The sequence below is a fragment of the Coprococcus sp. HPP0074 genome, assembly GCF_964238105.1.
Lineage (GTDB): Bacteria > Bacillota > Clostridia > Lachnospirales > Lachnospiraceae > Faecalimonas > Faecalimonas umbilicata.
The window spans coordinates 288,358-403,700 of record NZ_CAXSKS010000001.1; the positions used below are offsets into that span (position 1 = coordinate 288,358).

The 115,343-nt window shown below is 43.4% G+C and carries 107 protein-coding genes and 1 pseudogene (2 of these 108 only partly in view); 3 read left to right on the forward strand and 105 right to left on the reverse strand.

Going from position 1 to position 115,343, the window contains the following annotated elements; genetic code table 11:
* Positions 1–676 carry the 3' portion of a hypothetical protein gene (locus ACESPO_RS01375; protein ID WP_317344349.1) on the forward strand. 641 nt of this gene lie to the left of the window's left edge, so the window shows 676 of its 1,317 coding nt (coding positions 642–1,317); the start codon falls outside the window, past its left edge; it ends in the stop codon at positions 674–676.
* Here the strand turns inward: ACESPO_RS01375 and ACESPO_RS01380 are convergent.
* The 19 genes from ACESPO_RS01380 to ACESPO_RS01470 form a co-directional block, all read right to left on the reverse strand.
* A complete protein-coding gene (locus tag ACESPO_RS01380) occupies positions 673–1,221 on the reverse strand; it encodes a GNAT family N-acetyltransferase (protein WP_009261793.1) in 549 nt (182 codons plus the stop codon). The two genes, ACESPO_RS01375 and ACESPO_RS01380, sit on opposite strands and share 4 nt — an antisense overlap.
* A 53-nt stretch (positions 1,222–1,274) precedes the next feature.
* Positions 1,275–1,457, reverse strand: coding sequence for a DUF4250 domain-containing protein (locus ACESPO_RS01385; RefSeq protein ID WP_009261792.1), 183 nt, complete (start codon positions 1,455–1,457; stop codon positions 1,275–1,277).
* Between the two features lie 15 nt (positions 1,458–1,472).
* A complete protein-coding gene (locus ACESPO_RS01390; protein ID WP_270196570.1) occupies positions 1,473–2,048 on the reverse strand; it encodes a 5-formyltetrahydrofolate cyclo-ligase in 576 nt (191 codons plus the stop codon).
* Positions 2,014–2,247 carry a DUF896 domain-containing protein gene (locus ACESPO_RS01395; protein ID WP_008975758.1) on the reverse strand — a complete coding sequence of 78 codons (234 nt, stop codon included), beginning with the start codon at positions 2,245–2,247 and terminating at the stop codon, positions 2,014–2,016. Before ACESPO_RS01395 ends, ACESPO_RS01390 begins: the two co-directional genes overlap by 35 nt.
* Before the next feature lie 168 nt (positions 2,248–2,415).
* Positions 2,416–2,790 carry a hypothetical protein gene (locus ACESPO_RS01400; protein WP_016438966.1) on the reverse strand — a complete coding sequence of 125 codons (375 nt, stop codon included), beginning with the start codon at positions 2,788–2,790 and terminating at the stop codon, positions 2,416–2,418.
* Positions 2,791–2,836: 46 nt separating this feature from the next.
* A complete protein-coding gene (locus ACESPO_RS01405; RefSeq protein ID WP_336304957.1) occupies positions 2,837–3,658 on the reverse strand; it encodes a pyridoxamine kinase in 822 nt (273 codons plus the stop codon).
* 6 nt (positions 3,659–3,664) lie between these two features.
* On the reverse strand, positions 3,665–5,323 hold the full coding sequence (locus ACESPO_RS01410) for a putative polysaccharide biosynthesis protein (protein WP_336304956.1): 1,659 nt from the start codon (positions 5,321–5,323) through the stop codon (positions 3,665–3,667).
* 15 nt (positions 5,324–5,338) lie between these two features.
* On the reverse strand, positions 5,339–5,833 hold the full coding sequence (ybeY, locus tag ACESPO_RS01415; RefSeq protein WP_008975762.1) for an rRNA maturation RNase YbeY: 495 nt from the start codon (positions 5,831–5,833) through the stop codon (positions 5,339–5,341).
* Positions 5,834–6,832 (reverse strand): PhoH family protein, encoded by a 999-nt coding sequence (locus ACESPO_RS01420; protein WP_008975763.1) that lies wholly within the window; start codon positions 6,830–6,832, stop codon positions 5,834–5,836.
* On the reverse strand, positions 6,833–8,065 hold the full coding sequence (locus ACESPO_RS01425; RefSeq protein WP_499788357.1) for a sporulation protein YqfD: 1,233 nt from the start codon (positions 8,063–8,065) through the stop codon (positions 6,833–6,835).
* 57 nt (positions 8,066–8,122) lie between these two features.
* On the reverse strand, positions 8,123–8,416 hold the full coding sequence (locus ACESPO_RS01430; protein ID WP_008975765.1) for a YabP/YqfC family sporulation protein: 294 nt from the start codon (positions 8,414–8,416) through the stop codon (positions 8,123–8,125).
* A gap of 48 nt (positions 8,417–8,464) precedes the next feature.
* On the reverse strand, positions 8,465–9,706 hold the full coding sequence (glyA, locus tag ACESPO_RS01435; protein ID WP_336304953.1) for a serine hydroxymethyltransferase: 1,242 nt from the start codon (positions 9,704–9,706) through the stop codon (positions 8,465–8,467).
* Positions 9,707–9,864: 158 nt separating this feature from the next.
* Positions 9,865–10,581 (reverse strand): exonuclease domain-containing protein, encoded by a 717-nt coding sequence (locus ACESPO_RS01440; protein WP_336304952.1) that lies wholly within the window; start codon positions 10,579–10,581, stop codon positions 9,865–9,867.
* The gene (locus ACESPO_RS01445; protein ID WP_336304951.1) at positions 10,574–11,080 is read right to left on the reverse strand and encodes a GNAT family N-acetyltransferase; all 507 of its coding nucleotides are present in this window, start codon (positions 11,078–11,080) and stop codon (positions 10,574–10,576) included. Before ACESPO_RS01445 ends, ACESPO_RS01440 begins: the two co-directional genes overlap by 8 nt.
* Positions 11,081–11,136: 56 nt before the next feature.
* Positions 11,137–11,799: a YkgJ family cysteine cluster protein gene (locus ACESPO_RS01450; protein WP_117576506.1), complete on the reverse strand. Its 663-nt coding sequence runs from the start codon at positions 11,797–11,799 to the stop codon at positions 11,137–11,139.
* Between the two features lie 61 nt (positions 11,800–11,860).
* Complete coding sequence (locus ACESPO_RS01455; protein ID WP_336304950.1) at positions 11,861–13,969, reverse strand: HelD family protein; 2,109 nt, start codon at positions 13,967–13,969, stop codon at positions 11,861–11,863.
* Positions 13,970–14,767 carry a class I SAM-dependent methyltransferase gene (locus ACESPO_RS01460; protein WP_336304949.1) on the reverse strand — a complete coding sequence of 266 codons (798 nt, stop codon included), beginning with the start codon at positions 14,765–14,767 and terminating at the stop codon, positions 13,970–13,972. It abuts the gene before it with no gap.
* Between the two features lie 301 nt (positions 14,768–15,068).
* A complete protein-coding gene (locus tag ACESPO_RS01465; RefSeq protein WP_336304948.1) occupies positions 15,069–17,774 on the reverse strand; it encodes a coiled-coil domain-containing protein in 2,706 nt (901 codons plus the stop codon).
* Between the two features lie 2 nt (positions 17,775–17,776).
* Positions 17,777–19,864: an efflux RND transporter permease subunit gene (locus ACESPO_RS01470; RefSeq protein ID WP_117576502.1), complete on the reverse strand. Its 2,088-nt coding sequence runs from the start codon at positions 19,862–19,864 to the stop codon at positions 17,777–17,779.
* 160 nt (positions 19,865–20,024) lie between these two features.
* Between ACESPO_RS01470 and ACESPO_RS01475 the strand changes: the two genes are divergently transcribed.
* On the forward strand, positions 20,025–20,660 hold the full coding sequence (locus tag ACESPO_RS01475; protein ID WP_016438973.1) for a TetR/AcrR family transcriptional regulator: 636 nt from the start codon (positions 20,025–20,027) through the stop codon (positions 20,658–20,660).
* A 69-nt stretch (positions 20,661–20,729) separates the two neighbouring features.
* Here ACESPO_RS01475 and rsfS read toward each other — a convergent pair whose 3' ends face one another.
* The 54 genes from rsfS to gpr all read right to left on the reverse strand — a co-directional run bounded on the left by rsfS (position 20,730) and on the right by gpr (position 73,933).
* The gene (rsfS, locus tag ACESPO_RS01480) at positions 20,730–21,080 is read right to left on the reverse strand and encodes a ribosome silencing factor (RefSeq protein ID WP_008975776.1); all 351 of its coding nucleotides are present in this window, start codon (positions 21,078–21,080) and stop codon (positions 20,730–20,732) included.
* 2 nt (positions 21,081–21,082) lie between these two features.
* The gene (yqeK, locus tag ACESPO_RS01485; RefSeq protein ID WP_008975777.1) at positions 21,083–21,682 is read right to left on the reverse strand and encodes a bis(5'-nucleosyl)-tetraphosphatase (symmetrical) YqeK; all 600 of its coding nucleotides are present in this window, start codon (positions 21,680–21,682) and stop codon (positions 21,083–21,085) included.
* Positions 21,679–22,290: a nicotinate (nicotinamide) nucleotide adenylyltransferase gene (nadD, locus tag ACESPO_RS01490; protein ID WP_117576501.1), complete on the reverse strand. Its 612-nt coding sequence runs from the start codon at positions 22,288–22,290 to the stop codon at positions 21,679–21,681. The genes yqeK and nadD overlap by 4 nt, the downstream gene beginning before the upstream one ends.
* Before the next feature lie 15 nt (positions 22,291–22,305).
* The gene (yhbY, locus tag ACESPO_RS01495) at positions 22,306–22,596 is read right to left on the reverse strand and encodes a ribosome assembly RNA-binding protein YhbY (RefSeq protein WP_008975779.1); all 291 of its coding nucleotides are present in this window, start codon (positions 22,594–22,596) and stop codon (positions 22,306–22,308) included.
* A 38-nt stretch (positions 22,597–22,634) separates the two neighbouring features.
* Positions 22,635–23,921: a GTPase ObgE gene (gene obgE / locus ACESPO_RS01500; protein WP_336304947.1), complete on the reverse strand. Its 1,287-nt coding sequence runs from the start codon at positions 23,919–23,921 to the stop codon at positions 22,635–22,637.
* 140 nt (positions 23,922–24,061) lie between these two features.
* On the reverse strand, positions 24,062–24,346 hold the full coding sequence (gene rpmA, locus ACESPO_RS01505; protein ID WP_008975781.1) for a 50S ribosomal protein L27: 285 nt from the start codon (positions 24,344–24,346) through the stop codon (positions 24,062–24,064).
* A gap of 4 nt (positions 24,347–24,350) precedes the next feature.
* A complete protein-coding gene (locus tag ACESPO_RS01510) occupies positions 24,351–24,683 on the reverse strand; it encodes a ribosomal-processing cysteine protease Prp (RefSeq protein WP_009261774.1) in 333 nt (110 codons plus the stop codon).
* Positions 24,684–24,691: 8 nt separating this feature from the next.
* Positions 24,692–25,000: a 50S ribosomal protein L21 gene (rplU, locus tag ACESPO_RS01515; protein WP_008975783.1), complete on the reverse strand. Its 309-nt coding sequence runs from the start codon at positions 24,998–25,000 to the stop codon at positions 24,692–24,694.
* An 88-nt stretch (positions 25,001–25,088) separates the two neighbouring features.
* Positions 25,089–25,547: a CBS domain-containing protein gene (locus ACESPO_RS01520; RefSeq protein ID WP_009261773.1), complete on the reverse strand. Its 459-nt coding sequence runs from the start codon at positions 25,545–25,547 to the stop codon at positions 25,089–25,091.
* Between the two features lie 22 nt (positions 25,548–25,569).
* The gene (locus ACESPO_RS01525) at positions 25,570–26,889 is read right to left on the reverse strand and encodes an aspartate kinase (RefSeq protein WP_009261772.1); all 1,320 of its coding nucleotides are present in this window, start codon (positions 26,887–26,889) and stop codon (positions 25,570–25,572) included.
* A gap of 18 nt (positions 26,890–26,907) precedes the next feature.
* The gene (locus tag ACESPO_RS01530; protein WP_008975786.1) at positions 26,908–27,492 is read right to left on the reverse strand and encodes an HAD family hydrolase; all 585 of its coding nucleotides are present in this window, start codon (positions 27,490–27,492) and stop codon (positions 26,908–26,910) included.
* A gap of 121 nt (positions 27,493–27,613) precedes the next feature.
* A complete protein-coding gene (gene rpsU, locus ACESPO_RS01535; RefSeq protein WP_008975787.1) occupies positions 27,614–27,790 on the reverse strand; it encodes a 30S ribosomal protein S21 in 177 nt (58 codons plus the stop codon).
* A 196-nt stretch (positions 27,791–27,986) separates the two neighbouring features.
* Entirely contained in the window at positions 27,987–30,626 is a 2,640-nt protein-coding gene (alaS, locus tag ACESPO_RS01540) for an alanine--tRNA ligase (protein WP_336304945.1), read from the reverse strand.
* A 509-nt stretch (positions 30,627–31,135) separates the two neighbouring features.
* Positions 31,136–32,650, reverse strand: coding sequence for a 4Fe-4S dicluster domain-containing protein (locus ACESPO_RS01545; protein WP_009261768.1), 1,515 nt, complete (start codon positions 32,648–32,650; stop codon positions 31,136–31,138).
* 226 nt (positions 32,651–32,876) lie between these two features.
* Positions 32,877–35,297 carry a homocysteine S-methyltransferase family protein gene (locus tag ACESPO_RS01550; RefSeq protein ID WP_336304944.1) on the reverse strand — a complete coding sequence of 807 codons (2,421 nt, stop codon included), beginning with the start codon at positions 35,295–35,297 and terminating at the stop codon, positions 32,877–32,879.
* Positions 35,298–35,300: 3 nt separating this feature from the next.
* Positions 35,301–35,948 (reverse strand): vitamin B12 dependent-methionine synthase activation domain-containing protein, encoded by a 648-nt coding sequence (locus ACESPO_RS01555; protein ID WP_008975792.1) that lies wholly within the window; start codon positions 35,946–35,948, stop codon positions 35,301–35,303.
* 5 nt (positions 35,949–35,953) lie between these two features.
* Positions 35,954–36,820 (reverse strand): methylenetetrahydrofolate reductase [NAD(P)H], encoded by an 867-nt coding sequence (gene metF, locus ACESPO_RS01560; RefSeq protein ID WP_009261766.1) that lies wholly within the window; start codon positions 36,818–36,820, stop codon positions 35,954–35,956.
* A gap of 54 nt (positions 36,821–36,874) precedes the next feature.
* The gene (glgA, locus tag ACESPO_RS01565) at positions 36,875–38,314 is read right to left on the reverse strand and encodes a glycogen synthase GlgA (protein ID WP_008975794.1); all 1,440 of its coding nucleotides are present in this window, start codon (positions 38,312–38,314) and stop codon (positions 36,875–36,877) included.
* An 85-nt stretch (positions 38,315–38,399) separates the two neighbouring features.
* The gene (spo0A, locus tag ACESPO_RS01570; RefSeq protein WP_008975795.1) at positions 38,400–39,200 is read right to left on the reverse strand and encodes a sporulation transcription factor Spo0A; all 801 of its coding nucleotides are present in this window, start codon (positions 39,198–39,200) and stop codon (positions 38,400–38,402) included.
* A gap of 105 nt (positions 39,201–39,305) precedes the next feature.
* Positions 39,306–40,343: a SpoIVB peptidase gene (gene spoIVB / locus ACESPO_RS01575; protein ID WP_016438978.1), complete on the reverse strand. Its 1,038-nt coding sequence runs from the start codon at positions 40,341–40,343 to the stop codon at positions 39,306–39,308.
* 177 nt (positions 40,344–40,520) lie between these two features.
* Positions 40,521–42,209, reverse strand: a complete 1,689-nt coding sequence (recN, locus tag ACESPO_RS01580; protein ID WP_016438979.1) for a DNA repair protein RecN — start codon at positions 42,207–42,209, stop codon at positions 40,521–40,523.
* 15 nt (positions 42,210–42,224) lie between these two features.
* Positions 42,225–42,674: an arginine repressor gene (gene argR / locus ACESPO_RS01585; protein WP_008975799.1), complete on the reverse strand. Its 450-nt coding sequence runs from the start codon at positions 42,672–42,674 to the stop codon at positions 42,225–42,227.
* A gap of 5 nt (positions 42,675–42,679) precedes the next feature.
* Positions 42,680–43,513, reverse strand: coding sequence for an NAD(+)/NADH kinase (locus tag ACESPO_RS01590; protein ID WP_009261763.1), 834 nt, complete (start codon positions 43,511–43,513; stop codon positions 42,680–42,682).
* Between the two features lie 18 nt (positions 43,514–43,531).
* Complete coding sequence (locus ACESPO_RS01595; RefSeq protein ID WP_499788358.1) at positions 43,532–44,341, reverse strand: TlyA family RNA methyltransferase; 810 nt, start codon at positions 44,339–44,341, stop codon at positions 43,532–43,534.
* Positions 44,342–44,347: 6 nt separating this feature from the next.
* Entirely contained in the window at positions 44,348–46,222 is a 1,875-nt protein-coding gene (gene dxs, locus ACESPO_RS01600) for a 1-deoxy-D-xylulose-5-phosphate synthase (protein WP_499788359.1), read from the reverse strand.
* 11 nt (positions 46,223–46,233) lie between these two features.
* Positions 46,234–47,124, reverse strand: a complete 891-nt coding sequence (locus ACESPO_RS01605; RefSeq protein WP_120091612.1) for a polyprenyl synthetase family protein — start codon at positions 47,122–47,124, stop codon at positions 46,234–46,236.
* Positions 47,114–47,335, reverse strand: a complete 222-nt coding sequence (gene xseB / locus ACESPO_RS01610) for an exodeoxyribonuclease VII small subunit (protein ID WP_120091610.1) — start codon at positions 47,333–47,335, stop codon at positions 47,114–47,116. Before xseB ends, ACESPO_RS01605 begins: the two co-directional genes overlap by 11 nt.
* Entirely contained in the window at positions 47,310–48,539 is a 1,230-nt protein-coding gene (gene xseA, locus ACESPO_RS01615) for an exodeoxyribonuclease VII large subunit (RefSeq protein WP_499788360.1), read from the reverse strand. Before xseA ends, xseB begins: the two co-directional genes overlap by 26 nt.
* A 4-nt stretch (positions 48,540–48,543) precedes the next feature.
* Positions 48,544–48,948: a transcription antitermination factor NusB gene (nusB, locus tag ACESPO_RS01620; protein WP_009261757.1), complete on the reverse strand. Its 405-nt coding sequence runs from the start codon at positions 48,946–48,948 to the stop codon at positions 48,544–48,546.
* 153 nt (positions 48,949–49,101) lie between these two features.
* Complete coding sequence (locus ACESPO_RS01625) at positions 49,102–49,482, reverse strand: Asp23/Gls24 family envelope stress response protein (protein WP_008975807.1); 381 nt, start codon at positions 49,480–49,482, stop codon at positions 49,102–49,104.
* Positions 49,483–49,559: 77 nt separating this feature from the next.
* Complete coding sequence (locus ACESPO_RS01630) at positions 49,560–51,152, reverse strand: peptide chain release factor 3 (protein WP_008975808.1); 1,593 nt, start codon at positions 51,150–51,152, stop codon at positions 49,560–49,562.
* A 70-nt stretch (positions 51,153–51,222) separates the two neighbouring features.
* Positions 51,223–51,876, reverse strand: coding sequence for a SpoIIIAH-like family protein (locus ACESPO_RS01635; protein WP_499788361.1), 654 nt, complete (start codon positions 51,874–51,876; stop codon positions 51,223–51,225).
* The gene (locus tag ACESPO_RS01640) at positions 51,873–52,424 is read right to left on the reverse strand and encodes a SpoIIIAG-related protein (protein ID WP_499788362.1); all 552 of its coding nucleotides are present in this window, start codon (positions 52,422–52,424) and stop codon (positions 51,873–51,875) included. The genes ACESPO_RS01635 and ACESPO_RS01640 overlap by 4 nt, the downstream gene beginning before the upstream one ends.
* Complete coding sequence (locus tag ACESPO_RS01645; protein ID WP_499788363.1) at positions 52,417–52,797, reverse strand: stage III sporulation protein AF; 381 nt, start codon at positions 52,795–52,797, stop codon at positions 52,417–52,419. The genes ACESPO_RS01640 and ACESPO_RS01645 overlap by 8 nt, the downstream gene beginning before the upstream one ends.
* A gap of 20 nt (positions 52,798–52,817) precedes the next feature.
* Entirely contained in the window at positions 52,818–54,011 is a 1,194-nt protein-coding gene (locus tag ACESPO_RS01650) for a stage III sporulation protein AE (protein ID WP_390110293.1), read from the reverse strand.
* Between the two features lie 26 nt (positions 54,012–54,037).
* Entirely contained in the window at positions 54,038–54,424 is a 387-nt protein-coding gene (locus tag ACESPO_RS01655; RefSeq protein ID WP_008975813.1) for a SpoIIIAC/SpoIIIAD family protein, read from the reverse strand.
* A 23-nt stretch (positions 54,425–54,447) separates the two neighbouring features.
* Positions 54,448–54,642 carry a stage III sporulation protein AC gene (gene spoIIIAC, locus ACESPO_RS01660; RefSeq protein ID WP_008975814.1) on the reverse strand — a complete coding sequence of 65 codons (195 nt, stop codon included), beginning with the start codon at positions 54,640–54,642 and terminating at the stop codon, positions 54,448–54,450.
* A 12-nt stretch (positions 54,643–54,654) separates the two neighbouring features.
* Complete coding sequence (locus ACESPO_RS01665) at positions 54,655–55,176, reverse strand: stage III sporulation protein AB (RefSeq protein ID WP_016440460.1); 522 nt, start codon at positions 55,174–55,176, stop codon at positions 54,655–54,657.
* Entirely contained in the window at positions 55,167–56,132 is a 966-nt protein-coding gene (gene spoIIIAA, locus ACESPO_RS01670) for a stage III sporulation protein AA (protein WP_117500706.1), read from the reverse strand. The genes ACESPO_RS01665 and spoIIIAA overlap by 10 nt, the downstream gene beginning before the upstream one ends.
* A 167-nt stretch (positions 56,133–56,299) precedes the next feature.
* Entirely contained in the window at positions 56,300–58,387 is a 2,088-nt protein-coding gene (locus ACESPO_RS01675) for a polyribonucleotide nucleotidyltransferase (protein ID WP_016438987.1), read from the reverse strand.
* Positions 58,388–58,622: 235 nt separating this feature from the next.
* On the reverse strand, positions 58,623–58,889 hold the full coding sequence (gene rpsO / locus ACESPO_RS01680) for a 30S ribosomal protein S15 (protein ID WP_008975818.1): 267 nt from the start codon (positions 58,887–58,889) through the stop codon (positions 58,623–58,625).
* Positions 58,890–59,077: 188 nt separating this feature from the next.
* Entirely contained in the window at positions 59,078–59,992 is a 915-nt protein-coding gene (locus ACESPO_RS01685; RefSeq protein WP_016438988.1) for a bifunctional riboflavin kinase/FAD synthetase, read from the reverse strand.
* Positions 59,993–60,030: 38 nt separating this feature from the next.
* On the reverse strand, positions 60,031–60,936 hold the full coding sequence (gene truB / locus ACESPO_RS01690; protein ID WP_009261749.1) for a tRNA pseudouridine(55) synthase TruB: 906 nt from the start codon (positions 60,934–60,936) through the stop codon (positions 60,031–60,033).
* Positions 60,937–60,978: 42 nt separating this feature from the next.
* Positions 60,979–61,923, reverse strand: a complete 945-nt coding sequence (locus ACESPO_RS01695) for a DHH family phosphoesterase (RefSeq protein WP_016438989.1) — start codon at positions 61,921–61,923, stop codon at positions 60,979–60,981.
* Positions 61,924–61,936: 13 nt separating this feature from the next.
* Entirely contained in the window at positions 61,937–62,296 is a 360-nt protein-coding gene (gene rbfA, locus ACESPO_RS01700) for a 30S ribosome-binding factor RbfA (RefSeq protein ID WP_016438990.1), read from the reverse strand.
* Positions 62,297–62,422: 126 nt separating this feature from the next.
* Entirely contained in the window at positions 62,423–64,990 is a 2,568-nt protein-coding gene (gene infB / locus ACESPO_RS01705; protein WP_009261746.1) for a translation initiation factor IF-2, read from the reverse strand.
* A gap of 14 nt (positions 64,991–65,004) precedes the next feature.
* Positions 65,005–65,334, reverse strand: a complete 330-nt coding sequence (locus ACESPO_RS01710) for a L7Ae/L30e/S12e/Gadd45 family ribosomal protein (protein ID WP_009261745.1) — start codon at positions 65,332–65,334, stop codon at positions 65,005–65,007.
* Entirely contained in the window at positions 65,315–65,593 is a 279-nt protein-coding gene (rnpM, locus tag ACESPO_RS01715) for an RNase P modulator RnpM (RefSeq protein WP_009261744.1), read from the reverse strand. Before rnpM ends, ACESPO_RS01710 begins: the two co-directional genes overlap by 20 nt.
* A 15-nt stretch (positions 65,594–65,608) precedes the next feature.
* Complete coding sequence (gene nusA / locus ACESPO_RS01720; RefSeq protein WP_008975826.1) at positions 65,609–66,742, reverse strand: transcription termination factor NusA; 1,134 nt, start codon at positions 66,740–66,742, stop codon at positions 65,609–65,611.
* A gap of 20 nt (positions 66,743–66,762) precedes the next feature.
* Positions 66,763–67,230 (reverse strand): ribosome maturation factor RimP, encoded by a 468-nt coding sequence (gene rimP, locus ACESPO_RS01725; RefSeq protein WP_009261743.1) that lies wholly within the window; start codon positions 67,228–67,230, stop codon positions 66,763–66,765.
* Positions 67,231–67,392: 162 nt separating this feature from the next.
* A complete protein-coding gene (locus ACESPO_RS01730; protein ID WP_009261742.1) occupies positions 67,393–69,633 on the reverse strand; it encodes a DNA gyrase/topoisomerase IV subunit A in 2,241 nt (746 codons plus the stop codon).
* 16 nt (positions 69,634–69,649) lie between these two features.
* Entirely contained in the window at positions 69,650–71,572 is a 1,923-nt protein-coding gene (locus tag ACESPO_RS01735; protein ID WP_008975829.1) for a DNA gyrase/topoisomerase IV subunit B, read from the reverse strand.
* A gap of 114 nt (positions 71,573–71,686) precedes the next feature.
* Positions 71,687–72,841, reverse strand: a complete 1,155-nt coding sequence (locus ACESPO_RS01740) for a stage II sporulation protein P (protein WP_499788432.1) — start codon at positions 72,839–72,841, stop codon at positions 71,687–71,689.
* A gap of 123 nt (positions 72,842–72,964) precedes the next feature.
* Positions 72,965–73,933, reverse strand: coding sequence for a GPR endopeptidase (gpr, locus tag ACESPO_RS01745; RefSeq protein ID WP_009261740.1), 969 nt, complete (start codon positions 73,931–73,933; stop codon positions 72,965–72,967).
* 189 nt (positions 73,934–74,122) lie between these two features.
* Here gpr and rpsT point away from each other — a divergent pair, with 189 nt between their 5' ends.
* Positions 74,123–74,386, forward strand: coding sequence for a 30S ribosomal protein S20 (gene rpsT / locus ACESPO_RS01750; RefSeq protein ID WP_009261739.1), 264 nt, complete (start codon positions 74,123–74,125; stop codon positions 74,384–74,386).
* A gap of 163 nt (positions 74,387–74,549) precedes the next feature.
* Here rpsT and rseP read toward each other — a convergent pair whose 3' ends face one another.
* The 32 genes and pseudogenes from rseP to ACESPO_RS01910 form a co-directional block, all read right to left on the reverse strand.
* Positions 74,550–75,584 (reverse strand): RIP metalloprotease RseP, encoded by a 1,035-nt coding sequence (rseP, locus tag ACESPO_RS01755; protein ID WP_016438994.1) that lies wholly within the window; start codon positions 75,582–75,584, stop codon positions 74,550–74,552.
* 3 nt (positions 75,585–75,587) lie between these two features.
* The gene (locus ACESPO_RS01760; RefSeq protein ID WP_499788364.1) at positions 75,588–76,730 is read right to left on the reverse strand and encodes a 1-deoxy-D-xylulose-5-phosphate reductoisomerase; all 1,143 of its coding nucleotides are present in this window, start codon (positions 76,728–76,730) and stop codon (positions 75,588–75,590) included.
* A gap of 9 nt (positions 76,731–76,739) precedes the next feature.
* The gene (locus tag ACESPO_RS01765) at positions 76,740–77,579 is read right to left on the reverse strand and encodes a phosphatidate cytidylyltransferase (RefSeq protein ID WP_499788365.1); all 840 of its coding nucleotides are present in this window, start codon (positions 77,577–77,579) and stop codon (positions 76,740–76,742) included.
* A complete protein-coding gene (uppS, locus tag ACESPO_RS01770; RefSeq protein ID WP_008975836.1) occupies positions 77,572–78,291 on the reverse strand; it encodes an undecaprenyl pyrophosphate synthase in 720 nt (239 codons plus the stop codon). The genes ACESPO_RS01765 and uppS overlap by 8 nt, the downstream gene beginning before the upstream one ends.
* A gap of 133 nt (positions 78,292–78,424) precedes the next feature.
* Complete coding sequence (gene frr, locus ACESPO_RS01775; RefSeq protein ID WP_009261735.1) at positions 78,425–78,976, reverse strand: ribosome recycling factor; 552 nt, start codon at positions 78,974–78,976, stop codon at positions 78,425–78,427.
* Between the two features lie 22 nt (positions 78,977–78,998).
* Positions 78,999–79,697, reverse strand: coding sequence for a UMP kinase (gene pyrH, locus ACESPO_RS01780; RefSeq protein ID WP_499788366.1), 699 nt, complete (start codon positions 79,695–79,697; stop codon positions 78,999–79,001).
* Between the two features lie 117 nt (positions 79,698–79,814).
* Positions 79,815–80,807, reverse strand: a complete 993-nt coding sequence (locus tag ACESPO_RS01785) for a hypothetical protein (protein WP_499788367.1) — start codon at positions 80,805–80,807, stop codon at positions 79,815–79,817.
* 206 nt (positions 80,808–81,013) lie between these two features.
* Positions 81,014–81,151 carry a hypothetical protein gene (locus tag ACESPO_RS01790; protein ID WP_499788368.1) on the reverse strand — a complete coding sequence of 46 codons (138 nt, stop codon included), beginning with the start codon at positions 81,149–81,151 and terminating at the stop codon, positions 81,014–81,016.
* 34 nt (positions 81,152–81,185) lie between these two features.
* Entirely contained in the window at positions 81,186–92,102 is a 10,917-nt protein-coding gene (locus ACESPO_RS01795) for a ZmpA/ZmpB/ZmpC family metallo-endopeptidase (RefSeq protein ID WP_499788369.1), read from the reverse strand.
* Between the two features lie 14 nt (positions 92,103–92,116).
* The gene (locus ACESPO_RS01800; protein ID WP_120091592.1) at positions 92,117–92,731 is read right to left on the reverse strand and encodes a hypothetical protein; all 615 of its coding nucleotides are present in this window, start codon (positions 92,729–92,731) and stop codon (positions 92,117–92,119) included.
* Between the two features lie 48 nt (positions 92,732–92,779).
* Positions 92,780–94,438 (reverse strand): ABC transporter ATP-binding protein, encoded by a 1,659-nt coding sequence (locus ACESPO_RS01805; protein WP_120091705.1) that lies wholly within the window; start codon positions 94,436–94,438, stop codon positions 92,780–92,782.
* On the reverse strand, positions 94,420–94,878 hold the full coding sequence (locus ACESPO_RS01810; RefSeq protein WP_499788370.1) for a S24/S26 family peptidase: 459 nt from the start codon (positions 94,876–94,878) through the stop codon (positions 94,420–94,422). Before ACESPO_RS01810 ends, ACESPO_RS01805 begins: the two co-directional genes overlap by 19 nt.
* A 12-nt stretch (positions 94,879–94,890) precedes the next feature.
* Complete coding sequence (locus ACESPO_RS01815; protein WP_008975847.1) at positions 94,891–95,157, reverse strand: PqqD family protein; 267 nt, start codon at positions 95,155–95,157, stop codon at positions 94,891–94,893.
* Entirely contained in the window at positions 95,154–95,864 is a 711-nt protein-coding gene (locus ACESPO_RS01820) for a hypothetical protein (RefSeq protein ID WP_120091587.1), read from the reverse strand. Before ACESPO_RS01820 ends, ACESPO_RS01815 begins: the two co-directional genes overlap by 4 nt.
* Positions 95,865–95,921: 57 nt before the next feature.
* A complete protein-coding gene (locus ACESPO_RS01825) occupies positions 95,922–98,606 on the reverse strand; it encodes a hypothetical protein (RefSeq protein ID WP_499788371.1) in 2,685 nt (894 codons plus the stop codon).
* 20 nt (positions 98,607–98,626) lie between these two features.
* Positions 98,627–98,965 (reverse strand): hypothetical protein, encoded by a 339-nt coding sequence (locus ACESPO_RS01830; protein ID WP_499788372.1) that lies wholly within the window; start codon positions 98,963–98,965, stop codon positions 98,627–98,629.
* A 22-nt stretch (positions 98,966–98,987) separates the two neighbouring features.
* On the reverse strand, positions 98,988–99,116 hold the full coding sequence (locus tag ACESPO_RS01835) for a hypothetical protein (RefSeq protein ID WP_278320673.1): 129 nt from the start codon (positions 99,114–99,116) through the stop codon (positions 98,988–98,990).
* 140 nt (positions 99,117–99,256) lie between these two features.
* The gene (locus ACESPO_RS01840) at positions 99,257–100,438 is read right to left on the reverse strand and encodes a nucleotidyltransferase domain-containing protein (RefSeq protein ID WP_117500694.1); all 1,182 of its coding nucleotides are present in this window, start codon (positions 100,436–100,438) and stop codon (positions 99,257–99,259) included.
* 23 nt (positions 100,439–100,461) lie between these two features.
* Entirely contained in the window at positions 100,462–101,304 is an 843-nt protein-coding gene (locus ACESPO_RS01845; RefSeq protein ID WP_499788373.1) for a metallophosphoesterase, read from the reverse strand.
* Between the two features lie 72 nt (positions 101,305–101,376).
* Entirely contained in the window at positions 101,377–103,029 is a 1,653-nt protein-coding gene (locus ACESPO_RS01850) for a phosphotransferase (RefSeq protein ID WP_499788374.1), read from the reverse strand.
* A gap of 276 nt (positions 103,030–103,305) precedes the next feature.
* Positions 103,306–103,749, reverse strand: a complete 444-nt coding sequence (locus ACESPO_RS01855) for a hypothetical protein (protein WP_499788375.1) — start codon at positions 103,747–103,749, stop codon at positions 103,306–103,308.
* Positions 103,750–103,997: 248 nt separating this feature from the next.
* Positions 103,998–104,966 carry a hypothetical protein gene (locus ACESPO_RS01860; protein ID WP_120091578.1) on the reverse strand — a complete coding sequence of 323 codons (969 nt, stop codon included), beginning with the start codon at positions 104,964–104,966 and terminating at the stop codon, positions 103,998–104,000.
* Positions 104,944–107,004 (reverse strand): AAA family ATPase, encoded by a 2,061-nt coding sequence (locus ACESPO_RS01865; RefSeq protein ID WP_499788376.1) that lies wholly within the window; start codon positions 107,002–107,004, stop codon positions 104,944–104,946. The genes ACESPO_RS01860 and ACESPO_RS01865 overlap by 23 nt, the downstream gene beginning before the upstream one ends.
* A 208-nt stretch (positions 107,005–107,212) precedes the next feature.
* Positions 107,213–108,094 (reverse strand): Rpn family recombination-promoting nuclease/putative transposase, encoded by an 882-nt coding sequence (locus ACESPO_RS01870; RefSeq protein WP_120092186.1) that lies wholly within the window; start codon positions 108,092–108,094, stop codon positions 107,213–107,215.
* A gap of 477 nt (positions 108,095–108,571) precedes the next feature.
* Complete coding sequence (locus ACESPO_RS01875) at positions 108,572–108,850, reverse strand: hypothetical protein (RefSeq protein ID WP_120092189.1); 279 nt, start codon at positions 108,848–108,850, stop codon at positions 108,572–108,574.
* A 119-nt stretch (positions 108,851–108,969) separates the two neighbouring features.
* Positions 108,970–109,176 (reverse strand): annotated as a pseudogene (locus tag ACESPO_RS01880) (transposase domain-containing protein); the annotation flags it as partial.
* A 42-nt stretch (positions 109,177–109,218) separates the two neighbouring features.
* Positions 109,219–110,754, reverse strand: coding sequence for a polysaccharide biosynthesis protein (locus tag ACESPO_RS01885; RefSeq protein WP_120092191.1), 1,536 nt, complete (start codon positions 110,752–110,754; stop codon positions 109,219–109,221).
* A gap of 206 nt (positions 110,755–110,960) precedes the next feature.
* Positions 110,961–111,938, reverse strand: coding sequence for a glycosyltransferase family 2 protein (locus tag ACESPO_RS01890; RefSeq protein WP_278887540.1), 978 nt, complete (start codon positions 111,936–111,938; stop codon positions 110,961–110,963).
* Positions 111,939–111,960: 22 nt separating this feature from the next.
* The gene (locus ACESPO_RS01895) at positions 111,961–113,070 is read right to left on the reverse strand and encodes a polysaccharide pyruvyl transferase family protein (RefSeq protein ID WP_120092196.1); all 1,110 of its coding nucleotides are present in this window, start codon (positions 113,068–113,070) and stop codon (positions 111,961–111,963) included.
* Between the two features lie 54 nt (positions 113,071–113,124).
* The gene (locus ACESPO_RS01900; RefSeq protein ID WP_120092199.1) at positions 113,125–114,126 is read right to left on the reverse strand and encodes a glycosyltransferase; all 1,002 of its coding nucleotides are present in this window, start codon (positions 114,124–114,126) and stop codon (positions 113,125–113,127) included.
* Between the two features lie 7 nt (positions 114,127–114,133).
* The gene (locus ACESPO_RS01905) at positions 114,134–114,682 is read right to left on the reverse strand and encodes an acyltransferase (RefSeq protein WP_120092201.1); all 549 of its coding nucleotides are present in this window, start codon (positions 114,680–114,682) and stop codon (positions 114,134–114,136) included.
* A gap of 13 nt (positions 114,683–114,695) precedes the next feature.
* Positions 114,696–115,343, reverse strand: partial view of a glycosyltransferase family 2 protein gene (locus ACESPO_RS01910; RefSeq protein WP_120092204.1) — the 3' portion only. The gene runs 360 nt beyond the window's last position; the window shows 648 of its 1,008 coding nt (coding positions 361–1,008); its start codon lies off the right edge, out of view — the gene reads right to left on this strand; its stop codon occupies positions 114,696–114,698.

Below are 115,343 nucleotides of genomic sequence, written 5' to 3' on the forward strand. Positions count from 1 at the left end.
TGGATGGCTTCTCATTCCCGCCGGGATTTTCAGCTCATTTTTAGAGGGAAAATTATATTTTCTCGCGCCAGTTTTGATCCTTGTCACTTTATGGTTTGTGTATATTCATTTTTATCCGTATATTTATCTGCTTCAGGGACACTTGTTGCCTTACGAAAAACCAGACAGTGAATTAGATTACTACATCCTCCCTCTCCCTGTCATGGGCGGATTTTTCACACTGTTTTTCTCTATCAACTATATATATTACCTTTTTATGTGCAGCGACTGGCAACTGTATCTGTATGCATGTTTCTTTGCAGTCCTCCTCTTGCTTCCATTTGCTGTTCATCAGCATAAGAAACAATTGAAGCAGCACTGGATGCGTACAGTTTCTGTCGTGCTCTCTGCGCTCATTCTTGGGATCGTACTTGTGCTTCCGGTCAACCGAATCCTGACATTTACACCTGCGAGCACGGAACATTTGATTGTTTTGAAAAAAGAATCCGGGAAATCTGGTTATAGAGTTGTATATGATTATTATTATGTCTATGCCGAACGGCAAGGGAAAACAGAGCGGCTTCAAGTAAGCAAATCTGCCTATCAGAACATAAAAATCGGCGGAACTGTTGAAGTCCGCCGATGGGAAAGTATCCTTGGATTTGACTACTGGGCAGCAGTAGCAGAAGATTCTTAAAGAATTTTACTCATTAGAATTTCATCTCGGTATGTACCATCTTTTAATTTGAACGCATTCTTCCAGATTCCGCACTGCTCAAATCCATACTTCTGGTACAGATGGATTGCCCGTTCATTATCTGCATAAACACCAAGTTCCATTTGCTCAAGCCCATTCTCTTTTGCCTGATGCAGCGCAAGTTTCATCAGGCTGCTTCCAATTCCCATTCCCCAGTGATCTCTGTCAATAGAAATTCCTATATTCGCCCGATGCTTATATTTCAAATGGTTCTTGACTACACGCACTTCTGCCTGACCAACAATCTTCCCATCGTTAATTGCAACAATCTGAAAATGGACTGGATGGTTCTGAATTTCCTTGATTCTTTCCACTTTCCCTTCGATATTGTAGAGAAGCTCCTCAGGATAGAGGGATGTAAAATAAGTTTCCTGCGCAATCGTACACTGATGCTGATAAAGTGCTTCTGCATCTTCTTTTTTCACTCCTCGATATATTACCTGATCTCCGGATTTACAAGAAATCACACACTCGCATACATTCATATTTCTACCTCCTAAGGTTCTTTTCTCGTAAAATTGCCAACATCGTTTTGTTTCTATATAAACTGATTCTGTCCGGCATCGTATAGATAATCGATTGCCTTTAAGGTTTCTGTCAATTTTTCCTTCTCCACAGAAAGATCTTCACAGAGTGCATCTAGATTCTTGTATTCATCTCGTAATTTTGTATTGACCACACTCAATAATAATATCGGGTCTTTGGGAAGTCCTGTAAGCATACCTCCACCTCTTTTCTATCTTTGATAAATCTCTCTTTCTGTGACCAGTACCTCTGGACACAGATCATGACTTTCAAATGGTAACTCTCCTAAGATACACTGACATTCATATGCAACTGCCATTGTATGAAATGGTGCGTCACCGGCAAGATACCGGTCATAAAACCCACCGCCATATCCAATCCGGTGCAGCCTGCGGTCAAATACTATTCCCGGAATGATCATCAAGGCCTTTTCGCTGTGCTCCTTTCGCACGGGATTTTCAGGCAATGGCTCCTCAATCCCATAGGCACCTTCCTCCAGGCGCTCCGGCTCTCTTACTTCATAAAATGTCATCTCTCTTCCTTCCACACGCGGAAGCGCAAGCCGTTTTCCATCTGCAAGAATCTGATCCATCAGTTCTCTTGTCCGGACTTCTCCGTCATGACTTGCATAGCAGAAAACAGTATCTGCCTCTATGTACCATGGATGTGCAGTTACTTTCTGAAAGATTTCTCTGCTCTTTTCTTTTGCCTCCTCCACAGGGAGTGTCCGCCTCACTGCAAGGATCTGTCTTCTAATGTCCTTTTTTGTTCGCGGCTTTTTTTCCATATTTCTCTCCAAGATTCGTAATGCTTCCATCTGGTTCTTTGATGGAAATGTTATCAAGCTGTCCCCGTAAGTTTCGCTTGAAAGCCTCAATATATTCTGCGCGAAGAATCTTCTGCTCTTTTAGTTCAGCTTCTGTCAATCCTTCTGCCTTAGATTTTCGATATAATTCATTGATTCTCTGAATCTTCTCTTCTAACATCTCTTTACCTCACTGTTCTTTCTCATTTGCCTGAAACGGCATGCCACAAAACTGAGAAGTTCGCCAAGATTTTGCCGCATGCCATTCTATATCATACACCATATCTGATACAAAGTCCAGCCGGAAGGGGCTGTTTTTGCTGTTTTCCTACTGTTTTTCTACTGTAATCTAACTGGAATAATTTTCCAAAAAACCATAAAGTTCTTTTGTAGTTTCGATATATTTCCCCTGTCGGATCTCCTCTAGGAGTTTTTCGGGAAGACTCTCTGTTCGGATCCCAGTACTCTCATAGAATGTCTCTCCGTCCGCGAGATAAACTACAAGGTATCCATTCTTTTCTCTCAGGAAATATCCATTCTCTTTTTTTGCCGTTCCATCTGCACTGATGCTTTTTTCTTTCTGTCTCTGCGCTTCTGCCAACTGTGCCTCCAGCCGTTCCACTTCCTCATAAGCCTTTCGGTAACGAATTTGATAGACGGCAGTCAGCAAAAGGAGCGCACAACAGGCAAAACAAAAAAAGCCGATACTGTATCTCTTCTTCATTTCCATGCCACTCCTTTTTTATACAGTATCCGCTCTTTCTTCTATTTTATACAAGCATGTACAGATTCTTCTCGATCATCAGCCCTTCTCTTTCTTCATATTCCATTTTCAGGCTCTCCTCCATGCAGGCATAGACGAAGCGGTGTGCTTCGATCATACTCTCTTTGAGAGAATAGCCTTTTAAAATACTGGCGATCAGAACTCCATCAAATGCATCCCCGGTTCCGTGAAATTCTGCCGAAAGCTGTGTGGTCTCCAACATTGTTATCATTCCTTGCTCAAAAAGGAGGATGGACTTCTCACTTCTGCCATCCGGGACACTGGTGATGATTAGTTGTTTCGCCCCCAGATTGTGCAGTGTTTCACAGATTTTTTTCAAATCCTTTCGGGACAGTTCTTTCGCATATGGATATCCCGCAAGCAGACAACTCTCTGTCAGATTAGGAAGCAACAGGTCTGCACAGGGGATTAACTTCTTTAATGCTTCCCCATAGCTGGTATCAAAATTGCTGTAATATTTTCCATGATCTCCCATGATCGGATCAAAAACGACCATCGCCTCCGGAAAACAAGAAACGAAATATAATACCGACTCTGCCAGTTCCTCATTTCCGAGATAACCGATGAAGATCATATCGAACTTCACATTCTGTTCGCAGTAATGATCAGCGCAACCTTTGATATATTCCGGAGAGATGCGGGCAACCGCAGGTTTTCCATATCCTCCTGTGTGGGTGGATAATAACATCGTCGGAATCGGACATGCCTCAATTCCCATCACACTTAATACTGGAAGCATATTTGTCATCGCAGCTTTTCCTACTCCGCACAGATCATGGAGCAGTGCAACTTTTTTTACTGGTTTCACTCTTCTCTACCCTTTCATCAAATGTAATTTTCGAAAAATCTTGACAAGCATATCTCCTTTTGGCATCGCATACAATTCTTCTTCTGTAAGTCCTCCGATCAGAATGAGTGCCACTGCGTAAATCCCGACTGCCGCCACAAGCGCAAACAGGATTGGGAAAACTCTTCCACCGATCAAAACATCAAACAATTTGAATACCAGATAAGATACCACTCCCATCAAAAATGCTGCCATTGTAGGAAGCAGAAATGTTCGCTTCACTTCTTGATGGTATCCGACTGCCGTCTGGATCGAATGTGCATTCAAAATACACATGCAGAGTGAAAAAACAATATTTCCGACAACAATCGAATAGATATTCCATTTCAACATCACAAGCATCACAAAGACTGACACTAGATGGATTCCAAGAGAAATCAGAGCGTTTCGAATCGGCACTGTCATCTTATCAAGGCCCTGCAAGATGGAATTCTGTACCGTGGACAGACAGTAAAGCACAACGGTAATTGATCCGAGGCTTAACATCGCCGCAGGAGTTTTTCTCTGATCTCCATAGAGCAGATTCATAAGCGGCGATGACAACATCAGAAATCCGACAAAGCTTGGAATTGCGATCAACATCGTGAAGCGGATGGAATGATGGATCTTCCCATAAATCTGTTTTCGATCGCCGACTGCGATCGCGCCAGCGAGACTTGGGATTGCAGACACACCGAGTGCACTTGCCATAGCAAGCGGAACATTGATCAGCGTATTATATTTTCCGGTATAAATTCCGAGAAGTGCCATGTAATCTTTCACGGCATGTCCCTGCGCCGCCATAATCTTACTAAACATTACCTGATCTAAAATCTGGTTGATGTTATAAACCGATGTACTGATAATAACCGGAGCAATCGTAAATAATAGTACCTTATAGATATTTCCATAGCTTTCCACAGAGGTACCGTGATCTCTTTTTAACTGCCGTTTCATCACTCCCTTGTAAGCATACAACACAAACAGAACAAACAGGAGGCTTACAAATGCCCCGGCGACTGCACCGAGCGTTCCTCCTGCCGCACCATAGGAAGGTTCTAACAGTGGACTGTTCTTGCTTTTTGCTGCTTCTGCCCCTACCTTCAGCAGATAGCTTGCTCCTAAAATACTCACGATCGCATTGACGATCTGCTCGATCACCTGAGAAATCGCTGTCGGAATCATAGAACCGAGTCCCTGGAAATATCCTCGTACGACTCCCATAACTGCCACGATAAAAAGTCCTGGCGCCAATACTCTAAGTGCATAGGCACTTGGCGCTGATGCCATTACCTTATCTGCAAAGAAATCTGCTCCAAAAAAAACGACCAGTGCAGCAAGGAGCCCTACACCGATTGCAAATAGAATAGATCCTTTAAAAATCGCCATCGCATTTTTATATTCCTTTTTTGCCACACGTGCAGACACAAGCTTTGAGACTGCAAGCGGCAGACTGAAGGAGGAAAGGATCAGCGCAATTGCATAGACCTCAAACGCATAGCCATAAAACCCCATTCCTTCATCCCCAAGAATATTTGTCAGAGGAATCTTGTAGGCTGCTCCAATGATCTTTGCAATGACGGCTGCTGCTGCAAGGATCGCACCCTGCAGTAGAAAACCGCTGTTTTTATTAATTTGTTTCGTCATATTATCCCTCTTTTGTTATCTTAATATATTGAGCCGCTCAAGGATCTCCCTCTGCTTTTGCTCCATCACAGCACGTTCATCCTCTTCCATGTGGTCATAACCAAACAGATGCAGCATACTGTGTGCCACAAGAAAGGCAAATTCCCTCTCTTCCGTATGTCCATACTCTTCAGCCTGTGCAGTTACCTTCTCCTTGGAAATCACAATGTCCCCAAGCATCAGTTCTCCTGATTCTGGATGAAAATAAGAGTCATCTTCCTCAAGGAACTCAAAATCTCCTGGAGTTCCATAGTCAACCATCGGGAAGGATAACACATCCGTCGCACGGTCGATTTCCCGAAATTGCCGATTCATTTCACGAATTTCTTCATTCATTGTCAGAAGCAAGTTCACTTCTGTTTCATAGGGACACTGCTCGTAGTCCACTGCCTCGGCGATAACTTTTTCAGCCAGCTTTCTGCAGTCAAACGGGAGCTGATACGCTCCCTCTTCCTCAAAATAAACGGTCATTTATTTCTTTCTCCTTCGTTCTTTTCCTATATTTTTCGCGCTGCTTTTCTTCTCATATTCTTCGTATGCCTTGACGATTTTTTGAACAAGCGGGTGTCTGACAACATCTTTGCTCGTCAATCTGCAGATACTGATATCCTCCAGATTTTTTACAACATTGACTGCCACGTCAAGCCCGGAGGTTGTTCCCGCCGGGAGATCCTTCTGTGTAGAATCTCCGGTGATCACTACTTTTGATCCAAACCCAATCCTTGTCAGAAACATCTTCATCTGCGCTGGCGTTGTATTCTGCGCCTCATCAAGAATAATAAATGCATTATCTAATGTACGTCCTCGCATGTAGGCGAGCGGAGCCACTTCAATCAACCCTTTTTCCGAATTTTTCAAAAAGCTCTCCGCCCCCATGATCTGATACAGTGCATCGTAGAGCGGTCTTAAATAGGGATCGATCTTGCTCTGCAGATCTCCCGGCAAAAATCCAAGTTTTTCTCCTGCCTCTATGGCAGGTCTCGTCAAGATGATCCTGCCCACCTCATTGTTCTTAAATGCAGTGATCGCCATTGCCATCGCAAGGTATGTCTTTCCAGTTCCTGCAGGTCCAAGTCCGAATACGATCATCTGATCACGAATTGCATCTACATATTTTTTCTGTCCGAGTGTCTTCGGTTTGATTGGTTTTCCCTGAAGTGTATGACAGATGATATCCTTATCAATCTCCACAATCCCCGCTTCCTGATCCTCCAATACGAGCGACAGCGCATAATCTACATTCTGCTCTGTGATTGTATTCCCTCTCTCTGAGAGAGCTGTCAGCTGCGTCAATGTCCTCTTTGCCTGACTTACACGCGCTGCATCTCCAAGAATCTTTACCTTTCCATCTCTTGCGATCAATGTCACATGAAGTGTCCGCTCGATCTTCTTTGCAAATGCATCAAACTGTCCGAAGACATTCTGCTCATGTTCCACTGGTATTTCTATGATTTCTTCCAGAATACTCATTTACTGTTCCCCTTCTGTTTTTTGTTCTACTTCTATAATTTCGGTTTCTCTCTGTTCCCCCGCCGGTTCGATCAGGGTCAATGTTCCCTTTGCGGTGGCGAGATTTTGACCTATGTGTATTTTAACATTATTTTCAAGAATTTGAACCCCCTTTTTCTCTAATTCCCCACAGAATCTGTGAAAAATTTCACTGAGCATCGTCTGGACCTCTTCTTTTCCATATAGTTTCTTCTGCAGACGATACTCTCGTTCCCACTCCATTCCATGAGAAACCGGAAGTACAAAATGTTCTCCTAATGTCCACCGATACTCCTCTGTCAGCCGCTCTGCGTGTTGATACTGATTTTTTGTCGTCCCTACAGAAACCTTTATATCGTTCCATTTGAGATAGTATTTCCGACGTTCCTTCTCTGTATAGATCTTTTTCTCGTAAGCGCGCTCCATCTTCTCTTCATATGGACAGACCGTCTGTACAAAAATATCTGCATCCGCAGTCTGATATTGATAACCAATCACTTCTTTACTGTCATTTAATACTTCCACTCTCCCCGAAACAAGGAGATCTCCCTTTTTCACCTCATCCCCGGCATGGACAAGCGGTACCCCTTTGCGCGTGATAATCTCAGTTACAACCCCGTCTTTGTCCGCAACAATATCAGAAGGCTTCTCCATCTCTGTGGCAGGCATTGTAATCGTATCACTGTTTTCCTTCACCTGAATCATCAGTCTTGTTCCTTTCACGTACGCAGATACCCAGATAATGTCGTCAAACTGCTGCCGGATATCCTTTACGATCTGCTCACAGTCCACATCTTTTCGAAGCATCCCGTGTACCGTATTTTTTTCTTCCAGAAAAGCAAGAATCGTCTCATCTGTTCTCGTCTGATTGCCATCTATATGGATATTCCAGATAAAAAGAGAAAGAAGATAAACAATCATCACACACCCGGCCGCCCCGCAGAAAAACATTTTTCGTTTTCGGTATTTATGGAAAAAGAACGGCAGTCCAAACCGTTCCTCAATGGTAACTTTTGTCTTTGTCTTTTTTAAAACTGGCTTTAACTTCCGAAATCCACGAATGCTGATATACATTTCATAATCTCTCCCGTGCGGGGACAGCCCCCACAGAAGAATCCCCCGGTTTCGGCATAAGTTTAAAAACCGTTCAGGGGAAGTGCTGGTTACACAAATCCGAAGGTAACCTTTCAAATAACGCATGAGTAAAACAAACATAGGATCCTCCTGGAACTATTTTCCGATTGCTTCAGAAACCAATGTGAAACATCCCGATCACACGTATTCCATAGCCGTAATTCTCCCGGTGATCTTCATCTCATCGTTCATATAATATTCAATTTGCAGATGTTTCCCGGTAAAGCGGATCTGCCCACACTTTGTCTGCACGCGCACAAGCGAATCGGTATATTCTAAAATCCCTCTGTAATTTTCCACGCATGCTTCGGATCTCCCAGTTACATGCACAACCGGAAGTCCCAGTGCCAGATCTTTCGGAAGATTTGCCGCTTCCGCCATTTTATGTTTAAATGTCCCTTTTTCATACTCTCGACTCATAGGAAATGCCATACACATACTTTTTATCTTAAGTATATGTATGGCACAGCAAATTATTCGTTATTCATAGATTGGATAACGGCTGCAGATCTCATTGACAGCCGCACGGATCTCATCCGCCTTCGTATCAAACTCTGTCACTGCCAGTTTGATCAGATGGCTAATGGTCTTCATATCCTCTTCCTTAAGTCCCCTTGTGGTAACTGCAGGTGTACCAATTCGGATACCGCTTGTCACAAATGGACTGGCCGGATCATTTGGAACTGCATTTTTATTGACAGTAATATATACATTGTCCAGTCGATTCTGAAGTTCTTTTCCTGTAATGTGCATATTTTGCAGATCTACAAGCACCAGATGATTGTCTGTACCGTTGCTCACAAGATGAAATCCCTCTTCCATCAATGCAGTGGACAATGCTTTTGCATTTTTTACCACCTGTTCCTGATATGTCCGAAACTCCGGCTTTAATGCCTCCCCGAAGCAGACAGCCTTCGCTGCGATCACATGCATCAGAGGACCTCCCTGTGTTCCCGGGAAAATTGCTTTATCAATCTGTTTTGCATACTCCTTTTTACAGAGGATCATACCGCCACGCGGTCCTCGCAATGTTTTATGCGTCGTCGTCGATACCACATCTGCGTAGAGTACCGGATTCTGATGAAGTCCTGCCGCAACAAGCCCTGCGATATGTGCCATATCCACGAAAAGATAAGCTCCGACTTCCTTTGCAATCTCTGCAAACAGATCAAACCGGATTTCCCTCGGATATGCTGAAGCGCCTGCGACGATCATCTTCGGTTGATGTTCCAGGGCAAGGCGCCTGATTTCTTCGTAATCCAGCACTCCATCGGCATTGACATTATACGGAATAAAATGATACAGACGTCCCGAAATGTTGACCGGAGATCCATGAGTCAGGTGCCCACCGTGTGCAAGGTTCATTCCCATTACCGTATCTCCCGGCTCCAAAAACGCCTGATACACAGCAAGATTTGCGCTTGCACCGGAATGCGGCTGCACACATGCATGTTCTGCACCAAACAGCTTCTTTGCCCGCTCAATTGCCAGATCTTCCAATGCGTCAACTTCCTCGCAGCCACCATAATATCGTTTCTCCGGATACCCTTCTGCATACTTGTTTGTCGGAACCGTTCCCATTGCCAGCATCACTGCCGGGGATACAATATTTTCAGACGCGATCAGTTCCAGATTCCGCTGCTGTCTGTGATACTCTGCATACAAAGCTTTTCCCACTGCTTCATCACAAGATGAAATGTAATCCATGATTTCACGAACCATATGTTTTCCTCCTTTTCTACACGTACTTCCCATCTAAAGGGAATATTGTAGATTTTTGTCAGAAAAATAACAGTTTTTTTGATTATTTTTCTGCAATGATCATCTGCCTTCATTGTATAAAATCATGTCCGAAAAATCAATATCCAATACAGGTTTTCTTATTCGCGATCCATCCGCCCGCTTTTTGCGATCACTCGGTCAATAAATCTGGATGCCTCACTTCTTGTCATAGCTTCCAGATCCTCCGGGACCGTAATCCGATGCCAGCCGCACAACTTTTCCAAATACCGTTTTTGCTTCTCTGTCGCCGGCTGTTCTTTTCTCGGTTGATAGAAAAGTGGTTCCGGCACAAATAAATTTGGTTCCTTTTCCTCAAAATAATGCCCCAGGCAGTGATATAGTTTTGCTGTTGCAAGGGCGTCGTGATATGCCCGGTGTGCCGCGTCATTTTTGATCTGATAGTGTGCACACAATGCCTCGAGACTCCTTGATTCCAGATCCTTATGCACTTTTCTGGCAATCTTTAACGTATCTATCCCTCTTCGCTCAAAAGAATGCTGATACTTACAAGCATATCGTTTCATAAACTTATAATCAAACAGAATATTGTGTCCGAGCAGCACTTCTTCCCCACAAAAACCCATAAAATCATCAATGACCTCTTTTGTATTTCTCGCATGTGCCACCATTTCATTGGTGATCCCGGTAATTTGTGTGATCATCGGAGAAATCTCTTCTGCCGGCTTCAAAAACTCCATGAAACGATCCGTCACTTTTCCATCTGTCACTTTCACAGCGCCAATCTCGATAATACTGTCTCTCTCTTCGCTGAGTCCGGTCGTCTCAAGGTCAAACGCTACATAGGTTTTAATCAATCGCTTCACCTCTTTCTAGGAGCATATCATACCAGATAGCTCCCCCGTGGACAGACTGTGACTTTCCAAGATTTCGGTATCCAAACCGTTCGTAATACGGAATCAGCCGTTCCTTGCAAGTAAGGATCATTCCTTTCTTTTCCCGCTTCCATGCATCTGCAATCAGATGTTCCATAAGATCTGCTGCAATCCCTCTTCGCTGGTACTGTGGGAGTACATCCAGTCCAAACACAGACTGATACGCCCCTTCTGGACTGTGATATGTCACATCTGCAAACATTTCATCACAGATGGTAGTCCGGTCTGTCACACAACCATTGATGAAACCAATCACCTCCCCATGCGGCATCTCTGCCACAAAGAAACAGTCTCCAAACGTCTCCAGGCGCTTCTGGATCGCCTCTTTGGAAGCTGCCTCACTCACCGGAAAACAGCATGCCTCCACGTCGGCAAGTGCAGCAAGATCTGACTGCTTTGCCTTTCTAATCTGATATTCCATTTCCTTCGTATCTCCTTCCTATCATCGTTCCGTAAAGTTCTCTGTCAAAAAAACTGCTATCGGAAAACCTTCTTTGCTCTCGCAAGCCTTTCTGCAAACTGCTCATAAAATGTACGCTCTTTCTCATACGGTGTCAGAAAAAATTCCTGCAAAAGGTAGAGATTGCTCTCACGGCTTGTCTTTTCATCTCCCAGTTTTAAAAGTCTGTCCTGCATTTCCAATATAAAATCATGCCATGCGTTGATAAACTGTTCATTCTTTTTCAATTCCGGGGTATCGATCCACTTCTTTACTTTCACTTTCGTCTTTGGTTCCTTCGGACATTCGTGTATTTGCAGAAAATACTGAAAACGATGATTCTCATAATATCTTCCAAGCGGGAACAGACGACAAATGCCCGGACGATGCGGATGAATGGAACATCTCCCCTCTGCATTGAGAAAAGCACATGCTTCCTCCGCTCCGGTCATTTTTAAGTTTGGCAAGATTACACCATCTACTACATTGAGCTCTGCATACTTTTGCAGTAATTGCTCAAAAGTCATCTCTAGCTGCGTTGTCAGCCGAAAAATATCAAGCGGATCCAGCACAATCGATGTTCCCATCCCCCGGCAGCAGGCAGAACAGCCCTGGCAATCCCCGCATCCTGCTTTCACCAAGTCATTTTCTGTATAAAGCCTGCCGTCCGATATTTCTTTCAGATCTATTTCTCTTCTCATGTTTCTCTCCCGTTCTTCTTACAGATTGTTCGCTATAGGAAGCCCCTTCCCGACATCTGTCTTATTTTTCTTCCAAGTAATACAGATAAAGTTCATGCAGCGCCCTTGTCGCACAGATATAGTCTGCCTGCCGTTCAAAAGCACTTTCTGTCTGTTCACGCAATACAAATACTTGATCGAACTCCAATCCCTTTGCAAGATAGAAAGTTGTGACCGTCACTCCCTTTTCAAAATGGCTGCTGTCCCGATCAATATAATGAATATCTTCCCGCTGCTCTTTCAGATATTCGTAGACCATCCTCGCCTCCGCTTCCGTCCGCAGAAGAATCGCCGCCGTCTCGAAAGCATCCTCTGTGTGCTCCGTTCTGTCCGCTGCTGTTTCAGAAAAAGCTTCTTTGATCTGCACTCCATCCTTTCTTAAGTGCAGATGTCCCTCGATGTCCCGGAGCGCTCCAACGATGCCCGAAACCGTTTTTTCCTCCACCGCCTTCCCGTGGCGCTCAAGAAATTCCAATCCGGTCACATTTGTAATCTGTTCTGCATAACGTGCAATTTCAATCGTATTTCGGTAGCTCTTATTCATAATGATCGTACGGATTTCTTTTCCAAAAATCTTCGGAAGAAATGTAAGAACATCCTGGATCTTGCCGTCCATCGTCTGAGCCCGGTCTCCCAAAATCGTCATCCTGCAGGAGAACAATGTCTCTAAAATAGCATACTGGAGATAAGAGTAATCCTGCATTTCATCGATGACCAGATGCTTGATCTGCTTATGCTTTGCCTTGCCACTTAACCGGTATTTCAAATACAGCATCGGAAATACATCTTCATAGGAGAGCATACGGCTCTCATAAGGTACATCCGGCAACTGCTCCCATCCGTTTTCTTCTAAGAACCAGTTATAGATCCGGTACACATCCCTCGTCACATACATCTGGTCAAATTTCTCTCGCACGGCTGCCAGCTCTTCTTCACTTAAATCTCGGTCATACAGTGTTTCAAACTCATCTACCACATAATCCATAACTGCATACATCCGCTCCAAAAGCGGAATTTCCTGAAATTTAAAGTAGAATAGCTCGATCAGTTCTTCCTCTGTTTTTTTCATCTGGCGCCACTCGAACTCTTTTAGTTCTACAAGATCTTCCTCCAGTCCTGCAAGGAATCCTTCCACTGCTCCGATATATGCCTGAGACTGCTTCAGCTCATAGCGCGCCTGTGCCTCTTTGCTCATCCCTTCCATCTGCCGTTCTATCTGATGATAGCGATCCTCACAATCTGGAACGATTCCTTTTAATTCCTGATAAGCAAACAGATCAAAACTCATCTCACGGATATTTTCTTCCCCAAGTTCCGGCAAAATATGAGAAATATAGTCTGAAAACACACCGCTTGGCGACAGTACAAGAATATTGGATGATTTTAAGTGTTCTCTGTCATGATACAGCAGATAGGCAATCCGATGCAATGCCACCGAAGTTTTTCCGCTTCCTGCTGCTCCCTGAATAACTAAAATCTTATCTTTTGTATTGCGGATAATATCATTTTGCTCCTTCTGGATCGTACGGACAATGTTTTTCAACTGTACGTCCCCATTCTGCCCAAGTTCCTTCTTTAAAATGTCATCATCGATTTTTACATCGCTCTCAAATCCATAGATCATCTTTCCACCCTGGATCTTGTACTGCCATTTTGCCTCAATAGTTCCTTCCATCGTCCCGCCTGGCGCTTCATAAGAAGCAGGACCTTTATCATAGTCATAGAACAGTCCGCTCACCGGGGCTCTCCAGTCATAGATCAGCGGAATCGCTCCTGTGCGCTCCGCAAAATTTCCAATGCCGATATAAAAAATCTCCGCTTCCTCATCCCCGTCATACAGAAAATCCACTCTGCCAAAAAATGGGGCATCTGCCATCTTCTGAAAGCGCTGATATAAAAGCTGTGATTCGTTGTTTGCATTGATCTGATGCAGCAGTGCCTGTTGATTGTCAAAATCTTCATACCCATACTGGTCCATCTCTGTGTAATTCTCCCAGTAATATGCATGCATGTTTTCAATTTCCTGCTGTCCCGCAAGAAGTGTCTCTGCAAGCTTTGTAAGTCTGTCACGCAGCTTGTCTGACACTTCCGCTAAAAATAATTTTCCGTCTTTCTTTACATCTGCCTTCATCTATTTTATTAAATTCCCTTCTTCCCCCATCTGCAAAATATCAAGTGTATGTGCGCTCGCACCAAGCAATTCCGGGCGCTCACACGTCTTTAAATGATATTCAATAAACGTCTGGTAAGTCTCGTCGTCCATCGCATTTAAAATCTGCCGCATATAATTTGCCGGACCATCTGCCGCAATAATCTCAATCCGTTTCATGCCTGCCCCTGCATTGATTGCAGCAATGTCCTCCAGACGTACATAATCATATAGATCCTCCGGCTCTGCCTGTACATGAAACTCTTCGCTGACCTTCCCGGAGGCAATGCTTTCCCGGATATGTCCTTCTTTAAACCCATAGGTCAGAATGCTGTATTCATTCATACAATAAGAGACAAGTACCACCCCGTCCGGTTTCACTACGCGCTTTGCCTCCGCAAGCGCTTTGATCTTATCCTCCATCGTATACAGATGATACATTGGCCCAAATACAAGGACCATATCAAAAGAATTGGAAGCAAACCGTGACAGATTCAATGCAGTCCCCTGATAAGCCTTTACACTGCTTCCCTTTGATTTTAAAATTCCAAGATTGTATTTGACAAGCTCTACTGCCGTCACATCATACCCTTCCTCTGCAAGCTGCACCGAATACCTTCCGGTCCCGGCACCCACATCCAGAATCCTTGCTCCTTCTTTTCCTTCCAGATATTTATGGATATATTTCATCGAGGTAATATATTCTACCTTTCCGTGTCTTCTCGTCAGGCGTTTTTCTTCACAAAATTTATTATAATACTTTTCTAATTCCGTTGACATTTCATTTTCCCTTCTGTTTCCAGACAGCCCCGTCCGAACTGTCTTTCTTTATTATGTCCTGTGAACAGTATCTCTATTGTAACAACGTAAAAAGCAAATTTCAACATTCCATTTATTTTATATTATTTTTTTCATATCCAATATTTAAGAGAAAAATATACAATACTGTCCGTTTCACAAGAGAACTTCTTAGAAACTGCGGAATGCCTCGATAGAATCCCAGCACGCAAAAAGAAAAGGAACTCCACTTTATTTTATAAAGTTTTGTCCCTTTTCTTTGCCCTAACAGAACCTGCTTGCTTTATTCAATTGCATCTGTCTCAATAATAAATTTCACATTTCCATCCATATTATCTGCTTTTCCACTATAAGTGTCATAAGAGCAGTCTTCGGATGTCAGTACATCCACTTTATCGAGGATCTTCTCCAATGCATCTTCCACTGTTTTCTGCAGTTTCTTAATTCCTTCTTCATTGAATTTTTCTGCACCATCTTTTAACTGAGAAGCTCCATCAGAAAGTTGTGCAATTCCGTTCTTGACTTCTCCGCTTGCAGAAGCAAGTGTGTTACCACCATCGGAAAGCTGACCAGCTCCTTGTACAAGTGTGCTTACTCCATCTCTCAGTGCCTGACTATTTCCTGCCAGAAGTGCACCTCCGGAAGAAAGCTGTGTTCCAAGCTGATGCAAACCGCCGCTCAACTCTGTTGTGCCACCCGCCAATGTCTGTACTCCTTCTACGAGTACCGGTGTATTTTGCTGAAGTTTCGCTGCACCTTGAAGTAGTGCATCATTGGCTGCGCCAAGTTGTGCAAATCCTGCATTGAGCTGATCGATGCCCTGAGAAGCTTCAGGCACAGTCACTTCCATTCCATCATTTAATTTCTTCATATTCGCAGCATACCCTCCGATTGCTGCGTTGAGTCCATGCATTCCTGTATTCAGTTCAGACACACTGGCTTTTAACGGATCTGCCATTCCTGACGGAATCTGTTTTTTCAAATTTGTGATGTCTTCCATCTTTTTCTGCATTTCTGCCAACTGTGGAGTCAGTCCGTTTACCGTTCCCTCTATTTCACCGAAAGAATTCTGCATACTTTCTAACAATGCTTTGATCTGTGTCGTGTCAACAGATCCAACTTTTACCGACACATCCGGCACTGTAACCGGAGCAATTTCGGAAACTCCCGCATCTACAGAAATTCCAGAAACTGCCACAAGTGCACTCTGCAGAGAAGCTGCCAGTTCTGCATTTCCATTTGCTTCAGCTTCTGCGATCTGAGCGCTAATCTGAGCTTTTGCCGCTTCCACCTGCTCATTGGCTGCCGCCGCTGCCTGATTTGTCGCCTGGATCTGGCCATTTCGCTCTGCAATCTGTGCATTTACTTCACTGACAGCAGCTTCTTTTGCCTGTGAAACGGCAGCCTCACTATCTGCGCTGATCGTCTCCAATTGAGTGGTAACAGCACTTAAAATCTTCATCAATTCCTGGCCGTTTTTCATCATTTCCTGCACTGGAACTGCAATCTGCTTCTGCATCACCTCAGAAAGTCCTTCTGTCTGTGTGATCAATTCTTTTCCTGTGGCTGTCATCGTATCTACATTGGAAAGCAGGTTATTCATACCGCTTACTGCATCATTTAATTTTTTTGTTCCTTCTGCAAGTTTTTGAGAAGCCACCTGGATATCCTTGTCTCCGGTTCCATCAATCGCCGCATAAAGCTGTCCGACTGCATCTTTTGTCTGTGACAGACCATCTTTTAATGCAGTCAGCTGATCTGCTCCTGCTGCAAGTTGCTTCTCACCACCAATGTAGGAAGTGATTCCGGCAGAGAGCTGAGAAGCGCCCGTTGTATAATCTTCTACCCCTTTTACAACCTTATTCACGCCATTTACATATTCTGTAACTTTTATATTCAGCTCCCCATTTTCTCCGAGGTATTGCTGGATTCCCGCATTTAACTGATCTGCTCCCGCTGTGTAACTGTCTACACCACTCTTTAATTCTCCAGCGCCGCTTTGAAGTGTATGGATTCCATCTTTCAGTGTCTGCACACCTTGGTCAAACTCTGCATAGCTGGATCCAAGTGTCTGTGTACCTTCCGATAACTGGGCAGAACCGTCCACCAGCTGAAGTGCCGCATCTTCCAAGTCATTTAAAGAATTTTTCAGCGTATCGAAATCTGTCACGTTTTTCCAGTCAACATCGTCAAGAAGATCTGACAATGCAATTGTAAACGTCGATCCCATTGTAAAGTTTGTTACATCAGCCGTGATTTCTACACTTTCCGGCAATTGGATATCCTCAGATACTTCCTTAAAATCTTCACTGTTTAAACCAAGGCTCTCTTTTAATCCAGGCATTGCAATTCCCATAACCATGCTTTTCTGTCCATCAGAGATTACTTTTCCGTTATCGATCATAACATTGGAAAACGTCTCATCCGGCAGAATCAGCCCTGTCACCATCACAAACGGACTGTACACTTCCTGCTTCTTTCCATCAATGTTCACGGTCTTTTTTGCATTATTTGTATAGTCAATTTTTATCTTTAAATGCCCGCTCTGTCCCTTCAACTCTTCCGGTGTTATTTCTTTGCCGTCAAGATAGTAAGTCATTTTCATGGATACCGGCAACTGTTTATCTGTAGTTCCCTGATAATAAATATCTACTCCGTTTGTCTGCCATGTAATTGCATCTCCATTTTCTTCAAATGTCTCTTCTCCCTTGACATTTTTGACATTTTCAAGTTCTGTCTCATCTTTTAAGTTTTTTTCTGCTCCGGCATTTTTTAACCAGTTGGAAACTGTGATTTCCTGTTCTGTTCCCTGTGCATCTGCATTCACATACACGGTCTCATCTTTTGAGACTTTCTTATCTGCTGGCTCCGCTGCAAAAACTGGAGTTGTTCCCATCAATCCTGCCATGCCGACCGCAAGTCCTGCTGTCATTTTCTTTTTCAGATCCATTTTCCGGTTTGTATTACTTCTTACTTTATTTCTATTCATATCTAATTACTCCTTTCGGCAGTTTTTTTGCCAAGAAATCCTGCGGATGTTTTACAAATTACTTTATCAAAGATCATAAACATCGCCGGCAAGATCAAAATAACTACAAACATGCTGATCAATGCACCTCTCGCAAGCAGTGTACAGATGGAGCCGATCATATCTACCTTTGAATAAAGCGCCACACCGAAGGTCGCGGCAAAGAAGCTGAATCCACTGCTAATAATAGAAAGCATGCTTGCTCTGTGTGCGATTGAAATCGCTGTCTTCTTATCTTTTCCTTTTCCACGTTCTTTCTGATAACGGCTCGTCATCAAGATCGCATAGTCCACAGTTGCTCCAAGCTGAATAGTACCGATGACAATACTTGCCACAAACGGAAGGCTCGTTCCCTGGTAATATGGAATTGCCATATTGACAAAGATTGCGAACTCAATAACCGCCACAAGGATGACCGGAAGGGAGATCGACTTAAACACGATCATAATAATGATAAAGATTGCAAGGATTGAAATGGCATTGACTGTTTTCAGATCGACATCGGTCGTATCCTGAAGGTCCTTCATCAGAGGAGCCTCTCCGATGACCATTGCATGTTTGGAATAAGATTTTACAATTTTGTCAATTGCTGAAATCTGTTTGTTGACCTCATCTGTTGCAGATTCATATTCCGAACAAATAAATGCCAATTCATAATTGTCACTCTGAAGCATCTTCTTCATATCATCCGGGATCATGGATTCCGGAATGGTCGGTCCGAACAATGTGTTCATTCCAAGGCTCCATTTGACTCCATCGACTTCGTCAATCTCTTCCAACATCTTTCTTTTATCCTTTGCATCCATATCCTTCTGCATCAGGATCATGTGCATATTGCTCATCTTGAAGTCGTCTACCAGTTTCTTGTTTGCCACGTTTGCCGGAAGTGTATCCGGGAGTGACTGTGCAATATTGTAGTAAATTTTCGTATGATTATTTCCGTAAATTGCCGGGAACAGCAACACTGCAAACAGAATGAGCCACAGACGGTAGTGTTTTGTAATAAACGCAGATGGCTTATCAATACTTTTAATCAATGGTCTATGTTTTGTCTTTTCAATCGCTCTATCGAAGATCAATATCAAAGATGGTAATAACGTTACACAGCATAAAACACCGATCACTACACCTTTTGCCATAACAATACCTAAGTCTTTGCCAAGTGCAAATGTCATAAAGCAAAGTGCCATAAATCCTGCAACTGTTGTGACGGAACTTCCCACAACGGACTTAAATGTATTTGCGATCGCATGCCCCATCGCACGTTCTTTTTCTCCTGGAAATCTTAATTTATTTTCCTCATAGCTGTTCAGCAGGAAAATCGAATAATCCATCGTCACTCCAAGCTGTAGTACTGCTGTTAATGCTTCTGTAATATAAGAAATCTCTCCGAGAAAAATATTACTTCCCAAGTTATATAAAACTGCTGCACCAATACTGATCAAGAAAAATATTGGTACGAGAAATGATGTTCCCGTCAATTCCAACACAAAGAAGGAAAGCAGCGTTGCAATCACAACATAGATCGGAAGTTCTTGTAATGAGATATTTTTAATATCTGTGACAATCCCTGTCATACCACTGATAAAGCATTGCTTATCTGCAATTTTTCTCATGTTTGTAACAGCTTCCATAGCTTCATCTGAAGAAGTTGTATTATCAAACAATGCAAGCATCATTGTCGCATCTCCGTTAAAAAATGCTTTCCGTAAATCTTTCGGAATCATTTCTACCGGAAGGCTGATATCTGCCACATCGTCATACCACATCACATCTTTCACATGATCAACTTCGCTGAATTTTTCTTCCAGTTTTTGTACATCTTTTAATTCCATCCCTTCGACGACAACCATGGAAAATGCACCCATACCATATTCGTCTACAAGGATGTCCTGCCCTTTTACTGTTTCCAGATCACCCGGAAGGTAACTGAGCAGGTCATAATTAATCTTTGTCTCTGCTTTCCCGATTGCCGCAGGAATAAGCAGTAAGATACTTACTAATAAAATAAATATCCTGTGTTTGGCGATCCACTTACCAACTTTGACCACTCTAATCATCTCCTGACTTTTTCTTTTTTCTTTACAGCTTTATTATATTCAAAAATGACTAATAGTCAATACTAAAAATGAAATTTGGTCATTTTTATAGCTTGACTTTCTTTTTGGAATCGTAAATAATACATATGAGCAAAAAATTGGAGGGATTCGAGTGGGAAAATTAGAAACAAATAAAAAGGTGAAAAAAAATGCACTCCTTCAGAATGCATTTGAATTATTTACAGACAAAGGCTTCGCAAAGACAACGATCTCTGACATCGTCAGTCGGGCAGGTCTTGCGAAAGGTACTTTCTATTTATATTTTAAAGACAAATATGACTTGCGTGATAAACTGATTGTCTATAAGGCAGGACAACTTTTCTGCGATGCTTACAAAGCTCTTGTCAGTCAACCGATAAATGGATTCGAGCAGGAACTCCTCTTTGTGGCAGACTATATCATCGAGCGTCTGAAGAAGGATCATTCGCTTCTTCAGTTTCTCGCAAAAAATCTATCCTGGGGAATTTTTCGCACTGCTTTTTCAAGCAATGTCCCAAAAGAGTCTGAAGAATTTTACGATTACTATCTGAGAATGCTGAAGAAAAATCATATTGGCTGCAAAGATCCTGAGTTGATGCTGTTTACCATCATTGAACTGATCAATGCAACCTGCTACAACTGTATCCTATTTGAGGAACCGGTGACCATCGATGAATATCTGCCATATCTGCACCTGTCGATCATCCAGATTTTCCGTGCATTTACAAGCGAAGAGCCTATCACCGCTTCCAAGAACTTACAACAATAACAAAACAAAAAACAGATGTCCCAAAAGCTTTATCTCTGCTTTTCAGACATCTGTTTTTCCATCCGCTTCTTATAAAGAATCGATTTCCACGGTTCTTCCATCGCTCCAGATTCTCTCTAAATCATAGAACAGACGGTTTTCTCTGTCAAATACATGCACGATCAAGTCGCCGAAATCTAACAGTACCCAATTTCCGAGTCCCTGTCCTTCTCTTTGTTTTACTTCGTATCCACCTTTGTGCAGATATTCTTCCACGTTGTCGACCAGCGCTTTTACTTGATTTTCACTGGAACCATTTGCAATGATGAAATAATCTGCAAGTACAGATACTTGTGAGATATCGATGATACGGATATCTTCTCCCTTTTTATCGCTCAGCGCCTCGTAAGCAAGACGCACCATTTCTTTTGAGTGATCCATTTTTATGCCTCCTCTGTCCGTTTTTCAAATAAGTCTTTGTAATATAGATAAGTCTTCTCTGTGATCGGATCGATCACCTTATCCCGTGTCCGCAAATAGGCGAGAGAATTTTCCAAGATTGTAAACAATGCCTGATCAATATTTTGAAAAGACATCCTTCGGATCTCGTCCAGTTTTGGAATCTCTTTCCTTCCCGGTTCTATAAAATCTGCAATATAAATAATTTTCTCAAGAAGTGTCATTCCCGGCCGCCCGGTCGTATGAGATGTGATTGCCTGCGCAATCGTCTCATCACCGACATGATATTTGTGTACTGCCATATAAGCGCCAAGCTTTGCATGCAGCAATTCTGGATTTTTCTTTTCAGACTCTGTGACCTCGATCTGGTATTTTTCGCACAGCTTTATTTTCTTACTGTTTGGAATCCCTTTGGCACAGTCATGAAGCACCCCTGCGGTCATCGCCTTCTCAATATCTTCCCCGTAGCACATCGCCAGTGAAGCGGCTGTGTACATCACTCCAAGCGTATGCTCATATCTGTCACTGTCGAGATGTAGTTTTACTTCTTTTTTAATTGCATGAATGTTTGCATTTTCTTTCACTTTCCCTTTTCCTCCGTAAGATACAGTCTGTGCTCATGAATATACTCTTTGACTCCAGGCGGAACAAGACTGCTGATATCCATTCCATACTGGACCATCTGACGGATATCACTTGAGGAAACATCCATCATCGGTGTGAGAAGCAGTTCTATCCCTGCCTGATACTTTTTCTTCAGATAATCAATCTGCTCCTGTACCTGTGACTGATCTTTCTCATCACGGCATGCCGCCAGAATCGTACAGTCAGACAGAAGGCTTTGCGGACATTTCCATGACTCAATGGAAAAAAGCGAATCCGCACCTATGATAAAATAAAATTCGTGTTCCGGGTAAAGTTCATTTAAGTTCCGTATCGTATCATAAGAATACGATACGGTTCCCTTCTCTGCCTCGTACAGATTCAATTCAAAACGGTCATGCCCTTCCAGAGCCAGTTTCACCATCTCAATCCGATGCCGGATTGAGATCTCCCCGGATTTGTGTGGTGGATTTCCATTTGGCAGGAACCACACTTTCTGAAGGCGGAACTGTCTGGCTGCGTACTCTCCGAGCATTAGATGACCATTGTGGATCGGATCAAATGTCCCACCCATGATTCCGATTTTCATTGTTCTCATTCTCCTTTACGGCAGAATAATTTTCTTTTTATTGTCTTTTCCTTCTCTGTAAAGTACGATTTTCTTTCCGATCACCTGCACAACCTGTGCCCGTGTTCGTTCTGCGATCAACTGTGCAAGTTCTTTTGGATCATCTGCACAGTTCTTTAAAACACTGATTTTAATCAGTTCTCTTGCCTCCAGCGCCTCGCTGATCGCCTCGGTAAGCGCAGGTGTCATGCTGGATTTACCAATCTGGAAAATTGGATCCATCGTCATAGCAAGACTCTTTAAATATGCTCTCTGTTTTGTTGTCATCTTTTATCCACCTCTGTTTCTCTGTCAAAAACTCTTTTCTATTTGTAATAGTCAAACTGCAGACCATACATCCGCACAGTGTCTCCTTCTTGGATGCCTGCATCTTCAAGCTGCTGAAGAATACCGGTATCTTTTAAGAATTTCTGGAAGAACGCAAATCCCTTTTCGGAATCCAGATTGGTGTAACCAAGCATCTTCTCGATCTTTGGCCCTTCCACAACATATACATCGTCTTCTTTCTCTACCGTATAAGGAAGATCGATCGTAATTAATTCCTCCTCCGGGAAATACTCCTGCTCAAAAATAACCGGAGGTATATCCAATGTCTTTAGCTGTTCACGTACATAGTAGAGAAGTTCCTGCACACCCTCACCGGAAACACCGGAAATCGGAAATACTTTGATTCCTTTTGGCTCAAACTCCGCCCGAATCTTCTCTACCGGATCTTCATCCTCCGCATAAATCAAATCTGTCTTATTTGCCGCGATCACCTGCGGACGCTTTGCGATCTCGCTGTTGTAATTTTCCAGTTCTGCATTGATCTTATAAATATCCTCAATCGGATCTCTTCCTTCCGAAGAAGCTGCATCGACGACATGGATCATCATCTTTGTACGCTCAATGTGACGTAAAAATTCATATCCCAATCCAACTCCCTGTGATGCTCCTTCGATCAGACCCGGAATGTCAGCGATTACAAAGCCATCTCCGCCATCTTTAAAATCTACAACACCTAAATTCGGATTCAATGTTGTAAAATGATAATTTGCAATCTTCGGATTTGCGTTTGTCACACGAGAGAGGAACGTCGATTTTCCTACATTTGGAAATCCGATCAGCCCAACATCCGCAATCACTTTCAGTTCCAGATTCACCCAGAGTTCCTGTGCAGGCTGTCCTGGCTGTGCATACTTCGGCACCTGCATCGTCGCAGTTGCAAAATGCTGATTGCCAAGTCCTCCTTTTCCTCCCCTGAGAATTACCTGTCTTCTATTTTCTCCGGACATATCTGCGATCACCTTGTCAGACTCTGCCTCTTTGATGATCGTTCCTTCTGGAACTTTCAGGATGATATCCGGCGCATTCTTCCCATGACATCTGCGCTTTCCACCCTGTTCTCCATCTTTTGCGACATACTTTCTTCTATGACGGTAATCCGCAAGTGTGTTGAGTCCGTCATCTACTTCAAAGATCACATCTCCGCCTTTTCCGCCGTCTCCTCCGTCCGGTCCGCCGTTTGGCACATACAATTCTCTCCGGAAACTTGCATGTCCATCCCCGCCTTTTCCGGAACGGATATAAATTTTTGCTCTGTCTGCAAACATATTTTTGTTTCCTTTCTATGTCAATCTCTCTGTTCTATTGTTCCATGAATGCTATTATTATATCAGAATCTTGTAATGATAGATAGTAGAATTTAAAAAAGACTCCAAACCTGATGATTTGAAGCCTATTTTCATACTTATTATTCTGCTACTGGATAGATAGAAACTTGTTTCTTATCTCTTCCTTTTCTTTCGAATCTTACAACTCCGTCAACTAAAGCGAATAAAGTATCATCTCCACCGCGTCCTACGTTAACTCCTGGGTGAATCTTTGTTCCACGTTGTCTGTAAAGGATATTTCCAGCTTTTACAAATTGTCCGTCAGCTCTTTTCGCACCTAATCTCTTAGATTCAGAGTCTCTACCGTTCTTTGTAGAACCAACTCCCTTTTTGTGAGCGAAAAATTGAAGGTTTAATTTCATCATGGTCTTACACCTCCTCAAATGTTATATCAATATATTGCTCGTAGTTTTCGTCATCTGCTATGCTCTCAAGACCGAGAATCATCGCATCCAACAACAGTGCAGCCCTCTCCGAAGGACTATTTGGCAGTTCAAATTCAATTACACCTTCCTCATCATCCGATACCAAACTTGTCTCATCTGATGTGTAACGGTCAATTGCATTCACTGTATTAATGATCAGTACCGAAGCTGCTGCGCAAACAATATCCTGCCCCGCCTCGCTCATTCCGGCATGTCCTTTCGTACGAAAACCAACACATGCATGCTTTTCATTTTTTAAAATCGTTACCTGAATCATGGTCTTGATTAAGCGTTGATCTTTTCGATCTTAACAGCTGTGTACTGCTGTCTGTGACCATTTTTCTTATGGTATCCAGTTTTTCTCTTATACTTGTAAACGATAACTTTTTTAGCTTTTCCATCTCCGATTACAGAAGCTGTAACTGTTGCACCTTCTACTGTCGGATTTCCAACTTTTAATTCAGCATCGCTAACTGCAAGCACCTGGTCAAATGTGAAAGTTTCTCCAGCTTCTACACCAAGTTTCTCTACTCTAATGATATCGCCTTCGGCTACTTTGTACTGTTTACCACCTGTTGCTATAATTGCGTACATATGGCACCTCCTATTATCATTACTCGCCAGCTTTGGTGACCTTAAATAAGATTCTTATACCTCGCTGTGCGGCATCTCCTATATATTATCATCTGTTTTTCATTGTGTCAATAGGTTTACTGATTTTTTTTATACTTTTTATTCCTCTTTCCATATGCTTATAGCAGTAGCTGATGATCTCGCGTCTTGTGATGATTCCGATAAAATTCTGCTGATCATCTACGACCGGGACGAAATTCTGCTCCATCGCGCGGTCGATCAAATCCTCCATCTTTGCGCCTGCATTCACGGCCTGATAATCATAACGTCTTGTAACCTCTGTCATCAGAATATTTTCCGCCTTTTTCAGGTCAAGATTAGCATGATCCTTGATCCACCAGAGAAGATCGCCCTCTGTGATGCTTCCCACATATTTTCCCTCCCGGTTCAATACCGGAACAGAAGAATATTTATGATACTCCATTGTTTCTAACACCTGTCGCAATGTGTGATTATCATAGACATATGCAAGATCACTCTTCGGTCTTAGAAAAAATAAAATGTTCATACATCTGTCCTCTCTTTAGCTGTTAAATCTGCGTTTTTACAAAGATATCATAAATTGCCTGGATGGCAGTTTCAAACTCCTCATTTTTCACTCCGATAATAATATTTAACTCACTGGAGCCAAGATCGATCATTTTGACATTGACATTTGCATGTGCTAAAGCAGAGAAAATGCGCCCGGCTGTTCCTCTCGCACGCGCCATCCCTCGTCCAACAACGGCAAGCAAGGCGAAGTCTGATTCCAGCTGAATATGATCCGGTTGTACTGCCCGCTGAATTCCGGAAATTACAGCCTGCTCTTTCTCCTCAAACACAGACTGATCCACAAGCACTGTCATCGTATCAATACTTGACGGCATATGTTCAAACGGAATCTCATTGTCTTCAAAAATCTGAAGAACTTTTCGTCCAAAACCGATCTCTGCATTCATCATTTCTTTTTCAATATGAACCGAAGCAAATCCTTTTTTTCCTGCAATCCCGGTGATCGTATACTTCGACTGACGGCAGGTACTTTCCACGATCATCGTACCAGGATCTTGCGGTGCATTGGTATTGCGGATATTGATCGGAATTCCGTCTTTTCTCACCGGAAAGATAGCATCCTCGTGCAGGACTGTGGCCCCCATATAAGAAAGCTCTCTCAACTCTCTGTATGTGATTGTCTCGATCGGCTGAGGATTGTGGATAATCCTTGGATCTGCAATCAGAAATCCCGAGACGTCCGTCCAGTTCTCATACATATCCGCCTTCGCAGCCTTTGCCACGATCGATCCCGTAATATCTGATCCTCCTCTTGAAAATGTGTGGATCTTTCCATCCGCTCCCATTCCGTAAAATCCCGGAATCACCGCACGATTTGCATTTTCAAGACGTTTCGCGAGTACATCTTCGGTCCGTGTCAGATCAAGATTTCCTTGCTTATCAAAAAAGATCACTTCTGCCGCATCAATAAACGTGATGCCCAGATAACTGCTCATAACAATCCCATTCAGATATTCTCCTCTGGATGCCGCATAATCTCTTCCTGCCTTTTTTAAAAACTGTTCCGCGATCACCTCAAATTCTTTGTCAAGAGACAACTCCAGCTGAAGTCCGTCAATGATTTCTTCATAGCGTGCTTTGATCTCGTTTAACAGTGGAAGAAATTTCTTTCCTTTCTCTGCCAGCTCATAGCAGTGGTAGAGCATGTCTGTGACTTTCGTGTCATTAATATGCCGTTTTCCCGGTGCAGATGGAACTACATAGCGTCTTGTCTGATCCGCCCGGATAATCTCTCCTACTTTTTTAAACTGAGCCGCATTTGCAAGCGAACTCCCGCCAAATTTTACTACTTTTCTCATTCGGTACCTTCCTCTCATTTATCCAAGATATTCTTCTGCAACTTCTGGTGTAAAAACAACACCCTGGATGCCGAGCATCTTTGCCGCCTCTACATTCTCCGGTCTGTCATCAAAGAATATCGCATTCTCCGGTTTTATATTATACCTCGTCAGAAGGGTTTTGTATATCTTTTCTTCCGGTTTTATACATTTTTCTTTGTAAGAAAAAACACCTCCGTCAAAGCTATTGATAAATCCCAGTTCCTCTTTTGTCATTTCATATAATCCTTCCGAATAATTGGAAAGATAATAGATCCGGCACCCTTTTTCACGAAAATGAGCGATGAGACGATCTGTGTAAGGGAATTTATGTATGCAGCCCGCAAGTCCTTCAAATACTTGCCGCACTTCCTTCTCATTATGCGGTGCATTTTGAAGAAAGCACTGCAGCCATTCTTCTGGTGTAACAGCACCCTGGTCCCCAAGGATCCAGGCCTCACTTAAGAAAATCGCATCTGCCAACACTTGAAAAGTCTTCTCGTCAAAACAAAACTGCTTTAGATAAGATTCCCAGTCATACTCAACAAGCACTTTCCCAAGATCAAAAATCACAGTATCTATCATCTTTTTTCTCCTCTTTTTGTATTCTTCTCATCATTTATATGAAACCATTTAAGCTCTTTCTATCTTTACACATTGAAAAAGGAGTGTTTGTAAAAACACTCCTCACTTCTGCACATATTCATTAATTATATTTACGTTTTCTAGCAGCTTCAGATTTCTTTTTACGTCTTACGCTTGGTTTTTCGTAATGTTCTCTTTTACGAATCTCCTGCTGAATACCAGCTTTTGCACAGTTTCTTTTGAATCTGCGTAAAGCGCTATCTAACGTCTCATTATCTTTTACGATTACATTTGACATAGTCTCACACCTAACCTCCCCTCCAGCCCTATATTGTGCATCATACGACTGTTCGGGTATTTTTATTGCACTACATATGATTATAGCATATTTTTTGATTTCGTCAATAGTTTCCTGTAAATTTCCGGAATGATTTTTATTACTTTTTTCTTCTTTTTTCAGACTTTTTCAAAAAAATCAACCAGTTTGCACGCATCTACTGAATCTGTTCTGCTAACACTTCTTTCGCTTTCGACAATGCTGCGTCAATTCCTTCTGGATTCTTTCCGCCGGCCTGCGCCATATTCGGACGACCTCCGCCGCCTCCACCTACAAGACCAGCAATTGCTTTGATCAGATTTCCTGCATGGGCACCTTTCTTTAACGCACCTTCTGTAGCTGTCGCCATCAGGCTAACCTTACCACCTGCTGCTGAAGCGATCACTACAACTCCTTCTCCGAGTTTTTCTTTTAACTGATCGCCAAGCTCACGAAGTCCTCCCATGTCTACATCTTCCACACGGACTGCAAGCACTTTCACTCCGCAGATCTCCTCTACCTGATTCATCACATCGCCGACAGCTTCCTGAGCCGCTTTGCTCTTTAAGCTTTCGATCTCACTGTGAAGTGACTTTGTCTCTGCGAGCAGATGACTGATTTTCTCCGCCAGATTCTCTGGTGTTGCTTTTAATAATTTTGCCGCTTCTGCAAGCTTCTGTTCCTGTGCTTTATAATAAGCAAATACACCGTCTCCAGTCAGTGCTTCAATACGGCGCACACCTGCTGCCACACCGGATTCGGACACGATCTTAAATGTTGTGATCAGACCAGTATTACTTACATGTGTTCCACCGCAAAGTTCTTTAGAGAAGTCTCCCATTGTGACAACGCGCACATCTTCTTCGTACTTTTCTCCGAAAAGTGCCATCGCACCTGTCTTTTTCGCCTCTTCCACGTTCATTACTTCTGTTACGACCGGATTGTTCTTTGCGATTTCTTCATTTACAAGCGCTTCTACTGCCTCAATCTCTTCTCTTGTCATCGCAGAAAAATGTGCGAAGTCAAAACGAAGTCTGTCTGGTGTCACAAGAGAACCTTTCTGCTCTACATGAGATCCGAGTACTGTTTTTAATGCCTTCTGGAGCAGATGTGTTGCACTGTGATTCTTACATGTATTCAAACGTTCTTTCGATTTCACCTCAAGTGTCACAGTATCTCCTGTACGGAACATTCCCTTTGTCACACGACCGATGTGTCCGAATTTTCCTCCGAGCAGCTTGATCGTCTCTTCTACTGCGAACTCTGCATCTGCAGTATGGATGATTCCAGTATCACCTTCCTGTCCACCCATTGTAGCATAAAACGGTGTCTTCTCTACGAAGATTGTAGCTCTCTGTCCATCTGCAACCGCTTCCGTGATCTCACTTTCTGTTGTAAGCACTGTGATCTTAGAATCACAGGACAGTGTGTCATATCCGACAAATTCGGTTGTGACAGACGGATCGATTTCATCATATACAGTCGCATCTGCACCCATATAGTTTGTCTCTTTGCGGGCTTCTCTTGCCTGGACTCTCTGTTTTTCCATTGCTACCTGGAAACCTTCCTCGTCAATTCCATAACCTTTTTCTTCCAAAATCTCTTTTGTCAGATCAAGTGGAAATCCATAAGTATCATACAGTTTAAATGCATTTTCTCCAGAAAGTACCTTTTCTCCGGCCTGATTCATCTCTTCCTGCATCACCGAGAGAATATGCAATCCCTGATCGATTGTCTTGTCAAACTTATCTTCCTCCTGCGTCAGCACATTGAAGATAAACTCTTTCTTTTCATCTAATTCCGGATACCCGTCTTTGGAACCTTCGATGACTGTCTCACTTAATTTTGCAAGGAATTTTCCTTCAATTCCAAGAAGACGGCCATGTCTTGCCGCGCGGCGGATCAGACGGCGAAGCACATACCCGCGTCCTTCGTTTGTCGGCATGATTCCATCTGAAATCATAAATGTTGCAGAGCGGATATGATCGGTGATCAGACGGATCGATACGTCCTGATCCGCATCTTTCTTGTAAGTCACGTTCGCTGCTTCACACACTTTATCACGAAGTGCTTTGACAGTATCCACATCAAAAATAGAATCTACATCCTGCACAACAGAAGCAAGACGTTCCAATCCCATACCGGTATCGATATTCTTCTGCTCTAACTCAGAATAATTTCCATGTCCATCGTTGTCAAACTGAGTGAATACATTGTTCCAAATCTCCATATATCTGTCACATTCACATCCAACTGTACAATCCGGGCTTCCGCATCCGTATTTCTCCCCGCGGTCATAGTAGATCTCAGAACATGGACCACATGGACCAGCTCCATGCTCCCAGAAATTATCTGCTTTTCCAAACTTAAAGATACGCTCTGCCGGAATTCCCATCTCCTTGTTCCAGATCTCAAATGCTTCCTCATCATCCACATACACAGACGGATATAAGCGGTCTGCATCAAGTCCTACCACTTCTGTCAAAAATTCCCATGACCACTGGATAGCTTCTCTCTTAAAGTAATCTCCGAAAGAGAAATTTCCAAGCATCTCAAAAAATGTACCGTGGCGTGCTGTCTTTCCGACATTCTCAATATCTCCGGTACGGATACACTTCTGGCAGGTTGTCACGCGCTTGCGCGGTGGAATCTCCTGTCCTGTAAAATATGGTTTCAGCGGCGCCATTCCCGAGTTGATCAGGAGCAGACTGTTGTCATTGTGCGGCACCAGTGAAAAACTCTTCATTGCAAGATGTCCTTTGCTCTCAAAAAATTCAAGGAACATCTTTCTCAATTCATTTACTCCGTATTGTTTCATACTTTTCCTCCTAAGGCAAACTATTTCATGTCTGATCGACTTACTTGCTAAATACTTCCTAATTATAAATAGGTTTGCCTGCCTTGTCAATGAACAGACAGCAGAAAACATACCGTTCTGATCCAGGCGGCAAAAAGATTACACTTCTGTAATAAAAAACACTGCCTATTCAACTGAGATCGCATACGCTGTCTGTCTGCGGCATTCTCTGCCGGACAGACCTGAAAACTTACTGCAATCTCTCTCTCATAGGCAGTGTTCCTTCTCCTTTTCATTTGAAAGGGGATTTTCTTATTTCTTTTCTTTTCTGACACGCAGAGCATGTCCGGCTTTGACTCCAAGAACTGCTACTGCCATCAGAAATACCATTTTCACAACTGTGATAATAAGTTCTGCAAAAAATGCCATATTCTTCCCTCCATTCGGATCTTTCTCTCCGACTTTTCTTCTGTTATCATAACACAGCACTCTGCATTTGTAAAGCCGTGCAAAGCCTCTTCCTTCCGCTTCTAATTCAACTCAATCTCTGCCAGTTCTTTTGGCGGAAGTTTTTTAGTGGAAGTTGACACAAATTTTTTCAGTTCTGCCTGTGCTTTATTCACCGGAAGATTCGTTCCCGCTCCGGCAACACATCCTCCCGGACATCCCATTCCTTCGATCAGACATCCATTCATCTTGCCTGCCTTTGCAAGTGTCAACAATTTTTTACAATCTGCAAGTCCTTCTGCATGTTCGATCTTCACATCGATATCCGGATAATACTCATTGATACACTGCTCGATCGCATTTGCGACACCACCTGCCACTGCATATCCACGGCCAGCTCCGGTTGCATCATGGAAAGAGGATTCTCCTTCATAATTATCAAAATCAATGTCTTTCGCATCAAACATCGCCTGCAGTTCTTCAAAAGTGATCACAAAATCCACATCACTGCGCACACTTCTTCTTGATGCCTCTAGTTTCTTTGACGCACACGGACCGATAAATACCACCTTTGCATTTGGATGCTTCTGTTTGATCGTCCTTGCAGTCGCAACCATCGGTGTCAATTCCTGAGAAACTTCGTCTACAAGGTCCGGGAAAAATTTCTTTGTAAGCATAGACCACGATGGGCAGCAGGACGTCAGAAGGAATGGCAACTCTCCCGTAGCTACTTTTTCCGCATAGTGATGCGCCTCTGAAACAGCTCCAATATCCGCTCCCAGTGCGACCTCATATACTTCGCTGAATCCTAAGTCCAATAATGCAGACTTAATTTTTCTTGGTGTGACATCCGTTCCAAACTGTCCAACAAAGGCAGGTGCAATCTCTGCAATGATCTCGCCACCTTCTCTGAGCGCTCTTCCCAACTGAAAGATCTGTGACTTATCCGAGATTGCTCCGAATGGACAGCTTACCATACACATTCCACAGGAAACACATTTCTCATTGTCAATCTTTGCTCTTCCTACTTTGTCACTGACAATCGCATTTACTCCGCATGCTCTCGCGCATGGGCGCTCTTTTTTTGCAATTGCATCGTATGGACAGGCAGACTTACATTTTCCACACTTGATACATTTTGACTGATCAATATAAGAATGTCCGTTTACCATAGAGATTGCATCTTTTGGACAGACCTCTGCACATGGATGTGCCAGACATCCTTTACACATATTGCTGACCTCATATCCACGCTCTTCGCACGCAGCACACGCGGATGGCACAACCTGCATGAGCGGCGGCTCATAATACTTCTCAGAAATATTACTTTCTTCCACTCCTGCTGTAATATGAACCGGACGGTCTTCCGGACGCAAAGACATTCCCATCGCAAGGCGTACACGCTCACTGACAACAGCTCTCGCACGATACATACTGTCCCTATATTTTTCTCCATCCTCCGTCACAAGACGATATGGGATTTCCTCAATCTCTTCAATCAGATTCTCTGATGTTGACTCAAATGCTACTTTCGATACTTCACGGAATACTTGTCTTCTGATTTTTCTGACAGGTGTTTCTAATCCTCGCATTCCCATTCTTCTTCCTCCTTTATCTTTCCAGCATATATCCATGACATTTTTACAATGTCACAAGCTGCTTTTCCATCGGACATCGGCTCCGATACATTACTACATTTAATCATAAAAGAGTGTTAATCGTTTGTCAATGTTCTCGGATGCATTCTTTCAGATACAATGTAACTCGTTTCCACCCTCCCACTTCCATATTTGGAAGTAGATTGCTATCTTATATGAGAGGTCCTTATGCAAATACACGCTGCGCATAATAGACAGACTGCATGGCATCTTTTCCATAGAAATCAGCCCCGATCATCTCTGCATATTCTGGATTTAAAACAGCACCTCCGACCATCACTTTGCAGTCCGGACAGTGTTCCCGAAGCAATCGGATCGTCTCTTCCATGCTCACAACAGTCGTAGTCATCAGCGCGCTCAGTCCGACCAGTCTGATCCCCTCTTGTTTTGCAGTATGCACAATCACCTCCGGATCCACATCCTTTCCAAGATCGATCACATCAAAACTATAATTTTCCAGCAGGACTTTCACGATATTCTTCCCGATGTCATGGATATCTCCTTTGACTGTAGCAAGAATCACTTTTCCTTTCTTCTGCTCTTTTTGTCCGCTTCGTTCCAGCACTTCTTTCAACACGGCAAATGCTTCTTTCGCTGCCTCTGCACTCATCAGAAGCTGCGGAAGAAAGATCGTTCCCTTCTCAAATCCTTTTCCAACAACATCCAGCGCCGGGATCAACTGTTCCTGGATGATCGCAAGCGGCTCTTTTTCTCTGACGAGCTCTCTCGTAAGATGTCCCGCCTCTTCCTTTAATCCACGTTCGATCGCTGTCTGCAGTGACATTTCTCCCGCCCGGGACGTCTCCTGCCCTGCCTGCGTCGGACTGCCCGCTATAGACTGTTGTTCCTCCTCGACAGTTTTGCTGTACCGCTCGATATAGGAAGCACAGTTCTCATCATAGTTCATCAGCGCACAAAACGCATAATAAGAATTCATCATCTCCTCTGAGAACGGATTGATGATTGCCGATGTAAGCCCTTGCTGCATCGCCATCGTATAAAAATGCGCATTGATCACAGGACGTTTCGGAAGTCCAAAAGATATATTGGATACGCCAAGCACCGTATTTACTTTGCATACTTCCCGCACGAGTTTTAATGCTTTCAATGTCACAAGCGCTCCTTCCGGTTCCGAACTGATCGTCATCGCAAGCACATCAACAACAATGTCTTTCCGATCGATCCCATATTTTTCCGCCTCACAGATGATTTTTTCCGCAATTGCAAGACGCCCCTCTGCCGTATCCGGGATGCCGTCTTCATCGATCGTCAGTGCAACAACGACGCCACCATACTTCTGCACCAGTGGAAACACCTGGTCCATCGACTCCTGTTTCCCATTGACAGAGTTGATCATCGGCTTTCCATTATAAATCCTCATCGCACGTTCCATCGCTTCCGGAAGCACCGTATCAATCTGAAGTGGAAGGCTTGTGACGCTCTGAAGTTCTGTCACCACTTTTTCCATCACTGCCACTTCATCGATGTCGGGAAGTCCTACATTGACATCTAGAATATGCGCGCCTTTCTCCTGCTGCATAATCCCTTCTTTCAGGATATAGTCAAAATCTCCGTCTTTCAATGCCTGTTTTAATTTCTTTTTCCCAGTTGGATTGATGCGTTCTCCAATGATGACAGGCTTTCTTCCAAAACTTATGCAGGTTCCATAAGAAGATACGAGTGTATGATGCTTCTTTACCGGCGGAACTGCTCTCATCCCCTGACATAGTGTTGTCATCTGTCGGATATGTGCCGGTGTTGTTCCGCAACACCCCCCGATAATACAGGCGCCCTTCTCTACAATCAGTTTCATCGTAGACGCAAATTCTTCCGGCACTACATCGTAGTAAGTCTGCCCGTCCCGCTGTTTCGGAAGTCCTGCATTTGGCTTTACGATCACAGGCAGTGACGTGTAAGTCAAAAGCTCCTCCAAAATCGAAAGCATCTGCTCCGGTCCCATACCACAGTTGATTCCGAGGGCATCCACACGAAGTCCTTCCAGCATCGCAACCACCGAAGGAACGTCTCCCCCAGTCAAAAGCTTTCCGCGTTCATCAAAGATCATCGTTGCAAATACGGGAAGACTTGTGCGCTCTTTCGCCGCGAGAACTGCTGCCTTCACTTCATAAGTATCGCTCATCGTCTCAATATGAATGAGATCTGCTCCGGCTTTCTCACCATATTCCATTACTTCTGCAAATGCCTCATAGGCATCTTCAAAGGCAAGATCTCCCATCGGCTTTAACAACTTTCCGGTCGGTCCGATATCCAGACCCACATAGATTTCTCTGCCATCTTTGACACCACGCCGTGCCGCCTCCCGCACATTTTCCACAGCTCTGGTGACAACCTCCTGTAAAGGACAGTCTTCACTGTGAAACTTCAACGCATTCGCGCCAAAAGTATTTGTCAGTACAATATCGCTTCCCGCCTCAAAATAATTCTGGTGGATCGCAATGACTTCTTCCGGTCTTTTTAAGTTCCAGCTCTCTGGAAGTTCTCCCGGCTGTAACCCTTTCTCCTGTAACAATGTGCCCATTCCTCCATCGAGAAACAGTAATTCTTTTCCCAAACGTTCTAACAGCATCCTCTAACTACTCCTTCTGTATAAACAATCCTTCTTCTCACACGCCTCACATCCTTTGATATGGCATGGCTGTTGTTCTGTGCTGGCTCCAATCACTGCGGTGACAGATTTTGTCGGTGTCATCATCCCTCCTCCTGTGAGGGTAAGACCGATCGTCTTCGCACAGTCTAACATCCGCATCAGTGTCTCCTGACAGGAAATTGAGAAATCTCCGTATCCCGGACTAAACCGCGGGCGCAGATACCTTCCCTGTCTCTGATACTCTTCTGCGATTTTCTTTTGACAGTCATCACAATACTCTTCCAATTCCGCAGCAGCACATGCCTGACCGACAACCGCCTTCGCCATATCTGTCAGAGAGTATCTCCGGATCCATCTGTCCACCTCCGTCCCAAGCGTCGCCCCAAACAAAACAATTTGATCACATCCCGTAAGATTTTTTGAGAGGTTTTTGCTTGTGACTGTCCATCCGCCAATTTCTATCTGATCCGCTCCTTTGACCTGCAAATCAAAAATGCGATAGACTGACTTCGCACATTTTATCTGATCAAGTTCTCTAAAAACTTCTGTGATCAGTGCAAATGTTCCATCATCTACCGCATGTCTTCCATAGCCAAGATAGCGGATTGCTTCCTTTATCCGCATTTCCATCGGCATTACCTCAAAATCTCTGACAGATTTGTCATAATCGCTGCCGCCACTTCCGGCTTATTCATTGAGTAAATATGGATGTGATCAATTCCGTTGGCGATCAGATCAATGATCTGGTCTGTCGCATAAGCGATTCCCGCCTGCTTCATCGCTTCCGGCTTCTCCCCGAAACGGTCTAAGATCGCATGGAACCGCTGCGGCAGAACCGTTCCGGATAATTTGCAGATTCTCGTCATCTGTCTGCTGTTTGTGACAGGCATGATTCCCGGGAGTACCGGAACAGTAATCCCTTTTTCCCGAATACGATAGAGGAAGTTATAGAGAATCGCATTGTCAAAAAACATCTGCGTTGTAAGAAAATCCACTCCACAGTCTACCTTCTGCTTCAGATAAGCGATGTCATCTTCTTTGTGTTCATTTTCCACATGGCCCTCTGGATAACATGCCGCCCCAATGCAAAAATCGCCCTGCTTTTTAATCTCTCGGATCAGTTCATATGCGTAATGATACTGGTCTGTCTCCGGAAATTCCCGCCCTTCCGGAATATCTCCGCGCAGTGCCAGGATATTTTCAATCCCCTCCGCCCTTAATCGGTCTACCACCGACAACACTTCCTCTTTTGTCGAAGAAGCACAGGTCAGATGCGCCAGGCTGGTCACACCCATTTTCTTTTGAATATCCGAGGCAATCTGTACAGTATTCTTGCTCGTTCCGCCTCCTGCGCCGTAAGTGACGCTTATGAACGCAGGTGCAAGCTTCGCGATCTGCTCTGTGGCGCTTAAAACGGCCTCAATTCCTGCATCCGTCTTTGGTGGAAAAATCTCAAATGAAATATGTATTTTGTTCTCCTGTAATTTATCTATAATCTTCATCTTCTCGTAATCTCCTTAGCTGCAATATTCTCATGCTGTTATTTTGGGTGTGCCTTAGATCAAATCATCGTACAACTGCTCATACTGCTTTGCAGAATTATCCCAGGAAAAATCCTGCTGCATTGCATGTTCTACAATCTTATTCCAATCTCTCTTCTTATCATAATAAATATGTTCTGCATAACGTATGATGTCCATCATCTCATGTGCATTGTAGTTTGCAAAACTGAATCCGGTTCCGGTCTTGTCAAATTCATTGTACGGAACCACCGTATCTTTCAGTCCTCCCGTCTCTCGCACGATCGGAAGTGTTCCGTAGCGCAGACTCATCAGCTGACTTAATCCACATGGTTCAAATAGTGATGGCATTAAAAACGCATCGCACGATGCATAGATCTTATGTGACAGTGCTTCTGAATAATAAATGTTCGCCGAGACTTTTCCCTGATACTTCCATGCAAAATGGCGGAACATATTCTCATAGCGTTCTTCTCCGGTTCCAAGTACGACAAGCTGGATATTCTCCTGACATAACTCATCCATCATGTAGGCAATCAGATCCAATCCTTTCTGGTCTGTCAGTCTTGATACGATTCCGATCATCATGGTCTTTGCGTTTTTCTCCAGTCCAAGTTCTTCCTGAAGCGCCAGTTTATTTTTCGCTTTCTCTTTGCGGAAATTTTCCACCGAGAAGTTATTCGTAATCAATTCATCTGTCTTTGGATTATAGACATCATAATCTATTCCGTTCACGATTCCCTGCAGGCAGTTTGCCCGTGCACGCATCAGCCCATCAAGATTTTCTCCATAAAACGGCATCTTGATCTCCTCTGCATAAGAGTTACTCACCGTTGTAATGCGATCTGCATAGACAATTCCGCCTTTCAGATAGTTGGCATCCTTGTATGCTTCAAGCTTATCCGGAACAAAATAGTAATCCGGCAATCCTGTGATATCCCTCACCGTCTTTGTATCCCACGTTCCCTGGAATTTCAGATTATGTATCGTCATGATCGTCTTAATGTTCCGATAGTATTCATTGGAATACCGGAAATTATCAAGATAAATCGGGATCAACCCTGTCTGCCAATCATGGCAATGAATGATATCCGGCCGGAAATCGATCACCGGAAGCGTACTTAAAACTGCCTTGGAGAAAAAGGCAAATTTCTCAATGTCTTCATAGATATTGCCATAAGGGGCAAACCCATTAAAATAAAATTCATTGTCAATAAAATAAAATGTCACACCATCGTGCACATATTCCAACACACCGACATACTGTGTTCTCCAATTCAAGTCCATATAAAAATGAGTCCGATACTCTAATTTTTCTTTCCACTCTTCTTTCATACACATATATTTCGGAAGCATGACTCTGACATCATACTTCTCTTTATCAAAGTATTTCGGCAGCGAACCTACAACATCTGCAAGTCCCCCGGTCTTGATAAACGGCACACACTCTGACGCTGCGAACAAAATCCTTTTCATATGATTCCCTCCAAACTTTTTACTTTCTGTTATTATATCGTATTTTCAGAAAAATGAAAAGACATAAGATAGAACTGAGTCCTTTTTATTCCACAAGCTGCCTGCGTCTTCCTCTCAGACGGATAGTATCCGCAAGAAGTGCGATAAATTCCGAGTTAGTCGGTTTCCCCTTTCCGCTGCTGACCGTATATCCGAACATTTCATCGATCGTCTCCAATTTCCCCCTCGTCCATGCCACCTCAATCGCATGGCGGATCGCCCGCTCTACCCGGCTTGATGTTGTCTGATTTTTCTTCGCAACAGTCGGATAGAGGATTTTTGTAATTGCATTTAGCACATCCATATCTTCCACAGCCATTATGATCGCATCCCGCAGATAATGATATCCTTTGATATGTGCAGGAATCCCAATCTCGTGAATCATATCGGTTACTTCCTCCTCAAGATCATACTCCGGCAGATCTTTCCTGCTGCTTTCCAGTTCCCGGTCCGGGGCTGCCGGGCGGTAAACTCGATTCACATGTTTGATCTTATCTAACAGCATCCGGTTATTAAACGGCTTCATAATATAGTAATTCGCTCCTTTTTCAAAGGCATCTTCTGTCATTTGTTCCTGTCCGACAGCTGTCACAACGATAAAACTCGGATGCTTTTTGATTTTTTTATCTGTATTGATCTGTTCCATCACACTCAATCCGTCCATTTTCGGCATGATCAGATCCAAAAGGACGACATCCGGCTGTTTTTGTTCTATAATTTTGCACATATCCTCCCCATTGTTCGCTTTTCCAACCAGTGTCAGTTCCTTGTCCCGATCGATCAGTTCCCCAAGAAGATCCAACATTCTCTCATTATCGTCAGCAATAGCTACATTCAGTTTTCCCATGGCTACATCCTCCTTCAATTTCTGCCTTCATTCCACAGCATTCATTATAGACTTGCCATAGGTGGCGAATCAAGAAAAAGGGTTCCTCATTATTCGACAGTCCTGTCAGGATTTTACATGTTCCAACATATTTTCGATAAAAATACCATAGCCTTTCTTCGCATCCTGCACAAACACATGAGTTACCGCTCCAATGATCTTGTCATTCTGGATGATTGGGCTTCCGCTCATCCCCTGGATAATCCCGCCCGTCTTCTCAAGAAGTTCTTTATCTGTCACTTCCAACACGATCCCCTTATTGACTTCCCGCTCCGAGAGATCCACTTTCAATATATTGACATCATATTCTCTGACAACACCATCTACACAGCACCTGATTTTTGCCGGTCCTCTTTGGATCTCTGTCTTTCTCCCTGCTTTCAGCGGTGTCTCATCCGCAAATAATTCATGGATCCGGTCTACCGTACCGAATATTCCCGCATCTGTATTTTCCGTGATCTCCCCGAGAATATTATATCGGTTGTACACGATCACACCTTCCATCCCGCCTGGACTTCCATCCTCCCCTTTCTGGATTGCACTGATACTTGTTTCGTAGAGACTTCCTTTGGCGATTTCCAAAAGCTCATTGGTATCTACATCGTGGATTCCATGCCCAAGTGCACCAAACTGACTATTTCCATTTAAGAAAGTCACTGTGCCAAGTCCCTGGGCATTGTCCCGCACCCAGATTCCGAGACGATATTCTTCCTCACTGCTTTCCACTGCCTTCAGCCGCACATCTACGGGCTGGTCTTTTCTGCGAAGATGAAGCACAACATTTTCATCATCAAGCTTTTTTACTGCCGCAATCAATTCTTTTTTGTTTGTGATCACCTCATCATTGATCCCTGTAATATAATCTCCCTGTCGAACGATATGATCTGCCGGTTTATATTTATCTCCGTCTGTCCCCTCGATCGCATCTGTTCCCAGCACCATCACACCGTTCGTCTCCATATATATCCCGATTGGCATTCCCCCGGGAATCAGATATTCCTCGCTGATTTCCTCCGTACTCACTTCTCTTTTCTGCGAGATTGTCTGATATTTTACGATGCAGGCGCCACCGCCTACCAGCACCGTGAACAGAAGAAGGATCATCAGACTCCTCCGATACCAGTATTTTCTCACACTTCATTCCTCCCAACATAAAAAGATTGCACGACTGTACATTCCTCACAGTATATTTTTTCTTCCGCAAGATTCCAAAACCTTCCTTTGGAGAAAAATAAGACAGACACTTTCATGTCTGCCTTAGTATATGGAATTTTATCTGATTCACTCTGATTTTCTTTTGGAAAGTTCTGCCATTTTTTTCAATTCAACAGCGCTTTGCCGGATCGACTCTGTCACTGCAGATCCTCCGAGCAATCTGGAAAGTTCTGCCACAGACTCTTCCTCCGTCAACTCATTGATCGCAGTCTTTGTCACCCCATCCTGCACCGTCTTCTCGATCACATAATGGGCATCTGCCATCGCTGCAATCTGCGCAAGGTGCGTAATACAAATGACCTGATACTCTTTTGCAAGCATTCCCATCTTCTCTGCAACTTTTCCCGCAGTAATCCCACTGATTCCAGTGTCAATCTCGTCAAAGATCAATGTAGCAATCTCTTCTCGATATGCGAGAACTGTTTTGATCACAAGCATGATCCTCGACAATTCTCCTCCGGATGCCACCATGCCCAGTGGCCGCAGCGGCTCTCCAGGATTCATCGACACAAGAAATTCTGGCTCATCGATCCCATCTTCCCTGCATTCCAAAAGTCTGGTAAACTTCATTTCAAACTGCACATCGAGGAAATTTAAATCTTTCAGGCCGAGCCGGATCCTCTCCACAAAAATCTGTGCCTGTTTTTGTCGAATCTCCGACAGTTCTTCCGCAAGAACTTCCAGTTTTCTACAGGATTCCTCATATTTTTTTTGGAGGGATGCAATATAATTTTCATAGTCATGAAGCTTTTCCAGCTTTTCCTCCACCTGACCGGCATATTTTTCGATCTCTTCCACAGAATTTCCATACTTGGATTTCAAACGATTGATCTCGTTGAGCCTGATCTCCACCTCCTGGAATTCTTCCGGGGAAAATTCTACAGAGTTTCTCGCCGCAGAAAGTTCATGGTTAAAATCATTTAACAGATTCTCTATCTCTGACAACTGCTCATACAAACTTTCTGCCAGTGGATCACAGCCGGAAATTTCCTGAAAAATACGAACTGCCCGACTAATGCAGTCTGCAGCATTTCCTCCGCCATTGTCACTTGTATAAGCATAAGCTTCCTCCATATGCTCCGCCATCCGTCTCCCGGTCAGCATCCGCTTATACTGTTCCTCCAACAAATCATCTTCACCAGGTTTTAACTCTGCCTTTGTAATCTCCTCCAGCTCAAAAGAAAGAAAATCTTCCTCTCTCCTCCTGCTGTCCTCATCTTTGATCGCAAGTGCAAGTTCTTTTTCGTTCTCCTTGCAGCTGTTCCATGCCTCTTTGACCTTATCTTTCAGATCTCCGATCTCTTCTCTTGCAAACAAGTCTAAAAAAGCAAGATGATTCTTCCGGTGGATCAATGTCTGATGCTCATGCTGTCCGTGAATGTCGATCAGAATCGTCGCCACATCTTTTAGAATCCGTGTTGTTACCGTTTCCCCATTGATCTTGCTGACACTTCGTCCATCCATCAGTTTTCTGCTTAAGATCAATTGTCCCTCTTCCGGATAAATATCAAGTGCTCTCAGCTGTGCCTCCTGGGACGGATGTTCCACAGTAAATACCAGTTCTACTAATCCGTAAGCAGCTCCTTTTCGCAGCATCTCAGCAGAATACTTCCCGCCAAGTGCCAATCCGATAGAGCCTAGAATAATTGATTTTCCGGCACCGGTCTCTCCTGTCAGAATGTTTAATCCTTTTTTAAATTCTACTTCGATCTCATCGATCAGCGCTAGGTTCTTTACATGTAAATTTTGTAACATCTGTTTCTCCTGCCGTTACAATACAATTTTTCTTATTTTTTCCATCACAATTTTCGTCTCTTCTGTGCTGCGGACTGCACACATGATCGTATCATCTCCCGCAATACAGCCGACAACTTCGTACCACTGCATCGAATCAATGGATGCGGCGACCGCCATCGCCATTCCGGATACGGTTTTGACTACCAGTATATTTTGCGCCATCTCCATCGAAACATACCCGTCTTTTAGAATCCGCATGTATTTTTCCTTCATATCCTTTTCCGGAACCTGAAGGATCACATACTTCTGTTTTCCATTTTCCCCCGCAACTTTCGTAAGCCGCAGATCACGGATATCTCTTGAAACAGTCGCCTGCGTCACTTGAAAACCTGCTTTGTTCAGCTGTTCTGCCAGCTCTTCCTGGGTCTCAATATTATACTGGTTGATTAATTCTACAATCTTTGCATGCCGACTTACTTTCATCTTATTTAATTTCCTTTCATTTTCTTGCGCAGCGTCTCCAGAAAACTCTCCTCACTCAGCTTTAAAAGTTTGGCAGTCTTTTCAGAACGGCTGATCGTAATACGGTCTCCTGTATAGACCGGAATCACATCCGCTCCGTCAAACGTCACGCTCGCCTCCTCAACCGTATCTCCTTTTCCTTTTCCGATCTCGATCACGATCTCGTCTTCCGCCGAAAGTACGATACTGCTTGTATTTAAAGCGTGTGAACAGATCGGTGTGATCACAAACATCTCTGCCGTCGGTTCCACGATCGGTCCGCCCGCTGACAGGTTGTACGCGGTAGAGCCTGTCGGCGTCGAGATGATCACTCCATCTGCCTGGTAAGAATTTAAAAGCTGTCCATTGACATAAATATTGAAATGGATCACACGGATACTTCCGGCACGCGCCACAACAATATCGTTGAGCGCGATATCTTCCTTTCTTCCTTCAAGCTTTCCTTGCAACATCATCCGGCGTTCCGGAAGAAACGCCCCGCAAAACAGCTTTTCCAGACTTTCTTCGATCTTTGGAAGTTCAATCTCTGTCAAATATCCGAGTGTCCCCATATTCACTCCGATCAACGGAAGATGCTTGTTCCTCAATTCTCTGACCGCCTGGATCAACGTTCCGTCTCCTCCCAGCGTCAGGACACAGTCTGTCTCTTTTGGAATCTGGTCTGTAAGGAGATTGCCCTCTTCATCTCGCTCACATAAGATACAAGTTCTGCCGCGCTTTTCTATATAATCTTGTATCTGCCTTGTCACCTCATAATTTTCATCTTTACTGTAATTCGTAATGATGTAAAACGTTTCCATAACGTACCTCTCTCGCTTTTATTTTGCCAGCGCCTCAAACGCTGCCTCCACTACCTGATATAGTGCACCTTCCATATCCGGCAGATTGCTTCCCGCTTCGCTTTTCTTTAAATGTACCAGATATTCAATATTTCCCTCCGGTCCTTTGATCGGCGAAAATTCAATGCCGAGAATCTGAAATCCGATTGATGCCGCATAGGACGTGACCAGTTTGATCACCTCGTGGTGAGTACTTTTCTCGCGGACAACTCCCTTCTTCCCTACTTTCTCTCTTCCGGCCTCAAACTGTGGCTTGATCAGGGCAACAATCTCCCCATCCGGTTTTAAATAGTTGCGGATCGGTTCCAGCACTTTTGTCAGCGAGATAAAAGACACATCAATGGAAGAAAAATCAATTTCCTCTCCAAGATCTTCCGGTGTCACATACCGGATATTTGTCTTCTCCATACATACAACCCGGTCATCTTGTCTGAGTTTCCACGCAAGCTGTCCTCTCCCTACATCGATCGCGAACACCTTTCTCGCACCATTCTGGAGCATACAATCTGTAAATCCCCCTGTAGAAGAACCAACATCCGTGCAGACTTTTCCTTCCAGATCTACATCAAAATTGGCGATTGCTTTCTCAAGCTTTAATCCGCCGCGGCTGACATACGGCATTGTGTGCCCCTTGATCTCAATCTGAACCTCATCTGAGAAAGTGGTTCCCGCCTTGTCCTCCCGCTGTCCTTCCACAAATACATTGCCGGACATGATGATCGCCTTCGCCTTCTCTCTTGACTCTGCAAGATTCCGCTTTACAAGTAATACATCTAAACGCTCTTTCATCTATTTCTACTCCTGCTGTCTTTTCTGGTACACGGACAGGATCCGCTCTGTGATCGTATCCGCATCCAGCATTACTTCTTTTCTTAATACTTCTATATTTCCATGTTCCACATACTCATCTGGAATTCCGAAGGACTCTACCTGAACGGGAAGTCTTTTCTTCTCCACATAGGCAAGCACCTGAGCTCCATACCCTCCGGCCAGTACATTTTCCTCAATCGTCACGTAAAGTGTATGTGACTTAGAAAGTTCCTTCAAAAGTTTTTCATCCACCGGCTTGACAAATCGACTGTTGACCAGTGTGCTTTGAATTCCTCTCTCTCTTAAGGAATCACTCACCTGCAAGGCCGTCTCCATCATATGTCCGACACTGAGAAGAACTATTCCTTCTCCAGCTTGGATCACTTCACTCTTTCCATATTCGATCGGCGCGCGGAACTCTTCCAGTCCTGTATACGCTGTTCCTCTTGGATAACGGACCGCGACCGGCCCCGGATACTGGATTGCAAAACGGAGCATATCCGCAAGTTCCCACTTGTTTTTCGGCGTCATCACCGTCATATTTGGGATTGTCGATAAAAATGATAAGTCAAACACACCCTGGTGCGTCTCTCCATCACTCCCCACAAGCCCTGCGCGGTCGATTGCAAATACAACCGGGAGATTCTGCAGGCAGACGTCATGGATCAGCTGGTCATACGCCCGCTGTAAAAAAGAGGAATAGATTGCAACCACCGGCTTAAGCCCTGCCGCTGCAAGTCCCGCCGCAAATGTCACTGCGTGCTCTTCTGCAATTCCCACATCAAAAAATCGATCCCGGTAGGTTTTGGAAAATGGAACCAATCCTGTCCCGCCTGCCATCGCTGCGGTAATCGCCACCAGCTTTGGCTCCTTCTTCGCCTCTCGGTAGATCACTTTGGAAAAGACATCGGTGTAAGAATCTTCCCCTGCTTTTTCCTTTGCCTGTCCGGTCTCAATATCAAACGGACCTGTCCCATGAAACTGGGACGGATATTTCTCCGCCGGGAGATATCCTTTTCCTTTTGTTGTAATCACATGTACCAATACGGCATTCTGAAGTTTCTCTGCTTCCTTAAAAGCCCGACACAATGCCTTAAGATCGTGCCCGTCCACCGGGCCAAGATAGGTGATCCCCATATCTTCAAAAAACATTCCCGGAACAAACAGCTGCTTGATTCCGCTCTTCGCTTTCCGAATATGTCCTGTCACTCTCGCTCCAATATACGGCAGCTTCCCTAATCCCGCCTCCACACCCTTTTTCAATCCGGTGTAGGCACTCGCTGTTCGAAGACCATCCAAATACTTCGACATGCCTCCTACATTTTCTGAGATAGACATATTGTTGTCATTGAGCACAATAATAAAATTACTCTTTAATCCTGCCGCATTGTTGAGTGCTTCATATGCCATCCCGCCGGTCATGGCGCCATCCCCGATGACAGAGATGACTTTATGATCTTGTCCTAGGATCTCCCGTGCCTCTACATACCCAAGTCCTGCCGAGATGGATGTGGAACTGTGCCCGGTATCAAACGCATCGCAATCGCTTTCTTTCCGCTTTGGGAACCCGCTCATCCCACCATATTTCCGCAGATCATCAAACCCGGCTTTTCTGCCGGTAAGCAGTTTGTGCGTATACGCCTGATGCCCCACATCCCAGATAATCTTATCCTCCGGCAGGTCAAAAATCAGGTGCATCGCCATCGTCAGTTCTACTACGCCAAGATTAGAAGCCAGATGTCCGCCAGTCACACTGATTTTCTCGATCAGAAAATCCCGGATCTCCTGGGCAAGCACTTCAAGCTCCTCCGGCTTTAATTTTTTTATATCATTTGCTTTCTGAATTTTTTCCAGTACCATAGGCACTCCCTCTATTTCTCCCGATGTATCAACTCCTGCAAGAGCTGCTCCAGATAGGCATTCTCCCTCTGCAGACTCCTTAACAGAGCAATCGCCTCCTCAGAAATCTGTTCTACATCCTTTTTTGCTTTCTCTAATCCGAAGAGCGTCACATAAGTCGTCTTCTCATTCTTCTGATCGCTGAAAACTGGTTTGCCGAGCACTTCTTCTGTACTTGTAACATCAAGAATGTCATCCTGAATCTGAAATGCGATCCCAATCTTCTTCGCGACCTGCTCGATCACTGCAACTTCCTCTTCTTCTGCTCCCGCCAGAATCGCACCGATCATCATGGCACTTTCTAAAAGCGCTCCTGTCTTCAGCTCATAAATAAAAGAAAGTATATCTTCTGTGATATTCTTTCCAGAAGCACTGACATCTACGACCTGCCCTCCGATCATCCCATAGATACCTGCTTTCTTTGCAAGCACCTGAAGTGCTTTCCCGATCCGGGTTGCCTCCTCCGGCGCTTCCTCAAATGCAGTGCATGCTGTCTCAAACGCATAATTTAACAATGCATCTCCGGCAAGGATCCCCATGTCTTCCCCATATACGATGTGTGTCGTCTTCCTTCCTCTCCGGTAATCATCATCATCCATCGCCGGAAGGTCATCGTGTACGAGCGAATAGGTATGGATCATCTCGATTGCCGCCATGAACGGTCTGACGGTCTTTGCGGCACCTCCAAACATCTGGAAGGTCTCCCAAAGAAGCATCGGACGGAGTCTTTTCCCTCCTGCCATCAGACTGTATTCCATCGCCTCCATGATGACCTGCTGCTTTCCTTCCTGCACAGGAAGATACGCCTTTAGGATCTGTTCGATCTCCTCTGTTTTCTTTCTTTTCTCGTCTCTAAAATTCATGGCATTCTCCATTTTCTTCTAATATCTGTATCTGTTTTTCCACTGTATCGATCTTGTCATTGCATGACTTCAAGAGTTCTATTCCTCTGTGATAAAGTGAAAAAGACTGTTCCAAAGAAAGTCCCGGCTCTTCCATCTGCCGCATCATTCCATCCAGTTCTTGAAACAGTTCCTCCAGTGTTCTATTATCTTTGACTGTGCTTTCCGCCATCTTCTGCCTCCTTTTCCACTTCCGTCACCTGTGCGTGTATCGTTCCGTCTGTCACTTTAATGGAAAGGAGTTCGCCTGGGCAGACATCTTCGATTTTTCGAATATTGACTCCAATCTCATTCTGTACATAAGAAAATCCCTGTCCCAATTTTCTGACCGGAGAAAGTCCGTTGAGACGCTCTGCTCGCACAGACAGACCGTGCTTTGCTTCCTTTAACCGCTCCTGCATCTTCTGCCTAAACCGTTCTTCCAAATCCACTGCCTGTTGCCGTTTCTCATTTAGCTTCACCTGCGGATGCAGATAAGAAAGCCTCTGCGCCCGCTGCATAACCTGATTTCGCTTCTCTTCCACCACGTGCGAAAGTGCACGTTTTAGCTTCCTTTCCGTCTCATCCAAATATACGCGGACAACATCGTATTCATAAACCGCAAGCTCCGCTGCCGCAGAAGGTGTCGGCGCACGAAGATCTGCTACATAGTCAGCGATTGTTGTGTCGGTCTCATGTCCCACCGCTGAAATGACCGGGGTCTGACATGCAAAGATCGCCCGGGCAACAATCTCCTCGTTAAATGCCCAAAGATCCTCGATCGAACCGCCGCCTCTTCCTACAATGATTACATCTACGCCGAATGCATCCAGTCTTCGTATCCCGTCTGCAATGCTTTCTGCAGCATCTTCTCCCTGTACAAGTGCAGGGCACAAATACAGCTGCACATAAGGATTCCTCCTGGACGCAATATGAATGATATCCCGGACTGCCGCCCCCGTAGGCGCTGTTACAATCCCAACCGTGCTGGCAAATGGAGGAATCGGTCGCTTATATTCCTGCTCAAACATCCCCATCTCTTCCAATTCCTGCTTCAGCTTCTCAAACTTCTCATATAGCAATCCAGCCCCATCTAAGATGATCTCTTTCGCATAGAGTTGATATCTGCCGTCGCGCTCATAGACATTGACACTTCCAAGAACGATGACTTGCTGCCCTTCTCTCATCCGAAAAGCAAGACCGCCTCTCTGTCCGGCAAACATCACGCAGGCGATCGTCCCTGTCTCATCCTTGAGGGAAAAATAAATATGTCCGGAAGTGTGATATTTGCAGTTTGACACTTCTCCTTTCACATAGATGCGCCCAAGCATGAAATCTTGTGTAAACATATTTTTAATGTAAGAATTGACTTGACCGACGGAATATACACTGCGCATGGCACTACCTCGAATTGACGATCTTTCCAAGAACTCCGTTGATGAAAGACGGACTCTCTTCACCACCATATCTCTTCGCCAGTTCTACTGCCTCGTTGATTGCAACCCCCTGCGGCACTTCCTCATCCCACTCAATCTCATAAACTGCAAGACGAAGAATAGTCAGGTCTACTTTTCCCATTCGGGATGTCTTCCATCCTGTCACGGAAGCATTGATCTTCTCATCGATCATCTCCACCTTCTCCGCAATTGCGGCATATTTTGTGCGAATGTATTCTTTCTCTGTGTCCTTTGCCGATTCCAGCTCTTCCAGATAAAGTGCAAGCTGCTCTTCCATCTCTTCCTTCGGTTGAAACTCGATGCGGAATAATATTCTAAAAATGTGTTCTCTAAGTTCTGATCTTCCCATTGTATACCTCACTGTCTGTTTTTTCAAAGGTTATCTCTTCGATAGGCTCTATTATACTACATAACCTTCCATATTGCAAAATAGAATTCAGCACACGAAAAGAGATTATGAAAACCTTTCATAATCTCCCTGTGAGCCGTGATTTTTTCAAATCTATTCTTCACCCATGTCTACACCCGCAATACGGATATTGACATCCGCAACGGTAAGCCCGGTCATATTCTCCACCGCCGCTTTGACTTTCTCCTGAATCTTTGCTGACACATCCATGATGTTATAGCCATATTTCAGGACAAGCGCCAGAGATACTGTCACGATTCCTTCCAGCACATCCACCTTCACACCTCTGGATAAATTCTTCATTCCCAGTCGTGCGATCAGGTCATTTGTGATATTTCCTGCCATGGAAGCAACCCCTTCTACCTCTGTGGCTGCCAGAGCTGCAATGATCGCAACTACTTCATCGGCGATCTTTACTTCTCCGAGATTCGGATCCTGATGTATCGTATACGTATTTCTTTCGTCTTTTACCATTTCTAAAACCTCCTGTCTGGTTTGCTGTCTGTTATGGTTATTATAACAAATTTCTCATTATTTGCAAACAAAAAACTTTAAGAACGGCCAAATTCAGACAGAACGAGTCCCTCGTTTCGATCCAGTGTCATACGGATGCTCCAGCTATTGACAAACAGAAGAAGCGGACGATCCTTTAAGTCCTTGATCTTCTTCATGTCAGAAGTTCCGATTACTTTATCAAGATCAATGTCTGTATTCTCAATCCAGCGGATGTGCTCATATGGAAGCTGATCCATGCGGATCTCCACATTGTATTCATTTTCCAGACGGTATTTTAATACGTCAAACTGAAGCACACCGACAACTCCGACGATAATTTCTTCCATCCCGGTGTTGTACTCCTGAAAAATCTGGATCGCACCTTCCTGAGCAATCTGATTAATTCCTTTGATAAACTGCTTCCGCTTCATCGTATCCACCTGACGTACTCTGGCAAAATGTTCCGGTGCAAAAGTCGGAATTCCCTCATAGCAGAACCGCTCTGCTGAAGTCGTAAGAGTATCCCCGATCGAGAAGATTCCCGGATCAAACACACCGATGATATCTCCTCCGTAAGCCTTCTCTACCATCTTCCGCTCACTTGCCATCATCTGCTGCGGCTGAGAAAGACGCACCTTTCTTCCTCCCTGCATGTGATATACTTCCATGCCCGCCTCAAACTCACCGGAACAGATCCGCATGAACGCAATACGGTCACGATGCGCCTTGTTCATATTTGCCTGGATCTTGAAGACAAATGCAGAGAAATCCTTCTCAGTCATCGGGTCAATCTCTCCTTTATCTGACTTTCTCGGAAGCGGCGAAGAAGTCATAGAAAGGAAATGCTGTAAAAATGTCTCCACACCAAAGTTCGTGAGCGCAGAGCCGAAAAATACCGGAGAAAGTTCTCCCTTGCTTACCAGCTCCTGGTCAAACTCAGCACTTGCTCCGTCTAACAGTTCCACTTCTTCCTCCAAAAGAGAAAGTGCATCTTCCTCGATCAGTGTACTCAGCTCCGGATCATCCAATGAAATTTTCTTCACTTCTCCCATTTTTGTTCCTTTTTGTGTATCTGAGAACAGTTCAATTTCCCGATGTTCTCTGTCATAGACACCTTTAAATGCCTTTCCGGAACCGATTGGCCAGTTGACCGGACAGGTTGCAATCCCCAGTTCTTTCTCGATATCGTCCAGCAATTCAAACGTATCTCTCGCCTCACGATCCATCTTATTGATAAAGGTAAAGATCGGGATATGACGCATTACACAGACTTTAAATAGCTTTCTCGTCTGCGCCTCCACACCTTTGGATGCATCGATCACCATCACCGCAGAATCCGCAGCCATCAGTGTACGATAAGTATCCTCCGAGAAGTCCTGATGTCCCGGTGTATCCAGAATGTTAATGCAATATCCATCGTAGTTGAACTGAAGCACGGAGGAAGTCACTGAGATTCCTCTCTCTTTCTCAATCTCCATCCAGTCTGATACTGCATGTTTTGCGGTCGCCTTCCCTTTGACAGATCCTGCCTGATTGATCGCGCCGCCGTATAATAAAAATTTCTCGGTCAATGTCGTCTTACCGGCATCGGGATGAGAAATAATCGCAAATGTTCTTCGTTTCTTTATTTCATTCGTAATATTTGACATAATGTTCTCCTGCTTTGCTTTTTTTCAACGTTTCTATTATAGCAACTCTTTTTTTGTTTATCAACAAAAACTATTTTTCTTCTGCCTTTGCCTCTTCTTCCCCACTATGTATCGGTGTGATTACGATATTCTGCGGGGCAATCCCTGTTTTTCTTGTGACGATATCTTCAATCTGTGCACGATTAGCATCTGTCAGATCTGCGTTGCTTACAACCACATCTGCACTGTCCACCGTCAGATTGACGACCGTCTCTGAAAATCCCTTCGATGCAAGAAGTGTCTCCACTGCCACTTCCTTCTCAGACAGATCCGTCAACTGGATCATCTCATTGACTGCCTGCTGCTTCTGCTCTTCACCGATCTCCGCATTATCAATGATCGCCTGAAGTGTCTCCTTATTCTTTGCGCGCACTTGTTCTCTGGAAACTTTTGCCTCCGCTACTACTTTATTCGCCTCCCCACTTGTAAGTACTGCCTCCCCCGGTGTTCCATCTACCGAATCCTCCAGCACTGCCTCCTTGTCTGTACTCTCAATATCTCCTGCCGTCTCAGCCAGCTCCTGCTCAGAGATATCAAGCAATTCTTTGTTCGCCAGTTCTCCGCTCGTCTCCTTCCCTTCTGCTCCTCCAAACAGCTTTCCGGAATAGTTCAAGTATCCCGCCACCGCGATCATAACTGCCAGTGTTGCAATGATTACCTGATTCTTCTTAAATAGTTTTTTCAAAATGAACCCTCCTTCTTTGAATCACTCTGCTTCATTATTTTAATTTTATGCGTTTCGATACCAAATAATGCCTGCACTGCCTCCGTGATTTCCTTTCGCACGACGGCATCATCCCCTCCGGCTGCACTTACAAGCACTCCTTCCACCTGAGGGTGTACTTCCTTTCGCACATACGGTGTATGCGCTCCTTGCGCAGTATCTTCAAACACTGTTTCCTCTCGTCTTGCAGACTCGCTTTTCTCCAAATCTTTCTCCACGACTTTCTCTGCCGATGTGCGAAACGTAATCATCACCCGCACCTTTCCCACACCTTCGGTCCGTTTTAAGATATCTTCCAATTCCCGCTCCATCGTTTCCCGATACGTATCCAAATCCGTCGTCTTTCTATCATCTGCCTCACTCGTTCTTTCTTTTCCCAAGCTTTCACCCGGTTTCGGAGTCGGAATTGCAATGATCACAAGAAGGATCCCGACAAGAAGCACGACCAGCAGTTGATGTTTCTTAGGAAATCCTTCTGGAAATTTCCAGTCCCACCGTTCCCTATTCACTGTACTCTTCCCCTCCTTCTTTTTCTCTTTCCTCAGCGCTTTCTTCTTCCTGCATTCTGTCTTGTTGTGGATTGTTGCCGCCATAGTCTTTTGGAAGATAATCTTCCGGGCAGATTTCCTTAAGGTACTTTGTCTGCTCCTCGATCTTTCGCAATTCCTCCTCATAAGTATGCTTCTGAAACACTTCTTCAAAAGTTTTTTCCATTCCGGCAACCTTTAGCAGCGGACTGATCACAAGCAAGATCAATAAAAGTCCTGTAAAAAACTTCAGATACTTCCGGTATCCATCACCGGGGATCAAATGAAGTGCCGCTGTCATAAGCACCATATAAAACGCAATATTTTCCACCCATTGATACAGTCCCTCTGTCATCTTTCTCTCCTTCAAATGCATTAAGTGGTCGATGCTGTGACGATCACGATCGTCAGTAGAAACAGTAATCCCGTCGTAAAGATTATCCTCAGCAGAAGCTGATACCCTTTGCCGATTCCAGAAATGCAGCCGACAATCCGCTGATCCGATACCGGCTGGATCACCGCCGCCACCAGTTTGTAGAGAAATGCGACCACTGCGACCTGCAAAAACGGAACCGCACAGATTCCTACGCAGATGATGGCGCCGGTAATCCCGATACTGTTCTTGATAAGAACGGTTGTCCCAAGAACAACCTCCGTCATTCCTCCAATTGCATCCCCGATCCCGGGAATTGCCTCTGCAGTCTTTGTCACCACCCCTCTCTTGACAGAATCGATCACCGGAAGCAGCATTCCCTGAACAAGATTCAGACCAACGACACATGCAAGAAGTGTCTTAATGCTCCAATCGATTCCCGTGTGGATCAGATCTGCCATTTTCGATAAATATTCTTCGGAAGAAAGATGATTCAATAACTCCAATATGGTATAGACCTGTACAAATGGAAGCAGGACATTCAAGATCAAAAGCTCCACAAGAAAGATTAAAAATAAAACCAGATTATAAAACGCTGCCGATGTCACGCCCCCATTTGCAACGGCTACTGCGAGAAAGTAGACCGGTCCAAGGACCTTCATAAATGAAGTCAGAATGGTAAGTCTCTGCGCTGTAAGATCTGTCATCATCCGAAAACCATTTAAGCACACGTTAAATAATAAAAGATACAAAAGATAAAAACTAATCTCTGAAATCTGGCGGTTTGGAAATATACCGGAAAAATTGGCAAATACAGCCGCAATCACTGCAAGCATCAATATATACACAAGACTCTTTTTGCTCTGCCCAAACTCATAGGCAACCTGATCTTTCACAAACTGTCCTGCCGCCTCAAACGACATCGGAAGATCTCCTTTTTCAACCTCTTTCACCATCTTGGAAAAATCCATCTTCCCTTCCGGGAACATGCTTTCGAGCGCCCCTGTCACTTCCTCAAAGCCAAACTCTCCGAAAAGAGCCTCCTCCACAGCTTCCTTTGCCTCCTTAAGCGCCTGCTCTTCTTCTATCTCCGATGCCTCTGCATGCGCTGTCGACAAAAAAAGCAACAGCAGCGCAAACAGAATTCTTGTCCACCATGCTTTTTTTCTGTCCCATACCGGTTTCTGCTCTTTCATGTGCCTCCTCCCAACTCCCATTTTCACTACGTTAAAAATGCATGGATCGTCTCCAACAACGCCAGCAGGATCGGCATGCCAAGCGCCAATATCGTCAGTTTACTGAAAATCTCAATCTGGGATGCCACCGTCTGATAGCCGGCATCTTTGCAGATTCCAGAGGAAAATTCCGCTGCATAAGTGATTCCCACCATCTTTAGCAGTGTACCGATATACGCCCGGTCAATCGTGATCATATCTCCAATTGCACGAAGCGTCTCAAGGATAATCTCCAGTCTCCCTACAATATTCAGAAAAATGAAAATGCTGACCGCCACACTTAGGTAGATGCCATACTCAGATTTTCCATTTTTAAACTGAATCGCAAGCAGCGCGCCCGCCACACCCACAAGTCCAATCTGTACTGCATTCAACTCGTATCCCCCTTCTCCATCTCTTATAAGGAAAATAGCTGCTCAATGGAATGAAACAGTTCCTGAATATAGGGAAGAATCCAAAACAGTACGAGCAGAAGCCCTGCAAGACTTGTCAGAAATGCCTGTTCCTCCCGGCCACTGTGTTTTAATACCTGACATAGTACCGAGACGAGGATCCCGACTGCCGCAATCTTAAAAATAAGCTGAACACTCATGTACTCCTCCCACTAGATCAATAAAATTGTAATAAAAATCCCACTCATCACACCGAGACAGCTGCATAGTTTCTGCTTCGCAGCCAGTCCTTCCCGCACGTCTTGTACTTCCACCTTCAGTTGTTCCAGATACAGATCGATCGCCCCTTCCTGGGCATGTCCGCCGAGATACCCGATACTATTTCCAAATTCTTTTAATTCTTCTAACTCTTCCCTCGTAAGCTTTGTTGTGCAAAGTCGCTCTTCCACCGCACAAGACCATATTTCGGCAAAGGAACTTCCCGCACGTCTTGCAAGCTGTCCGGATACCTGTGTCAAAAACAAGCAGTACGGTGCCTTTACTTTTCTTGAAATGCGGGCAAATGCTTCCTCAAGCGGTGCGTGCGTGTATGCAATTTCTTCTTTTAACAACAAAAGGATCCTCCGCAGCCATTTCAGATCGTTCAGATGTCGTTTGAGATCAGCCGCCGTCAGATACCCGATTCCACTCGTCCCAAGAACGATCAAGATAATTCCGATTCCTTTCACACGCATGCCCCCTTCTCGTATTGTTCTCGGTAAAGCAGTGTTCCTCTTTCATCATAAATTCCTTCTACCTCTCCGATATGAATCCCATTTTTCAAAACAACGTAACGACCAAACCTCTTTTTCTGGATCAGCTGCTGCAGCACAGGTTTCTTTTGCACCTCTGCCATCGATGTGCCATGAACAGTTGCCAGCATACGGCATCCGCAATGCATTGCGTACTCCATCGCATGAATATCCTCCGGTGCCCCGATCTCATCGACTGCAAGTATTTTGGGAGCCATCGACCGAATCAACATGAGCATTCCCTCTGCCTTGGGACATCCATCTAAAATATCCGTGCGGATTCCAAGCTCATTCTGTGCAATCCCAAGATGACACGCCCCCAGTTCTGAGCGTTCATCGACCACGCCTACACTTTCCCCCTGAATCCATCGATTTCCGTCTGAGATCTGACGGATCAAATCCCGCAGCAATGTTGTCTTCCCACATCCCGGAGGGGAAATGATCAGCGTGTGGTACAGCTGTTGATCGTATGTAAGATACGGCAATACTTTCCCTGCACAGTCCTTTACCTCATGTGCCACCCGGATGTTGACGGATGAAATATACTGGATATTCTTTATCGTTCCCTGATCCATAATCACTTTTCCTGCCATTCCTACCCGATGTCCTCCTTCCACTGTCAGAAATCCCTGTCGCAGCTCCTCTTCAAAAGCATATAAAGAATAGCTGCTGATATAATCTACCGTCTCGCGCATTTCTGTCTTCGTGACAAGATGCGGTTTTCCATTCCGCTTTGGAATCCTCTCTTTTCCACGGATATTTAAGATTACCGGACTTCCTACACGAAGACGGATCTCCTGAAGTCCTTCCATGTCTATCTCTTCCTGGCTGATCAGTTCCTGAATCTCTCTTGCAAGAATCTGCAGCACCTGACTGTTTTTTCCGATTGCTCTGTTCATCTTTGTCCACCTCTTAAAACAGTATATGAGAAACTTGTCTGTTTAGAACCAGATTCTCACACGGAATGTATTTCGATAAGAATCCGAAGAACTTTTCTATGCAAAAAAGACTCTGCACAGATTTCTCTGTACGGAGTCTTTTTCGCATATTTATAAAATTCAACTTCTTATTCTGCTACATCTTTGATGGAGAAGCTCATTCTTCCCATCTTATCTTTTCCTAAGCAGACTACTTTGACTTTATCGCCAAGTGTCAGAACATCTTCTACATTTTTGATGCGCTCTTTGGAAATCTTGGAAATGTGTACCATTCCTTCTTTACCCGGAGCAAATTCTACAAACGCTCCAAATTCTTTGATGCTTACGACTTTTCCTTCCAGCACCTGTCCGGCTTCAAAGTCTGTGACAATGATCGCAATCATCTTCATCGCTTCTTCCATCGCCTCTGCATCTACACCGCATACAGACACTGCACCGTCATCTGTAATATCGATCTTCACACCAGTCTGTTCAATGATCGCATTGATCGTCTTTCCGCGCTGTCCGACAACATCACCAATCTTTGCAGGATCAATCTGCATCTGACGGATCTTCGGAGCGTACGGTCCAACAGAAGCACGCGGCTCTGCAATCGCCTTGCTCATTACTTCATCTAAAATATAAGTTCTTGCTTTCTTTGTGCATGCAATTGCTTCCTCGATGATCGGTCTTGTCAATCCGTGAATCTTAATATCCATCTGGATTGCTGTGATACCTTTATGTGTTCCGGCAACCTTAAAGTCCATATCTCCAAAGAAGTCTTCGAGTCCCTGGATATCTGTCAGAACGATATAGTCATCGTCTGTCTCCCCTGTCACAAGACCTGCGGAAATTCCTGCCACTGCTGATTTGATCGGAACACCTGCTGCCATCAGCGACATGCTGGATGCACATACACTTGCCTGGGAAGTAGAACCATTTGATTCAAATGTCTCTGATACCGTACGGATCGCATACGGGAACTCTGCCTCGCTTGGAAGTACCGGTACGAGCGCTCTCTCTGCAAGCGCACCATGTCCGATCTCACGACGTCCCGGTCCTCTTGACGGCTTTGTCTCACCGACAGAGTATGACGGGAAGTTATAGTGGTGCATATATCTCTTGGAAGTCTCTGCCTCATCAAGACCATCAATTCTCTGCGCCTCTGAGAGCGGTGCAAGTGTTGTAATAGTACAGATCTGTGTCTGACCTCTTGTAAACATTGCCGAACCGTGTACTCTCGGAATCAAATCAGTCTCTGCTGCAAGCGGTCTGATCTGATCGATCGCTCTTCCATCCGGACGCTTGTGATCTTTTAAGATCATCTTGCGGACAGTCTTCTTCTGATACTGATATAATGCTTCTCCTAAGAGTTCCAGCCACTCTTCGTTCTCTGCAAATGCTTCTTCTAACTTCTCACGGATCACGCGGATATTTTCTTCTCTGACTTGTTTTTCATCTGTGAATACCGCTTCTTCCATCTCTTCCGGTGTCACGATCTCTTTGATCGCCTCAAACAATTCTTCCGGCACTGCACAGCTTGTGTATGCATGCTTTTCTTTTCCACACTCTGCCACGATCGTATCGATGAACTTGATCACTTCCTGGTTCACTTCATGCGCCGCAAAGATCGCCTCGATCATCTTCGCCTCCGGTACTTCATTTGCACCTGCCTCGATCATAATGACCTTATCTCTTGTGGAAGCAACTGTCAACTGCAGATCAGAAACCGCTCTCTGTGCCGCATTCGGATTGAATACAAACTCTCCGTCGATCAGTCCTACCTGTGTAGTAGAAGTAGGCCCATCAAACGGGATGTCAGAGATTGCTGTGGCGATCGCAGAACCTAACATTGCTGTCAGTTCCGGGCTGCAGTCCGGATCCACAGACAATACGAGGTTATTTAATGTCACATCGTTTCTGTAATCCTTTGGAAACAGAGGTCTCATCGGTCTGTCAATGACACGAGATGTCAGGATCGCATTTTCAGACGCTTTCCCTTCTCTCTTGTTAAACCCTCCCGGGATCTTTCCTACCGCATATAATTTCTCTTCATATTCAACGGAGAGCGGGAAGAAATCGATGCCCTCTCTCGGTTTTTCAGATGCTGTCGCTGTCGATAATACAACAGTCTCTCCATAGTGCATCAAAGCCGCACCATTGGCCTGTGCTGCCACTCTGCCTACATCGACACGCAGAGTTCTTCCGGCTAATTCCATTTCAAATTTTTTAAACATACTGTTCTCCTTTTCTTCGCCGGCAGGCTGTACCGAAACTACTGAAAAATACATTTCTGCTTTGCACTCTGTCAACACTGCTGACAGTTCCTGCGGAAATACGCTTTTCAGTGGTCTCGGCTCATACTTTCCTGCCGTTTTTCATAAACTTCTGCACCGAATGTTTTTCATCCGGCACTTGTAACTGAAAACAAGGGATGGCACGAATAACCATCCCCTGCTAAAATCACTTTGATTATTTTCTAAGTCCTAAACGTTCAATTAAAGAACGGTATCTTTCAATATCAGTTTTCTTTAAGTAAGCAAGTAAGCCTCTTCTCTGACCTACCATTTTAAGAAGACCTCTTCTTGAATGATGATCCTTTGGATTTGCTTTAAAGTGATCTGTTAATTCATTGATTCTTGCTGTTAAGATTGCGATCTGAACTTCCGGTGAACCTGTATCTCCTTCTGTTCTTCCGTATTCTGCAATAATAGCCTGTTTCTTTTCTTTTGCGATCATGTGATGATCCTCCTTTATTCTTTCTTATTATTAATATTTGAGCGCCAGATATTAAGTAACGGTTGGAGTCTTCCAGTTACCGGATATCGGCTCGTAAATCCTTAGTTAGATTAGCATAATTGAATTTGTTTTTCAAGATTTATTTTCAATTTTCTTTTCTTTTCTCAGTTTTCGTCACTATGCACAATTCACAGTTCCCTGCGTTTAATCGCTGCAATATCTGCTTCCATCTGGCTTTTCAGCTCTTCCACAGAGGCAAACTTGCGCTCCGGCCGCACAAACGAGAGCAGTTCTACTTGAATGGTCTGTCCGTAGGTTTCTCTGTCGAACGAAAAAACATTGACTTCTAAAATCAGTTTTCCATCCGCATCCACAGTCGGCTTATTGCCAAGGTTCCCAATCCCTTGATAATAGTTCCCATCAATCCGCACACGGCACGCATAGACGCCGTTTGGCGGCGCCAGCTTTCCGATATCCGGAGTGATATTCATCGTCGGAATCCCAAGCTTTCTCCCAAGCTTTCTGCCATGCTCCACCACACCACTCATTGCATACGGATATCCAAGCAATTCTCTTGCCACTTCCATATGTCCGGCACGGACTTCTTCTTTGATATAAGTACTGCTGATTTCCCTGCCCTGATACAGTTCTTTGTCCACGACTTCCAGTTCATATCCATATATCCCTGCATACTGCTTCAGCATATGAATATCTCCGCGTTTCTCATGTCCAAAATGAAAGTCTGTCCCGACCGCAATATACGCTGCATGGAACTGATCCACCAGCACTTCTTTGATGAACGTCTCTGCTTCCATGCCGGATATCTCCTCCGTAAATGGACAGTCAATCAGATAATCTGTCTGTCCATCGAGATGCTCATACCGTTCTTTCCCGGTCATCAGACTTTTCTTCTGTTTGCCCAGTCGTTCATAGAGCGGAGCCATGTCAAATGCAAAGACAACACTTACCACCTCTTTGGATGCATGTTCCTTCACACGGCTGACCAGTTTCTGATGGCCTCTGTGCAGGCCGTCAAATTTCCCCAGTGTCACTGCAGCTTTTCTCTGTTCCTGATAGCATTCTAGTTCTCTTACATACTGCATGTCATTTCCTCTTCTATCCTTATCCGTATTGTGAGATTTTACTTTTCGTAGAACATCTTCTCGAGCCGGAACATCTTTTCCTCCTGACGGTAGCGATAAATTCCGACAAACACTCCCTGCGCATCGTACACCCGCACCCGTTCTTCCGGCTCATACTTCTCTCTTTTCTTTACAAAAGAAAGGGAAAATGGATTGCCGTTGTACAGATACTGATTTCCAGCCTCTTTCACATCCACACTCCTGCATTCTGGAAACATGGCATCGATGGGAATGATTGCCTCCATCAGAGTCCCGTCCTGCTTCTTCTTTTCAATCTCACCTAACGTCAGGCTATCTTCCAACTCAAAACGACTTACTTTTGTCCGAAGCAGTGATTCCATACAAGCCCCACATCCAAGTTTTTCCCCAATGTCATGACAAAGTGTGCGAATGTAAGTCCCCTTTGAGCAAGATACTTCCATCGTCACTCGAGGCAGATCGATCTCCATGATCTCAATGCTGTGGATCTGGACCGGTCTCGCCTTCCGCTCAACTGTCTTTCCTTCCCTTGCCAGTTCATAAAGCTTCTTTCCCCCGACTTTCAATGCGGAATACATCGGCGGAACCTGCTCATAATTCCCGACAAACTTCTGAATACATGCAGTTACCTCTTCGACTGTAAGCGATGCGGTATCTTTTTTCTCCAGCACTTCTCCGGAACTATCCTGTGTATCTGTGACAGTCCCAAGCAGCATCACTGCCCGGTATGTCTTATCCTTATCCGTCAACAGATCACAGAGTTTTGTCCCTTTCCCAAGGCATACCGGCAGAACTCCTGTCGCATCCGGATCGAGTGTCCCGGTATGACCGATCTTTTTCTGCCCTAAAATCCCTCTGAGCTTTGCCACGACGTCGTGAGAAGTAAACCCTTTTTCTTTATATACATTGATCACTCCGTGTATCATCTGTCTTCTGCCTTTCTTTTCTCCATTTTCTTTTGTCTGTTTCTAGAGCTGTTTTTGGATTTCTTCTACCAACCGGGAAAGAATTTCTTCTGCGCTTCCTTTCATGGTAACACCTGCCGCTTTCTTATGACCACCACCGCCAAATTGCTGTGCGATCCGGCTGACATCCACTTCACCCGTTGCCCGCAGACTGACTTTAAACTCATGATGAGATAATTCATAGAGAAAAATCGCCACTTCAACCCCTTTCGTCACGCGAAGCTGACTGACGATCCCATCCAATTCTTTTGGTTTTACTCCATAAACATCCATCTCTTCTTTTGTCAAAAAGGATGCGATACATTTCCCATCAAGAAGCAGTTTGCTGTCCAGCAGTGCCTTCCCAAGCACTTGATTCTGTACATAAGATTTCTGATAAAAAGTACGGTCAATGATTCCGGAGTAGTCAATGCCTTTCCGCATCAGTTCGGCTGCCGCCTCCATCGTCTCCGGCGCAGTGCAGGAATACTGAAATACCCCAGTGTCATGCACAATCCCAAGGTACAGACATTCTGCGATCTCCTTTGTAATCTTTTCTTTGTCTAACAGACGATACACCAACTCCGAAGTAGAACTTGCATCCGGGTCGATCTCATTTTCATCAGCGAATGCCTGATTGCTGATGTGGTGGTCGATGCACGCTGTCCGTCCTGCCTGCTCATAGAGCATTTTGGAAAATCCAAGACGATTCGAATCGCCGCAGTCCAAAAGAATGAAAAGATCATAGGTTTCTGTCTCTGTGACTTCCGAACGGATATCTGCTGCCGCACCGATAAACCGAAAAGAATCCGGCACCGGCTCCAAGTAAACATCCACCGTGATCTCCGGGTAATTTTTCTGAAGATACTGATACAATCCGAGTGTAGAACCGACACAGTCCCCATCCGGGCGGACATGTCCGCCTAGCGCCACACGGTGGGCTCCCTGCAATAATCTTTCTAATTCCATATTTTCGCTTCCTCTATTTGATATCCTTTGTCACTTCGTCGATTTTCTTAGACATGCTCACGCCATATTCAATGGACTGATCCAGAACAAATTTGACTTCCGGCGTATTTCTCATATTGAGACGATGTGCCAACTCTCTGCGGATGTATCCTTCTGCGCTCTGAAGTCCTGTAACAGTATCCTGCTGTGCCTTCTCATCCCCAAGAACGCTGATATAAGCTTTACATGTCTTCAGATCCGGTGCTACTTCCACAGCAACAACCGATGTCATCGGTGCCACTCTAGGATCTTTGATCCCGTCACGAAGGATACTGCTTAATTCTCTCTGTACTTCCATGTTGACTCTTGTATTCTTAATACTGTTCTTTCTCATCGTTGTTCTCCTTTCCATGCTTAGATGTGCCGGAAACTGCGATTTCCAGACTATATCTCTCGGACATTGATCAACCTCCTTAGTCTGAAAATGCAGTTTCCTCAACTTCTCTATCTTATTTTTTGCCTATCTTGGCACTTCTACCATCTTGAATGCTTCAACCTGGTCTTCTTCTTTGACATCGTTAAACTTCTCAAATACAAGACCACATTCATATCCGGCTCTAACTTCCTTGACATCATCTTTGAAACGTTTCAGCGAAGCAAGAGCACCCTCGAAGATCACAACACCATCTCTCGATACTCTGACAGAACATCCTCTCTCAAATGTACCATCAAGCACATAGGAACCTGCGATTGTTCCAACACCAGATGCCTTGAATGTCTGGCGTACTTCCGCATGTCCGAGCACTTTCTCCTCAAATACCGGATCCAGCATTCCCTTCATCGCTGCCTGCACATCTTCGATCGCATCGTAAATGACACGGTACAGACGAAGATCAACACCTTCGCGCTCAGCGATTTCTTTTGCAGTCGCATCCGGACGGACATTAAATCCGATGATGATCGCATTGGATGCGGATGCAAGATTGACATCAGATTCATTGATCGCACCGACACCGCCGTGGATGATCTTAATGACAACTTCCTCGTTAGACAGCTTCAGAAGACTCTGTTTTACCGCCTCCACAGATCCCTGTACATCGGCTTTTACAATGATTCCAAGTTCTTTTAAGTTTCCTGCCTGGATCTGGCTGAACAGATCGTCTAAGGACATTCTTGATTTTGTCTCTTCAAGCATTCTCACACGGTTCTGAGAGATAAATGTCTCTGCAAAGCTTCTTGCTTCTTTATCAGACTCACATCCAACAAAGATCTCACCAGCATTTGGAACATCATTTAATCCGAGGATCTCCACCGGCATAGACGGTCCTGCTTCTTTGACACGTCTTCCTTTGTCATCCATCATCGCTCTTACTTTCCCGTATGCAGAGCCTGCTGCGATCGGATCTCCTACATGAAGTGTTCCTTTCTGCACAAGAACTGTTGCCACAGAACCTTTTCCTTTGTCAAGCTGCGCTTCGATGACAATTCCTCTTGCACGGCGATTCGGATTAGCCTTCAGCTCAGATACTTCTGCTGTCAGAAGAATCATCTCCAGCAGTTCATCGATTCCTTCATGTGTATGTGCAGATACCGGAACAAAGATTGTGCTTCCGCCCCAGTCTTCTGCGATCAAGCCGTATTCTGTCAATTCTTGTTTGACTCTCTCTACATTTGCACTTGGCTTATCAATCTTATTTACTGCAACGATGATCTCGATGCCTGCCGCTTTCGCATGGTTGATCGCTTCTACCGTCTGCGGCATCACACCGTCATCCGCTGCAACAACAAGGATCGCGATATCTGTTGAGCTCGCTCCACGCATACGCATCGCTGTAAATGCTTCATGTCCCGGTGTATCAAGGAATGTAATGTTCTCTCCATTGATCGTTGCCACATATGCACCGATGTGCTGTGTAATTCCACCCGCTTCACGATCGATCACATTTGTGTTACGGATCGCATCGAGAAGAGAAGTCTTTCCATGGTCTACATGTCCCATGACACATACAACCGGAGGACGTTTCACCATTGTGCTTTCATCCTCTTCGTCTTCTTTTAATAATTCCTCGATCACATCGACAACTTCTTCTTTTTCCACAAGGCATTCAAATTCCATTGCGATCTCTTCGGCAGTGTCAAAGTCTACTTCCTGGTTCACTGTCACGATCTTGCCCTGCATGAATAATTTTTTGACAATTACCGATGGCTGGATCTTCATCTTATCTGCAAGTTCCTGAATAGTAAGTGTCTCTGGAATTGTGATCATTTTGATCTTTTCTTCCTCTTTTTCCACCGGCTTTGGCTGTGGTTTTACCGGCTGTGACATCGGTTTTTGTTTCTTCCCTTTTGGAAGTCTTTCTTCTCTGTCGTCATCCCGGTAATCTTTCTTTTTATAGTTCTCCTTGCCCTTCTGGCGCTGTGGTTTCTGCTCCGGAACAATTGGTGCAGGAATGGACGGAGAAGTTCCTCTTCCATTCTCCTGTCTTCTGTCATCTCTTCTTCCGTTATTTCTTCTGTTGTCCTGTCCGCGGTCATCTCTTCTTCCCTGACCGGAGAATCCGCCTTTCTGACCCTGGCGATCTCCTCTTCCATCCGGACGATTGTCTCCACGGTTATTGTAGTTTCTGTTCTCACCACGATTCTCCCCGGAGCGCTCTCCTCTGTTAAACGGACGGTTTCCGGAACGTTCTCCTCTGTTATCGCCATTTCTGGATCCTTGATTATTGTTGTTTCCACGGCTGTTTGTGCCATTTCCGGAACGGTAATTGCTGTTCTGACGATCCTTTTGTCCTGTACCGTTTCCTCTCTGATTATTGCCGCCATTGTTCGATCTTTGTCCGCCCTGACGCTTTCCATTCTGTGTATTCTGCGGCCGGAATACCTGCACGATATTTTTCTTTTTTGGTGTCTCCTCGGACGATGCTTCCTTCTTTCCTCCAAAAGCATCTTTCACCATGTTTTCCTGTTCATCTGTAAGGGAACTCATGTGGCTTTTCACCTCTACTTTCTTCTCTTGTAAAAAATCTAAAATTTCTTTGTTTGACTTGTTTAACTCTTTTGCCAGTTCATGTACCCGGACTTTTGTCATACGCTCTACCTCCTCTATGCCATTGTCTGCCTCTCATCCTCTATCTGCTTCTTAATTCCCTTTGCAAATCCTGCATCCAGCACGGCAAGCGATGCCCGGAATTCTTTTCCCATTGCATGCCCCAACGTATCTTTATCCTTATAAAAATAAATTGGTACTTCATAGAAATCACACATGTTCTGAAACTTCTTTTTTGTATTGTCAGAAGCATCCTCTGCCACAATGACAAGTTCTGCTCTTCCTGACTTTGTCTCTTTCTCTGTTGAAAACTCTCCGCTTACTGTCTTTCCCGCCTTGGTCGCCAGACTGATCAGCGAAAGTGCTTTACTTTGTTTCAATCGCATCCATCTCCTCTTTTAAATGTTCATATACCTCTGCCGGAATGGATTGTTTGAAAGATCTCTCAAGCCCTCTGTTTTTCACTGCCTTTTCCAGACATTCCCGTGAAAAGCAAAGGTATGCCCCGCGACCGTTTTTCTTGCCGGTCGCATCCAGAATGAATTCGTTTTCTGACGTTTTCAGTACGCGCATCATCTCTTTTTTACTTTTCATTTCACCACATCCTACGCACTTCCGCATAGGAATCTTCTTTACGCTGCCCAAACAATCACTCCGTTTCTATTCTTCATCTGCCAGATAGTCCTCTGTCTGCTCCGGCTCATCCACTTCTGCTGCTTCCATCGCCATATCCATATAGTTTTCCGGAAGATCTCCTGCCTCAATGGCCTGTGTCTCGCTCTTAATGTCAATCTTATAGCCAGTCAGACGCGCTGCAAGTCTTGCGTTCTGCCCTTCTTTTCCGATTGCAAGAGAAAGCTGGTAATCTGGAACGATCACACTTGCTGTCTTCTCATCCGGATCTGCCATAACAGAAATAACTTTTGCCGGGCTTAATGCATTCTCAATTAAGATTGCCGGATTCTCACTCCAGTTGATGATATCGATCTTCTCCCCGCGCAGTTCGTTGACAATCGCATTGACTCTTGCACCGTTCATTCCGACGCATGCTCCAACTGGATCAACATCTGGATCATTGGACCATACGGCGATCTTTGTACGAGAACCTGCTTCTCTGGAAATACTCTTGATCTCTACTGTTCCGTCTTTGACTTCTGCCACTTCTGACTCAAACAGACGCTTTACAAGTTCTGGATGTGTACGAGAAACTAAGATCTTCGGTCCTTTTGTCGTATTCTTTACTTCTACCACGTACAGTTTGATACGCTCTGTCGGCTTAAATACCTCTCCTTTGACCTGTTCATTCTCTGTCAGCATCGCATCTGCCTTACCAAGGTTAATACTTACATTTTTGCCAACATATCTCTGAACGATACCTGTAACGATATCTTTTTCTTTTTCAAAATACTGGTCATAAACCACTTTTCTTTCTTCCTCGCGGATTTTCTGGAGGATCAGGTTTTTTGCATTCTGTGTGGCGATTCTTCCGAATTCCTTTGATTCTACCGGAATCTGGACAATGTCGCCAAGTTCAAATTTTGAATCGATCATCTTTGCATCTGCAAGGCTGATCTCCATCACCTCATCTTCTACTTCCTCCACAACGACTTTCTCCGCAAATACGGAATAATCGCATGTCTCCCTGTTCATGATGATCTTAATGTTATCTGCTTTTCCAAAATGGTTCTTGCAGGCATTCATCAATGAATTCTCAATTGCATCTAACATGGTCTCTTTGCTGATGTCTTTTTCCTCTTCTAAGATCGTCAGCGCTTCTAATAACTCAGTGTTCATTTCTATTTCCTCCTAACTGTTTAAAAATCAAGTGCAAGACGGATCAATGCGATCTCGCTTCTCTCAAATGTCTTCGGTTCACCATCTTCATATTCGATAGTGACAGTGTCTTTGTCATACGATTTTAAAATACCGGTAAATTCCTTCTGTCTGTCGATCGCACGGTACGTTCTGATCTCCACTTCTTCTCCCAGACTGCGTTTAAAATCTTTCTCTTTCTTTAGCGGTCTTCCAAGTCCCGGAGAGCTGACTTCAAAAATATAAGTATCCTCGATATAATCCTCCCGGTCCAGAATCTCTGAAAATGCACGGCTGACTACTTCACAGTCATCTACTGCAATTCCTCCCGGTTTATCGATATAAGCGCGCAGGTACCAGTTGCTTCCTTCCTTTACATACTCCACATCTACCAGCTCAAATCCATTGCCCTCCACGATCGGCAGAATCAGTTCTTCTGTTTTCTGTTCATACACTTCTCTTTTTGACAAATCATCTCTTCCTTTCTGTTCTTGTTCTTTCGTCTCTGACAAATCTGCATGATACAAAGAAGAGTGGACGTCTTGCCCACTCTTCTGTCAGTTACATATCAATCTATTAAAGAGCATAGCACAACTCTCTGGGAAAAGCAAGCGCTTTTTGCCGCTTTCGCTTTATAATCGTGTCTTCGTCCCTTTTCCATCCCGCTTATTTAACTTAAGCCGGTTTAAGGAAACTTCTTTTTCCTGATAACTTCCCTTTGTGTCAACCCCGTCGGCAAACAGATAAATCTGCTCAATCCGGTCACTCTTTTGCAGCTTCATTCCGCGCACACCGACTGCGCCTTTTTTCTTCTCCGGCACCTCCGAAAGAAGAAACCGCAGGAAATATCCTCCTTCCGTCTGAAGCACGATATTCTGCTCTTCCAAAACCTTTATAATCGCAACGACTTCGTCCGCTTCCTGAAGCTTCGTTGCCGCAGTCGTCCGCTTTGATACAAGAAACTCTTCTCCGGCCACTTGTTTTAGCATACTTTGCCTTGTCACAAATAGCAGTTTCGCATCTTTTAATTCTTCTTCCGCACAGAGATATACGATCTCTTCCTGCGCACTGTCGTAGTTCCCCAGATTATCGATTGGAACACTCTTATCTCGAAACTTTCCATATGGAATATCTGAGACTTTTACCTGATGCATCTTTCCGGTATTCGTAAAAATACAAACTTTTCCAGTATTTTTACAAGGAACGATGTGCTTGTTCTCGCTGTCTGCGGCTTCTTTATTCCGCTCATACGTTGCTACATCCACAGTCTTTGCATATCCGAAGCGATCCAGAAGCAGGATCACATCCTGTTCTTCCACCTTGTTCTCTTCATAGATTGCCTCTTTTCCATTCTCGATCACAGTGCGGCGTTCTCTTGCATAAGCCTTTTTGTATCCTTCTAATTCGTCAATGATCACATTTGTCATCGAATCATAATTGTTCAGGATATCTTCATACTTTTCAATGTTTTTCAACGTCTCTTCATGTTCCTTCATGAGCGCTTCGATTTCCAGACCGATCAGTTTATAGAGGCGCATCTCCAGAATCGCTGTTGCCTGCTTCTCGGTAAAACACAGTTTTGCTGCCTTTTTCTTGGATGCCGCTGTCTTAAACGTAATATTCTCCACAGTTCCGTGGATCAGGCATTCCTTCGCATCTTTGATCGACTTGCTGCCTCTTAAGATCTCAATGATCAAGTCAATGACGTCACACGCCTTGATCAGACCTTCCTGAATCTCTTTTTTCGCAAGTTCTTTTGCAAGCAATGTCTTATATTTTCTCGTCATCAGTTCAAACTGAAAATCTACGTGGTGTTCGATGATCTGACGGAGCCCCATCGTCTCCGGTCTTCCATCGGCAACTGCAAGCATGTTCACCCCAAACGTATCTTCCAGACGCGTCTTCTTATAGAGCATGTTTTTCAGGTTTTCAATATCCGCATCTTTTTTCAGTTCGAGAACAATACGGATCCCTTCTTTGGAAGACTGATTCGAGATGTCTACGATATCATTTGTCTTCTTTGCCTCCACCAGTGCACAGACATCGTTCAAAAACTTTCCGATCCCTGCGCCGATCATCGTATAAGGAATCTCAGAGATGACCAGACGTTTCTTTCCGCCTTTTCCATTCTCTACCTCTACTTTTCCGCGAAGTTTGATCTTTCCTGTACCGGTCTCATAGATGGATGGCAGATCATCTTTGTTGACTACGATGCCCCCGGTCGGGAAATCCGGCCCCTTCAGATATGTCAGAAGTTCTTCCGTTGTGATCTCATTGTTCCTCATGTATGCCTTTACTGCATCGATCACCTCACCCAGGTTATGTGTCGGGATACTCGTGGCCATACCGACTGCGATTCCCTCCGCACCATTGACAAGGAGGTTCGGAATTCTGACCGGAAGCACTTCCGGCTCTTTTTCTGTCTCGTCAAAATTTGGCACAAAATCTACAATGTCTTTATCAAGATCTGCCAGATACACTTCCTGCGTAATCTTGGCCAGACGGCTCTCCGTATAACGCATCGCCGCAGCGCCGTCCCCTTCTATCGACCCAAAATTCCCGTGACCGTCTACCAGCACCATTCCCTTTTTAAAATCCTGCGCCATAACAACCAGCGCCTCATAGATGGAACTGTCACCGTGTGGGTGATATTTACCCATCGTATCTCCGACGATACGGGCACACTTTCTGTATGGTCTGTCATATCTGATCCCAAGTTCATACATATCATAGAGCGTTCTTCTCTGTACCGGCTTTAAACCATCCCGGACATCCGGCAGTGCTCTTGCTATGATGACACTCATCGCATAATCAATGTAAGACTTCTTCATCACATCCGAATACTCGGTTCTTATCACTTGCTGCTCGTTCATATTTTACCTCACCTAACTATATATCCAGTTCTGCCTCTGCCGCATTCTCATAGATAAATGCACGTCTCGGCGGAACATCACTTCCCATCAGCATCTCTGTCACACTAGATGCCATTCTCGCATCTTCAATCTCTACCAATTTTAACATTCTTGTCTCCGGATTCAATGTGGTCTCCCAAAGCTGCTCTGCATCCATCTCCCCGAGACCTTTGTACCTCTGCAGAGTAAACGGGCCGGTCTGACGCTTCCGGTACTGTTCGAGTGCCTTATCGTCATACAGATACTCTTCCTCACCCTTCTTCGGCATCGCCTTGTAAAGCGGCGGCATCGCAATATAGACATGTCCCTCAAAGATCAACTCCGGCATAAAGCGATAGAATAAGGTCAGAAGCAATGTAGAAATATGCGCTCCGTCCACATCTGCATCTGCCATGATAATGATCTTATCATAGCGGAGCTTACTGATGTCAAAATCATTCCCATATCCTTCTGAAAACCCACACCCAAACGCATTGATCATCGTCTTGATCTCCGCATTTGCCAGCACTTTATCAATGCTTGCCTTCTCCACATTCAAAATCTTTCCACGGATCGGCAAGATCGCCTGATACATCCGGTCACGCGCCGTCTTTGCGGATCCTCCCGCCGAATCTCCCTCAACGATAAAGATCTCACACTTTGATGCATCACGGCTCTCGCAGTTTGCAAGCTTTCCGTTGCTGTCAAACGAATATTTTTGTTTCGTCAGCAGATTCGTTTTTGCACGTTCTTCTGTCTTGCGGATCTTCGCCGCTTTCTCTGCACAGCCGATCACCTTCTTCAACGTCTCAAGATTTCGGTCAAAGTAGCGAACAATCTCTTCCCCGGTCACCTTTCCCGTAGCTTTGGATGCATCTGGATTGTCAAGTTTCGTCTTCGTCTGTCCTTCAAATCTAGGATCCGGATGCTTTACCGAGACGATCGCCGTCATCCCGTTTCGAATATCCGCTCCGGTAAAATTGGAATCTTTCTCTTTTAAAATCCCAAGCTCCCTCGCATATTGGTTGATAACTGTAGTAAAGGTCGTCTTAAATCCAGTCAGGTGCGTACCGCCCTCCGCATTGTAAATGTTATTGCAGAAACCAAGCACATTTTCATGGAACTCATTGACATACTGAAATGCCACTTCCACCTCGATGCCTTCTGCTTCCCCTTTAAAATAGACTGGCTCATGGATGACCTCTTTCTTCTGGTTCATATCTTTGATAAAACCGATGATCCCATCCGGCTCATGAAACTCAATATGTTCTGTCTGCTCTCGTCTCCGATCCTCAAAGATAATCGTCAGTTCCGGATTCAGATACGCCGTTTCATGCAGACGACTCTTCACCTCATCTGCCTTAAACTTTGTCTTCTCAAAAATCTCTCCATCCGGCAAAAAATTCACAAGTGTACCGGTCTTTCTCGTCTTTGCGATCACCGGGAGAAGACCGTCTTCCAGCTCTACGACCGGAATCCCCCGCTCATACCGGTCATGGTGTACCCCGCCGTCCCGGCTGATCTTCACATCCATATATTCTGACAACGCATTGACTACGGAAGATCCGACACCATGGAGTCCACCGCTTGTCTTGTAAGCCGAATCATCAAACTTTCCTCCCGCATGCAAGGTCGTGTAGACAAGCCTCGCTGCAGAAATTCCCTTCTGGTGCATGCCGACTGGAACTCCTCGTCCATTGTCCTCCACCGTAGCCGAACCGTCTTTTTCTAAAAAAACACTGATCTTATTACAGAATCCGGCGAGATGTTCATCCACCGCATTATCCACAATCTCATAGATCAGATGATTCAGTCCCTTTGTAGACACACTTCCTATATACATTCCCGGACGCTTCCGGACCGCCTCCAGCCCTTCGAGCACCGAAATACTATCTGCATCATATGTATTTTTCTTAGCCATTTACCCCTGTCCTTTCACGTTCTTTATCAAAGCTTCACACATTCTACCACAAATGTTCAGGATTTTCAACTTTATTTTCGAACAGCTGTTCTTTCTACTTCTAAACTCCTGTTTTTATGGATTTTCCACAATCACTTTCTGAAGTGTCACTGCAAGCAATTCCATCGCATTTCTCATTTCCTCTACCGTGTTTGTCTGCGCCCCTGCCTCAATTAAAAGCGACTTCGGGCGCATGTGCAGACTGTAGCGGTACCCACGGAGAAAGATCCTCCTTGTAAATCCAGGATACATCTGTTCTGCCGCCAACTTCATTTGAAGTGAAAATGCCAGATTGTCCTGTATGTATGGGTTTGGAAGGTATGCGATATCTCCGTTATCCTTTGTCCGGCTCAACCCATTAAAAAACATAATCTGCGCAGTCGGTTTTCCATTTACTTCTGTCACCAGATGCGTATCCTCCCCCACGCCGTCCCGGTGAAGATCGATCACAACTTCGATGCTTGGATGCTCTTCAAGGATTGGCCGCACTCCCGCCTCCGCATACTCATATGCTGCGCTCCGGTCCAACTGTCCATTGATCAGATCGTAGACACCCGGATGGTGGATCGTCGGAATCCCAAGTGCATTTAACCGCTCTGCAAGAAGCTTCCCCATCCCGACGATCGTTGTGTCTGTATCTCCCTCCACGGAATCGATGAAAGCTTCCTGCGAATGCGTATGGAAAATAAGAATTTTGGGTGCATCTCCCTGCTTTTCAATCTTCATGCTCCTTGACAGGAGGTCATCCGCATTCAACTGATCCGGTCCAATCATAGTCGCACTGTCCACCGTATAAAAATTGCTGAGCAGATAATCAAAATCCCGTAGCTTCTCTATAGACATCTCCGGGGGAACCTGAGCCATCTTGGGCGGCTCCTCCACCGTTACCGCTTTCTCTGGATTCACCAGTTTTCCATCTGCCCCCACTTCATTTTCATCCTCCGCCTGCTTTTTCAGGATCATCTCGTACGTTTCTTCATCCTCCAGCGATGCCCGATAAACTTTCTGGCGCCGCAGATATCCACCGGCAGGCAAAATCTGCATCGCCTGCTTTGCGATCCACTCCCCCGGAGCAAGAACAGGTTCCGCTTTTAAATAGGAGAGAGAAGGCAGGTATCGCTCCTCTGCCCTCTTCTGCACACTTTTTGCCACTGCCTTTTCATCAAAAACTGTCCCCATATTTTGCAAAATACATAAAAGCACAAGAAAGACTGCGATCTTTCCAGTCATACTTCCTGTCCCTGTCAGCTTCCATCTCTTTTTCACGCATCCACTTCCCCACTATTTTCTGCTGCTCTTGTCCATCCTGCCACAATCGCCCTGCCTTTAAACTATATGAGCCAAACAAAAAATTTATGAGGCTGTCCCTTCCGAAAACAAGATATTTAACGCCTCCGAGATTGTAAAACTCACCCGCTTGATAGTGTCATCAATATTTTTTGGTGTCATATACATCCCGTTCAGATGCGGAGCGATCAGCTCCCGGATCAGTTCCTGCTTCTCTGCCTCGTTGTAACTGCGCAGCGTCTCCCCTACACTTTTGAGCAGTTCAGAAGACTCCAGCGCTACGATGAAGTTTTCCATCGTATCATTGACGATCGTCACCGCATCTACCACAGTCGGAACACCGATCCCGATCACCTTGACACCCAACGTCTCACTGTTTAATGCCAGCCTGTGGTTCCCCACACCAGATCCCGGACAGATTCCGGTATCTGTAATCTGAATCGTCCGGTTTAATCTTTTGCTGTTTCTCGCCGCAAGCGCATCGATCGCCACAACAAAATCCGGCTCCGTTTCCTCCACAACCCCCTTCACAATCTCCAGCGTCTCCATTCCAGTCTGCCCCGTAACCCCGGGCACTACAGCACTGACAAGATATACTTGATCTTTTCCCATCGCATATTTCCCATATTCTTTTACGATGTGCCGTGTGACATGCAAATGGTCTGCCACATAAGGTCCGAGTGCATCCGGTGTCACCTCGCGGTTTCCAAGCCCTACCACGAGGACAGATACTTCCTCCTTTCGTTCCGGTACGAGTTCTTTGATATCCTCTGCCAGCTTTTTTGAAATTTCCCTGTGATAATCTTCATCCGGCACAGCCATATTCGGCGCCTCGATAGTCAGATATGTGCCGACTGGCTTTCCCATCATCTTCGCTCCATTCTCTGTCTCAACAACGACACGGGTCGTCCGGATCTCTCTCTCCTCGTCGTAAGTCTCTTCCACACTCACACCCGGAATCTCCACATGATCCGACACAAACCGTTCCCTTGTCTCCAGCGCCAAGTCCGTACGAATATTATAATTTTCCAACATTACATTCTTCCCCTCATTTCCACTCTGTTTTTTAATAGTTTTTACAAAAAAATGGGAAATATGTATTGACAGAACAGATTCTATCCATTAAACTAAATAAGTGTGTTCGACAGAACGTCCGTGTCCGAATCTGCCGAATTACCCTAACGAATAGAAAATAAAAAAATCACATATTTGGAGGTGTACGATTTGGCTAACATTAAATCTGCAAAAAAAAGAATTTTAGTAAACGAAACAAAAGCTGCTAGAAATAAAGCAATTAAATCAAAAGTAAAAACTTACGTGAAAAAAGTAGAGACTGCTGTTGCTCACAGCGACAAAGCTGCTGCTGAAGAAGCTTTAAAAGCTGCTATCGTTGAGATCAACAAAGCTGGTTCTAAAGGTGTTTACCACAAGAACACTTGCGCTAGAAAAGTTTCTCGTTTAACAAAAGCTGTTAACGGAATTGCTTAATTAGAAAGCTTAATCAAATAGAAATAAAAAGAAGTAATCATACCGTCATGTGATTACTTCTTTTTTTATTTCATAGGACCAACTTCTACAAAATCCTAATTTTCTCTCACAGCAGGCGCCCTATAAAAGAGCGCCTGTACATATCCTTTGATCTGGAAAAATTTTACAGAAACAGATTTTTCACATCATTGAATAAAATCAAGATCATCAATCCAAAAAGTAGCACAAATCCTGCAAAATGGACCATTCCCTCTTTCTCCGGCGCAATTCGCTTGCCACGGATCACTTCCAGGATCAAAAATACCAGTCTTCCACCATCTAACGCCGGAATTGGAAGCAGATTCATCACCCCTAAGTTTGCCGATAACAAGATTCCGATGTTCATCAGATTCAGGAATACAATTGCCATTCCCGCCGGTTTCGCAGCCTCATAAGTATCATCTACAAGGTTTACAATTCCTACCGGGCCGGCCATCTGGTCAAGACCGACTTTTCCGGTGACAAGCATCTTCAAGCCATCCAATGTCGTACAGATCCAATATTTTACTTCATAGACTCCATACTGAAGCGCCTTCAGTCCGTCCGCCTTCTCATTTTGCGCCTTTCCGGTCAGACCAAGCAGATACATCCCCGTTTCTTCATCCATCCTCGGCTTGATATCTACCTGATGTTCTTTTCCATCCCGCTCATAAGTGACCGTGACTGTCTCCCCCTGATGCATTTGATTATATACCTGTACCTCTCTCCAGAGATTGATATCCTTATGATTCATCTTCACAATGACATCGCCCTTCTGCAATCCGGCTTCTTCTGCCGCTGACCCCGGAATTACATCGTCTGCAACGGCCGGATCATAACCAACCCAGGCAACAAGGATCACCGCAAAGATGAGCGCGAGAATAAAATTAAACACCGGTCCTGCCGCTATGACAGAAATCCTTGCCCAAACCGATTTGCTGTTAAAGCTTCCTGCCGACTGATCGTCAATCTCATCTTCACCCATCATACAGGATCCTCCAAACGGCAAAAGTTTCCACGAGTATCTCGTGCCTCCCCGCTCAAAGCTTAGGATCCTCGGTCCCATTCCAAGAGAAAATTCTGATACATCGATCCCATTTTTCTTTGCTAGTAAGAAATGTCCAAGTTCATGGACAATTACAATGAAACTAAAAAGTAACAAGGCAAGAAGAATGCCCATCTGTTACCACCTGCTTTCTATATAGTCATATGTTTCTGCCTCTGTCTGCAGTATTTCATCCACAGAAGGATTGGCGATATTTTTATGCGCCTCCATGCATGCCTGGATCATCTCCGGTATCTCCAAAAATCTGATCTCCCGGTTCAAGAACTTACTCACTGCCTTTTCATTTGCAGCATTGAACACCGTCGGAAGGCTTCCGCCTACCTTTCCTGCCTCGTATGCCAGCCGCAGCCCATAGAAGGTCTCCAAATCCGGCTCCTCAAAGGTCAGCTGTGCAAGCCCTCTGAAATCCAGCCGGTCTCCCGGCAGATATCTGCGCTCCGGGTAGTAGAGTGCATACTGAATCGGCAACTTCATATCCGGTGTGCCAAGCTGGGCGATTACCGCGCCATCTACATATTCTACCATGGAGTGAATGATACTCTGCGGCTGCACAACAACCTCAATCTGATCTACATCCACTCCAAAGAGCCATTTTGCCTCAATCACTTCCAGCCCTTTGTTGACCATCGTAGAAGAATCGATCGTAATTTTCCTTCCCATCTCCCAGTTCGGATGCTTCAAGGCATCCTCCACCTGCACGTTCTGAAGGTCTTCCCATCTTCTTCCGCGGAATGGTCCCCCGGAAGCTGTGAGCAAGATCTTGTGGAGCGCCCGCTCCTGCCCGCCCTGCAAAGACTGAAAAATGGCGCTGTGTTCACTGTCCACCGGAAGGATCGATACTCCGTGTTCTTTTGCCAGCGGCATGATAATATGCCCTGCAGTCACAAGTGTCTCCTTATTGGCAAGCGCAATATGTTTTCCGGCCGTAATTGCCGCAATCGTCGGCCGAATCCCGATCATTCCTACAATTGCAGTCACTAAGATCTCCACTTCCGAAAGTGTGGATACTTCAATCAGCCCTTCCATCCCAGATACAATCTTCACATCAAGATCTCTGACCTTATCTGCCAGTTCCTTTGCGCGCTCTTCACTCCAGACTGCCACAACTTTCGGTGCAAATTCCCGAATCTGCGCTTCCAGTCGTTCTATATTATTCCCCGCAGCCAGTCCTGATACTTCGATATCTTTATTTTCTCTCACAACCTCCAACGTCTGTGTGCCGATGGAGCCTGTCGAACCTAAAATTGCTATCTTTTTCATCTCATTCACCTACTTCATTATCGTCACAGCGAGATAATAGATCACCGGCGCTGTAAAAATCACACTGTCAAACCGATCCAACACACCGCCGTGCCCCGGAATCAGCTTGCCATAGTCCTTGATGTCATGGTTTCGTTTGATCGCAGATGCCGCAAGATCTCCCACTTGTGAGATCATACCGCCCACTGCACAAATAAATGCATACGCGAATGCACTTGCCTGCACATCCGGCGCGAAATAATTGATTGCCGCAGCATAGAGCGCTCCAAGAAGTGCAGCGCCTACAATCCCACCGATACCACCTTCCACAGACTTCTTCGGACTTAACTTCGGAGCCATCTTATGTTTACCGATCAGCATTCCGACACAGTACGCACACGTATCACATCCCCAGGAGCAGATAAACACAAGTCCTACGAGAAATGCCCCGTGTGCAAGCAGTCTTGTCTGATAGATGTAAGAAAGCATCACTGCCACATAAAACATTCCGAAATAAGTCAGCATCACCTGCTCTGAGCGATATTTCGGAAAAGAAAACACATAAACTGCCATCAACACGATCAAAAAGAGTATTCCGATGCAGGTAATCTCATTGATCTGGCCCGCTGCAAATGCTCCCGGCGCTTTTCCCGCCGCTACTCTGTGCAGCAAAATATAGTAAGCTGCTGCTGCCACATAGCCTGTCACACCAAGCAGTTTTTTATGCACATCTGCAATTTTATAAAGTTCACTCATTCCAATCAGACTGAGAACAAGAAGAATTCCAAACAGAATATCTCCTCCGCTGACGATTGCAAACAGCGCCACGATCACAAGCAGAATCCCGCTGATCAATCTTGTCTTAAACATTTGTATCTTCCTCCCCTGTCTTTCCAAAACGTCTGTCACGGCGATTATATTGTTCAATCGCCTTTCGCAATTCTTCCTTCGTAAAGTCCGGCCATAACACATCTGTAAAATAAAATTCTGTGTAGGCAAGCTGCCAGAGCAGATAGTTGGAGAGCCGCAATTCTCCGCTTGTACGGATCAAAAGATCCGGATCCGGAATCCCATGTGTGTCCAGATAAGACTCCAACACCTCTTCTGTGATCTTCTCCGCCTCTATCTTTCCCTCTTTGCAGTCCTTGGCAAGAGTTCTCACTGCACGGACGATCTCATCCCTGCTTCCATAATTGATCGCAATCTGGAAGTTCAGACCATCGTTATTCTTCGAAGCCTCCTCAAGTTCTAAGATCCTTGTGCGGATATCCTCATCAAGTCCTGTCAAGTCTCCGATCACGCGCACTTTCATTCGGTTCTTCTCGGCAGTCTTTAAACAAGTCTTCATATAATTTCTGAGAAGCTTCATCAGCGCATCGACTTCCCCTTTTGGCCGGTTCCAGTTCTCTGTAGAAAACGCATAGACCGTCAGATACTTGACACCCATCTTATATGCTTCCTCACAGATCCGCTCTACATTTTTGCTTCCCTGGGCATGCCCGTAATTTCTCGGCATTCCTTTCTTCTTCGCCCAACGCCCATTCCCATCCAGGATGATCGCAATATGCTGTGGTACGTTCATCTAATCAAATTCTCCTCTCTAATAGGATAAGCAAGGTCAGACGTCACTTCATCCCCCTTGCTTATCCTCCTTTTTTTCTTCTGTTGTCTCAGATCAGAAATAAAACACTGTGTGCCTCACACAGAATTTCTTCTTAGACAGTCATCACTTCTTTTGATTTTGCCTCAACAGCTTTTTCGATCTGTGCGATGTACTTATCTGTCAGTTTCTGTAATTCATCTTCCAGATCCTTGATCTCATCTTCAGAAACCTCTGTTCCTTTTAATTTCTTAAACGTATCATTTCCATCACGTCTGATGTTACGAACTGCAACCTTTCCTGCTTCTCCTTTTTTCTTAACATCTTTCACAAGTTCTTTTCTTCGCTCTTCTGTCAGCTCTGGAAATACAAGACGGATGACTGTACCATCATTGGTCGGATTGATTCCGATATCAGAAGTCAGGATTGCCTTCTCGATCTCTTTTACCATTGATTTTTCCCATGGCTGGATCTGGATCATGCGCGCTTCCGGCACAGATACATTCGCCACTTGCTGGATCGGAGTTGGTGATCCATAGTAGTCTACTGTCAGCTTATCCAGCACATGTGGGTTTGCACGTCCTGCACGGATCGTTGCCAGTTCACTTGTCAGGCTGTTGTAAGATTTCTCCATTTTTTCATTAAATACATTCAGTCTTTCATTCATTGCTATATTCCTCCGCTTCTTTTTATGATACAGTTACTTTCGTTCCTGTAAATGTTCCTGTCATCGTCTCTACGATACTATTCTCCTCGCTCAAACCAAACACGAGCATAGGCATCTGATTCTCCATACATAAGATAGATGCTGCCAGATCGATCACGGCCAGTCTCTTCTCGATCACTTCACTGATCGAAATCTCATCGTACTTCACAGCCTCCGGATTTATCTTCGGATCACTGTCATATACGCCATCGATCGTCTTCGCAACGAGCATTGCCTCTGCCTCGATCTCAATCGCACGCAGAACCGCACCTGTATCCGTAGAAAAATACGGATGTCCGGTACCTCCGGCAAAGAAAACCACCTTTCCTTCTTCAAGCGCTTTCACAGCTGCATCCTTGGAGAACAGAGTCGTGAATGCTCCACATACAAATGGAGTAAATACTTCTGTCTTCATTCCCACATGGCGGAAAATCTCAGACACATAAGTACAGTTCATGATTGTCGCCAGCATCCCGATCTGGTCCGCTTTCGTGCGGTCGATCGTCTCGCTCGTTCTTCCTCTCCAGAAGTTGCCTCCTCCGGTCACGATCGCAACCTGGATTCCTGCATCTACAAGCTGTTTTACCTGCTCTGCGACTCCGATACAGGTCGCCTCATCAAAACCTGTCTTTTTATCTCCTGCCAGCGCTTCTCCGCTGAGCTTCAGTAATACTCTCTTCATCTGTCTCGCTCCTTATTCTCTTTTGTCATTGATATATAGACATACCAGGACTCTTACGTTACCAGTATATCATAATTTTATCAAAAATGGAATCTCTTCCCGACGGGATTTCTCATTTTATCGATATTCTTCCAGTACGTTTCGGATTTCCTCATCCAGTTCTTTGATTCTTGCATCTTTCTGTTGGCAAAAAATCTCATACTCCAATTTCAATGCTTCTGCTTCCGCCTGGCACTGCACGCGATACTGGTAGTACTGATAATAGGTCATCACCTGCAAGGCTCCTGCCATCTCCTTTTCTTTGATCTCTGACAGAAGCTTTCGAAACGTCTCAGGTGTAATGGCTTCCCCGTCACCTTCTATCTGAGAAGTCACTTCCGGAAACAAAAATGCCACCGACTTCTTTTTGCTTATCGCATTCGTGAGGGCAGACTCCATCGTCATTGCATGCTTTGACACTACCACAGTCTTCACCGGAAGTACACCATCTTCCAGATTCCCAATATAGCCTCCGGACTGCTGCGGAACCGCCCATACCGAAAATCCTCGCCCCTTCAGATCTTCCTCCTTGCTCTCGGAACTTTGCCCCTCAGAGAAAAAATATCCCCCCGGTGTCCCGATCCCCGCACCATTCCATGCTGCAATCTGGGCATCCAATTGTTGTACCCACTGCTCCTCATCTTCTCCTCCCGGAGACTCTGTCTGGAACACATATTCCCATCCGCTTCCAAGCATGCCATGAAATGCTTCCATACTCATCAGTTCCGGCGAGCTTCCCGGTACTAACCCATTTTGCAGCGGAAATGTTCCTCGATATCCATATTCTGTCATGATCTGGAGTATATCCTGTGTAAGCGTTTGATTTGCATTTGCAAAGCCAAGCAGAACACAAGTCCCTCCATTTCTCGTGTTCTCCAACCGCTGCAGCCATTCCTTATCCTGCTTCTCTAATACACGCTTCTCCTCCTCAAACGGCTTAATCCGTGCGGTAATTTCTGCATTGCTCGAAACCCACTGCTGCTCCTTTTTCTTCTCTGCCCACAGCGCCGCAGCAATGCCAATGATCCCGATGACGGTGACTACTACCGCCACAATCCTCAGCAATGCCATCCTTTGTTTTCCTGCTTTCATATTCCTTCTGCACTCTCTTTCTCTGTTTTCACTCGTATAAAACATTATACGATAAGAAAAGAAGAAAATCAATCGAAGAAAATTTTGTGAGGCGTTCTGCCTGCTGCTCACAGAAAGAGACGGCAACAGACAAAAGTCTGCCGCCGTCTCACTTTCCTTCTTATGTCATCTCTTCCTGACTAGGATTATTCTCCCCAGCCAGTTCCTCCAACATCAAGCATATTATCATTCTGTGACGAACTCTCAACTCCACTCATCGTAATAATGCTCTCTCCGTCAAACTCGATAATTTCTAATACTGGTGCTTCATACTGTCTTTTCATTCTGCTTCATCCTTTCTACTGATTGTATTTCTTCCTACTCTGGAAGTATCTCTTCTTCTCCAAAAAGCTCCTCCGGCAGCGCTTCCTCTTCTGGCAATACCGGCTGCTCTTCCGGAAGTACAACTTCCGGCAGCTCCAATGTATGCTCTTCTCCTGGCTGCGCTTCCGCCTGATTTTCTGATGGTTCCAAATGCTCTGGTTCCTCTATAGTAATCGGCAAATTGTCATAGGTCAAGAGCCATTTTAATGTCGGATACCCTTTTGTGGATACCGAACCGAAATCCCACGCGTCTGGATCAGCTCCCCCTTCGTTGCCATTGAAAGTCAAGACATCGCGATAGAACGAGACGTCGTATTTCTGATGTTCCTCAGCAGCCAGCAAGGTTCCTTTTGCAATCGTCGCCTCCGAAACATTACTTGTTCCTGTTGCACTGGAGAGCTCGTAACATTTTGTAAGATTTGTCGCTTCTATCGTTTCAATCTGATATTTTCCTAAAAACTTATAATTGGCTCCTGCATTTCCGATGGCAATACATCTGTCTACCCACCAATTCTTCCCGTTGGTACCAAAAGTATCTATGCTTCCTAAAAATCCACTCTTATCTCTCCATGTCGCCGGTTGGTTGGATCTCGCCTCCATGTTACTGATGACATTTCTTATCAGGGCTGCCTTAATCTCTCCCACAGCGCCGCCTTGCTGGTTATTATCCATAACAATTTCCCCTTGCACGTAGGAATCTTCAAATTTGGAACGATACCCTGACAGCTGCCCAATGGCTCCTCCGACCAGGTTAAAATTCGAAAGTTCTGCCGGAGCAATCTCCCGGTTAATGTCAATTCCCTCTAACCAGATTTTTCCGACATAGGATTCATACACAAGTCCGCTAAGTGATGCGGTGTTCGTTCCTCCATTCAGTTTTACATGATTCATATAGATCGTCTCCAGATGTCCATACTCCACTGAACGTGCAAGTCCATTAGCTTCTGCTTTCCTTGTATATCCCCACTCCGTCTTCTCGCCTGCAGTTACAAAGACGTTTTGTATGCGGAGATTTTTCACAGTCGCCTTGGCATTGACTGACCTTCCTCGAATGAGGTCAAACAAAGAGGCACGCAAGCCGTGGATGACCTGATTGTTTCCATCCAGTTCTCCTGAGAATGCTTTCATGATGTAGGATGTCTGATTTTCCGGCAATCTCACTTGCTCCATGGAAATATTGTTCATCAAAATATATTTTCCACCTGGATTCTCTGAAATCTTCATCAAGTCTTCCGGTGTACGGATCTGGATATATTCCGCAGATGGATGTTCGGTGCGCAGTGGATGTTCGGTCACTGCCGATCCTTCCGGCAATGGCGGAAGCGGTTCTTCTCCTGCGATCCATACAAGGGAAGGATATCCATGTTCTGCCACGGAAGAAAAGTTCCATTTAGTGCTGTCAAATTTCAAAGTATCCCGATAAAAATCTGGATTTTTATACTCGGTAGTTTCTGTCAAGTATCCCGAAACTGCAGCGCTCCTTCCGCTCACCGCTGCCTCATAGCAATTCTTCAGCCCGAATTCGATCGCGGTGTTCGAATTTCCTTTTGTTGCAAATCGGTAGGCCTCTCCAACACTTCCCTGTGCCCGGTTTTCTCCTGCTTCCCCGATTGCAATGTTATTTTCCATCCACGTTGCCATACTTCCGTCAAAACCGACCATTCCTATGAAGCCAGCTCCATCGGTCTGTGGTGATGTGGATTTTGTCCGCATATTTGAAACGACCTGTTTGACAGTGTTCTCCGTTCCGTAGTTGTTGTAGCCAAACACACCTCCCTGCGTGTTGGAGCGAACAGTGATTTCTCCTCCCGCATAGCTGTCGTTGACATGCACGCCTCCATTCAACTGAGCAATCAGGCCTCCGATCATCAAATCTGTCTTTCCAGCAAAAGCCGGTCCATAAGGGTTGATGTTCAATCCTTCTGCCCACACTTCACTGATCGTCGTGTTTTGTGCCGTTCCTGCAAGTGCACCTGTATTGTCTCCTCCTGCAAGAAGGATATTCTTTAACTGCAATCTAGAAACCTTCGCATTTTGTAAAGACTTCGCAAGCACATTCGCCCCTTGGTCACTCTTCCACCGTTCTACTGTTACGTCTGTCACCTTTAAGTTCTTCACAGTTCCCGACAATCGGTCAAATAGCGGTGCCCCGGAAATTTCACGGATCGTCAGTCCATTTCCATCCAGCTCTCCGCTGAAGTTTCCAAGGAAAGAGCCATCCTCAGCCTTTTTCCCAAAAAGAGAAATCGATTGCATCAGAATATATTTTCCGGAACTGTTTTTCGCTGCCAGCAGCTCTTCGGCCGTATGGATCGGCTCATATCCAGACGGAACCGTCGTCTGTAACGGGGTTTCTTCTGCCGGCGTTCCTTCTGTCCCCGGAGGTCTGATTCCCTCTGCATCCATCTCATGGAGTCTCGGCCAACCTGTCTTTGCTGCATCATCCCAGTTCCAGATGTTCGGATCCAGTTTCAGATCAGACTGATAGAACGCTTCACTTTGCAGACGGTCCATTGTAACTCCCTGTGGATCTGTCCCTACGACATGGCGCCCCGGTGTGTCCGTATTGACAAAACAGTTTTTAAATGCCTTCAATTCATTAATATCATCCGGATTGTTCATATACATCAATTTGTAACGAATGCTTCCCGGATCTTGTGGGTACACACCGCCAGCCACCACACATTCTGAAATTGCACTTTCTCCTGTCACGCTTCCGACAAATGCCGCTGTATTTTGCGGAGCCGCCTGATATGGCATGTGCAATTCTGCATCTGCAAATACTTTTTGAATCGTCACCGCATCTGCGCTTCCGACAAGTCCACCTACCTCATTTGCGGATGTATGTATCTTTGTCTCTGCTACAAGCAGATTGGACATTCTGGATGCAGCTGCTTGGGCTGTGATCACCCCTGCATAAGCCGCGTTTGCCGTCAGATCCACACCTTGTACACTGATTCGATCAAAGGTGGAACCCTGATCTTTTCCAACCAGTCCTGTGTAACTCTGACCGTTTAAAGTAATTCCGTTGAAATGTACATTTTTTACCGTGGCATTCTTCGTCTCCGCCGCCAGCACATTTGCGCCGGCATCTTCGCTTTTCACAAAAATATTTCTGAAACGAAGGTTTTCTACAGTTCCTGATAGTACCGCAAACAGCGGACCTCTGATTCCACTCACGCCATGTGCTTGCCCGTCCAGACTTCCTGTAAAGGTTTCTGTCACATAAGCAGTTTCTACCTCTGCAAAGTCTAGGTCAGCTGTCAACACAAATTTTCCTTCCGGCACTCGGTTCATCTTCTGGAGATCTGCCACTGTATGGATCTCCGCCCGCATCGGATTAATTTCGACTGCAAACTCTCTCAACGAAGCAAATCCTCTTTCAGCTGCCTGCGCCGCATCCCACACAGAGGCATCCAGTCCCAGTGTTTCTGTATAAAATTCCGCTGTCCACACTTCTTTGCCTATCGGTCTTATAAAATCACCTTCGCCAGACTGACTGATTCCATTTCCGGCTGCAAATTCATATGCATTGCTATACTGTGCAGTATTTCCGCCAAGCTTCTGCATATGGTCTGCCACATCTCCTACCGAACAAATATTGCGGTAGGTATTTTCGCCGACACCGTTTCCTACCATCCCGGCTCCGTCTGCCCCTGTCACATCCACATTGAGATAAATATTTTCAAAAACAGCTCCTTCTGTCGTCACCGCAACTCCGGCTGCCGTAGAAGCCGCCTGAACTGCACCTTCTACAAAAAGATTTTTCATCATTGTATTGCGTACAGTTCCCGCAACTGCCGCAGCCTTTCCTGCTGCACTGTTCACTCGGATTCCGTGAAGCAGCACTTGTTCTACAGCAGCATCTTCCATTGTATTTGCCAAAATTCCGCTCACCGTCTCCGGAGTGTCTGACAGCTCCACAGTACTTCCCTCTATTGCCAGGTTCCGGACACTTCCCTTCAGTTGATCAAACAGCGGCTTTTGCAATCCGGTGATTTTATAGTGCTGTCCATCCAGCACACCTGTAAATTCCGGTATGACACCGCGTTCGCCTTCTGTCCCCGTCAGATCGATATCTGCTTTCAGATGATATTCCTGTCCAGGGAATGCTTTCATCTTCAGAAAGTCCTCCGGTGTATGGATCTCTATAATTTCTTTTTTCTCCATGCCTCTTAATTCCGGATATCCCTTCATAGCTACTAAGCTGAGATTCCAGATTTCTTCCGAAAGGTGCATAGAAGCCCGATAAAATTCTTCCTCTTTTGTGCGTTCTTCCGAAATTGCAGAAAGGATTCCTATCGTTTCTGTCGTGTGAGAGATTCCCCCGGCAGTTTCAAGCACAAACGCATTCTTCACCATCGACTCTAACACTTCCGGTGTTCCCAGGAAGTTATAAAGAGGCGTCTCTGTTCGATTGTCTACCTTTCCTGCCGCGAATACATTTTCCACATTGCTTTTTCCTCCGAGATTTCCAATGAATCCCGCACTATTCGTCCGATTCTTCTCATCCGTATAGTTCTCTGCCACCATATCTGCACCACTGTACACCTGACGGATATTTAAGCTTTTCCCAGCTCCGATAAATCCTCCACAATCCGTTCCGCTCAGTGTCACCTTACTGTCGATCACTGCAATTTCACTGATCTCTGAACCAGAAGCGCGCCCTGCAAAGACCGCATTGTAATTTCCGGTTCCTTGGATCTGCGCATTTCGAATCTGGATTTGTGAAAAGTCAGAACCAGTATAATCGTATCCTACGACAGCAGCATTGTAGCTTTTTCCACTGATCTTGATATCTTCCAGACTCAGCCGTGCAAACGTCGAATGGTTCGATTCTTTTGCCACTGCGGCATTTTTGCTTTCGCTGTTTGCAATGTTTACAGAAGTAAGCTTCAGATTACGAACCGTCGCATTTTGTACTTTTTCAAAAAGCGGTACTTGAAGACCTGTGATCGCATACTCTCCTCCGTCCAGCTCTCCTGTGAATGTACCTTGGATCACAGCAACATCTGTCACCGAAGAAGCATCGATCTCATTTTTCAGCACATATTTCGTATAGCGATTTTCTCCCAGAGTCCGGAGCTCTTCTAATGTTCTAATCTCCTGTACGGTCTCTTCTTGTTCTTCTTTTACAACAATCGTAAACTGCTTCTGTTGTGCAACCCAGTCTTTCTTTGTCCCTGCTGTGTCATGGATCTCTATGTCTGCAATGTACGAGTTGGCTGTTCTGCGCAAAAGTGGCACTGCTGCATCTGTGATCTTATGTCCATTGCCATCCAGTTTCCCAATGAAAGTCGTGTCCACATACACCTCTCCACTTGCCTGGATGCCTTTCATGGAAATATCTTTTTCCAACACATAAAATCCATTTGGATTCTCTCTAAGCTTCTGGACAAGTTCTTCTGCTGTAGAAATGGATACGGCATTTCTCGTCTCTGTCCCACCGTAAACCGGAGTCCGGAACTCATCCGTAATCCTCTGGAGATAACGGAAGACATTCTCTCTGGATTCCTTGATATGATTCAGTGTATTGTTTCCGTTGGAAGCTCCACTTCCGATCTCATTTCCATAATTGATCATATTTTGCTTTAAATATTGAATCAAAGCTTCTTCATCAAAGTACGCATTCCCCTGCTCTTTCTGCTCGTGGATCTTTGTCTCGATTTCTGTGTTTTTATTTTTTCGATAGGACTCAAACGTAAAGTCTGCATTTCCTGTTTTCTGCCGGAAATATTGCAGATCTCCCGTTCTTGTTCTTCCACTCAGGTACTCTACCAGACCGTTGCTGTATCCATACAAGCCAGCCAGTTCATACCCATTTCGACGAAATGTCTGTGCATTTGGGGTACCATTATCTACATACGGAACATACCAGCTCGCATAACATGCTCTGTCAATCTGATAAGCACCTAAATTGTTGACTCCTACCTCATTGAAGCTTCTCAGATCCAAGCGATGTCCCGGCCGGATCGTCAGTTGATTGTCCCACAGATCATCCAATGTCTTCAGATTCATATTTTCTAATTCTCCGGCGCCAATCGTCCGCCAGGTGCTGTTTGCACTGTTCCACTTCTGATGATTGTTGGTCGTTCCGTATCGGTGCTGCAGTGTAATCCTTGCCTGCTGCTCCGGAGTCAGTTGTAAATACGCCTTCCCCTGCAAATAATCCAACGTATAGATGACATCGAACACTTCCTTATAATAACTCTGAAACTCCTCCGGAGAATTGATCCGATCTGGTGTCAGATTTGTCATCATCGATCCGTCTCTCGCATAGGTTTTCATAAAGTTCATATTATAGTCTACGTTGGCCTGATTGGCAAATCCATTGGAATAGTCCTCGCCATTTCGTCCCGGTCGTTTTCCTTTGTTCTCCATCCAGATCCACATATCTGTCACATGTCCCATCTCGTGATTTAACACAGTCAGATCTCCGATGAAATTGGAACCATTATAATAGATGTAATCCAGATTTGGATTTCCGAAAATCACCGCTACCGCACCACTGCTATGCTGCCAAAGTGTCTGCAGCGGCCTATAAAATTCCTTGAACACATCCTGATTATGATTCTTATTGGCAGAAGAATCCACGATCAAAAACTTACTGTTGTTAATAGAATTTGCCCCATTTTCCGCAACGTCAACAAAATTATCATAACTTGTCTTGAAGTGATTCACCTGAGTAATCACCTGTTGCTTTTTCTGCTGTCTCCATGCTTCCGTATCCTGATATCCACTGTAAATTTCCAGATTTCCATAAATCAGCGCGGATGGGAACGATGCCAGATACAAGTTTTTGGAAGTTTTATACGATAATACCGGAAGGATCAGTTCATGATTCCGCTGTACCGTATTGTTTTTCAAAATCTTCCATAATCTTGACTGAATCTTCGGGTTGTTCGCCCGCGCCTCTACAATAAATCCACTCTGGAAATTATCGATGATCCAATCATTGACGTCCGCATAACCAGCATACTCTTTCATAAAGTATTCCACGAACGACGCCACGTTAGAAATCCCTGTATAAGCTGAGAGGCGGTTAATATAGAACGATGGTGTATTATTTCCCTGACGCCCGCCATTGCTGCTGAGTTTCACAATCTCTGTAGGAAGATTTCGCACTTTTTTCCCTGTCTTTAAGATAGAATTGTCAAACAGGACGACATCCCTGAGATTGATACCTCCGATCTCAAAGTCATACCAGCGATCCAGATAGTTATACGCATAGAGGAAATCTTTCAGATACTCGCTGGTAAGGAAGTGATCGGTCACGATCTTCTTTGCTATCTCATTTTCCAGATTTATCGGATACTGTGCATTTGTGGCCGACATCGAAACAAGAACCTGCTCCATCTCCGTTTTGACAACTTCATTATAATTTCTCCGATATACATCCAAAACAGAACCACTGTCCTTTTGTGCCACTCTTGTCTCAATATCCCGGTCAAATTCATATGTCTTTGCTGTTTCCAGCAACTTCTGGAACTGCGCTGATGTTGTATTCACTACATAATTTTTAAAGTTAAAGTGTACCGGAATCTGTGACACCTTATAAGAAGCAATGTTCGCCCGCGTATCTATATAAGACATATTGTAGATCAGCGGTGTCGTTTCATCCGCAAATTGAATTCTCAGTTTCTTTACCTGATTCACGGTCTTATCTGACAGCGCTACAATCCTTCTTCCCTGTTCATCCATCGGATAGACTGCCAGCACTCTCTTCTGATTTAAAATGTGTGACACATCTACGTAATTTCCATCCAGAACAATCTGTTCTCTCTGGTAGAACGGCATAAATAACTGTAAATTTTCATACAGTAATTTCCGGTCTTCCCGATAGCCTGTAATTCCTTCCAGTGATCTTGACAAAGCAGCCTCTTCCTGACTTCGCACTGCGATCGCTTCCTGGATCATCTCCGGCGCTTCTACCGAAACTGGATTTTCTTCCGTCCCGTACACATCTCCTTCTGCCTGCAGACGCGGTCTCTTTCCTCCGACAACATCATCCAAATACCAGATGTCTTCCTGCCATTCCAGTGTCTGCAAATAGAATTCCTTGCTTTTGATCTGTACCTCAGATGCCTGTTCGATTTTTCCAGGCAATACCGAAGATACCGGATCTCCCTCACGATATTCGTAGTTTCCTACATAGTTCTCTCCTTCGGCAATCCCCTGCTGATTTCCTACAAATGCATAGGAAGCCGGTCCAAAAGAGATATTGTGTTCGATCTTTGTCGGAGTCTGGTCTCCCGTACCACTTTCCCCGATAAAGGTTCCGACAACACCTGCCGCAGCCGGAGTCTCATTCTTTTCCTCCGCCTTTTTCCACGAAAGTTGTCCAAAGTTTTTACTCAGCTGTGACTGCTTCACGATTGCCGCAAATCCGCCCTGCGGACCCTCTGCCGTCTGGAAGCTGTCTAGATCCACAGCTCTCTTTGCATAAGAGTTTGAAATGACAGAGCCTTCCAAAATCTCCGCTGCAAATCCGCCTGCATTCCCTCCGGTCACCTCCGCATTAACGGAACAAGCTTCTGCCGTCGTCTGCTTCATCACTGCAATCATACCACCTACCGTAGTTCTTCCTGTGATGCTCATATCTCTTACATAGACATGTCTAAGTGTCGTTCCGCTCTCCGAAACTTTAGCCAGTGCAGCAACCTGATCGGTATCTTTCTTCCCGATCGATCCCTGCGTCAACTTCAGCTCCTCCACCGAAGCTCCTGCCAATGTCTCAAACAACGGAAGCTTCATTCCGATGATCTGATGTCCATTTCCCCGCAACAGGCCTCGGAAACTACCCGAAATGATCGCATTGCCTTCTGCGATCTCCGATACATCAAGGTCGGTTGTCAGAACATAGGCGCCGCCCAGGTCATCCTTGATCTTCCGAAGGTCATCCACCGATGAAATTTCTTTCATCTGCAGCATCGTTGTCATATTGGAATCCCCATTCTGCAATACCGGTGTCTTTCCTTCCTGCAGCGGTGCAAAATTCCATACGTCTTCCGGCCATGCCATTGCCGTGTAAAATTCTTTTCCGGAAAGGGTATCGACGGAACTCTCTGTAATCTTCGTCAATGCTGTTGCCCCGGTTCGGCTGCTCTCCCTTTTTAATCGGCTCTCTTTCATAGAATATAATCCAGAAACACCTTCTGCACTATACTTTGTGTCTTCGGATGCTCCGTCAAATTTATAGCCCTGGGTTCCGCTGCTGTAAGAAACATTGTTTTTCAATATACCCGTTCCATCTGCATTTCCAATGTATCCAATAAATCCACCAGACTCTTTCTGATTGGATTTTGCCACTTCCATACTTACATTTGTATAACAGTTTGTGACCGAAGTGCTGCAGTTCGAATTATGCCATCCAATCAATCCTCCGATGGCACCGTTTGTCTGGTTTCCACGAATTGTTCCAACTGCATAGGAATTTTCTATAATATTGCTGCCATTCCCATTGTTGACGTTTCTCAGATTTGACATCTGTCCGATCAATCCACCTGTCGTATTAAACGTACCGGTAATCTCCAAGTTGGCAGAACATCTTCTGACCGTTGCATAATCCATACGACCGATCAGACCTCCAAGCAGCTGTCTGCTGTTCGGTGTTTTCAGACTTCCGCTTACATGGACATCTTCCACACTTGCGTTTGCCATCGCTTTGTTCGCCAGCGTTCCGCCGCCGGTATCTCCATAGGATCCCTGCTTTGTAATGGATACATTTTCCAGCTTCACGTTCTTTACCGTACCACCTGAAATCGTTCCAAACAAAGTTGTCGTCAGCCCTTTGATCTTATATCCTTTTCCATCAAAAGTTCCGCGAAATTCCGGGATCAGTACGTCTTCTCCCTGCACCATGCCGGCATCGATATCATGCTCCAGTGTATAAGTCCCATCCGGGTCTGCCTTGATTCGATCTACCAGTGCCTGCATCGTAATGTATTTCGTGGATGCCTGTCCTTCCGATAAAGTTCCAAACTCCACAACAACCTCTGCCTGCGGCTGCCCTTGCTGCGGCATCACATAGTTGTCCAATTTCAACCCGAAGCTGACTTTCCCATCCTCCGAGACAATCAACTTTGTAATCTCAGAAAATACTTCTGGCTGATCTTCCATCTCAACCTTTACAATATATTGCTCTGGTTTAAACTCCTCCACATGGAAATGCGAGACCTCTTCTACTTCCCCCACTTCTTCTCCGATTCCAGTCTTGTGATACAGCGTAACACCAGAAACGGTTCCGAGTTCAAATGGAATTTTCTTTTCTTCTTCCTGCGGTTGTTCCGGCTGGTCTACCGGATTCAAAATGTTTTCCCGCAGCCACTCCTTATTTTCCTCTGTCTCTGTCGTTCCGTCCACTGCCGCCTGTGCAATCTGATAGACTTGGCGGTTGACTGTATCGTCACTGTATACAATCTCTGTCTTTTTCTCCGAAGATCCTTCTTCATTGGAAATCGTTCTTGTAATCTTTGCATAGACTCTGGCAGCATAATCATTTTTATATCGCTCTTTCGAAAGATTTGCCAGAACCGCTGTAAAATAGATTCTGTCGTCATCTTCTGAAAATTTTTTAACTGCCGTTACTTTAGCCGGCTTGTACACTGCACCATTGTAAAGATATTTGCGGTCCAGTTCCAGTTCCTGCTCCCCTAGATATGTTTTAGGAAGCAGAACCATTCCATATTCTACGACTGCACCACTGCTCTCCAATTCTTGCAGATAAGACTTCTTGATACAACCGATCATTCTTAATCCCATCGGAGTAATCGTCCGGATTTGTCCACCCAACATCTGCATATCTACATCCCGCAACTCAGGTCCGGATGCTTTGACCGGAACTATCCATTGTCCCCAGAACAAAAGCAGCAAAAAAATCCAGATGCCCAAACTCTTTTTCCTCTGTTTCATACTCTAATCCTTCCTTAGTATATTCCTGTAATCCACCCCGGCTCACTCACTTGCGGCAGTGTCGGTTTCTGCGGCACTTCCGGCTCCTGTGGCTGTTGTGGCACTTCCGGTTCCTCATTTGGTCCCTGTGGCTGCTGCGGCACTTCCGGTTCCTCATTTGGTCCCTGCGGCTCCTGTGGTGCTTCCGGTTCCCCATTTGGCTCCTGCGGCTGCTGCGGCTTTTCTGGTTCCCCATTTGGCTCCTGCGGCTGCTGCGGTTCTTCATTCGGCTTCTGTGGCACCTCTGATTTTCCTTCTGTTTCTTTTTCAGTATCTTTCTTGGTGTCTTTCTTTTTATCCGCTGATTTTTTCTTTCCGTCAGACATTTCTGCCTGCTTCTGTGCATCTTTCTTCAGCGCTCTCTTTTCTTTCCAGGTAACATCCTCTTCTTCAAAAAGATGATTTAGATCCAACACATGGTCACGTGCATTGAGATTCTCAATCTCTGCCACCTCATCCGACACCGGTGTTTTCTTCTGCTGTTCTTTCTCATCCCCCTGGAAGTGTTCCCACAAAGCGATCCCACTTCCAAGCAGTATGCAAAAGCCAATTCCGGCGATTGCACCTGCTATCCTCTTTTTTCTCTGCATTCGTTGTCTCTCCTTCTTATCACTTTTCTTTCCCATCCAAAAGATTGTCTAATTTCCTTCAGCATTGCCGGATCCGTCTAATACGATTTTATGATCACAACATGCGAATGCTGCCACCTTATGGGAAATGCATAAAATGGTCTTTGATTTCATCTGTTTTAAATTGTTTAACACTTGTTCTTCTGTCTTCTCGTCCAGCGCCGAGGTGCATTCATCCAAGAGAAGAACCGGCGCATCACTTAAGAGTGCCCGCGCAATTGCAATCCGCTGGATCTGTCCTTCGGAAAGTCCATTTCCTCTTTCCCGCAGCACCGTATCCAATCCATCCGGGAGCTCCTGAATATATTCCCAGATACATGCCATCTTTGCCGCCGTACAAATCTCCTCTTCCGATACCTGTCTTCCGGAAAAAACAAGATTTTCACGGATGGTTCCTGATAAGATCATATTCCCTTGCGGCACGTAGGCAAACATCTTTCTTGTCCCGGCATCCGCCGGTATCTTTTTCTTCCCAAGATCAAAATAAATCTGTCCTTCCTCACATTGAAGCAAACCGAGCAGCAACTTCATCATCGTGCTTTTGCCTGCACCAGAAGGACCGGCAACTGCCGTCAGACTTCCCTTTTCCAAACGTACAGAAAAATGTTCCAGCACGCTTCGGTTCTCGTAGGAGAATCCAACCTCTTCAAAGACAATCGCCTGCATCTCTTCAGAAATTTTTTCAAACTCCTCTTCCACGGAAAATGCCTCTTCTTCCTCGATCTGCTCCAAATCCATCAATCGTTCCGCCGATCCGATCATACTATAATATTGAGGAATCAGCCCGGAAATATTTCGGAACGGCGCCCGGATCTGCCCGATGATCTGCAGAAAAGCTGTCAATGTACCAAAGGTCAGCAATCCTCTGGAAATCTGAATCGCACCCCATGCCAGAGCCGCATAATATCCTGCCGTAAACATGACATAGACGATGGTATTCGCCAGATTGCTGACTGCATTCCGCTTCTTTTTTATCTGATAATGGATTTCCTGATAATTGGTGAGTTTTTGTTCCATCATTTCTTCATTGGAAAAAGACTTGATGACCATAAGGTTTTCGATACATTCCTGTAAAAATGCACGCACCTGCCCTCCACTTTCCTGCACTTCCTTATGAAAATGGCGAAATCTCTCACTGTAAATCCTATTTCCGATACATACCACAACCCCAATCAGCAAGATCACAAGCGTAAATCGAAAATCAATCCGAAATAGAATCAGCAGCCCCACAGACAGTTTTGTCCCAAGAGAGATCAGCTGTGGCAAAATACCGACAATCCCTGCAACTACAAGCTCTACATCACTTGTCAGTCGATTCATAATCTCTCCAGAATGAATACCGCTGATCTCCAGATACGGTTTCCTTAAAATCGCCGCGAACATCCTGCGCTTCAGTTCCATCTCCAGTTTGCCTGAAACACGGACACGGATATTACTGCTTACGATATTCAGAATCGCCTGAAGGCCAATGAGCCCTACAAGAATCAGACAATCTCTCCAAAGGCTTCCTTGTCGGCTGCCGGATGCCACGTCAAGAAGTGCGCTGGAGATCAGTGCAAGCAGAAGGAAACTTCCGGCAATGGCTGCGCTGACACCTGCCAACAGTGCAACTGCCCACAGATGGTTTTTGCTGCATCGATAGATCCAGCTTATCGGTTTTTGTTCCATTTCCCTCTCAATCCTTTCCATCCTCTCCACACTAGATCTGTCAGTCTTATGATCCATTTTCTCGCTCGGATTGAACTGCACCAAATCTTTACATAGATCCGATATCTCCTATCCTTTCTGCAATCGACATAATCCTCTCCCCGGTAAAATCCTCGCAACACTCCAAGCACTTGTTCCTCCTGAATTCCATGCTCCGGTATCCACTGATGATCCCCACAGAGGATATACCCTTCTGTGTCTCTTCCGATGACTCGATGAAGAATATAAGATCCATTCTTCCTTCGATAGAGAATCACCTCACTGGTTTCCACGATTCCCTCCGGCCGAACGAGATGCAAGATATCCTTCTGCGGTCTGATGCAGGGAAGCATACTGACCCCAGATGCCGCTGTAAATAATTCCCCGTCTTCTAAAAGAATCTGCTCCATTTTCTTGCGCATCGTATGTTCCGCCTACACTTCTAGAATGCCAGCCTCTAAGAGTCTGGTGACAAATGTATGTACATCGTTTTTCGCCTGTTCCTCTGTCATCTCATATTGATCCAGCATCCTCTCTGTCAGCGCTTCTTCTGTCAGATCCCTCTCAAGCGCTTTCCAGAGAAAAGCCCCCGTCTGGTTCATCTGAATCATTCCTTTGAACTCATTTGTCTGTGCTCCAACCGGGACTACAACATATTTTCCTGCCACTTCCCGCATAAAAAATCCATTTTTAATTCTCATATTCCTTCTCCTCTCATACTTTCATATGCCATCTTTGCGGCATCTTCTGAAATCGTACACCGCATCTGATAGACCGGGACTTCTTTAAAAAGTTCATCCAGCATCTCTAACAGCCTCTCTGCCATCTCCTGCCTGCGCGGAACAAGTGTCTGCCGCATCAAAAGCAGTACCGCCTCCTGGGGCTCCATACGCCGGATCTCGTTTGTTTTCCCACGCCCCAGCATACAGATTCCCTGCAGTTTTCCCTTGCGGTTCAACTGCTCATCGGTCTTCCCGCTAAACGGTGTCCCGTAGACGACCCAGCCATCCGCCTCTTTTCTGACTGCCGGCTTATCGTCATTGATGATCAATGCCCGCTCGGTTCCAAAATATTTCTGCCACTGTTTTGTATGTGTAGATTTTCCTGTTCCACTGTCCGCAGAAAACAGATAAACTCTGCCATCCACTTCCACCGCAGATGCATGGATCATCATCCCGCCCTGCAAAAGAAGCTTGCGGTAAAATTCCAATCCCACAAAAATATATTCACACTCTTCCAATGTCAGATGAGGCTGCTCTGCCTGTTTCTGTATACAGAGTTCCTCTGTCATCGTCAGTGTGATCTGCGTCTTCGCATCCCCATCAAAGCGGTATGACTCCATCTTCTTTTTCAGAAACTCATAGATCGGCTCATACTCTACAATGCAATCCGCAATCTGATATCGCATTCCTCTTCTCCTTTCCGAAAAAGGACCTGGAAGTATTGCTCCCAGATCCTCCTGTGATCAGTCAATGATAAATTCTTTTTCTACTTTTTGCAGCTGTCCATCTTTCGATACATACATGCTGACTTTATAAGTTCCCGGACCAAATGCTCCATTCAGTGTACGCATGCGAAGTTTTGTATGGCTTTCATCTAAAAAGCTTGTCTCCAACAACACTTTCCCTACAGATGTCCCTTGGATCACTGTAAACTTAATCAGTGCCTGATTCGGAAAGTCATCGATTGCTGTTGTAAACGTAACATCAAGACAGGTTCCATAATCCGACTCTTCTTTATTATAAAAAATCGATTCAATTGCAAGTTTTGGTTCTTCCGGAACTTGCGGCACATATGCCGGAATCTTATCATGTTCTGTATAGCCCGCATAGTTGCCGTAAACATCTACAGGAAGCGCAAAATAGTCCTTATCGGTTCCATTATAGGAGATCTCCACCTGGTTATATCCACTGTGCATCTGAATCTGCGACGAAGCAATCTCGCCACCTACCAGTTGATCTCCGGTCGGTGTATTGTTCTCCCAGTTATAGGAGCCGTTAAAGTTATATGTTCCGTAGTAAAGTGTTCCACTCTCATCCGATACAAAACTATATCGGAAAGAAGTCTCCGAGATCCGCTCTACTTTCTGCTCTGTAATCCGCGGCGGATTGTATTCCACTACAAAAGATTTCTTTGCAACGGTTCCATCAGAAAATGTCACCTTTGCAATATACTGATTATCTTTATGTCCATAATTTTCCGGAATCACAATCGTATAGACTTTTCTGTCTTCGCTGACAAAAAGCTGTGCTTTATCTGTTGTGATCGGTGAACCGGTCGGACAGATAAAGGAGAAATTGTCCAGTGTCAACTCTTCTGCCGGAGCTTTATTTAACTCTACGGTAATTGTGTTTTTCGGTTTCTCTCCGACAGATACGATCTGATATTCGGATGAAATGTTCGGATCTTCCTGCACATTTCCACTGACGGTGATCGGCCCCAGAACATCCGATGTTCTTCCATCGTGAGCTTCCATCACATAATACAACTGGTAGGAGATTCCTTCCTCCAGTCCACTGATCAGCACCTTATTGAATCCCGTCTTCATCTCTTTCCGGTATCCCTTCTTCACCGTATCCACAGAAGGAATTTCCTCTGCCGCACGGCTGACCTGTGTATGCCCCGGAAGGTATACATATACATATCCTCCCTCATCCACATCAAACAAATCAAATTCTGCTCTTGTCGCCTCACTTCTCAGTACCGTTGCATCGCTGACAGTCGGGCAGTCTACTTTGTAACTGAAATATTTGGAAATGATCTTGCCCGGTGCAATCTCCATCGAGAATGTGTAGGTATCGTCTTTTGCAAACACCGAAGTAGAAACTTCATACACGCGATTGTCTTCCGTCTTTGCACTTAAAAGTGTCATTTCCTTCCCGCCATGGCAGATAATTCTCATATCTTCTACTGCGAGCGGTTGTGTTGTCGCTTTCTCCAAAGTAACGATCATCCGACTCATTCCACGTACTTCCACAGATACAATGCTGTTAGTCAAGATCTCTTCCCCAACTTCCACTTCTACTTGATTGTTTCCATTGTCCTGCACTTTATCAAGTTTTCCGCTTCCGCCAATCGTAGAATTGTCTCCATTTAAAATAGCATTCTCCACGGTTCCATTGACAGTGATCATAGATCCACCTGCAGCCTCAGACACGAGCAATTCCTCCGCAGGTACATTCACTGTAAATCCCTGTACCACTTCTGCAACTTCCACTTCTGCAATTTTCAATGCTCCATTGACCGTCATATTACTTCCCGCCACAAGTTTCGCAACACTGGATCCCGCTCCAAGATTCAGGGTGAAATTCCCCGCTGCCCTGCCTGCACCGGCAGCACTTTTCCCAATCTGATCAAATACTGTGTCATTTGCTGTCACAGTACAGTCCGCATCTGCTGCCACTTCCAAATTTTTTACACGAAGCTGATTCAATACAATCTCTCCACCTTGTACAGAGCTGTCCACAACGACCTTGTTATAATTTCGCACTTTCTCAGTCGCATTCACTGTGTAAATACCGCCCTTTACTTGCTCCGACGTAATTGTCAGTGTATCCTGTGTCACCTTCTTCGCGGTGTCACACGCATCCAGCACGTTTTTGGCGAGCCATTTCTTCTGGTCTGTCGACACTTCCGAAGACTTCAGCATCTCCTGTGCCGTCACATAAGCAGACTGCACCAGTGTATTCCCATAGAACACCTGTCCGTCTACTTTCATATAAGATCTGACTGCATATCTGGTGTTAAACCCTGCTCCACTGATCCCGGTAAGAACTCCGGTATAGTAAACCTTCTCCTCTGTTGTCTTCCAATTCTTCTCTGCCGGAATCTCAAGAGCTTTGTAAGCTTTCCCTTTTAACGCATAGCTTCCGTCAATCTGAAGTTCTCCTCCGGCTGCCTCCAACGCACTCGCAGGTACTGCCACCGTTCCGTAAGTGACCTCTTTCCCTTCTGCTTTCAGCTGCTCCAGGTAGGCCTTATCGATTGCCGAAATCGTCCGAAGTCCTGTCTTTCCTTCTGATCGAATCTCCATAGATTCTGTAGAAATATGTATTTCATTCTCTGCCGCCAACGCGAACCCTGTGCTGCCCAATACGAATGTTAAGGCTAATAACAATACTTTGCATATCTTATTTAGTCTTTTTAGCATTCCTTTTCTCCTTCTAGTCTTTATTCTTCCCAGTCATCTGGAATTGTCACCTCATTATCAAGGTTCTCTGACGGTTGTTCCGTTCCCATATCCATCTCGGTATCTGTTGATGAATCTTCTGTACTTCTTTCCTCTGGCTTCTCTAATGAAGAGTTCCCTGCATGCTCATCGCTTGCTCCCAATTCTTTCTTCTCTTCGGAATCGGTATCCAGATCCTCTGCCTGCCCGTTCGCTGTAGCTTTTCTAGAATCATCACCTGCCTGATCCGAACTCCTTCCGGAAAAAGAATCAGATAACAGCCATGTGATGGCACAGAGGAAAACAATTGCGATTATAATTATAATCGTTTTCTTTTTCATATACTACCTCTGAATCGCTGTCCTAAAAGCCCAGATCTTCCTCTCCCCAGTCACCTACATCTCCATTATTATCAATCCCACTCATCATAATCGTATCTTCCACCGGAATCTTTACAATGTTCAGTTCTAATGCCTCATATCTTTCTTTCATTATTTTTACGCTCCTTTTTATTTTAGTTTCCGGTAAATTATACATTATCTTTTTACATCTCTGCAACTATTTTTCATCCGTGTTTTTCACCATTTTTTCTTCCTATTTTTCTTATTTTTCGCTCTTTTTCACAGATGTTTTTACTCGTAAAGTCCTGCCGCCCTGCATACGCGATCCATCTGGTCTACCTGTTCGGTCACCGCAGCGCTCTTTAAGGCCTCCCGCCCTTTTCTATTTGCAAAAATGGTCTTCGTGACCAAACGCCAGATCCATGCTGCCGGCAATAAAAATGCATGCCGTCTCACTGCCGGAGAAAGTTCTTTCATTGCCTCCAAAGGCGGGAAAAGCATTGTCAGCACCAACCGTATGCGTGTCCTTCGGATTTGCTTTTTCTCCCCGCCCTCTTTTAAGAGTCTCGCTCCCATATGATTTTCCATCGTGCCGTATGCCCCACTGCCAATGATATGTTCCAAAAGAATATTTCCCTCAAAAAACGATTCGTCTTCCTCCATACATTGCTGTAAAAAGCGCTGCATCGTTTCGGAAAACTTCAAAAGTCTCCCTCGCTCCAGATATGCTTCGACCTTTTTCCAGTCGCAACTGTCTTTTTTCTTCTGTGCAAACACAAAAAGATCCAACAGCATCCGGATTCCAATTCCTCCGTACTTCAAGTGCTTTGCCATATGACCGATCATATATACATAATACTCTTCCCAAGGCATCTGATACGCAAACGCAAAACCTTCCTTTCGGATACATTTGCTCCAGATATCCTCCAAAAGTACGTCTAGCTCCCGATTCTCCGTTGAGCAGTCCCAATGAATCTCAACCGTCATAAAAGGATTCCGCACATAGACATCGTGATGCCCTCCTCCATGTTCCAAAGTATATCCAAGCGACTCCATAATCTCCTGAATCTTGCCCTGCTGCTCTTTCTGACACAGAATATCAAGGTCTGTGAGAAAACGCATATCAGGAGAAGGGTATTCCTTTTTCAACTGAGCTCCCTTTAATGGGAGATGCTCGATTTGTTCTTCCTCAAACTTCTGTTGGATCTCCTGCAAAGAAAAATACTGGGTAGCCTCTCTCGCAATCCCTTTCTGCTGCGCCTTTTGCATTGCACAGACCACATCCGCAGGGATTTTCTCCTGTTCCTGCAGTGGTAAAATTCCATAGGATACTAGATTGTCAATCTTCTGATACTTGCACAACTGCTGCAAATACTTCCAGTCAAGTCCTTCGACCTCTATCGTTATTGGTTCTTCCAGCAAAACACTCTTGATCAACTGAAAGAGTGCCCTCTGTTCTTTTTCTCTTCTCATCTGCTTCTCTCTTTCTTTTTGATTTATCTTACGATGTCACACACAACGATCTCAGGAAGATTATTAACTCGCGGAATCCCTCTGGAACTGCCAAGACCCGCCGACAAGATCATCGTTCCATTTCCGCAGGAAAACATTCCTCTCGTATACGTTGGGAAAAATCCTTCCTCCGGATCAAACAGTCCTCCTACAAACGGAACTCTTACCTGACCACCATGCACATGTCCGCTGAAGACTAGATCTACATCCCAGTATTCCATGCTCTTCCACAACAGTAAGCCTTCTGGTACATGACTCAGCAAAATCTTCAGCCGATCTGTCTGCACAAACGCTTCCAGAAATCGTTGCTCTGATCCATCTTTCCAGTCTTCCGGCAGTAAATATCCGTAGGCTCCCCCAATCCTTACTTCCTGTCCGGCAATCTTGGTATCCACATATTCTTTCTCTAGCACAACTGCCCCGGCAGCTTCAAGCTGTTCCGTCAGATCGCCTTCACCATAAGTTTTCTCATAACCCACCTCATGATTTCCCAGCGAAAAATACACCGGCGCAATCGCGCACGCTTCCCGAACCAGATGCAGAAGAATATCCGTGCGGTCTTCATCCTCATTGAGCATATCCCCCGTCATAAAGATTACATCTGGCTTCTGCTTCTGAATCTTAGCAATCAGCCTTTGATTATCCCTGCCGTACTGATAATTGTGAAGATCTGTAAGCTGCACAGCTCTAATTGGAGCCGCAATCTTTGGATTCCGGTAAGTATACTGCCGAACAATGAGACATTTTTGCGATAAGATAAGACTGACCAAAAGAATTCCTGTCAGCACAAAGAAACTAAATACAACTATCTTTCCAAATTTCTTCATCGTCCACCTCCGATCTGTCGTTTCTCTTTCCAATCAAATAGCCGGAGCTTCTTCCACCCCGGCTTTCTTTTCTTATGCGTACTTTCTTACAATCTCCTGCATCTTTGCAAATTGCTGCTCCATCTCATCCACCAGACGGAACTGCGTCCGCGCACGGACAAGGTTGTGCTCTGGATAAGCCGTCTTAAAGTAAGTGTCTCCTTCCAGATAATCTGTCAGGAACCGAATTCCACACTCAAACGTCATCAGACGCGCTCCCCATGGAAGACTCTCGACTTCCTCCGGTGTCAACACATCTTTTGTCGCCTCCAAATATCCTTTCACATACAGCTCATATAGAGAGATATCAAAATGCATTTTATCCAAATCGCGCTCATCTTCCTCCGCTGTCGCCGCACCAAACCGGATGGAATCTCCGAAATCGTTTGCAGCAAGCCCTGGCATGATCGTATCCAGATCAATGATACAAAGTCCCTTTCCGGTCTCTGCATCAAACAAAATATTGTTCAGCTTCGTATCATTGTGTGTCACTCGAAGCGGTAGCGTTCCATTCTCCTGCTGTTCTACTAATACCTTACAATCTTGCTTTCTATCAAGAGCAAATGCAATCTCCGGTCTGCAAGTGATCGCCCTGTTTTTGATATCTCGCTTCAAAGCTTTCTCCAAATTTTCAAACCGTTTCACCGTATTGTGGAAATCTGGGATTGTCTCCTTTAAGCTGGATGCCGGATAATTTCCAAGCTGTTTTAAGAAGTGTCCAAAACTATTTCCAGACTGATAGAACTGCTCCGGATCCTCTACAAGCTGATAACATACCGAATTCGAAATATAATTATAACATCTCCATGGCTGTCCCTCATTGTCCTCGAAATAGGTACATCCATTCTTTGTCTTAATGCAGGAAAGTGTCTCTCTGTCCGGATCTCCCCCTTCCTCTCGAATGATATTTCTTAGATATTCTGTCACTCCAAAGATGTTCTCCATCACACCTGCCGGATCCTTGAAGACATTATTATTCACCCGCTGAAGAATATAGGCAAATTCATCGCCCTCCTCCGTCGGCATATAGACCGCATACGTCTCGTTAATATGTCCCTCTCCAAATGGCTTCACATAGCTGCACTGAAGACCGAACCCAAACGCATACAGTGCATCCTCCAGATTTCTGCTTGTCACACCGTCAATCTTTCTTCTCGTAGAGAAGATCACTTCTCCCTCTTCAACCTTCTTTCTGGAAGGGATTACGCAGTTCGCCTTTACGACACTGCCCAGTCCGATATGTGCTCCACATCCAACATGAGAATCATGATCTACAACCACCCCACTGTTGACAAGCACACCATGTTCCACAACTGTATTGGTATTGACAATCGCACTCTGCATAATAAAACTTCCATTGCCGATCACCGCACTAGGACTAACAACCGCTGACGGATGAATGATCGCCGGAACTTGATAGCCCGCTTCCATCAGTTTCTCTGTCCAGTATAGCCGCATTCCGCTGTCTCCCAGAGCTGCCACTGCCGTATCGTACTCATTTAAAAATGCCTTATAGTCACAGCACTTTCCAATTACATCCGCTCCCTTTACGGCATCATCTAAAAACACAACCTCTTCGTACCCCAACAATCTTGCTGTTTCCTGGATCATATGGCCAAAACCACCGGCACCTAAAATTAATAAACGTTTCACTTCTTCTTTTGTATGAATCCAAATTGGAAACATACCCCTCCTTCCTATGTAAGATATAAACTTATCATACCACATCTACCGGAAGGCTGCTACAAAAAATATGGAAGTTTCCATATAAAGTAATTGTACAATTTCCCCAAAACTTTCTCTTCCACATTATCTATTATTCTAGAATTCCTCTGTCTATTCTTGAATACTTGCCTGAAACGGCATCGACTTGTTTCCTATCTCGGAGATTTCACAAGAACAGTGAAACCTCCGAAGATTTAGATCTGATCATCGATCAGAAATAGATTTTTCTTACATCTTCTATACAAACTCTTCCAACGTCTTTGACTGAAAGGCAGTCTGCATCCAATTCTTCAACACTTCCATATTCTGCTGGGCCTGAATCTGCTCCAAAACCTCATCCGGAATGTCTCCGAAACTTTGCAAACACAAAAGCAGGGTCTCTTTCAAAACACTTCGTCCTTCTTCACGTCCCTCTTCACGCTCTTCTTTTAACATCTCTTCAAAAATCATAAAGCGCTCCTCCATTTCCCGGCTTCCCTTGATCTTGCGGATAAAATTCTGCAGCTGTTCCACGTAGGAATCATCAAATGCTTCCTCACTTCCTGCAAGGTCTGCCTTTACATACTTTAGAAATGTTACCAGTTCTTTTGGAACTTCACTTTCATTCTTTCCATGTGTGTTTAAAAATACGATAGTCCTTCCATCTTCCAGATTCGTCTGCACGGACTCTTTGCATGTCATCTTAAAGGTATACCGGTATTTCCCTTCTTATCTTTGATCGTAAGTTCCTTTAAACGATGTTTTCTTCTCATGATACTCCTCCATTTGACAGAGGAATTCTATGAGATTATCATAGCAGATTCTGTGCTGTTCCGCAATCAAAAAGCCTTAACACTCTCCCTATATGCCTCTAACACTGTTTCTACATGGACTGTATTTTGACTTTTGCTTCACCAATCTAAAACATGCTTGTCCAGCTTTGCCTGTAATCACTCCTTCATCTTCGAAATTGATCTACCAACCTCTTTACAATTCCCTTTATTTCTAAATTCATTCATTATATCTAGATTAAATTTTGATAATGCCCTATTTAAATGATTTTCAGTATATCCAAAAATATATGACTCTAATTCTTCATCATTAAATTGAAACTGCTCTTTTAAATTTTTTTGATATCTTTCATCATAAGCCTTTGACTTAATAATGATTTCCTGTACATTTTGTTTTAATTGTTGATATCTATTATCTAAATCAAATACTTCTATTTCCTCTTTATCTTCTAAAGTAAGTACTTTTTTATTTATTACTATATTGAAATTTTTAGATTTCCCTTGTAAATAATCCAAATCAAATTTATTATCAAAATCTGTTCCAAATTTTATTCGACTTTTACGTTGACTATTGTACGGATTTACAATACTCTTTTTTTGAGAGGACTTTAGTTGATTGCACGTTTTGCAAACAGGAATCATATTATATAAACACACTGCTAATTCAGGGTATGTACTTTTATCATAGAAATGATCCAAATCCCCCCAAAAACGAACCTTCCCTTTCTTATCATATACAACATTTATATAATTTTGATTGCAATATGGACAAACTGAAATTCCTAGTATTTGAATTATTTTCGCTGCCTGAGAATTTCTGTAATTTTTGTATCTTTCCAACAAATATTTTTTTGTATCTTCTCCTATATTTTTATTTTGAATTCGTAATTCTTCTATATACTTTTTCATTTCTTCTAGTTTATTACAATCCAATAAAAGAAATTCTTTTATTGCATCTGCTAATTCCCGATTGTCTCTATTTTCTCTTCCCTTCATAACCAGTGTTCTTAACATGTCATCTTGTTTAAGCACAGATATAAACTTTTTTAAATGAACCCTTTTTATCCATTCCCAGTATATTGTTTCAATTTTCTCTTTTTGTATTTCAGAAAGCTCTATCCTGATCATTTCCCTCTAATATTCCCTTTATCTTTCTTAATTTTTCTTCATCTGTTTCATCTTTAATCAATTTAATTATCTTAGCTTTATCATTATTCTGATGCTGTTCATATAACTGTAATAATTTCTGTTTTACAGTTTGCTCTCCAATCCTATCAATTATTTTCTTAATTCTTTCTAATTCGGTATCCTCTATTTTTTCTTTACTCTTTAAACGTTCTATAATTCTTCTCATATTTTTATATGAATTTTCGCCAAATGTATTTTTCATCATAAAAGAGTCCATTAATAAATAATATATATTTGTTGCATATGTCTCTTTATTACTGCATATTTTCCTGATACCATTTTCTATTTGTATAGCATATACATTTTCAGGAAGAATGTCTGTGACAATAAATGGCGAATGACTTGTAAGTACGATTTGTATCTTTTTATCTTTACAGCCGCTCAAACTACCTAATAATATATCTAAAAATTTTCGCGCCAACTCTGGATGTAGTGTTTTATCAGGTTCATCGATTAGCAATACAATGCTTTCTCCTGATTTAATAGCATTCACAGCATTTGTAGACTTTGAAATCACATCCAAAAATGCACTTTGTCCTTCAGACATTTTTGCCAACTCAATCTTTATGATTCTGTAAATACTATTACTTCCATTTTCATCAGTTCTTGTCTTATAACAATTATCATATAGCTTTGTTAATTCAATCACATCCTCCTCAAGTTCCTCAAAGTCGCATTGTATTTTAATAGTATTTTCATCCATGAAATAATTCTCTGGTAAATTTTCGAATAATTCTATAAGTTTTAAAACCGCATTTTTATCTACAATGTTTACTAACCCTTGTGCTGCAATTTCAACTCTATTTAAAACATATTCCAATACTTTTTTCAAATCTATTGTTCCATTTGAATCTCTGCTTTTTTCTATTTGTAGTAATAATGCGCCATACTCCACTTGAAATTTTTCAACTCTCTGCCTTCCCCAATTTGCATTTTTTTCGCCTTTCCCATAAAGTTGTTCAATTTCCTCCTCATTAGGTATGAAATCTTTAACATCAATCTTATATTTTCTCCGGCCTCCTCCAGACCAACCTATAAATTGTTCTAAAAAATAGTATTCTATTGATTCCGCACAAAATTTCCACAAAAATTTTTCTTTCGCACCCCTTATATCTTTCTGCTTAACCTCTCTATTTTTCTTTTTTATTCGTGTTACAATTCTTTTTTCTAGATGAAATAACCTATCTAATTCTTTCTTTCTATCTTTTAAATATTTTTCCACCTTTTCACTTCTACGATATTGATCAAGTTCTACTTTAATATTATTTTCAATATAAATAACCTTTTCATCAAATAATTCACTATTGATTTCCTTAAGTTTCACAAAATATTTATACAAGCTTTCATAGCTCTTCTCATCTAAATAATATCTTCTTTCAAACATATAATCGTCATCATACTGTTTTACATATTCATTGTTAATTCTATAATTATATTTATCCGAAGTAATATAGGCATATTCTAAATTGTTGGAGATTTTATTATTTTTTTGCCAAACAGAAATCACATTATCAGAATATATAAATTGTCCATCTACTAATTCAAAAATTGTTCCCATAGGCAATTTATATATTGCATCTTTTTCCTTTTTCCCTTGCATATCTATATTAGAAATTCTTTCTTCTCCTATAAGGAAACTTTCATCTACAAACTCAAATGCAAAATGCACATCATATAAATGATATACCATAAAATATGAATATTTAATTCCTTCTTTTTTTGTAAGAGTATCTCTAATTCTATCCCTTCTTCGCATCCCTAATATATCTAACAGTGTAGTTTTTCCCATTCCATTCTCTCCAAGAAATAGTGTTACACTGCTTACATTATCTCCATAATAATTTTTTATAGAATCTCTATTTTCTTCAATCTTCAATTTTCTTTCTTTAAATGAAGCTCTAAAATTGGAAGAAAAATTAAATTCTTGATTCTGAAATATCGTTCCATATTTCCTTACATATAAATATATCAATTCCATCGTTGATATTTCTCCTCTCCCAAACCGGAAATAACTACCTCTTTCTTTAGAAGGCATTTTCCTTCACCATTTGAATATAGAATTCCCCTGTCTATTCTTGAATACTTGCCTGAAACGGCATCGACTTGTTTTCTATCTCGGAGATTTCACAAGAACAGTGAAACCCCCGAAGATTTAGATCTGATCATCGATCAGAAATAGATTTTTCTTACATCTTCTGTACAAACTCTTCCAACGTCTTTGACTGAAAGGCTGTCTGCATCCAATTCTTCAACACTTCCATATCCTGCTGGGCCTGAATCTGCTCCAAAACCTCATCCGGAACGTCTCCAAACTTTTGCAAAAACAAGAGCAGAGTTTCTTTCAAAGTACTTCGCCCTTCTTGAAGTCCTTCCTCACGTCCTTTTGCAAATCCTTCTGCACGCTCTTCTTTCAGCATCTCTTCAAAAATCATAAAGCGCTCCTCCATTTCCCGGCTTCCCTTGATCTTGCGGATAAAATCCTGCAGCTGTTCCACGTAGGAATCATCAAATGCTTCCTCACTTCCTGCAAGGTCTGCCTTTACATACTTTAGAAATGTTACCAGTTCTTTTGGAACTTCACTTTCATTCTTTCCATGTGTGTTCAAAAATACGATAGTCCTTCCATCTTCCAGATTCGTCTTCCCGGACTCTTTGCAATTCATCTTAAAGGTATACCGGTATTTTTCTTCTTCAAATGGATCAAAATCGCAGATGAAAATGACATAGGTATCTGGAAGTTCTGAATAATCTTCTCCTGATAGTAATAGTTCCATATCCATCTGACTCTGATAGTAACGACTTCGCTTCCCGAGCGCTGCCTTTCTTTTCATCTGCATCTCTACATTATAATGACTTTGGCACTCATCTTTCGCATAAACATCCAATCGGACACCTTTGTATTCCGGATGATATACGATACTCTTCTCCCGGCTGACTTCCACTCGATCGATCGGTATCTCCAGCACTCTTTCTAAAAGTCCCTTGCAGTTATTTTCATCCATCATCACTGCACCAAACATAAAATTATCTTTGATCGTAAGTTCCTTTAAACGATGTTTTCTTCTCATGATACTCCTCCATTTGACAGAGGAATTCTATGAGATTATCATAGCAGATTTCAACTTGATATACAATTAGAAATAGTTTTTTATTACACTTTCGGCATAAATTTTTCCAATGCTTTAAATTCAAATTTCCTTCCATCGATCTTTATATCCTGAGATAAATTGGGGTATTCCCTGATTATTGAATAATCTGGGGCGAAATTCATCATCTGTCCAGTGTATAAAAATCACCAATCCGTTTTGTGGAAATTACAATTCCAGCAAAAAGAAAATCGTTTTCTCACTATCACCCTTATAATGAATCTATGTACTTTATAGTATAAATCATCCTTGAAGATAAATGAGTAATCTGATATATGGTCTTTTTATATGTAGATACCAGTATACAAGCCAATTTAGACGCAATCAAGTAAATCAGTATTTTGATATTTTATAGAGTCAACAACAATCTAGTGTCCCAATCGTGTAATGTTTTCTCAATTATTTTTCTGTTATAAAGCCGTATGAAAAATCACTTCCTGCTAAATGTGCTTCTGTTAAAATAATAAATGAATCGGCATCCCAAAAATTAAAGTTAACTGGAAAAGCCTCTAATGTATTGCTATCAATTTCCCCAGTTGTAAAGACTTCCTCATTATTAACCAAAGTACTAATAGTTCCTGTACTTTCCGCCCTATACATTGACTGATCTAAAACAAATACCCCTTCAAATACCGTTTCGTCATAATCATCATCTAAAGGCACTGTTATCCAAGACATAACATCTTTACTTCCATTAGATCCCATTCCAATGAACATATCGTAAGCGCAAAATATTGCTACGCTGCCTATAAATTACGCTTGCACCAAAATGATAGATGCAAGCGTTTTACTCTACTTTAGTTTTGGCAGTTCGCTTTCGCAGTCTCGCTCCATGGGGCAAGCTGTTCCAGCTGTTCATCTGACATGTTAGCATCTGGTCGCTGTGATAAAAGGTAAGTCAGATATTTGTATGTGTTCAGGTCATTCGCTTTTGCCATCTCAACCATTGTATACACAATAGCGCTAGCTGTAGCTCCCTTCGGACTGGCACTGAACAGCCAGTCCTAAAGGTGTCTTTCATGATTATAATCCTTTCCCATCTCTTATCAATCTCTTTTAACTAACTTTCCTATTAATGGCTGAATATATTCTTTTAGAACTTTAAAGGAACGGTAATCTACAATGGAAGCAATAGTAAAATAGACACCTAAGATAATAATTCCCGACACACATGCATAGCCTATAATTGAAAAATAAGAATCTAAATGCCAAGGAATCCATTTACTAATTACTGTAATTATAGTAAATATAATAGAGTTAGAAATAAATCTCTTATAGGAAATCCAAGGACTTCTATGTAAAATTCGCACATTTGCATATATAAACATATCATTCATTCTATAAATTAGTGCAACTATTGTTCCTATAAGGACTCCATAAATCCCCCAAAAAATTACTGCTATTATCGAAACTGTCAAATTAATAGCAGCTTCTATTATACATCGGGTTTGTGTTTTACGAAAATGCTGTGCATAATTGATTAAATCGGCACAACATGCTCTAGCACCTGTCATAACATAAAATACTGAAAATAAGACTGCCACCTTATAATCTAAATAATTGATATCTTTAATTCCAGATGTATATAGTTCCATAAAAGGAATGATAAAAATTAATGCAATATTATACAGTGCAAACACTAATGCCATTCTATAGTTTTCATACAAATCATGGAGTTGTATATATCTATCCCTATCTCGATTAAATGTTTGCCCCATTACAAAAGAAAATCCTTGCGCCACATAATCTAGTGCAGTTCTAATCATCGAATACAGCAATGTATACATTGTATAGACACTAACAACTTTTAAACTAGAGAAAATTGTTAAGATTATAGTATCTGTATTTCTAAAAACCATGTCACAAATTTGATTAACAAAAACTGCATTTTTTTGTTCAATTGCTTTATAATTAGGTTCTTCTTTTAGATTAACCCATTTATAGTTTTTAGAAATATAGATTCCTATAATAATTATTTTAAATATATTGATTAGTAAATATGTAAATTGTATTTTAACAATGCTACATCCTAAGAAAAGCATAATAATTTTTGATATACTAATTAAAGTAGAGGCAATAGAAGATAGTGCTGTATTTATATAGTTTTTACCTTCCGCCTGTAATAAAATAATGAATTTCCCTTGAAAATAATAGCTAATAACCCCTGGAAACCCATTAAATAAAATAATCACAGTCATAACCCATACTGAAATATTTGAGGAAATCACTAATGGATATACAACTGCTAATCCCAAAACTGCAATTAAATATAATCGCCCTGTTTTTTTATAATAACGATTTGTTGCAGCCATTATGCTTGAAATTTCTTTTTTATCCGAATTGGCTATTGGAGCATACAAAGCTTGTAGTGTTGCCCCATACATTCCAGCTTCCAATAATGTAAAGTATGCAAATATTTGTCCTATCGAATTTAAAAACCCATTCATTTCTGATCCAAAACTCATCAAAAACAGTCTCGGAATAATAATCCCCAACGCAATCGAAATAATTTGGCTTATGATTCCTACTACAATATTTAAAAAACTTCTTCGTCTATTCATTTTTTCTTTTAAACACCCCATTTTATTTACCTATTTGTAATACTACATTTATTTTATCACTTAGCGAAAACCTCTCTACTCGAATCGAACTCAATGTCTTTTTTCAGAAAAATTTTATATCTAAATCTATTTACTTGACTATACTCTAATATGTTTATAATGGCAAAATTAATTCGCTATGCTTCAATGTAAAAAAATGCCAATATTATTTTTATCGCTATATAATGTTAACAGTTTATTAATCCCATCAACTTCCCTGCTAACATAAATTTTTTTCTTTTCATAAGCCATACAAATAATTGAATTCTTATTTTTCCAAATTGGCTAGCATTTTCATTTGCCCAAAATTTATTTTGAATTAATTTAAATTTATTAATCCAGTTTCTATATTTCTCAAAATCTATTTGCGAAAATTCAAAACAACTCAAACCACTTTGCTTTGATTGTCCAATGCCCGAAATTAAGTGTATAAAAAATAAGTATGCGATATTTTCTTCTTTTAATTTCCCGCTTAGGTTATCTTCTATTTTGTCAAACAACCTTAATTGCTGGTAAATTCTTGTTTTTAAAGCCGTATTCATTGCAGATCCTTCTCGATCAACATACTGATAATACGTCTCTTTTTTTAGTACTATTGTCACTGGAAGCGTATTAAATATTGCTTTATAATATTGAATATTAAATAGCAAATCTTCACCTATTGTTTCTTGAACATCAAACTCTAAATTGTATTTTTGAATAATTTCACGCCTATAAATTTTATTCCATGGTTCAAATCCTAGTTCATATGTAAAATAATATTGATCAAAAAATTTATTAATATCATCTAATCTATCTATTTCATCTGATTTAGCATTAAACACACATAAACCTGCTCCTATTTCTTGTTGGAAATCACTCAATTCCTGAAGTGCATCTGGTTCTATATAATCATCACTATCTACAAACCAAATATACTTTCCCATTGCCATACACAATCCTTGATTTCGTGCTGAAGATACCCCTCCGTTTTTTTTATGCAACACTTTTATTCTAGAATCCTTTTTCTTATATTCATCACAAATAAAAGGACACTTGTCCGGTGATCCATCATCAACCAAAATCAATTCAAAATCTTCATATGTCTGTTTTAAAATACTATCAATACATTTTTCTAAATATTTTTCCGTTTTATAAACTGGTACAATAATACTAAATGTCGGCATCCACATCTTCCCCTTCTGTAAATTATTGCAACGCATTCATTAAATAATTTAAGGATTCTTTTCTAAAATCTGCTATTTCTTTTCGTGCCTCTGAATAATCGATTTGAAGTAAAAATTTTTTATCTGGTTTTCCAGTTGTATATAATCTACTATCTAGCCCTATTTTCTTTAAATAATCAATTTTACGACTATCGTTATTATTAACAGTATTCTCTTGGTCTATTGCAATAGCTGAAATAAATGGTCTCTCAAAAATAGTTGAAAACACAGTCCCGTGAAAAGAATTTGTGTACACCAAACTCGCATTCATAAATAATCCCACAAATTCTTCTGGACTAGCCGAGTATGCTTTATGATACGGTTTAATAAAATCACGAATATATTCATTGAATATAATCACATCATATCCGGTGACTTTGCGAAGATATTCTGTCAATTCTTTACTACCATGATTATTTTCCAAGAAATACACTAAAATATACGGCTTTTTATGCCTTGGTTTAACTGCTAATTTTCCCCATTCTTTTTTATCTAATAAGAGCACGGGATCACATACTGTATATACTGTCTTATCAGTCAATTTCTGTATTATATCTGCTCCTCTTGGTTCTCGAACAGAAATAACATCAAAACTCTGCACCCATTTTTCTATTTTGCATAACACATCCTCATCAAACTCTGTCTTCCCAAGACTTGGCGAATAAGATATTTTCTTCGCACTATTAGTCGCATCTAAAAACTGAAGATAATATGCTGTTTCAAAATCTTGACACGTTGGATTCCAAATTTGATCCCCACCACAAATATATACATCATAGTCAAAAAGTTCGCTCTTTAACTCTTCTGTTGACGCATATTCTTTCTTAGTAACTGGTAACACTTCATTTATAAAACGTTCAAAATGATTATAACGCTTTTTTAATGCCGGAAAAATTAAGTAGTGGAATAATTTATGAATTCCCACATCACTTTCTCTAATAATCTTATACATGGATTTTTGGCTTTCTGGACGCAAATTAATAAATTCTGTTTCATGTCCCATAATTTGCAATTTCTTTGAAAGCGCATATGCTTGTAATACTGACCCATAATTATGTGATCCATGAAATGTAAGTTGACCTATCTTTTTCATTTTCTCCACCTTAATATAAATATTTTACTAATCATTTTAATCTTGTTTTCTCCATCATAACAGTCTTAGCAACAATTTAATACAAAAACACCTAGATAACAGAACTAAAATTTTCATTTTCCATCCATATTTAAAAATATTGATATTGCGAATACTTTCCCGAATCATACTTTGTTCTAAAACATTTCTAACTTCTTCTTGTTCTATATTTCTATCCAGATTTCCCTTTTTTATATTTTGAATTGAAAAAATCAAAAACTTTACTCCTGTAGAAAACAAACGTTGTTTTTCTTGCTCAAATAACTGTTCTTTTTTCAAATACCCTTTTTCCCATTCAAGAAGATTATTTAATAACTTATAAACTTGTGGACGATATGTATTGCTTAATGATTCACCATTATACTTATAATAATATAAACATTCATCTAAAACAGATATCTGTTTACACTCTTTATATAATTCCATAGCAGAAACTACATCTTCTGCAAAAAATTCTCGTTCAGATTTAAATTCGTAATTCGAAATAAGTCTTTTACTATATAAGTTTCTCCAAACAAACCCTTCTACACTTTGTTCCGTTGTCCCCGGTACAACTCCTATCATAGGTAAAATAAGCATTTTTAAAATCTCCGAAGGATTCATTACTCCTGGTATATCTTGAAAATGATGTTCTGCAATATTTCTGTCAACATCTACTGTAAAGTGTGAGCAAATACAAATATCCGATTTATCATTTTCAATCCTGTTATAAAGTTTATAAAACATTTCTGGATGAACATAATCATCCGAATCCACAAATCCAATATATTCTCCAGCTGCTATTTTTAACCCTACATTGCGCGCACTAGAAAGTCCACCATTTTCTTTATGTATAACATGCACTCGAGAGTCTTTGCAAAAAGAATCACACATCTCACCCGATTCATCCGGCGAACCATCATCAACTAAGATTACCTCTATTTCCCGAAGTGTCTGTCCCAAAAGAGAATTTACACACTTTGCTAATGTTTCTTTCGTTTTATATACCGGTACAATGATACTTACTTTTGGTCTCATACTATCTCTACCTTACATATCCAAAATTATTTTTTTCAACAGTCTCCTTCTGTTCCTGTTTCTGGACTTCTGAAAAAGAAGGATTTCTCAATGTATATTCCTCTCCATAACAAGGTTTCCTCTTAATATACTCTTCATTTTCGTTAATAAAATCGTGATAATCTTTTAATTTTCGTGCTGGATTTCCAGCAACTACGCTACCTTCTTCAACGTCATGAGTTACAATGCTCCCTGCACCTATTATCGAATTGTTTCCAATTGTTATTCCTGGCATGATTATGCTTCCAGCTCCAATAAAAACATTGTTTCCAATGTGTACTGGCGCTATTTTCGTATATCCACATTTTTTCCACATACTGGCATCATGTGCAAGAATATGTACTCGTGGAGCCAGAGTAACATCATCTCCAATTTCAATCAACCAACAATGTGATTGGTCTATAATACAATGCTCATTTCTTCTAAAATTCTTTCCTACCTTAAGTCCTAGTTTTATCAAACTGTCTGTAGAAACTTCTCCTCGCAAACGATATAACAAATTTCTTAAAAAAGTCATACTTTCTCTCTTTCTAGTGCTGTATACTATTCCTGATTTTCACCAAACAATAAAATATCCAAACAGCAATCCTTTCCCCTACTATATCTACTAACATCGCATATATTTTATCTGGTTTTGCCTTTACATATTTTAATAAGTTTCGATTTTGTTTCATAAAGAGTATCAGCTCTTTCTTCTCCTCTTTACACATCCCCGAAGCTTTTATTCCAAAATGAATAAATTTTGTTCCAAAAAAATTCAATGCTTTATCATTATCTATATCCTCAATCGGATTCTTAAGAAGTAAATTCATTCTTTCAGAACAAACCTTCAAGACATCCTTCACATTTTTATACGTTAAATTGTTAGAAACACTCTCCCTATTATATCTATAAGAAAATAGTGTGCATCTTATAATTTTTATGCTATTACTAGCCACCAAACTTCGAAAAAAGAAATCTGTATCTTCAGCACAGGTTATTGTCTCGTTTATTCTTAAGTTATTATCTTGCAAGAAGCTTCTTTTATAAATTCCGATACACATTGAACTTAAATTTTGACATAAAATCTTTGTCTCTTTTGTAGATAATTCCTCTTTTAAAATATTCTCCGAAAATAGTACATTTTCCTGCTCTATATTTTTGCAAAATTCCTTATATGCGTTACAAACAATCAAATC

Excerpts from the sequence above, each read along its gene's own strand:
- xseA (WP_499788360.1), bottom strand. The coding sequence starts at position 48,539 with ATGCGCAGTGTATATTCCGTCGGTCAAGTCAATTCTTACATTAAAAAT.
- ACESPO_RS01845 (WP_499788373.1), bottom strand. The coding sequence starts at position 101,304 with ATGAAGAAATTTGGAAAGATAGTTGTATTTAGTTTCTTTGTGCTGACA.
- ACESPO_RS01735 (WP_008975829.1), bottom strand. The coding sequence starts at position 71,572 with ATGGCTAAGAAAAATACATATGATGCAGATAGTATTTCGGTGCTCGAA.
- ACESPO_RS01650 (WP_390110293.1), bottom strand. The coding sequence starts at position 54,011 with ATGAAAGAGCAGAAACCGGTATGGGACAGAAAAAAAGCATGGTGGACA.
- ACESPO_RS01630 (WP_008975808.1), bottom strand. The coding sequence starts at position 51,152 with ATGTCAAATATTACGAATGAAATAAAGAAACGAAGAACATTTGCGATT.
- ybeY (WP_008975762.1), bottom strand. The coding sequence starts at position 5,833 with ATGACCGTTTATTTTGAGGAAGAGGGAGCGTATCAGCTCCCGTTTGAC.
- ACESPO_RS01740 (WP_499788432.1), bottom strand. The coding sequence starts at position 72,841 with ATGACTGGAAAGATCGCAGTCTTTCTTGTGCTTTTATGTATTTTGCAA.
- ACESPO_RS01730 (WP_009261742.1), bottom strand. The coding sequence starts at position 69,633 with ATGAACGAGCAGCAAGTGATAAGAACCGAGTATTCGGATGTGATGAAG.
- ACESPO_RS01685 (WP_016438988.1), bottom strand. The coding sequence starts at position 59,992 with ATGCAGTATGTAAGAGAACTAGAATGCTATCAGGAACAGAGAAAAGCT.
- ACESPO_RS01400 (WP_016438966.1), bottom strand. The coding sequence starts at position 2,790 with ATGAAGAAGAGATACAGTATCGGCTTTTTTTGTTTTGCCTGTTGTGCG.
- argR (WP_008975799.1), bottom strand. The coding sequence starts at position 42,674 with ATGAAAGTAAGTCGGCATGCAAAGATTGTAGAATTAATCAACCAGTAT.
- ACESPO_RS01815 (WP_008975847.1), bottom strand. The coding sequence starts at position 95,157 with ATGAGAATTAAAAATGGATTTTTTATGCGGGAAGTGGCAGGAAAATAT.
- ACESPO_RS01890 (WP_278887540.1), bottom strand. The coding sequence starts at position 111,938 with ATGCCGACATTTAGTATTATTGTACCAGTTTATAAAACGGAAAAATAT.
- spo0A (WP_008975795.1), bottom strand. The coding sequence starts at position 39,200 with ATGGGAAAACTGAATGTAGCTATTGCTGACGATAATGAGAGAATGTTG.
- xseB (WP_120091610.1), bottom strand. The coding sequence starts at position 47,335 with ATGGCGGAAAGCACAGTCAAAGATAATAGAACACTGGAGGAACTGTTT.
- ACESPO_RS01825 (WP_499788371.1), bottom strand. The coding sequence starts at position 98,606 with ATGCTAAAAAGACTAAATAAGATATGCAAAGTATTGTTATTAGCCTTA.
- alaS (WP_336304945.1), bottom strand. The coding sequence starts at position 30,626 with ATGAAACAATACGGAGTAAATGAATTGAGAAAGATGTTCCTTGAATTT.
- ACESPO_RS01520 (WP_009261773.1), bottom strand. The coding sequence starts at position 25,547 with ATGAACATTTTATTTTTTCTAAGACCGAAGAGTGATCTTGCATATGTC.
- ACESPO_RS01855 (WP_499788375.1), bottom strand. The coding sequence starts at position 103,749 with ATGACATGCAAAGAGTCCGTGCAGACGAATCTGGAAGATGGAAGGACT.
- ACESPO_RS01380 (WP_009261793.1), bottom strand. The coding sequence starts at position 1,221 with ATGAATGTATGCGAGTGTGTGATTTCTTGTAAATCCGGAGATCAGGTA.
- ACESPO_RS01590 (WP_009261763.1), bottom strand. The coding sequence starts at position 43,513 with ATGGAAACGTTTTACATCATTACGAATTACAGTAAAGATGAAAATTAT.
- infB (WP_009261746.1), bottom strand. The coding sequence starts at position 64,990 with ATGACAAAAGTCCGGGTACATGAACTGGCAAAAGAGTTAAACAAGTCA.
- spoIIIAA (WP_117500706.1), bottom strand. The coding sequence starts at position 56,132 with ATGAACAGAGCAATCGGAAAAAACAGTCAGGTGCTGCAGATTCTTGCA.
- spoIIIAC (WP_008975814.1), bottom strand. The coding sequence starts at position 54,642 with ATGAGTGTTCAGCTTATTTTTAAGATTGCGGCAGTCGGGATCCTCGTC.
- ACESPO_RS01595 (WP_499788358.1), bottom strand. The coding sequence starts at position 44,341 with ATGAAAGAGCGTTTAGATGTATTACTTGTAAAGCGGAATCTTGCAGAG.
- frr (WP_009261735.1), bottom strand. The coding sequence starts at position 78,976 with ATGAATGAAAGACTGAATGTATTTAATGAAAAAATGGAGAAATCTTAC.
- ACESPO_RS01710 (WP_009261745.1), bottom strand. The coding sequence starts at position 65,334 with ATGCGATTGAAACAAAGTAAAGCACTTTCGCTGATCAGTCTGGCGACC.
- ACESPO_RS01525 (WP_009261772.1), bottom strand. The coding sequence starts at position 26,889 with ATGAGAAAAGTAGTAAAATTTGGCGGGAGTTCGCTTGCAAATGCGGCT.
- glyA (WP_336304953.1), bottom strand. The coding sequence starts at position 9,706 with ATGGTTCGTGAAATCATGGATTACATTTCATCTTGTGATGAAGCAGTG.
- ACESPO_RS01465 (WP_336304948.1), bottom strand. The coding sequence starts at position 17,774 with ATGAATAGAAATAAAGTAAGAAGTAATACAAACCGGAAAATGGATCTG.
- ACESPO_RS01425 (WP_499788357.1), bottom strand. The coding sequence starts at position 8,065 with ATGTTTGTTTTACTCATGCGTTATTTGAAAGGTTACCTTCGGATTTGT.
- rbfA (WP_016438990.1), bottom strand. The coding sequence starts at position 62,296 with ATGAGAAAGAACAGTATTAAGAATACAAGAGTCAACATGGAAGTACAG.
- metF (WP_009261766.1), bottom strand. The coding sequence starts at position 36,820 with ATGAAGATTATAGATAAATTACAGGAGAACAAAATACATATTTCATTT.
- ACESPO_RS01875 (WP_120092189.1), bottom strand. The coding sequence starts at position 108,850 with ATGTCTTGGATAACAGTGCCTTTAGATGATGATTATGACGAAACGGTA.
- uppS (WP_008975836.1), bottom strand. The coding sequence starts at position 78,291 with ATGAACGTACCACAGCATATTGCGATCATCCTGGATGGGAATGGGCGT.
- ACESPO_RS01625 (WP_008975807.1), bottom strand. The coding sequence starts at position 49,482 with ATGGTAAAAGACGAAAGAAATACGTATACGATACATCAGGATCCGAAT.
- rsfS (WP_008975776.1), bottom strand. The coding sequence starts at position 21,080 with ATGGATCACTCAAAAGAAATGGTGCGTCTTGCTTACGAGGCGCTGAGC.
- ACESPO_RS01820 (WP_120091587.1), bottom strand. The coding sequence starts at position 95,864 with ATGCGATATCAGATTGCGGATTGCATTGTAGAGTATGAGCCGATCTAT.
- ACESPO_RS01895 (WP_120092196.1), bottom strand. The coding sequence starts at position 113,070 with ATGAAAAAGATAGGTCAACTTACATTTCATGGATCACATAATTATGGG.
- ACESPO_RS01460 (WP_336304949.1), bottom strand. The coding sequence starts at position 14,767 with ATGTCAACGGAATTAGAAAAGTATTATAATAAATTTTGTGAAGAAAAA.
- rpmA (WP_008975781.1), bottom strand. The coding sequence starts at position 24,346 with ATGATGAAATTAAACCTTCAATTTTTCGCTCACAAAAAGGGAGTTGGT.
- ACESPO_RS01860 (WP_120091578.1), bottom strand. The coding sequence starts at position 104,966 with ATGATCAGGATAGAGCTTTCTGAAATACAAAAAGAGAAAATTGAAACA.
- glgA (WP_008975794.1), bottom strand. The coding sequence starts at position 38,314 with ATGAAAAGGATTTTGTTCGCAGCGTCAGAGTGTGTGCCGTTTATCAAG.
- ACESPO_RS01545 (WP_009261768.1), bottom strand. The coding sequence starts at position 32,650 with ATGGGAATGCGAGGATTAGAAACACCTGTCAGAAAAATCAGAAGACAA.
- ACESPO_RS01870 (WP_120092186.1), bottom strand. The coding sequence starts at position 108,094 with ATGAGAAGAAAACATCGTTTAAAGGAACTTACGATCAAAGATAATTTT.
- rseP (WP_016438994.1), bottom strand. The coding sequence starts at position 75,584 with ATGGGCATTCTTCTTGCCTTGTTACTTTTTAGTTTCATTGTAATTGTC.
- obgE (WP_336304947.1), bottom strand. The coding sequence starts at position 23,921 with ATGTTTGCAGACAGAGCAAAAATTTATATCCGTTCCGGAAAAGGCGGG.
- ACESPO_RS01450 (WP_117576506.1), bottom strand. The coding sequence starts at position 11,799 with ATGAGAAGAGAAATAGATCTGAAAGAAATATCGGACGGCAGGCTTTAT.
- ACESPO_RS01410 (WP_336304956.1), bottom strand. The coding sequence starts at position 5,323 with ATGACGAAACAAATTAATAAAAACAGCGGTTTTCTACTGCAGGGTGCG.
- ACESPO_RS01905 (WP_120092201.1), bottom strand. The coding sequence starts at position 114,682 with ATGACTTTTTTAAGAAATTTGTTATATCGTTTGCGAGGAGAAGTTTCT.
- yhbY (WP_008975779.1), bottom strand. The coding sequence starts at position 22,596 with ATGACAACAAAACAGAGAGCATATTTAAAGAGTCTTGCTATGACGATG.
- ACESPO_RS01430 (WP_008975765.1), bottom strand. The coding sequence starts at position 8,416 with ATGGCATTTCCTATGAGTCGAGAGTATGAAAAAGGGACATTTAAACAT.
- spoIVB (WP_016438978.1), bottom strand. The coding sequence starts at position 40,343 with ATGATCCTTCTTCTGTTCACGGTGCTGGTAGGCGGTGGCGCCTGCATC.
- ACESPO_RS01395 (WP_008975758.1), bottom strand. The coding sequence starts at position 2,247 with ATGTTAGAAGAGAAGATTCAGAGAATCAATGAATTATATCGAAAATCT.
- ACESPO_RS01420 (WP_008975763.1), bottom strand. The coding sequence starts at position 6,832 with ATGAGTATTCTGGAAGAAATCATAGAAATACCAGTGGAACATGAGCAG.
- recN (WP_016438979.1), bottom strand. The coding sequence starts at position 42,209 with ATGTTACAAAATTTACATGTAAAGAACCTAGCGCTGATCGATGAGATC.
- ACESPO_RS01605 (WP_120091612.1), bottom strand. The coding sequence starts at position 47,124 with ATGAATTTTAGAGACGAGAAAAGAAAGAAAACAGAGGAGATCGAACAG.
- nusA (WP_008975826.1), bottom strand. The coding sequence starts at position 66,742 with ATGAACACTGAGTTATTAGAAGCGCTGACGATCTTAGAAGAGGAAAAA.
- ACESPO_RS01530 (WP_008975786.1), bottom strand. The coding sequence starts at position 27,492 with ATGATAGATACTGTGATTTTTGATCTTGGGAAAGTGCTTGTTGAGTAT.
- ACESPO_RS01805 (WP_120091705.1), bottom strand. The coding sequence starts at position 94,438 with ATGGAACAAAAACCGATAAGCTGGATCTATCGATGCAGCAAAAACCAT.
- ACESPO_RS01885 (WP_120092191.1), bottom strand. The coding sequence starts at position 110,754 with ATGGGGTGTTTAAAAGAAAAAATGAATAGACGAAGAAGTTTTTTAAAT.
- ACESPO_RS01795 (WP_499788369.1), bottom strand. The coding sequence starts at position 92,102 with ATGAAACAGAGGAAAAAGAGTTTGGGCATCTGGATTTTTTTGCTGCTT.
- ACESPO_RS01765 (WP_499788365.1), bottom strand. The coding sequence starts at position 77,579 with ATGTTTAAGACAAGATTGATCAGCGGGATTCTGCTTGTGATCGTGGCG.
- pyrH (WP_499788366.1), bottom strand. The coding sequence starts at position 79,697 with ATGAAGAGAGTATTACTGAAGCTCAGCGGAGAAGCGCTGGCAGGAGAT.
- ACESPO_RS01455 (WP_336304950.1), bottom strand. The coding sequence starts at position 13,969 with ATGAAGGCAGATGTAAAGAAAGACGGAAAATTATTTTTAGCGGAAGTG.
- ACESPO_RS01555 (WP_008975792.1), bottom strand. The coding sequence starts at position 35,948 with ATGGAAATGCGGATAAAGGAAGCAATCCGCTATCTTGGCTATGGAAGA.
- ACESPO_RS01510 (WP_009261774.1), bottom strand. The coding sequence starts at position 24,683 with ATGATTCAGGTAACGATTTTAAAAAATGAAAAGCATGCATGTGTTGGT.
- ACESPO_RS01760 (WP_499788364.1), bottom strand. The coding sequence starts at position 76,730 with ATGAAAAAGATAGCAATTTTAGGTTCGACAGGCTCCATCGGCACACAG.
- ACESPO_RS01695 (WP_016438989.1), bottom strand. The coding sequence starts at position 61,923 with ATGGAATTAGAAAGATTATTGCAGGGAGCCCACCGTGTGGCGCTAGGC.
- rplU (WP_008975783.1), bottom strand. The coding sequence starts at position 25,000 with ATGTACGCAATTATAGCAACAGGTGGTAAACAGTACAAAGTAGCCGAA.
- rpsU (WP_008975787.1), bottom strand. The coding sequence starts at position 27,790 with ATGTCAAATGTAATCGTAAAAGATAATGAGACGTTAGATAGCGCTTTA.
- ACESPO_RS01800 (WP_120091592.1), bottom strand. The coding sequence starts at position 92,731 with ATGCAGAGAAAAAAGAGGATAGCAGGTGCAATCGCCGGAATTGGCTTT.
- ACESPO_RS01385 (WP_009261792.1), bottom strand. The coding sequence starts at position 1,457 with ATGCTTACAGGACTTCCCAAAGACCCGATATTATTATTGAGTGTGGTC.
- rpsO (WP_008975818.1), bottom strand. The coding sequence starts at position 58,889 with ATGATCGCAAAAGAAAAGAAACAGGCTATTATTGCAGAATACGGAAGA.
- nadD (WP_117576501.1), bottom strand. The coding sequence starts at position 22,290 with ATGAAAATCGGAATCATGGGTGGGACATTTGATCCGATCCACAATGGT.
- ACESPO_RS01810 (WP_499788370.1), bottom strand. The coding sequence starts at position 94,878 with ATGCGCAAGAAAATGGAGCAGATTCTTTTAGAAGACGGGGAATTATTT.
- ACESPO_RS01390 (WP_270196570.1), bottom strand. The coding sequence starts at position 2,048 with ATGGAAAAAAAGCCGCGAACAAAAAAGGACATTAGAAGACAGATCCTT.
- ACESPO_RS01900 (WP_120092199.1), bottom strand. The coding sequence starts at position 114,126 with ATGAGACCAAAAGTAAGTATCATTGTACCGGTATATAAAACGAAAGAA.
- ACESPO_RS01835 (WP_278320673.1), bottom strand. The coding sequence starts at position 99,116 with ATGAAAGAAAGATATGAGGCATTAGAACTGAACATTGTAAAGATTCCG.
- truB (WP_009261749.1), bottom strand. The coding sequence starts at position 60,936 with ATGATACACGGAGTGATCAATGTATATAAAGAAAAAGGGTTTACTTCT.
- ACESPO_RS01665 (WP_016440460.1), bottom strand. The coding sequence starts at position 55,176 with ATGCGTGTGAAAGGAATCGGAATTATCTTGATCGTTCTTGGGACGAGT.
- ACESPO_RS01550 (WP_336304944.1), bottom strand. The coding sequence starts at position 35,297 with ATGCTGTTAGAACGTTTGGGAAAAGAATTACTGTTTCTCGATGGAGGA.
- ACESPO_RS01645 (WP_499788363.1), bottom strand. The coding sequence starts at position 52,797 with ATGACAGAGGGACTGTATCAATGGGTGGAAAATATTGCGTTTTATATG.
- ACESPO_RS01830 (WP_499788372.1), bottom strand. The coding sequence starts at position 98,965 with ATGAAAAAGAAAACGATTATAATTATAATCGCAATTGTTTTCCTCTGT.
- ACESPO_RS01445 (WP_336304951.1), bottom strand. The coding sequence starts at position 11,080 with ATGGAATATCAGATTAGAAAGGCAAAGCAGTCAGATCTTGCTGCACTT.
- ACESPO_RS01675 (WP_016438987.1), bottom strand. The coding sequence starts at position 58,387 with ATGTTTAAAAAATTTGAAATGGAATTAGCCGGAAGAACTCTGCGTGTC.
- gpr (WP_009261740.1), bottom strand. The coding sequence starts at position 73,933 with ATGTTGGAAAATTATAATATTCGTACGGACTTGGCGCTGGAGACAAGG.
- ACESPO_RS01840 (WP_117500694.1), bottom strand. The coding sequence starts at position 100,438 with ATGAGAAGAGAAAAAGAACAGAGGGCACTCTTTCAGTTGATCAAGAGT.
- ACESPO_RS01850 (WP_499788374.1), bottom strand. The coding sequence starts at position 103,029 with ATGTTTCCAATTTGGATTCATACAAAAGAAGAAGTGAAACGTTTATTA.
- ACESPO_RS01865 (WP_499788376.1), bottom strand. The coding sequence starts at position 107,004 with ATGGAATTGATATATTTATATGTAAGGAAATATGGAACGATATTTCAG.
- dxs (WP_499788359.1), bottom strand. The coding sequence starts at position 46,222 with ATGGTACTGGAAAAAATTCAGAAAGCAAATGATATAAAAAAATTAAAG.
- ACESPO_RS01785 (WP_499788367.1), bottom strand. The coding sequence starts at position 80,807 with ATGGCATTGCTGAGGATTGTGGCGGTAGTAGTCACCGTCATCGGGATC.
- nusB (WP_009261757.1), bottom strand. The coding sequence starts at position 48,948 with ATGGGAAGATCAGAACTTAGAGAACACATTTTTAGAATATTATTCCGC.
- ACESPO_RS01790 (WP_499788368.1), bottom strand. The coding sequence starts at position 81,151 with ATGAAAAGACAGTATGAAGCACCAGTATTAGAAATTATCGAGTTTGAC.